The organism is Pristimantibacillus sp. Z349TD_6 (genome assembly GCF_056173205.1).
Window position 1 is genome coordinate 3,518,160 of the sequence record NZ_CM149662.1, and the last position, 115,343, is coordinate 3,633,502.

At 45.8% G+C, this 115,343-nt stretch carries 116 protein-coding genes, 1 pseudogene and 1 riboswitch (2 of these 118 cut by a window edge); of the genes and pseudogenes, 98 read left to right on the forward strand and 19 right to left on the reverse strand.

Annotated elements, in window-relative coordinates; all coding sequences use genetic code 11:
* From AC0VYE_RS15040 to spoVM, 21 genes are all read left to right on the forward strand, one after another.
* Positions 1–1,523, forward strand: the 3' portion of a protein-coding gene (locus AC0VYE_RS15040; RefSeq protein WP_076268260.1) for a calcium-translocating P-type ATPase, SERCA-type. 1,261 nt of this gene lie to the left of the window's left edge; the window shows 1,523 of its 2,784 coding nt (coding positions 1,262–2,784); the start codon falls outside the window, past its left edge; its stop codon occupies positions 1,521–1,523.
* A 121-nt stretch (positions 1,524–1,644) separates the two neighbouring features.
* Positions 1,645–2,475 carry a diaminopimelate epimerase gene (gene dapF, locus AC0VYE_RS15045; RefSeq protein ID WP_441912263.1) on the forward strand — a complete coding sequence of 277 codons (831 nt, stop codon included), beginning with the start codon at positions 1,645–1,647 and terminating at the stop codon, positions 2,473–2,475.
* Between the two features lie 30 nt (positions 2,476–2,505).
* Entirely contained in the window at positions 2,506–4,395 is a 1,890-nt protein-coding gene (locus AC0VYE_RS15050; RefSeq protein WP_475448923.1) for a bifunctional homocysteine S-methyltransferase/methylenetetrahydrofolate reductase, read from the forward strand.
* 326 nt (positions 4,396–4,721) lie between these two features.
* Entirely contained in the window at positions 4,722–4,982 is a 261-nt protein-coding gene (gene remA / locus AC0VYE_RS15055; RefSeq protein ID WP_005548256.1) for an extracellular matrix/biofilm regulator RemA, read from the forward strand.
* Between the two features lie 13 nt (positions 4,983–4,995).
* Entirely contained in the window at positions 4,996–5,613 is a 618-nt protein-coding gene (gmk, locus tag AC0VYE_RS15060; protein ID WP_076268262.1) for a guanylate kinase, read from the forward strand.
* Positions 5,614–5,629: 16 nt separating this feature from the next.
* Positions 5,630–5,839 carry a DNA-directed RNA polymerase subunit omega gene (gene rpoZ / locus AC0VYE_RS15065; RefSeq protein ID WP_053375625.1) on the forward strand — a complete coding sequence of 70 codons (210 nt, stop codon included), beginning with the start codon at positions 5,630–5,632 and terminating at the stop codon, positions 5,837–5,839.
* Positions 5,840–6,106: 267 nt separating this feature from the next.
* Positions 6,107–6,367 (forward strand): hypothetical protein, encoded by a 261-nt coding sequence (locus AC0VYE_RS15070; RefSeq protein ID WP_475448926.1) that lies wholly within the window; start codon positions 6,107–6,109, stop codon positions 6,365–6,367.
* A 24-nt stretch (positions 6,368–6,391) separates the two neighbouring features.
* Positions 6,392–6,937, forward strand: coding sequence for an NUDIX hydrolase (locus tag AC0VYE_RS15075; RefSeq protein WP_475448927.1), 546 nt, complete (start codon positions 6,392–6,394; stop codon positions 6,935–6,937).
* 112 nt (positions 6,938–7,049) lie between these two features.
* Positions 7,050–7,574, forward strand: a complete 525-nt coding sequence (locus AC0VYE_RS15080; protein WP_076268265.1) for a YfiT family bacillithiol transferase — start codon at positions 7,050–7,052, stop codon at positions 7,572–7,574.
* Positions 7,575–7,830: 256 nt separating this feature from the next.
* The gene (gene coaBC, locus AC0VYE_RS15085) at positions 7,831–9,042 is read left to right on the forward strand and encodes a bifunctional phosphopantothenoylcysteine decarboxylase/phosphopantothenate--cysteine ligase CoaBC (protein WP_475448930.1); all 1,212 of its coding nucleotides are present in this window, start codon (positions 7,831–7,833) and stop codon (positions 9,040–9,042) included.
* Entirely contained in the window at positions 9,042–11,534 is a 2,493-nt protein-coding gene (gene priA, locus AC0VYE_RS15090; RefSeq protein ID WP_475448932.1) for a primosomal protein N', read from the forward strand. The genes coaBC and priA overlap by 1 nt, the downstream gene beginning before the upstream one ends.
* A gap of 42 nt (positions 11,535–11,576) precedes the next feature.
* The gene (gene def, locus AC0VYE_RS15095; RefSeq protein WP_218639590.1) at positions 11,577–12,062 is read left to right on the forward strand and encodes a peptide deformylase; all 486 of its coding nucleotides are present in this window, start codon (positions 11,577–11,579) and stop codon (positions 12,060–12,062) included.
* Between the two features lie 4 nt (positions 12,063–12,066).
* Positions 12,067–13,023: a methionyl-tRNA formyltransferase gene (gene fmt / locus AC0VYE_RS15100; protein ID WP_475448935.1), complete on the forward strand. Its 957-nt coding sequence runs from the start codon at positions 12,067–12,069 to the stop codon at positions 13,021–13,023.
* Entirely contained in the window at positions 13,020–14,531 is a 1,512-nt protein-coding gene (rsmB, locus tag AC0VYE_RS15105) for a 16S rRNA (cytosine(967)-C(5))-methyltransferase RsmB (protein WP_475448937.1), read from the forward strand. The genes fmt and rsmB overlap by 4 nt, the downstream gene beginning before the upstream one ends.
* A gap of 101 nt (positions 14,532–14,632) precedes the next feature.
* Entirely contained in the window at positions 14,633–15,679 is a 1,047-nt protein-coding gene (rlmN, locus tag AC0VYE_RS15110) for a dual-specificity RNA methyltransferase RlmN (protein ID WP_076268270.1), read from the forward strand.
* 7 nt (positions 15,680–15,686) lie between these two features.
* Complete coding sequence (locus tag AC0VYE_RS15115; RefSeq protein ID WP_076268271.1) at positions 15,687–16,448, forward strand: Stp1/IreP family PP2C-type Ser/Thr phosphatase; 762 nt, start codon at positions 15,687–15,689, stop codon at positions 16,446–16,448.
* A gap of 5 nt (positions 16,449–16,453) precedes the next feature.
* Positions 16,454–18,562, forward strand: a complete 2,109-nt coding sequence (gene pknB / locus AC0VYE_RS15120; protein ID WP_475448940.1) for a Stk1 family PASTA domain-containing Ser/Thr kinase — start codon at positions 16,454–16,456, stop codon at positions 18,560–18,562.
* Positions 18,513–19,487 carry a ribosome small subunit-dependent GTPase A gene (gene rsgA / locus AC0VYE_RS15125; RefSeq protein WP_256710896.1) on the forward strand — a complete coding sequence of 325 codons (975 nt, stop codon included), beginning with the start codon at positions 18,513–18,515 and terminating at the stop codon, positions 19,485–19,487. The genes pknB and rsgA overlap by 50 nt, the downstream gene beginning before the upstream one ends.
* A 5-nt stretch (positions 19,488–19,492) precedes the next feature.
* Positions 19,493–20,137, forward strand: coding sequence for a ribulose-phosphate 3-epimerase (rpe, locus tag AC0VYE_RS15130; protein ID WP_076268273.1), 645 nt, complete (start codon positions 19,493–19,495; stop codon positions 20,135–20,137).
* Between the two features lie 11 nt (positions 20,138–20,148).
* Positions 20,149–20,424, forward strand: coding sequence for a hypothetical protein (locus tag AC0VYE_RS15135; protein ID WP_475448943.1), 276 nt, complete (start codon positions 20,149–20,151; stop codon positions 20,422–20,424).
* A 121-nt stretch (positions 20,425–20,545) separates the two neighbouring features.
* Positions 20,546–20,626: a stage V sporulation protein SpoVM gene (spoVM, locus tag AC0VYE_RS15140; protein ID WP_010345573.1), complete on the forward strand. Its 81-nt coding sequence runs from the start codon at positions 20,546–20,548 to the stop codon at positions 20,624–20,626.
* A gap of 98 nt (positions 20,627–20,724) precedes the next feature.
* Here the strand turns inward: spoVM and rpmB are convergent, their stop codons facing one another.
* Positions 20,725–20,913 carry a 50S ribosomal protein L28 gene (rpmB, locus tag AC0VYE_RS15145; RefSeq protein ID WP_053375639.1) on the reverse strand — a complete coding sequence of 63 codons (189 nt, stop codon included), beginning with the start codon at positions 20,911–20,913 and terminating at the stop codon, positions 20,725–20,727.
* 293 nt (positions 20,914–21,206) lie between these two features.
* Between rpmB and AC0VYE_RS15150 the strand changes: the two genes are divergently transcribed.
* The 5 genes from AC0VYE_RS15150 (at position 21,207) to AC0VYE_RS15170 (ending at position 26,655) form a co-directional block, all read left to right on the forward strand.
* Entirely contained in the window at positions 21,207–21,566 is a 360-nt protein-coding gene (locus tag AC0VYE_RS15150) for an Asp23/Gls24 family envelope stress response protein (RefSeq protein ID WP_076268275.1), read from the forward strand.
* A gap of 56 nt (positions 21,567–21,622) precedes the next feature.
* The gene (locus AC0VYE_RS15155; protein WP_475449586.1) at positions 21,623–23,350 is read left to right on the forward strand and encodes a DAK2 domain-containing protein; all 1,728 of its coding nucleotides are present in this window, start codon (positions 21,623–21,625) and stop codon (positions 23,348–23,350) included.
* A gap of 33 nt (positions 23,351–23,383) precedes the next feature.
* Positions 23,384–24,238, forward strand: coding sequence for a DegV family protein (locus AC0VYE_RS15160; RefSeq protein ID WP_076268277.1), 855 nt, complete (start codon positions 23,384–23,386; stop codon positions 24,236–24,238).
* Between the two features lie 7 nt (positions 24,239–24,245).
* Positions 24,246–26,297, forward strand: coding sequence for an ATP-dependent DNA helicase RecG (recG, locus tag AC0VYE_RS15165; protein WP_076268278.1), 2,052 nt, complete (start codon positions 24,246–24,248; stop codon positions 26,295–26,297).
* A gap of 70 nt (positions 26,298–26,367) precedes the next feature.
* A complete protein-coding gene (locus AC0VYE_RS15170) occupies positions 26,368–26,655 on the forward strand; it encodes a stage VI sporulation protein F (RefSeq protein ID WP_076268279.1) in 288 nt (95 codons plus the stop codon).
* Positions 26,656–26,717: 62 nt separating this feature from the next.
* Here AC0VYE_RS15170 and AC0VYE_RS15175 read toward each other — a convergent pair whose 3' ends face one another.
* Positions 26,718–27,413 carry an SOS response-associated peptidase gene (locus AC0VYE_RS15175; RefSeq protein ID WP_076268280.1) on the reverse strand — a complete coding sequence of 232 codons (696 nt, stop codon included), beginning with the start codon at positions 27,411–27,413 and terminating at the stop codon, positions 26,718–26,720.
* Between the two features lie 168 nt (positions 27,414–27,581).
* On the opposite strand from AC0VYE_RS15175, the gene AC0VYE_RS15180 reads away from it, so the two are divergent.
* Complete coding sequence (locus tag AC0VYE_RS15180) at positions 27,582–28,877, forward strand: DUF2515 domain-containing protein (RefSeq protein WP_475448948.1); 1,296 nt, start codon at positions 27,582–27,584, stop codon at positions 28,875–28,877.
* A 188-nt stretch (positions 28,878–29,065) separates the two neighbouring features.
* On the opposite strand, the gene AC0VYE_RS15185 is transcribed toward AC0VYE_RS15180, so the two are convergent.
* The 3 genes from AC0VYE_RS15185 to AC0VYE_RS15195 are packed head-to-tail and all read right to left on the reverse strand — an operon-like array spanning position 29,066 to position 30,853.
* Complete coding sequence (locus tag AC0VYE_RS15185; protein WP_475448950.1) at positions 29,066–29,392, reverse strand: YolD-like family protein; 327 nt, start codon at positions 29,390–29,392, stop codon at positions 29,066–29,068.
* Positions 29,389–30,654, reverse strand: coding sequence for a DNA polymerase IV (locus tag AC0VYE_RS15190; RefSeq protein ID WP_475448952.1), 1,266 nt, complete (start codon positions 30,652–30,654; stop codon positions 29,389–29,391). The genes AC0VYE_RS15185 and AC0VYE_RS15190 overlap by 4 nt, the downstream gene beginning before the upstream one ends.
* Complete coding sequence (locus AC0VYE_RS15195; protein ID WP_475448954.1) at positions 30,644–30,853, reverse strand: hypothetical protein; 210 nt, start codon at positions 30,851–30,853, stop codon at positions 30,644–30,646. Before AC0VYE_RS15195 ends, AC0VYE_RS15190 begins: the two co-directional genes overlap by 11 nt.
* 240 nt (positions 30,854–31,093) lie before the next feature.
* On the opposite strand from AC0VYE_RS15195, the gene AC0VYE_RS15200 reads away from it, so the two are divergent.
* The 10 genes from AC0VYE_RS15200 (at position 31,094) to AC0VYE_RS15245 (ending at position 41,810) form a co-directional block, all read left to right on the forward strand.
* A complete protein-coding gene (locus AC0VYE_RS15200) occupies positions 31,094–32,641 on the forward strand; it encodes a spore germination protein (protein WP_076268371.1) in 1,548 nt (515 codons plus the stop codon).
* 18 nt (positions 32,642–32,659) lie between these two features.
* The gene (locus AC0VYE_RS15205; RefSeq protein WP_076268303.1) at positions 32,660–33,868 is read left to right on the forward strand and encodes a Ger(x)C family spore germination protein; all 1,209 of its coding nucleotides are present in this window, start codon (positions 32,660–32,662) and stop codon (positions 33,866–33,868) included.
* Between the two features lie 21 nt (positions 33,869–33,889).
* Positions 33,890–34,972 carry a GerAB/ArcD/ProY family transporter gene (locus AC0VYE_RS15210; RefSeq protein ID WP_475448956.1) on the forward strand — a complete coding sequence of 361 codons (1,083 nt, stop codon included), beginning with the start codon at positions 33,890–33,892 and terminating at the stop codon, positions 34,970–34,972.
* Between the two features lie 91 nt (positions 34,973–35,063).
* Positions 35,064–36,536, forward strand: coding sequence for a glycosyltransferase (locus tag AC0VYE_RS15215; RefSeq protein WP_475448958.1), 1,473 nt, complete (start codon positions 35,064–35,066; stop codon positions 36,534–36,536).
* Positions 36,537–36,674: 138 nt separating this feature from the next.
* A riboswitch (TPP riboswitch) is annotated at positions 36,675–36,787 on the forward strand.
* 184 nt (positions 36,788–36,971) lie between these two features.
* Entirely contained in the window at positions 36,972–38,012 is a 1,041-nt protein-coding gene (locus AC0VYE_RS15220; protein ID WP_475448960.1) for an ABC transporter substrate-binding protein, read from the forward strand.
* Between the two features lie 66 nt (positions 38,013–38,078).
* The gene (locus tag AC0VYE_RS15225; RefSeq protein WP_076268307.1) at positions 38,079–38,381 is read left to right on the forward strand and encodes a thiamine-binding protein; all 303 of its coding nucleotides are present in this window, start codon (positions 38,079–38,081) and stop codon (positions 38,379–38,381) included.
* Positions 38,371–39,144: an ABC transporter permease gene (locus tag AC0VYE_RS15230; RefSeq protein ID WP_076268308.1), complete on the forward strand. Its 774-nt coding sequence runs from the start codon at positions 38,371–38,373 to the stop codon at positions 39,142–39,144. Before AC0VYE_RS15225 ends, AC0VYE_RS15230 begins: the two co-directional genes overlap by 11 nt.
* A 2-nt stretch (positions 39,145–39,146) precedes the next feature.
* On the forward strand, positions 39,147–39,944 hold the full coding sequence (locus tag AC0VYE_RS15235) for an ABC transporter ATP-binding protein (RefSeq protein ID WP_475448962.1): 798 nt from the start codon (positions 39,147–39,149) through the stop codon (positions 39,942–39,944).
* Entirely contained in the window at positions 39,945–40,811 is an 867-nt protein-coding gene (locus AC0VYE_RS15240; protein ID WP_475448964.1) for a TatD family hydrolase, read from the forward strand.
* A 207-nt stretch (positions 40,812–41,018) separates the two neighbouring features.
* Complete coding sequence (locus AC0VYE_RS15245) at positions 41,019–41,810, forward strand: glucosaminidase domain-containing protein (protein WP_475448966.1); 792 nt, start codon at positions 41,019–41,021, stop codon at positions 41,808–41,810.
* 114 nt (positions 41,811–41,924) lie between these two features.
* Here the strand turns inward: AC0VYE_RS15245 and AC0VYE_RS15250 are convergent, their stop codons facing one another.
* The 3 genes from AC0VYE_RS15250 to AC0VYE_RS15260 form a co-directional block, all read right to left on the reverse strand.
* Positions 41,925–42,086, reverse strand: coding sequence for a hypothetical protein (locus tag AC0VYE_RS15250; RefSeq protein WP_179089800.1), 162 nt, complete (start codon positions 42,084–42,086; stop codon positions 41,925–41,927).
* Between the two features lie 261 nt (positions 42,087–42,347).
* Positions 42,348–43,403, reverse strand: a complete 1,056-nt coding sequence (locus AC0VYE_RS15255) for a DUF418 domain-containing protein (RefSeq protein WP_475448968.1) — start codon at positions 43,401–43,403, stop codon at positions 42,348–42,350.
* A gap of 313 nt (positions 43,404–43,716) precedes the next feature.
* Positions 43,717–44,568, reverse strand: a complete 852-nt coding sequence (locus tag AC0VYE_RS15260) for an MBL fold metallo-hydrolase (RefSeq protein ID WP_475448970.1) — start codon at positions 44,566–44,568, stop codon at positions 43,717–43,719.
* 150 nt (positions 44,569–44,718) lie between these two features.
* On the opposite strand from AC0VYE_RS15260, the gene AC0VYE_RS15265 reads away from it, so the two are divergent.
* Positions 44,719–46,257 carry an FAD-dependent oxidoreductase gene (locus tag AC0VYE_RS15265; protein WP_475448971.1) on the forward strand — a complete coding sequence of 513 codons (1,539 nt, stop codon included), beginning with the start codon at positions 44,719–44,721 and terminating at the stop codon, positions 46,255–46,257.
* 50 nt (positions 46,258–46,307) lie between these two features.
* The gene (locus tag AC0VYE_RS15270) at positions 46,308–47,522 is read left to right on the forward strand and encodes an MFS transporter (RefSeq protein WP_076268313.1); all 1,215 of its coding nucleotides are present in this window, start codon (positions 46,308–46,310) and stop codon (positions 47,520–47,522) included.
* A gap of 45 nt (positions 47,523–47,567) precedes the next feature.
* Here AC0VYE_RS15270 and AC0VYE_RS15275 read toward each other — a convergent pair whose 3' ends face one another.
* The 4 genes and pseudogenes from AC0VYE_RS15275 to AC0VYE_RS15290 form a co-directional block, all read right to left on the reverse strand.
* Positions 47,568–47,714 (reverse strand): excalibur calcium-binding domain-containing protein, encoded by a 147-nt coding sequence (locus tag AC0VYE_RS15275; protein ID WP_256710905.1) that lies wholly within the window; start codon positions 47,712–47,714, stop codon positions 47,568–47,570.
* Positions 47,715–47,723: 9 nt separating this feature from the next.
* Positions 47,724–48,146 (reverse strand): annotated as a pseudogene (locus AC0VYE_RS15280) (NucA/NucB deoxyribonuclease domain-containing protein); the annotation flags it as partial.
* 199 nt (positions 48,147–48,345) lie between these two features.
* A complete protein-coding gene (locus tag AC0VYE_RS15285; RefSeq protein WP_083681988.1) occupies positions 48,346–48,459 on the reverse strand; it encodes a sporulation protein YjcZ in 114 nt (37 codons plus the stop codon).
* A 168-nt stretch (positions 48,460–48,627) separates the two neighbouring features.
* Positions 48,628–49,107, reverse strand: a complete 480-nt coding sequence (locus tag AC0VYE_RS15290) for a MarR family winged helix-turn-helix transcriptional regulator (RefSeq protein WP_475448974.1) — start codon at positions 49,105–49,107, stop codon at positions 48,628–48,630.
* Positions 49,108–49,351: 244 nt separating this feature from the next.
* Here AC0VYE_RS15290 and AC0VYE_RS15295 point away from each other — a divergent pair, with 244 nt between their 5' ends.
* Positions 49,352–50,725 (forward strand): MFS transporter, encoded by a 1,374-nt coding sequence (locus AC0VYE_RS15295; RefSeq protein ID WP_475448976.1) that lies wholly within the window; start codon positions 49,352–49,354, stop codon positions 50,723–50,725.
* 164 nt (positions 50,726–50,889) lie between these two features.
* Here the strand turns inward: AC0VYE_RS15295 and AC0VYE_RS15300 are convergent, their stop codons facing one another.
* On the reverse strand, positions 50,890–51,138 hold the full coding sequence (locus AC0VYE_RS15300) for a DUF2642 domain-containing protein (protein WP_339208868.1): 249 nt from the start codon (positions 51,136–51,138) through the stop codon (positions 50,890–50,892).
* Positions 51,139–51,685: 547 nt separating this feature from the next.
* Between AC0VYE_RS15300 and AC0VYE_RS15305 the strand changes: the two genes are divergently transcribed.
* The gene (locus tag AC0VYE_RS15305; protein ID WP_475448978.1) at positions 51,686–51,994 is read left to right on the forward strand and encodes a hypothetical protein; all 309 of its coding nucleotides are present in this window, start codon (positions 51,686–51,688) and stop codon (positions 51,992–51,994) included.
* An 860-nt stretch (positions 51,995–52,854) separates the two neighbouring features.
* A complete protein-coding gene (locus tag AC0VYE_RS15310; RefSeq protein ID WP_475448980.1) occupies positions 52,855–53,142 on the forward strand; it encodes a hypothetical protein in 288 nt (95 codons plus the stop codon).
* A gap of 513 nt (positions 53,143–53,655) precedes the next feature.
* Here the strand turns inward: AC0VYE_RS15310 and AC0VYE_RS15315 are convergent.
* Positions 53,656–53,910, reverse strand: a complete 255-nt coding sequence (locus AC0VYE_RS15315) for a hypothetical protein (protein WP_076268320.1) — start codon at positions 53,908–53,910, stop codon at positions 53,656–53,658.
* A gap of 462 nt (positions 53,911–54,372) precedes the next feature.
* Here AC0VYE_RS15315 and AC0VYE_RS15320 point away from each other — a divergent pair, with 462 nt between their 5' ends.
* Positions 54,373–56,142, forward strand: coding sequence for an ABC transporter substrate-binding protein (locus AC0VYE_RS15320; RefSeq protein WP_475448982.1), 1,770 nt, complete (start codon positions 54,373–54,375; stop codon positions 56,140–56,142).
* Positions 56,143–56,766: 624 nt separating this feature from the next.
* Here AC0VYE_RS15320 and AC0VYE_RS15325 read toward each other — a convergent pair.
* On the reverse strand, positions 56,767–57,123 hold the full coding sequence (locus tag AC0VYE_RS15325; RefSeq protein ID WP_076268322.1) for a hypothetical protein: 357 nt from the start codon (positions 57,121–57,123) through the stop codon (positions 56,767–56,769).
* Between the two features lie 2,387 nt (positions 57,124–59,510).
* Between AC0VYE_RS15325 and AC0VYE_RS15330 the strand changes: the two genes are divergently transcribed.
* From AC0VYE_RS15330 to coaD, 3 genes are read left to right on the forward strand one after another with little or no spacing between them, the layout of a single operon-like run.
* Positions 59,511–59,711, forward strand: coding sequence for a hypothetical protein (locus AC0VYE_RS15330; RefSeq protein ID WP_475448984.1), 201 nt, complete (start codon positions 59,511–59,513; stop codon positions 59,709–59,711).
* A 53-nt stretch (positions 59,712–59,764) separates the two neighbouring features.
* Positions 59,765–60,361 (forward strand): 16S rRNA (guanine(966)-N(2))-methyltransferase RsmD, encoded by a 597-nt coding sequence (rsmD, locus tag AC0VYE_RS15335; RefSeq protein ID WP_475448986.1) that lies wholly within the window; start codon positions 59,765–59,767, stop codon positions 60,359–60,361.
* Entirely contained in the window at positions 60,348–60,851 is a 504-nt protein-coding gene (gene coaD, locus AC0VYE_RS15340) for a pantetheine-phosphate adenylyltransferase (protein WP_076268326.1), read from the forward strand. Before rsmD ends, coaD begins: the two co-directional genes overlap by 14 nt.
* 39 nt (positions 60,852–60,890) lie before the next feature.
* On the opposite strand, the gene AC0VYE_RS15345 is transcribed toward coaD, so the two are convergent.
* Positions 60,891–62,162: a nucleoside recognition domain-containing protein gene (locus AC0VYE_RS15345; RefSeq protein WP_076268327.1), complete on the reverse strand. Its 1,272-nt coding sequence runs from the start codon at positions 62,160–62,162 to the stop codon at positions 60,891–60,893.
* A gap of 208 nt (positions 62,163–62,370) precedes the next feature.
* On the opposite strand from AC0VYE_RS15345, the gene AC0VYE_RS15350 reads away from it, so the two are divergent.
* The gene (locus tag AC0VYE_RS15350; RefSeq protein WP_475448988.1) at positions 62,371–63,426 is read left to right on the forward strand and encodes a YlbL family protein; all 1,056 of its coding nucleotides are present in this window, start codon (positions 62,371–62,373) and stop codon (positions 63,424–63,426) included.
* Between the two features lie 20 nt (positions 63,427–63,446).
* Here the strand turns inward: AC0VYE_RS15350 and AC0VYE_RS15355 are convergent, their stop codons facing one another.
* Positions 63,447–64,697 (reverse strand): nucleotidyltransferase, encoded by a 1,251-nt coding sequence (locus AC0VYE_RS15355; protein ID WP_475448990.1) that lies wholly within the window; start codon positions 64,695–64,697, stop codon positions 63,447–63,449.
* 161 nt (positions 64,698–64,858) lie between these two features.
* Between AC0VYE_RS15355 and AC0VYE_RS15360 the strand changes: the two genes are divergently transcribed.
* The 18 genes from AC0VYE_RS15360 to trmD all read left to right on the forward strand — a co-directional run bounded on the left by AC0VYE_RS15360 (position 64,859) and on the right by trmD (position 81,594).
* Positions 64,859–65,380 (forward strand): YceD family protein, encoded by a 522-nt coding sequence (locus tag AC0VYE_RS15360; RefSeq protein ID WP_475448992.1) that lies wholly within the window; start codon positions 64,859–64,861, stop codon positions 65,378–65,380.
* A 38-nt stretch (positions 65,381–65,418) separates the two neighbouring features.
* Complete coding sequence (gene rpmF, locus AC0VYE_RS15365; protein WP_006036546.1) at positions 65,419–65,592, forward strand: 50S ribosomal protein L32; 174 nt, start codon at positions 65,419–65,421, stop codon at positions 65,590–65,592.
* Positions 65,593–65,869: 277 nt separating this feature from the next.
* On the forward strand, positions 65,870–66,466 hold the full coding sequence (gene fapR, locus AC0VYE_RS15370) for a transcription factor FapR (RefSeq protein ID WP_054029019.1): 597 nt from the start codon (positions 65,870–65,872) through the stop codon (positions 66,464–66,466).
* Positions 66,450–67,439 (forward strand): phosphate acyltransferase PlsX, encoded by a 990-nt coding sequence (plsX, locus tag AC0VYE_RS15375; RefSeq protein ID WP_076268330.1) that lies wholly within the window; start codon positions 66,450–66,452, stop codon positions 67,437–67,439. The genes fapR and plsX overlap by 17 nt, the downstream gene beginning before the upstream one ends.
* Before the next feature lie 9 nt (positions 67,440–67,448).
* Positions 67,449–68,435 carry a beta-ketoacyl-ACP synthase III gene (locus tag AC0VYE_RS15380; RefSeq protein ID WP_076268331.1) on the forward strand — a complete coding sequence of 329 codons (987 nt, stop codon included), beginning with the start codon at positions 67,449–67,451 and terminating at the stop codon, positions 68,433–68,435.
* 134 nt (positions 68,436–68,569) lie between these two features.
* Positions 68,570–69,508: an ACP S-malonyltransferase gene (fabD, locus tag AC0VYE_RS15385; protein WP_076268332.1), complete on the forward strand. Its 939-nt coding sequence runs from the start codon at positions 68,570–68,572 to the stop codon at positions 69,506–69,508.
* A gap of 15 nt (positions 69,509–69,523) precedes the next feature.
* Entirely contained in the window at positions 69,524–70,273 is a 750-nt protein-coding gene (gene fabG / locus AC0VYE_RS15390; RefSeq protein WP_076268333.1) for a 3-oxoacyl-[acyl-carrier-protein] reductase, read from the forward strand.
* A gap of 91 nt (positions 70,274–70,364) precedes the next feature.
* Positions 70,365–70,598, forward strand: a complete 234-nt coding sequence (locus tag AC0VYE_RS15395) for an acyl carrier protein (protein ID WP_053375686.1) — start codon at positions 70,365–70,367, stop codon at positions 70,596–70,598.
* Positions 70,599–70,887: 289 nt separating this feature from the next.
* Positions 70,888–72,129: a beta-ketoacyl-ACP synthase II gene (fabF, locus tag AC0VYE_RS15400; protein WP_054029014.1), complete on the forward strand. Its 1,242-nt coding sequence runs from the start codon at positions 70,888–70,890 to the stop codon at positions 72,127–72,129.
* The gene (gene rnc / locus AC0VYE_RS15405; RefSeq protein WP_076268334.1) at positions 72,119–72,823 is read left to right on the forward strand and encodes a ribonuclease III; all 705 of its coding nucleotides are present in this window, start codon (positions 72,119–72,121) and stop codon (positions 72,821–72,823) included. Before fabF ends, rnc begins: the two co-directional genes overlap by 11 nt.
* Before the next feature lie 210 nt (positions 72,824–73,033).
* A complete protein-coding gene (smc, locus tag AC0VYE_RS15410; RefSeq protein WP_475448996.1) occupies positions 73,034–76,609 on the forward strand; it encodes a chromosome segregation protein SMC in 3,576 nt (1,191 codons plus the stop codon).
* A 42-nt stretch (positions 76,610–76,651) separates the two neighbouring features.
* Positions 76,652–77,659 carry a signal recognition particle-docking protein FtsY gene (ftsY, locus tag AC0VYE_RS15415; RefSeq protein WP_076268336.1) on the forward strand — a complete coding sequence of 336 codons (1,008 nt, stop codon included), beginning with the start codon at positions 76,652–76,654 and terminating at the stop codon, positions 77,657–77,659.
* A gap of 163 nt (positions 77,660–77,822) precedes the next feature.
* Complete coding sequence (ylxM, locus tag AC0VYE_RS15420; RefSeq protein ID WP_076268337.1) at positions 77,823–78,185, forward strand: YlxM family DNA-binding protein; 363 nt, start codon at positions 77,823–77,825, stop codon at positions 78,183–78,185.
* Between the two features lie 26 nt (positions 78,186–78,211).
* Positions 78,212–79,588, forward strand: a complete 1,377-nt coding sequence (ffh, locus tag AC0VYE_RS15425; RefSeq protein ID WP_076268338.1) for a signal recognition particle protein — start codon at positions 78,212–78,214, stop codon at positions 79,586–79,588.
* 34 nt (positions 79,589–79,622) lie between these two features.
* Positions 79,623–79,895: a 30S ribosomal protein S16 gene (rpsP, locus tag AC0VYE_RS15430; RefSeq protein ID WP_053375694.1), complete on the forward strand. Its 273-nt coding sequence runs from the start codon at positions 79,623–79,625 to the stop codon at positions 79,893–79,895.
* Between the two features lie 25 nt (positions 79,896–79,920).
* Positions 79,921–80,151 carry a KH domain-containing protein gene (locus AC0VYE_RS15435; protein ID WP_076268339.1) on the forward strand — a complete coding sequence of 77 codons (231 nt, stop codon included), beginning with the start codon at positions 79,921–79,923 and terminating at the stop codon, positions 80,149–80,151.
* 162 nt (positions 80,152–80,313) lie between these two features.
* Positions 80,314–80,838, forward strand: a complete 525-nt coding sequence (gene rimM, locus AC0VYE_RS15440) for a ribosome maturation factor RimM (protein WP_475448999.1) — start codon at positions 80,314–80,316, stop codon at positions 80,836–80,838.
* 3 nt (positions 80,839–80,841) lie between these two features.
* A complete protein-coding gene (gene trmD / locus AC0VYE_RS15445; RefSeq protein ID WP_339208901.1) occupies positions 80,842–81,594 on the forward strand; it encodes a tRNA (guanosine(37)-N1)-methyltransferase TrmD in 753 nt (250 codons plus the stop codon).
* Between the two features lie 72 nt (positions 81,595–81,666).
* On the opposite strand, the gene AC0VYE_RS15450 is transcribed toward trmD, so the two are convergent.
* The gene (locus AC0VYE_RS15450) at positions 81,667–83,085 is read right to left on the reverse strand and encodes a CAP-associated domain-containing protein (RefSeq protein WP_475449001.1); all 1,419 of its coding nucleotides are present in this window, start codon (positions 83,083–83,085) and stop codon (positions 81,667–81,669) included.
* Positions 83,086–83,288: 203 nt separating this feature from the next.
* Between AC0VYE_RS15450 and rplS the strand changes: the two genes are divergently transcribed.
* The 7 genes from rplS to AC0VYE_RS15485 all read left to right on the forward strand — a co-directional run bounded on the left by rplS (position 83,289) and on the right by AC0VYE_RS15485 (position 88,719).
* Positions 83,289–83,630: a 50S ribosomal protein L19 gene (gene rplS / locus AC0VYE_RS15455; RefSeq protein ID WP_053375699.1), complete on the forward strand. Its 342-nt coding sequence runs from the start codon at positions 83,289–83,291 to the stop codon at positions 83,628–83,630.
* 97 nt (positions 83,631–83,727) lie between these two features.
* The gene (gene lepB / locus AC0VYE_RS15460; RefSeq protein ID WP_256710900.1) at positions 83,728–84,429 is read left to right on the forward strand and encodes a signal peptidase I; all 702 of its coding nucleotides are present in this window, start codon (positions 83,728–83,730) and stop codon (positions 84,427–84,429) included.
* A gap of 9 nt (positions 84,430–84,438) precedes the next feature.
* Positions 84,439–85,305, forward strand: a complete 867-nt coding sequence (gene ylqF / locus AC0VYE_RS15465) for a ribosome biogenesis GTPase YlqF (protein ID WP_076268343.1) — start codon at positions 84,439–84,441, stop codon at positions 85,303–85,305.
* Positions 85,306–85,326: 21 nt separating this feature from the next.
* Entirely contained in the window at positions 85,327–85,941 is a 615-nt protein-coding gene (locus tag AC0VYE_RS15470; RefSeq protein WP_441911298.1) for a ribonuclease HII, read from the forward strand.
* A 249-nt stretch (positions 85,942–86,190) separates the two neighbouring features.
* The gene (locus tag AC0VYE_RS15475; RefSeq protein WP_475449004.1) at positions 86,191–88,017 is read left to right on the forward strand and encodes a hypothetical protein; all 1,827 of its coding nucleotides are present in this window, start codon (positions 86,191–86,193) and stop codon (positions 88,015–88,017) included.
* Positions 88,014–88,322 carry an EscU/YscU/HrcU family type III secretion system export apparatus switch protein gene (locus AC0VYE_RS15480; RefSeq protein WP_475449006.1) on the forward strand — a complete coding sequence of 103 codons (309 nt, stop codon included), beginning with the start codon at positions 88,014–88,016 and terminating at the stop codon, positions 88,320–88,322. Before AC0VYE_RS15475 ends, AC0VYE_RS15480 begins: the two co-directional genes overlap by 4 nt.
* Positions 88,315–88,719, forward strand: coding sequence for a YraN family protein (locus AC0VYE_RS15485; RefSeq protein ID WP_475449008.1), 405 nt, complete (start codon positions 88,315–88,317; stop codon positions 88,717–88,719). Before AC0VYE_RS15480 ends, AC0VYE_RS15485 begins: the two co-directional genes overlap by 8 nt.
* Before the next feature lie 58 nt (positions 88,720–88,777).
* Here the strand turns inward: AC0VYE_RS15485 and AC0VYE_RS15490 are convergent, their stop codons facing one another.
* Positions 88,778–90,346 (reverse strand): YifB family Mg chelatase-like AAA ATPase, encoded by a 1,569-nt coding sequence (locus AC0VYE_RS15490; protein ID WP_475449010.1) that lies wholly within the window; start codon positions 90,344–90,346, stop codon positions 88,778–88,780.
* Positions 90,347–90,696: 350 nt separating this feature from the next.
* Here AC0VYE_RS15490 and sucC point away from each other — a divergent pair, with 350 nt between their 5' ends.
* From sucC to AC0VYE_RS15620, 26 genes are all read left to right on the forward strand, one after another.
* Positions 90,697–91,857, forward strand: a complete 1,161-nt coding sequence (gene sucC / locus AC0VYE_RS15495; RefSeq protein ID WP_076268348.1) for an ADP-forming succinate--CoA ligase subunit beta — start codon at positions 90,697–90,699, stop codon at positions 91,855–91,857.
* Between the two features lie 59 nt (positions 91,858–91,916).
* On the forward strand, positions 91,917–92,849 hold the full coding sequence (sucD, locus tag AC0VYE_RS15500) for a succinate--CoA ligase subunit alpha (protein ID WP_053375706.1): 933 nt from the start codon (positions 91,917–91,919) through the stop codon (positions 92,847–92,849).
* 177 nt (positions 92,850–93,026) lie between these two features.
* Positions 93,027–94,160: a DNA-processing protein DprA gene (dprA, locus tag AC0VYE_RS15505; protein ID WP_475449012.1), complete on the forward strand. Its 1,134-nt coding sequence runs from the start codon at positions 93,027–93,029 to the stop codon at positions 94,158–94,160.
* A 28-nt stretch (positions 94,161–94,188) separates the two neighbouring features.
* Positions 94,189–96,297: a type I DNA topoisomerase gene (gene topA, locus AC0VYE_RS15510; RefSeq protein ID WP_076268350.1), complete on the forward strand. Its 2,109-nt coding sequence runs from the start codon at positions 94,189–94,191 to the stop codon at positions 96,295–96,297.
* A gap of 866 nt (positions 96,298–97,163) precedes the next feature.
* Complete coding sequence (trmFO, locus tag AC0VYE_RS15515; RefSeq protein ID WP_475449014.1) at positions 97,164–98,483, forward strand: FADH(2)-oxidizing methylenetetrahydrofolate--tRNA-(uracil(54)-C(5))-methyltransferase TrmFO; 1,320 nt, start codon at positions 97,164–97,166, stop codon at positions 98,481–98,483.
* A gap of 57 nt (positions 98,484–98,540) precedes the next feature.
* Complete coding sequence (hslV, locus tag AC0VYE_RS15520; protein ID WP_475449016.1) at positions 98,541–99,086, forward strand: ATP-dependent protease subunit HslV; 546 nt, start codon at positions 98,541–98,543, stop codon at positions 99,084–99,086.
* 78 nt (positions 99,087–99,164) lie between these two features.
* Positions 99,165–100,565, forward strand: a complete 1,401-nt coding sequence (gene hslU, locus AC0VYE_RS15525) for an ATP-dependent protease ATPase subunit HslU (RefSeq protein ID WP_441881297.1) — start codon at positions 99,165–99,167, stop codon at positions 100,563–100,565.
* Positions 100,566–100,592: 27 nt separating this feature from the next.
* Positions 100,593–101,363 (forward strand): GTP-sensing pleiotropic transcriptional regulator CodY, encoded by a 771-nt coding sequence (gene codY / locus AC0VYE_RS15530; RefSeq protein WP_076269144.1) that lies wholly within the window; start codon positions 100,593–100,595, stop codon positions 101,361–101,363.
* A gap of 216 nt (positions 101,364–101,579) precedes the next feature.
* A complete protein-coding gene (gene flgB / locus AC0VYE_RS15535; RefSeq protein ID WP_076269145.1) occupies positions 101,580–101,993 on the forward strand; it encodes a flagellar basal body rod protein FlgB in 414 nt (137 codons plus the stop codon).
* A 2-nt stretch (positions 101,994–101,995) separates the two neighbouring features.
* Positions 101,996–102,445 carry a flagellar basal body rod protein FlgC gene (gene flgC, locus AC0VYE_RS15540; RefSeq protein ID WP_076269146.1) on the forward strand — a complete coding sequence of 150 codons (450 nt, stop codon included), beginning with the start codon at positions 101,996–101,998 and terminating at the stop codon, positions 102,443–102,445.
* A 39-nt stretch (positions 102,446–102,484) separates the two neighbouring features.
* Positions 102,485–102,790, forward strand: coding sequence for a flagellar hook-basal body complex protein FliE (fliE, locus tag AC0VYE_RS15545; RefSeq protein ID WP_076269147.1), 306 nt, complete (start codon positions 102,485–102,487; stop codon positions 102,788–102,790).
* 42 nt (positions 102,791–102,832) lie between these two features.
* The gene (gene fliF / locus AC0VYE_RS15550) at positions 102,833–104,404 is read left to right on the forward strand and encodes a flagellar basal-body MS-ring/collar protein FliF (protein ID WP_076269148.1); all 1,572 of its coding nucleotides are present in this window, start codon (positions 102,833–102,835) and stop codon (positions 104,402–104,404) included.
* 23 nt (positions 104,405–104,427) lie between these two features.
* A complete protein-coding gene (gene fliG, locus AC0VYE_RS15555) occupies positions 104,428–105,429 on the forward strand; it encodes a flagellar motor switch protein FliG (RefSeq protein WP_179089844.1) in 1,002 nt (333 codons plus the stop codon).
* Positions 105,422–106,261, forward strand: coding sequence for a FliH/SctL family protein (locus tag AC0VYE_RS15560; RefSeq protein WP_076269149.1), 840 nt, complete (start codon positions 105,422–105,424; stop codon positions 106,259–106,261). Before fliG ends, AC0VYE_RS15560 begins: the two co-directional genes overlap by 8 nt.
* Positions 106,248–107,573 carry a flagellar protein export ATPase FliI gene (gene fliI, locus AC0VYE_RS15565; protein WP_076269150.1) on the forward strand — a complete coding sequence of 442 codons (1,326 nt, stop codon included), beginning with the start codon at positions 106,248–106,250 and terminating at the stop codon, positions 107,571–107,573. The genes AC0VYE_RS15560 and fliI overlap by 14 nt, the downstream gene beginning before the upstream one ends.
* An 8-nt stretch (positions 107,574–107,581) precedes the next feature.
* On the forward strand, positions 107,582–108,028 hold the full coding sequence (gene fliJ, locus AC0VYE_RS15570; protein ID WP_076269151.1) for a flagellar export protein FliJ: 447 nt from the start codon (positions 107,582–107,584) through the stop codon (positions 108,026–108,028).
* Between the two features lie 46 nt (positions 108,029–108,074).
* Positions 108,075–108,971 (forward strand): MotE family protein, encoded by an 897-nt coding sequence (locus AC0VYE_RS15575; RefSeq protein WP_256710965.1) that lies wholly within the window; start codon positions 108,075–108,077, stop codon positions 108,969–108,971.
* Positions 108,972–109,016: 45 nt separating this feature from the next.
* Positions 109,017–110,387 (forward strand): flagellar hook-length control protein FliK, encoded by a 1,371-nt coding sequence (locus AC0VYE_RS15580; protein ID WP_475449019.1) that lies wholly within the window; start codon positions 109,017–109,019, stop codon positions 110,385–110,387.
* Between the two features lie 41 nt (positions 110,388–110,428).
* A complete protein-coding gene (locus AC0VYE_RS15585) occupies positions 110,429–110,962 on the forward strand; it encodes a flagellar hook capping FlgD N-terminal domain-containing protein (protein ID WP_076269153.1) in 534 nt (177 codons plus the stop codon).
* Positions 110,962–111,339: a TIGR02530 family flagellar biosynthesis protein gene (locus AC0VYE_RS15590; RefSeq protein ID WP_076269154.1), complete on the forward strand. Its 378-nt coding sequence runs from the start codon at positions 110,962–110,964 to the stop codon at positions 111,337–111,339. Before AC0VYE_RS15585 ends, AC0VYE_RS15590 begins: the two co-directional genes overlap by 1 nt.
* A gap of 116 nt (positions 111,340–111,455) precedes the next feature.
* Positions 111,456–112,274: a flagellar basal body rod protein FlgG gene (flgG, locus tag AC0VYE_RS15595; RefSeq protein ID WP_076269155.1), complete on the forward strand. Its 819-nt coding sequence runs from the start codon at positions 111,456–111,458 to the stop codon at positions 112,272–112,274.
* A gap of 56 nt (positions 112,275–112,330) precedes the next feature.
* Positions 112,331–112,558, forward strand: coding sequence for a flagellar FlbD family protein (locus AC0VYE_RS15600; RefSeq protein WP_054028981.1), 228 nt, complete (start codon positions 112,331–112,333; stop codon positions 112,556–112,558).
* Positions 112,555–113,019 carry a flagellar basal body-associated FliL family protein gene (locus AC0VYE_RS15605; protein WP_076269156.1) on the forward strand — a complete coding sequence of 155 codons (465 nt, stop codon included), beginning with the start codon at positions 112,555–112,557 and terminating at the stop codon, positions 113,017–113,019. Before AC0VYE_RS15600 ends, AC0VYE_RS15605 begins: the two co-directional genes overlap by 4 nt.
* A 37-nt stretch (positions 113,020–113,056) precedes the next feature.
* A complete protein-coding gene (gene fliM / locus AC0VYE_RS15610; RefSeq protein WP_054028979.1) occupies positions 113,057–114,058 on the forward strand; it encodes a flagellar motor switch protein FliM in 1,002 nt (333 codons plus the stop codon).
* Positions 114,048–115,313, forward strand: coding sequence for a flagellar motor switch phosphatase FliY (gene fliY, locus AC0VYE_RS15615; RefSeq protein WP_475449022.1), 1,266 nt, complete (start codon positions 114,048–114,050; stop codon positions 115,311–115,313). The genes fliM and fliY overlap by 11 nt, the downstream gene beginning before the upstream one ends.
* Positions 115,314–115,333: 20 nt before the next feature.
* A protein-coding gene (locus AC0VYE_RS15620; protein ID WP_076269158.1) for a response regulator crosses the window boundary here: on the forward strand, positions 115,334–115,343 show its start. It continues 353 nt past the right edge of the window; only the first 10 of its 363 coding nucleotides appear in the window; its start codon is at positions 115,334–115,336; the stop codon falls past the right edge of the window.

Here is a 115,343-nt window from a genome sequence, read left to right on the forward strand (position 1 = left end):
CTGAAGGTGCGCTTGCTGTGCTTTCAGCTAAGCTGGGCTCCTCTGCCAAATCATTGGAGCCGCTATATAAACGGGAGAAGGAATTTCCATTTGACTCGGAGCGCAAACGGATGTCAGTTGTTGTATCGCACCAAGGCGGACGGCTTATTTGCACCAAGGGTGCCCCTGATTTACTGATGGATCATTGCTCTTATGTTCTTTGGGAAGGGAAGGTCGTTCCGTTTACGGCAACGCTGAAGCGCAAATGCGCTGAAGCAGGCGAGGTAATGGCGCAGTCAGCGCTTCGTGTATTGGGACTTGCATACCGGGATTTGCGCGCATCCGACGCTTGTGAGACCGAAGAAGACGTAGAGAGTCAGCTTGTATTCGTAGGCTTGACTGGGATGATCGATCCGCCTCGCCGCGAGGTGAAAGAAGCGATTACGAACTGCAGGCGTGCGGGAATTAAAACCGTTATGATTACCGGAGATCATCAGCTGACAGCAGAAGCAATTGCAGGTCAACTAGGCATTATGCCGCGCGGAGGCATCGCAATGAGCGGCAAGCAGCTGGAGGCGATGTCCGATGAACAGCTCGACCGGCTCGTAGACAATATTTATGTATACGCGCGTGTATCGCCAGAGCATAAACTGCGTATCGTCAAAGCGCTGCAGCGCCAAGGACATGTTGTTGCGATGACAGGCGACGGCGTAAATGATGCTCCGGCGATCAAAGCGGCGGATATCGGAATTTCGATGGGCATTACCGGAACGGATGTATCGAAGGAAGCGTCCGCGCTCGTTCTGAGCGATGACAACTTTTCGACAATTGTAGCTGCTATTGAAGAAGGAAGAGGCATTTATGAAAATATTCGAAAATTTATCCGTTATTTATTAGCATCAAACGTTGGCGAGATACTTGTCATGTTTCTTGCGATGATGGCGGGATTGCCGCTTCCGCTCGTTCCGATTCAAATTTTGTGGGTCAATCTGGTCACGGACGGATTGCCGGCAATGGCGCTTGGCGTAGATCAGGCGGAAAAGGATTTAATGCAGCAAAAGCCTCGTTCGGCAAAGGAGAGCATCTTCTCCCGCAGGCTGGGCTGGAAAATTATAAGCCGAGGCATTCTGATAGGTGTATGTACGCTTGGCGCTTTCTGGATTACGCTTCAAGACGGTCCAAACAATGCTGCTCACCTGATGAAGGCGCAAACGGTAGCTTTCGCAACTCTCGTTATGGCACAGCTCATCCATGTATTTGACTGCCGAAGCTCGCGTTCCATTTTTCACCGTAATCCGTTCCAAAATAAATACTTGGTGCTTGCCGTATTGTCTTCGTTAGTGTTGATGATCGGAGTGCTTTATATCGATGCATTGCAGCCTATCTTCAAAACCGTTCCACTTAACTTCCGTGAATGGTGTCTCGTCTTTGTAGCTGCGGGAATTCCTACTTTCTTAATGGGAATTGGCAGTGTATTCGGCACTTCCAAGAAAAATAAAGGTAAAACGAAATGGCCGTTAGGCCCTCAAACCGCGGCAAGATAACGAAAAAATACAAATCTTGATACAAATTATGAATAGCCTTTCTCCTTGCTTTGCGGTATGCTATTAGCAATTAAACATAGTTTTATCATACCTAGAGATGTAGCAAGGAGAGGGCATTCAGATGAATTTTACAAAAATGAACGGTTTGGGAAATGACTTTGTGGTGATTGCAGGCGAGCAGCAGCTTCCAGAAAATGTTGCGGAATTAGCTATACAGCTTTGCAACCGGTTTTTTGGAATCGGGGCAGATGGTCTCGTTTATATTTTGCCTTCAGAAATCGCGGATTTCCGTATGCGCATTATTAATTCCGATGGCTCAGAAGCTGAGCAATGCGGCAACGCCATTCGCTGCGTCGCTAAATATGTGTATGATAATGGCTTAACCGATAAAGAAGAGATTACAATCGAAACACTTGGCGCAGGCGCTCAAAAAGTGCAGCTCACCGTTCAAGATGGCAAAGTGTCATCTGTTCGTGTAGATATGGGAGAGCCGATTCTAAATGGCCAACGCGTACCAACAACAATTGATGCGGAGCAAGTCGTTGAACATCCGATAGAGGTGGACGGTCGTGAATTCCGTTTTACCGCTGTATCGATGGGCAACCCTCACTGTGTCATCTATGTTGATGATGCTGTGAATTTCGATCTAGGCACTTGGGGTCCCAAACTTGAGACACATCCGTTATTTCCACGTAAAATAAATGTTGAGTTCGTCACGGTGAACTCCCGTACGCATACCGATATGCGCGTCTGGGAGCGCGGTGCAGGACCAACGCTAGCTTGCGGTACAGGCGCTTGCGCAACTGTAGTTGCTTCTGTACTCACAGGCGCAACAGATCGGACAGCAACGGTTTCACTCAAAGGCGGCGACCTATTGATTGAGTGGAATGAATCCGATAATCATGTATATATGTCTGGACCTGCTGCAGTATCATTCTGCGGCGAGTTTTAAGAGCAAAGTAAGATGGGTGGTATGAATATAATGAAACCGGATTTAAGGGAAGCGCTCCAGCAGCGTATCTTGACCGGGGACGGCGCGATGGGAACCTATCTATATCAGATGGGGTTCCCTGTCGGCGTTTCTTATGAGGAAATCAATACGAACCGTCCCGATGTAATTGAAAATATTCACCGTCGCTACTATGAAGCTGGCGCACGCGTAATTGAGACAAACACGTTCTCAGCCAATCTTGAGAAGCTCTCGAAATATGGTTTAGAAGACGAAATGGATGCAATTAACCGTGCTGGTGTACGCGCAGCTCGTGCAGCGATTGGCAATGATGCTTATGTTGTAGGCGCTGTTGGCTCCATTCGAGACGGCAAGCTGAAAAATTTACGAACAGCTAAAGTAATTGAAGCCTATCAGCGGCAAATGCATGCGCTGCTTGATGAGGGCGTGGATGGTCTTTTGCTGGAAACCTTCTATGATCTTGATGAAATGCTGCTTGCCCTTAAGATTGCTAGAGCAGCGTCGAATGTTCCTGTTATTTGCCAGTTTGCAGTCGAGGATGTTGGCCGCACGCAGGACGGGAATGGCATGAAGGGAGCCTTCGATTTGCTGCAAGAAGAGGGCGCTGATATGGTTGGATTTAATTGCCGCAGCGGCCCAAATGGGATTATGAGAGCGATCGACTCGATAACGGGGCCAGTTGGCTTACCATTATCGGTATATCCGAACGCAGGTATACCCGACTATATTGATGGCAAATATACGTATCCCGCAGGACCTGAATATTTTGCAGAGACAGCCTTGCGCTTTGCAGATCGCGGCGCTCGCTTGATTGGCGGTTGCTGCGGTACGACTCCTGAGCACATTAAGGCAATTGCCGAGGCGCTAGATGGTTATATTCCGCAGCTCGGACAAGCAGCTGTTCATACGGCTGCAGCAGAGAGAATTGTTGTAAAGCCAGTTGAGAAATCAGCTGATACAGTAGACGCTGCGCCACTGAAACAAACTGTGCAGGAGCCTAACATTGTAGATTTGGTTCAGAAGCGCCACACCGTTATTGTTGAGCTTGACCCGCCGCGTGATTTGGATATTCGCAAATTTATGGCTGGTGCTGCTGCTTTGAAGGAAGCAAAGGCGGATGCGGTTACGATGGCTGACAACTCTCTAGCTGTTACGCGAATGAGCAACATTGCACTCGCAGCGCTTGTCCAGGAGAAAGTAGGCATTCGTCCACTCGTGCATATCGCATGCCGAGATCGCAACTTGATTGGTACGCAGTCACATATGATGGGTCTCGATGCACTCGATATCGATCATGTGCTCGCTGTAACTGGAGATCCTGCCCGATTTGGCGACTTGCCGGATTCGAGCTCCGTATATGACCTTACTTCCTTCGAGATGATTCGTATGATTAAGCAGTTGAATGATGGAACAGCCTTCTCAGGCAAGCCGCTTAAGCAAAAAGCGAAGTTTGTTGTAGGCGCCGCATTTAATCCTAATGTGAAGCATTTAGACAAAGCGGTCCAACGGCTTGAACGTAAAATTACTTCGGGTGCAGATTACATTATGACGCAGCCTGTCTATGACCCAAGCTTAATTGAACGAATCGCAGAATCAACGAAGCATTTGTCAGTACCTGTATTTATTGGAATTATGCCGCTGGCCAGCGGACGGAATGCCGAATATTTGCATAACGAGGTGCCTGGTATCCAGCTATCTGATGAGGTTCGCCAGCGCATGGCGGGTCTTGAAGGGGAAGCGGGCCGAGCGGAAGGCGTGCAAATTGCAAAGGAGCTGCTCGACGTTGCTTTGCCGCATTTTAATGGCATATATTTAATCACACCGTTTATGTTCTATGATATGGGTGTTCAGCTTACCAAATACGTTTGGGAGAAGACTGAGCGTACACAACTAAATAGATAAAATAGATGCGAAAACAGCCTTTTTTTGCTTGTTTTCGCATTTTCGCTTGTTCGTTCGTGAAAAATCAATTAAAATGAATCATGGATACAGATGCCGCACATATTCAGCGTGGTAAGGACAGGCTGCCTAAAATCGTTTATAATGGCTTCTAAAGCCTGTAACGGAAGTATGTCCGACACTTTTTTCGTCAACAATAGTGCAGTAGTTCTGTCGGTATTTGGCAAGAACGCGAACTTGTCGTATTCACATTTATAAAATATAAAAGGTATTTGAACATTTGTAGACAGATGCACAAGGGAAGACCGTAGGCGGAGGAGGAACGAGGCTTGGCTATTAAACTTATTAATATCGGATTTGGTAATATTGTATCTGCAAATCGCATTATATCAATCGTAAGCCCTGAATCGGCTCCGATTAAAAGGATCATTCAAGAAGCGCGTGACCGACATATGCTGATCGATGCTACATATGGTCGTCGCACACGGGCTGTTATTATTACGGATAGTGATCATGTGATTTTATCGGCGGTTCAGCCAGAAACAGTTGCGCACCGATTATCCACTAAGGACGACGATAACGACGAATAGTACGGGGAGTAATATGGATAAGGGATTGTTAATTGTATTGTCCGGCCCTTCAGGGGTTGGCAAAGGAACGGTTTGTTCGGTTCTTCGCAACAAGGTTCCTGAGCTGGTTTATTCTGTGTCGGCGACGACCAGGCTACCGCGTCAGGGTGAAGTAGATGGCGTGAATTATTTTTTCAAAAGCAGAGAGCAGTTCCAAGATATGATTGCGCGTGACGCACTTTTGGAGCATGCTGAATATGTTGGTAATTACTACGGTACACCGCGTGATTTCGTTGAACGCACTTTAGAAAGCGGCAAGGATGTTATTTTGGAGATCGAGGTACAGGGAGCGCTTAAGGTGAAACAAAAGTTTCCCGATGGTATTTTCGTATTTCTATTGCCACCATCTTTGGATGAGCTGAAGCAGCGAATTACCGGACGTGGTACTGAATCTTTGGATACGATCAATAATCGCATGTCTGTGGCCGTTGAAGAAATGAATTTGCTCGGTCACTACGACTATGCGGTATTGAATGATGAGATAGATGCTGCATGCGATCGTATTCGCAGCATCATGATTGCAGAGCATTGCCGCAGAGAAAGATATTTACCTTACGTTTCGGGAATGGTTGCCGCAATTGAGAAAGCATGAGTGAGGAGAATGAACGATGTTATATCCGTCCATTGATGAAATGGTGAAAAAAGTTGACAGTAAATACACGCTTGTCGTAGCAGCTTCAAGACGCGCACGCATGCTTCGCAACGGAGACAAGTCGGAGCTTAAAAACCCGCGCTCCCGCAAGTATGTTGGTGTGGCACTAGAAGAAATTTACGGTGACATTCTCCAAGTGGAAAACCTAGCAACAAAAGAGGATTAAGATCTGTTTTATTATAGTAAACAGAACAGCGGAGTGTATACTGGAGACAGTATTACACTCCTTTTTCTTTTTTAATGCGCACAATTTTTGAAAGGAGCAATCCTGTGGATCCCATTCTTTTTACGATTATTATTATGGTTGTTTTCTTGTTTCTATTGTCATTTATTATCCGAGATTCGATAAACTCGTCTAAATTGACAAAGCAAGTGGAAATGCTTAATACAGAGATTCAAATGCTGAGGAAAGAAATCAAAGAGAATAAACATATTGTTGATAAGCGAGTTTGAGCAGGTCATATCCCTTCAAAGAGAGGCTGTGGGTGCGAGAATGATGGCAGATGAACAGGAACTCCGCGAAATAAAAGAGTCATTAGACAAGCTGGATCAACAGGTCAAGCGGCTCGTTGCTAAGCCAAGACACAAACGCTCAGGATGGATGAACTTTGTCATTGGCTTTCTTATTGTGCTTGTAGGGATTGGCATGTCAGTTGGAATCTATGAATTTCTGAAAATGATGAATAACCAATAATAGTCGATAAGGACGTACATCAAAATGAACATAAGCCTGCAATCTTTTCCAACATTATCTAAAGGTATAGTATGGGGTTTGGTTGAGAATTGTTTCTCTCTTGATTACGAAGTGGCAGAAGAATCTGTTAGCAATATTAGCATCATACCTACGGTTGGCGATCAATATGTAGTCATGAAGCTTGATGACGGAAGATGGGAACTTGCCGGAGGCACTCTAGAGCCGGACGAGCACCATATGGACGCCCTTGTTCGTGAAGTGAAAGAAGAACTTGGTGCAGAATTGGTTTCTTATACGTTGTTTGGCTGCTTTCAATGCCGCTCGTTTGCTGATGAGCCATATAGGCCGCATATTCCGCATCCGCATTTTGTGCGGCTAGTCGGTTATGGCGAGGTTAATCTCGTGGAGGCACCGCTTAATCCGCCAGACGGCGAGCAAGTCATTGCCGTTGATGTCGTGGATATTGACGAGGCAGTAGGCAGGTTCGAGCAAATAGGCAGATATGATATTGCTGAGCTGTACAAACTTGCTCATCAGTTAAGAAAAGCAGCGCTTAATCAAGCGGAATAAAACATAAATTACAGCTTGAAATGTGAATGGATTACTTAGAATTTTCTGCTGCATATGATATGATAGAAGCAGTGTTTGCAGGTGCAGGGACGAATGAACAGGAGGGAACGGAATGGACAAATTACGTTATCCAATTGGCAGGTACTCGTTCGAGGGAATGACGGTTAAGCAGCGTGAACAATGGATTGTGGAGATTGAGAAGCTCCCGGGACAGCTAAGAGCAGCTTTGGCAGATTTAGATGAAGACATGTTGAATACGTCTTATCGAAGCGGCGGATGGAGCTTGCGCCAGGTAGTTCATCATTTGGCAGATGCATCGATGAATAGTTTCACACGATTCAAGCTTGCCCTGACGGAGTCCAATCCGACGATTAAGCCTTTTAACGGGGAACGCTGGGCAGAAACCGCTGACAGCCTGCAAGCATCGACAGATATCAGCTTAGCGATTGTAGAGGGTATTTATGCACGATGGGTATTGCTGCTTCGTTCAATGAATGCTTCAGATTTCGAAAAAATGTTCTATCATCCAGAGAAGGGCAGTCAAATTGGATTAGCTTATTTTCTTGGATTTGTAGCTTGGCATGGCAAACATCATGTTGCCCAAATTACAAGCTTAAGGGAACGCAAGGATTGGTAGCACAATTCGTAATTATCAATGACAAATAAAGTTACACATTTCAAATAATATAACATGATAAGCTAGATACTTATATTGCGGCTTATCATTTTATCGCGTAACGTGCTTATCTGCCATTGGGCGGCTTCTGCCGTTTGCATTTGAAATATAAAATTTGATGTTAACATATTGTGAAAGCAGTTTATATTTCATCATGAAACGGGCTATTGCCGCCAAAGGATGGGTTTTGCTGTTTACGCTTGACGGGAGATACACCATGCTAAAAGGAAAAACAATTATACTCGGCATCACAGGCGGAATTGCAGCCTATAAAGGCGCAGCGCTTTGCAGCAAGCTGGTGCAGGCGGGCGTTAATGTGAACGTCATCATGACTGAATCGGCAACAAAATTTATAACGCCGCTTACGTTGCAAACGTTATCTCGCAATCCCGTATATATCGATACGTTTGATGAGAGAGATCCTGCGGTAGTTTCTCACATTCATTTGGCTGATCATGCGGATTTAGTCGTCATTGCTCCGGCTACTGCTAATGCAATTGCAAAGCTAGCCGGAGGTAACGCGGATGATATGCTTAGCACAACGCTGCTAGCTGCTACTTGTCCGGTACTAATAGCGCCAGCGATGAATGTACATATGTATGAGCATCCAGCCGTTGTCCATAATTTGGAGCTGCTGGCGTCGCGCGGCGTGATGTTTGTTGAGCCTGGCACCGGGCAGCTCGCATGCGGCTATGTTGCCAAGGGACGCCTTGCCGAACCGGAAGATATCGTAGCTGCAATCGACTCGTGGTTTAGCAAAAACGGAAAGCTAAAAGGGAAAAAATTGCTTGTTACCGCGGGTGGAACGATTGAGCGACTGGACCCGGTAAGATATTTGACCAATGACTCGTCAGGCAAGATGGGCTTTGCAATTGCTGAGGCAGGGCTGATGATGGGCGCTGATATAACTTTAGTTGCGGGCCGTACCTCAGCAGAGCCTCCTGCAGGTGTGAAGGTCATTCGTGTTGAGTCCGCGCAGCAAATGCTTGAAGCTGTTACGAGCATCTATGACGACATGGATATTGTCGTGAAATCGGCAGCGGTAGCCGATTATCGAGCGGTGCATGTGAGCGATCAGAAGATGAAGAAAAAAGGCGAGAAGCTCATACTCGAGCTAGAGCGTACAACGGATATTTTGGAGACATTGGGACAGCACAAGCAGAAGCAGTTTCTTGTTGGTTTTGCGGCAGAAACGGAGCAGATTGAGCATTATGCGATGGACAAGCTGCGCCGCAAGCATTGCGACCTCATCGTTGCTAATGATGTAAGCAAGGACGGAGCAGGCTTTAACGGAGATACCAATATTGTGCAAGTATATGGCGCAGAAGGACTTGTGGAGAAGATGCCGCTATTGTCTAAGCGCGAGGTTGCGAATCGCTTGCTGGAGTTGATTGCAGGGCGGCTAGTGTCTCCTGGAGGGAACGGCTAATGATTGCTAAAGTAATTGTTGACGTGCCGAGCCGCCAGACGGATCGGCCGTTTGACTATGAAGTGCCTGCAGCCTTTGAAGATTGGATTGAGGTCGGCAGCCGCGTTGGCGTTCCTTTTGGCGGCCGCGTCTTGCAAGGATTTGTCACGGAATTGTCGGACACGACCGATGTTGCTATCAATCGATTAAAATCGATTTCAGAGCTGCTCGATCATGTTCCGCCTTTATTGCCGGATCTTATTGAACTTGCGAAATGGATGAGCGATAAATATTGCTGCTCATGGACGACAGCGCTTCAGGCTATGATTCCGGCAGCTTTGAAGGGAAAGGCAGAACGGCTAGTTGGCATTCAAGACGAAGAAGCTGCAATGGTGGATCTACCGCCAGCTATGCTGGAGTGGCTAGGCAGCAGCGGACAGCTTGTTAAACTTGAAGTGCTGCTGGAGCGTTTTCCTGAGCATGCAAAGGCCGTTAAGGCTGCTCTTCGCGAAGGTGTGCTAGTCGAACAAACTTCGATTCGCGATCGACTTGCTGTACGCAAGGTGCTGACCGTATATGTGCCAGATAATGTGGAGGCTGTACGCGTACAGATGGAAGCCTTGCCTTCTCGTGCGGCTAAGCAGCGTGAAGTTCTTGCCTTTATGCTGGAGCATGGCGGACCACTGGCGCTGCAGCAGCTGCTCACTTTGGCAGGGGGCTCTGCGGCAAGTGTTCGTTCACTTGCAGAGAAAGGACTGCTTGAGCTTAGAGAGGTAGAGCAGCAGCGCGATCCTTATGCGGGTAGAGAATTTGAACGAACGACTCCACTAGAGTTGACAGAAGGCCAGGAAGATGTTTATGACCGTATCGTTAGAGCTATTGATGCGGGCGAGCCTCAGACGATGCTGCTGCATGGCGTAACGGGAAGCGGGAAAACGGAAGTTTATTTGCAATCGATTCAATTTTGCTTAGAGCAGGAGAAGCAGGCCATTGTACTCGTTCCTGAAATTTCGCTGACGCCCCAAATGGTTGAGCGTTTTAAAGGACGGTTTGGCGACGCAGTTGCTGTGCTGCATAGCCGGCTTTCGAATGGCGAGCGATACGATGAGTGGCGAAAAATTCGCAGCCGCCAAGTTCAGGTAGCCATTGGCGCACGCTCGGCTATTTTTGCACCATTTGAACGAATTGGGCTTATTATAATTGATGAAGAACATGAATCCTCCTATAAACAGGAGGAAAGTCCGAAGTATCATGCACGTGATGTGGCGGTCAGAAGAGCGAAGCAGCATGGAGCGGCAGTCGTTCTTGGTTCGGCAACGCCATCGCTGGAATCCTTTGCAGCGGCTAGCCGGCCGCTGTCTGCCCGGGACGAAGGCCGTGAGCCGGCATTGCTGCCAATGCCTAGCCGTGTAGGTGACAGACCGCTTCCGCCGGTTGCCGTTATCGACATGCGCGAGGAGCTGAAGGAAGGCAACCGCTCGATGTTCAGCCGCTTGCTGCACAGCTCGCTTGCTGAGCGTCTCGAGCGCGGAGAGCAATCCGTGCTGCTTCTAAATAGACGCGGTTACTCAACATTTGTGATGTGTAGGTCTTGCGGCTATACTGCAGCTTGTCCCCACTGCGATATTTCATTGACCTATCATCAGAAATCACGGGCGCTGCGCTGCCACTATTGCGGGCATGCCGAGCAGGCCCCAACCACATGTCCTTCTTGTCAAAGCGAGCATATTCGTTATTTTGGAACTGGAACGCAGCGGGTTGAGGAAGAGCTCTCGAAGCTGTTCCCGGGCATTCGTGTTATTCGCATGGATGTGGATACAACTACAGAAAAGAACTCGCACGAAAAGCTTTTGAAGCAGTTTGGCGAGCGTAAAGCAGATGTGCTGCTCGGCACGCAGATGGTAGCGAAAGGTCTTGATTTTCCTTATGTTACTCTAGTTGGCGTAATTGCTGCCGATACTTCGCTTAATTTGCCTGATTTTCGCGCAGCAGAACGAACGTTTCAATTGCTTACACAGGTTGCGGGACGCGCAGGCAGGCATCATTTGCCAGGCGAGGTCGTCATTCAGACGTATGCTCCTGAGCATTATGCTGTAGTAACAGCTCAGCAGCATGACTATACTGCTTTTGTAAGCGAAGAGCTGCGTCATCGCAGTGCAATGGGCTATCCGCCTTATTGCAGATTGATTCTCGTTACGATGTCTCATGAGCAGCTGCCGCTGCTTTCCTCCATTAGCGAGCGGTTTGCTTCTGATTTGCGAGAATTAGCGGAAAATGAAGGCGTCCTTATATCTCTAAGCAGTGGTTTTGGTAGAGCGCTGGAGGTGCTTGGACCAGTAGCTTCGCCGATTTCTAGAATGAAAGATCGCTACCGTTTTCAATGTGTGATAAAATATCGTGGGAGTATCGATGCATCGGCCCTTGTTCGCAAGGCACTCGTCCCGTTTACGGATGGACCGCCGCAGCGCCAGGTGCAATTCAGTATTGACGTAGATCCACAAGTTATATTATAAATAGCTATTACTATTTTAATGAACGTAAAGGAAGGGAATACTATGAGTATCCGTATAATTGTAAAAGAGCCAGATCCGGTATTGCGGGAAGTGGCGAAGGAAGTAACGAAATTTAATGCAAACTTGCAAAAGCTGTTAAAAGATATGGCTGAAACGATGTACGATGCTGAGGGAGTAGGACTTGCTGCGCCTCAAATCGGCATTTCGAAGCGCGTTATTGTAGTAGATGTGGGCGATGAGAATGGTTTGGTCGAGATGGTTAATCCTGTCATCGTAGAGCAAGAAGGAGAGCAGCTTGGTCCTGAGGGCTGCCTTAGCATTCCGAATCTTAATGGCGACGTGCTTCGTGCTGATCGCATTGTGGTAACCGGACAAGATAGCAGCGGACAGACGTTTACCGTTCAAGCATCTGGTTACTTCGCTCGCGCGTTCCAGCATGAAGTTGATCATTTGAACGGCATTTTGTTTACCGATTTGGCGGAGAGCATCTACGACATTTCGGAAAGAGCTAGAAAAGGCGGCGAATAGCTTCATGCGTATCGTATTTATGGGAACGCCAGAATTTGCCGTTCCCTCTTTGAAGCTGCTCCTTGAGCAGCAATATAATGTTGTCGCTGTTGTAACACAGCCTGATCGGCCGAAGGGCCGCAAAAAAACGCTGACGCCGCCGCCTGTAAAGGAAGCGGCGTTGTCGCTTGGGCTGCCAGTGCTCCAGCCTGAGCGCATGCGCAGTGCAGAGGCGGTTGCATTGGTTGCTGAGATGCAGCCGGATCTGATTGTAACAGCAGCCTACGGCCAAATATTGCCGAAGGCGCTGCTGGAAATTCCTCGACTTGGATGCATCAATGTGCATGGCTCGCTGCTGCCGAAATATCGCGGCGGCGCGCCTATACAGCGTTCGATCATTAATGGCGAGAGTTCAACCGGCGTAACGATTATGTATATGGCAGAAGGACTGGACACGGGCGATATGATTAGCGTCGTGGAGCTTCCAATTACCGATGAGGATACATCGGGCACGATGTTTGAGAAGCTGAGCATCGCAGGTGCTGAGCTGCTCGGCAAGACGCTTCCTGCTATCGTTGCGGGAGAAGTGAAAGCCGAGCCGCAGCAGCATGAGCAAGCAACCTATGCCCCGAATTTGACCCGCGATGATGAACGCATTGATTGGACAAGACCTGCGCGTGCCATCTTTAATCAGGTGCGAGGTTTGTCGCCAATGGCCGGCGCCTTTACGTACTTAAACGGAGAAGTGTTCAAAGTGTGGAATTGCGGAGTGCTTTCGGCAGCTACAGCAACTAATGCTGCTGCTGAGCCAGGGACCGTAGTTGCAGCAGATAGCAGCGGCATTCATGTTCAAACAGGTGAAGGCGTACTAGTGCTGAAAGAAATTCAGCCTGCTGGAAAAAGAACGATGACCGCAGCAGATTGGCTTAAGGGTGCACGATTAGAAGCGGGCACACGATTAGGAGATGGTGGAGCAGCATGACGGAAAGTACACAAAAACCAAGTCCAAATCGCAATAGCAGCAACCGGGCAAAGGGAAAATCCGGAGCGAAAGCAGGTCATAAACGACCTGCTGCCGGTGGACAGACTGCTCAAAATAACCAGCAGCCGGGACCGCGCAAGGTGAAATCTCCGCGTGAGCTGGCAATGGATACATTAGTAAAGGTCGCACAAACTGGTGCATACAGCAATTTGCAGCTTAATCGCACATTGCAGGATGCAGGTTTGCAGCGAGCGGACGCAGGGCTTGTTACCGAGCTTGTTTACGGCACGATTCAGCGACAAGTGACGCTTGATTACTGGCTTAGCCGCTTTGTATCCAAAGGGCTGAATAAGCTTGAGCCTTGGGTACATCAGCTGCTTCGAATGAGCGCTTATCAGCTGTTGTACTTAGATCGCATTCCGGCACATGCTGCTGTGAATGAAGCGGTTACGATTGCAAAGAAACGCGGCCATTCCGGTATTTCAGGTATGGTTAACGGCGTGCTCCGCAGTATCGATCGCGGACGAGCTGAGCTGCAGCCAGCTGAAATTAAACATAAAGATCCAATTATGCAAATTGCGCTGCGGCATTCCTATCCAGAATGGCTCGTAAGCCGCTGGTCTGCCGCATACGGTTATGAGCAGGCAGAAGCTATCTGCGCTGCGGGCAATGAGCATCCGCATACAAGCGTTCGCGCTAATACACTAAGGGGCAATCGTGAAGAGGCGATCGAGCTTCTAAAAGCAGCTGGATATGAAGCTGAGCCTTCTGTCATTGCTCCTGCAGGAATTACGATTAATCGCGGAGGCAATCTGGCCGATTCGGACGGATTCCGCGAGGGTGTTTGGTCGGTACAGGATGAAAGCTCCATGCTGGTAGCTGAAGTTGTAGCGCCAAAAGCCGGCATGCAAGTGCTGGATTGCTGCGCGGCACCAGGTGGAAAGAGCGCGCATTTGGCAGAACTGATGGGCGGCAAAGGCAAGGTGTGGGCGAATGATTTGCATGCGCATAAACGTGATTTAATTGTGACGCAAACCGAGCGATTGAAGCTGCGCAATGTTGAAGCGATTACCGAAGATGCTCTCAAATTAGGCGAGCGCTTCAAGCCGCAATCGATGGATGCCGTGCTGCTTGACGCACCATGCTCTGGATTCGGCGTTATTAGACGCAAGCCGGAAATTAAATGGACCAAAACCGCAGGTGATGTATCGGATATCGCTGCCATTCAACAGCGTTTATTGCATTCAGTATGTGATTTAGTGCGCCCTGGCGGTGTGCTTGTTTATAGCACATGTACGATAGAGAAGGAAGAAAATGAGCAGCAAGTAGCTCGGTTTCTGCAGGAGCATCCTGAATTTGAATTGGATCGGAATTGGCCAGAGGCTATCGTTGATCAGTTGATGAAAGCTGGAGCCATCGATGAGCATTTTAACGGTCAAGCTCAGCTGCTTCCACAGCATTTTGACAGTGACGGATTTTTCATAGCAAGGATGGTAAAGCGTCCATAATCGCTGCTTATGGCTGAACATGGGCGTTTGTGGTAAAATAAATCGATGGCGGTGTTCAGCTTCTATGAGCCGTCCTACTATAAAGGTACAGGTGTGATGAAATGAAACCATGCATATATGACTACACGCTCGAACAGCTTCAACAATGGATGACAGATAATGGTGAGCCGGCATTTCGCGGCGGACAGCTGTTTGATTGGTTATATGTGAAGCGGGTAAAGAGCTTTGAAGATATGTCCAACCTATCGAAAGCCCTTCGCGATAAGCTGGAGGAGAACTTCCAAATTATTACGCTTAATGAGATTACAAAGTTTGAATCGAAGGACGGAACCGTGAAGTTTCTATTCGGACTTCATGATGCCCACGCGATTGAGACTGTTATTATGCGCCATAACTACGGCAACAGTATTTGTGTAACGACGCAGGTCGGCTGCCGAATCGGCTGTACGTTTTGTGCTTCGACGCTTGGCGGCTTGAAACGCAACTTGACTGCGGGCGAGATCGTAGCGCAGGTTGTTACAGCGCAGATGATGCTTGATGCTACCGGAGAACGTGTATCCAGCATCGTTATTATGGGTTCTGGGGAGCCGTTCGAGAACTATGATGCAACGATGGCTTTCTTGCGTATTATGATCCACGAGAAAGGCCTTAACATCGGTCAGCGTCACATTACGGTTTCGACTAGCGGCATCGTGCCGAGCATGTACAAGTTTGCCGAGGAAAATACACAAATCAACTTGGCACTATCGATCCATGCGCCAAATGATGCGCTTCGCTCAAAGCTAATGCCGGTTAACCGTCGTTTTCCTTTTGCTGATGTAATGGCAGCTTGCCATAACTATATTGCGAAGACTGGCCGGAGAATAACATTTGAATACGCCTTGATCGGCGGTGTTAATGATCAAGCTGAGCATGCGCAGGAGCTGGCAGACGTGCTGCAAGGAATGTTGTGCCATGTTAACTTGATTCCTGTAAACCATGTCCCTGAACGCAATTATGTTCGGACTCCGCGCGAGGACATCTTTGAATTCCAGCGTGTACTTGAGAAAAATAAAGTGAGTGTAACGATCCGCAGGGAACAAGGGCATGACATTGCAGCTGCATGCGGCCAATTAAGAGCAAAACATATGGAGTCTCAGGCGAGGTGATGATTGATTGTTAACGGCAAACCGCAGTGATATTGGACGGGTTCGTCATGTCAATGAAGACCAATCATGGGTAAGTCAACTGAATAATGGAGTAACGCTTGCCATCGTAGCTGATGGCATGGGCGGCCATCAGGCTGGAGACGTTGCAAGCCAGAGGGCAGTTGACGCTTTCCGAAGCATGCTGGAGAAAAGCGCCGCTAAAGAGGACTTGTCTCTGCAAGAAGGAAAAATGCTCATAAGGCAAGCGATTTCGCAGGCGAATGACGCTGTCTTTGAGCTTGCTTCCCAGAACGAGCAGTATCGGAATATGGGTACTACGATTGTGGCCGCTTTAGTGAAACAGGACAACGCTATTATTGGCCATGTGGGAGACAGTCGCGCTTACAAGATTACCGAGGGCGTCATTACACAATTAACGAATGATCATACACTTGTGAATGAATTGGTCAAGTCTGGCCAGCTTAGCGCAGAGGAGGCTGCTCACCACCCAAGGCGCAACGTACTGACTCGTGCAGTTGGTACGGATTCTCAAGTTGAAATCGATGTTCAAGCGGTAGAGTGGTCCGCACAGGACGTGCTGCTGCTGTGCAGCGATGGATTATCAAATATGGTGAGCGATCAGGAAATGCTGCAAACGGTCACGACGGATCAACTTGAGCTGGATGCAAAAGCTGATCATCTCATTTCGCTTGCGCTGCAAGCAGGCGGGGACGACAATATAACTGTCGTACTTCTCCAAGAAGCAGCTGGCACGAATCGAGAGGGGTGACAAGGATGATTGGACAGGATTTAGGCGGACGTTATGAAATATTGACTCGCATAGGCGGCGGCGGGATGGCGCTTGTGTATAAAGCGCATGATGTGCTGCTAAATAGAAAAGTCGCAGTGAAGGTGCTGCGGCAGCAATTTGTGCATGATGAAGAATTTATTCGCCGATTCCGTCGTGAAGCACAGTCAGCAGCTGCGCTATCTCATCCGAATGTCGTCAGCATTTATGATGTAGGACAAGAAGAAGATACGCATTATATCGTTATGGAATATATTGAAGGCCATAATTTGAATGAAATTATACAAGAGCGAGCGCCGTTGCAGCCAGATGAAGCGGTGCGCATTGCTATGCAAATTGCAGATGCGCTTGATCACGCGCATCAAAATCACATTATTCATCGTGATATTAAGCCGCATAATATATTAATTGGCAAAAATGGACGTGTAAAGGTTACGGATTTTGGTATCGCAAGGGCGGTTACTTCATCCACGATTACACAGACAGGCTCAGTTATCGGATCGGTTCACTATTTTTCCCCTGAGCATGCCAAAGGAATCAATACCGGAGAAAAGTCTGACTTATATTCGCTTGGCATCGTGCTCTATCAAATGCTGACAGCTAAGCTGCCGTTTCTTGGCGAGAGCCCAATCAGCGTAGCTTTGAAGCATTTGCAAGAAAATTTCGAGGAGCCGCGAATCGTTAATCCGCATATTCCGCAAAGCGTTGAGAATGTTATTCTCAAAGCAATGCGTAAAAATCCAAGTGAACGTTATAATTCAGCACATGAAATGCTGCTAGATTTGGATACCTGCCTTCGTCCCGACCGGTTGAAGGAACCCAAAATCACATTCGCACATGTTAATGATTTGGAAGAGACGCGAGTGATGCCTGCTATTCGCGGCGATATTCGGCCAACTGAAACAACACAAGAGATTGCGCGGCCTGTCAGTTCGGTCAATGATGAGCAGCAAAAAGAAGTTGAATTGCAGCCAAAGCCCAAGAGCTGGAAAAAACCGCTTACTGTCGTAGGTGTTACACTGCTCATACTGGCGATTATTATATTTGGCTTCATCAAACTTCTTGGGGTGCTTGATGTTGCAGAAGTAGACGTGCCTACTGTCGTAGGCAAAACCGAAATTGAAGCGCGTCAATTGATTGAGGCCGCGGGGCTTAAGATAGAAGATCCAACCATTCGCGAGCATAACAAGGAAATTCCGAAGGATCAGGTGATAAGTCAGTCAAAGATGAATATGCGAGTGAAGGAAGGCTCTCTTATTCAATTAACGGTTAGTGACGGACCTGAGCTAGAAGAAATTGACAATTATGTTGGGAAAGCGCTGCAGACCGCTATTGATGAGCTTATTGCACTTGGGATAACAGAGGATCAAATCGTAATTGAAGATCCTGTTTTCAGTGAGGAAGCTCTAGATACGATCATTCAACAGTCGCCAAAACCGGGTGAATCCTACAATCCTGAATCGGTTGAATTTAAATTCGTAGTCAGCAAAGGCCGCGAGACCGTTGAGATGCCTAACTTAATTAACAAGCCGCTTGATGTAGCCAAAGATTTGATCAAAGCATACGAGCTTACACTAAATAAAGCTGATATTTTGTATGCTCCGAGTTATTTGCATGAGAAGGATCATGTCATTAGCCAAGATCCATTTCAACCTAATGAGAAAGTAACCAAAGGGGAAAAAATTACAATCACTGTCAGCTCAGGGCCGCCAGCCGATGCGAAAGAGCATAAGTTTAATATTATGATTTCACCGGCGGAAGCAGGCAAAGCAAGTGAAGTTCGAATTGAATACTCCGATGCACGTGGTGAAAATATTGTAGCAGAGAAACGTAAAATTACAGGTATGGAAACCTTCGTAGTTACCGTTCTTGTCTCACCGGATACGGAAGCCAGAGTAACGGTATTCCGAGACAATCAGTTTATTGATATCAAAACAATTACGTACAAAGAAATAGTCAATGGCACGAATTCATCCAATTTGACTATTCCGGGTAATGAAGTGAAGGAAACAGAAGCGCCGACACAAACGGAGGTTACCCAAAACAATGATGAGCCAATTGAAGAAGAGCAGCAGCAAGAGCAGCAACAGCCATAATAGCAAAGAGGGTCATCTCAAAGGCACGATAGTAAAAGCGCTTAGTGGTTATTACTACGTAAGAGCGGAGAATGCGGCGTCGGACTCGGCAACAGTCCAATGCCGCGCTAGAGGCGTCTTTAAGAATAAGGGCTTAACGCCGCTTGTAGGCGATGCAGTGATGTATAGCTTGACGGAGAACGGTGAAGGAACCGTCGAGGAGCTGCTGCCTCGTACATCAGAGCTTATTAGACCGCCAGTTGCGAATATCGATCTTGCGATTCTTGTGTTTTCGGTTACAGAGCCTGCTCTCAATTTGCAATTGCTGGATAAGTTCCTTGTGCATATCGAGCATGCAGGCATACCAGCCGTATTATGCTTAAGCAAGCAGGACTTAGAGAAAGACGGTTTGGAAACGGAGGAGGCGCAAGCTGCGGCTGCCTCCGTTAATCGTATATACAGAGCACTTGGATATGAAGTGTTCGGGACAAGCTCTCGTTTGGGAGAAGGCATTGCTCCATTTCAAGAAAAGCTGAAAGGCCATATGGCTGTATTTGCCGGACAATCAGGCGTAGGCAAGTCATCACTGCTTAATGCGATCGTTCCTGGTCTTAAGCTGGAGACCAATGAAATCAGCAACCGTCTTGGACGAGGCAAGCATACAACGAGGCATGTGGAGCTTATTGAAATTGGAGGCGGCTTAGTCGCTGATACACCAGGATTCAGCCAGCTGGACTTTCAGGAGCTGGGTATCGAAGATTTAGGTTATTGTTTTGTAGAAATGCGCGAGCTGTCTCCCGATTGTAAATTCCGTGGGTGCACGCATGTAAGTGAACCAGGCTGCGCCGTGCTTGCTGCGGTTGAGAGCGGGAAAATAGAAAAAAGCAGGCATGACCACTACTTGCTGTTTTTGACGGAGATGAGAGAGAAAAAACGGAGGTACTAACAACTATGACGATTATTGCCCCTTCCATATTATCGGCCAACTTTGCAAGGCTAGGAGAGGAAGTTCAAGCTGTCGAAGCGGCTGGAGCAGATTGGATTCACATCGACGTGATGGACGGACATTTTGTCCCCAATCTAACTTTTGGACCGCCGGTTATTTCAGCTATTAGGCCTGTGACGAAGCTTCCTTTTGATGTGCATTTGATGATTGAACGTCCGGAACTTTCAATTGAGGACTATATTGCAGCAGGCGCGGACCGCATTACTATTCATGCTGAAGCTTGTATGCATTTGCATAGAACCGTTCATTACATAAGAGAAAAAGGGCTTCCTGTGGGCGTAGCGATTAATCCGGCAACACCTGTTTCTGTGCTGGAGCCTATTTTGCATGATCTTGATCTCGTGCTTATTATGACGGTTAACCCTGGATTCGGGGGTCAGAAGTTCATTCCTTATTCGCTAGTGAAGCTGCGCCAGCTTCGTGCGATGCTGGAGGAGCAGGGACTAGATGATGTTCATGTACAGGTTGACGGTGGTGTTAATCAAACAACGGCAGCAGTCATTCGTGAAGCTGGCGCTAATGTGCTTGTGGCAGGAAGCGCCGTCTTCTCAGAGGTAGACCGAGCCGCGGCAATCGCGGTATTGCGCTAGGAGGTACTGCGATGAATGAACGGTTGAAAACAACTCTCTGGCTGTTGATGTATACATTTCTTGCCGGACTGCTGCTAGCGCTATTCTCGATGATATCGGATTTTTATCGGTATCTCTTCTCGCTGCTCGCATTGTACGTGGGCATTCGGTTTTTCCGGAGATTTGAAAAGCTAGGCATGCGAATCGCTTTTTTCGCGCTATCGATCGTATTTTATTTACTAATTGCTGTCGTTGGAGCGGCTATTATATATATAAGAGATCATCCAATGCCAATAACGGGCGCATAATAGGCTTTCCCCTCAGATGCACTATGGAATAGGACAAACTGACGACGCATAGGATGTTTACATGAGCGTAGTAATGTTGTCACGGATAAATTCGATGAGCGTGTCTGAGGAGGGATGAGGCATGAAATTTTATACAATCAAACTGCCTAAATTTTTGGGCGGGTTCGTAAAGGCGATTTTGAATACCTTCCAAAAAAATTAGGTCTAGATGCTGCAGGACACCCTTCGGCCGTGATCGTAGAAAAGCAAAAAAAAAGCACCTGAGCGCTCAGGTGCTTTTGTCTATGGCCATTGCCATCATTATACGCGTGTAACTTTACCAGCTTTAAGTGCGCGTGTGCTAACATAAACACGTTTCGGTTTACCATCAACCAAAATGCGAACCTTTTGCACGTTTACGCCCCAAGAACGACGAGTTTTGTTGTTTGCGTGGGAAACGTTGTTACCTTTACCAGGTGCTTTACCTGTAAGAAAACATTTGCGGGACATGACTACACCTCCTTTAAATCTTGCTTGAACAAAACGGATTCCATTAATATGGCTTCGTTATGCGTGAGGAAAATTTCATTCGTAAGCGAAATAACATTTAAACACACTTGAATATCGTATCACAAACATTGGTTCTGTTCAACCTAAATATAAGGACAAGGATGTTCTTTATTGCTTTTAAAGCGAGCAACCATGCAGAATAACTGGATTTATTGAACAGACTTCTATAAAGGAGCCGTTTATAGTACAATAATACTTAGTCCATAATACATACAGTAAGGGAGTGTATTTCCATGCCAATGCAGCTAAGCACAGAATTAGGTTCCATACATGTCTCAGACCATTGCATAGCCATTATTGCGGGCTCTGCGGCCATGGATTGTTATGGACTTGTCGGGATGGCTTCACGCAAACAGCTAAAGGACGGAATTGCCGAGTTGCTCGGACGAGACAATTTGACTCGCGGCGTTGAAGTTAGACGAGTAAATGAAGAATTGCATATTGATCTCTACATCATCGTAAGCTATGGAACAAAAATTTCCGAGGTAGCGCATAACATTCAATCCAAGGTAAAATATGTGCTGAACGACGTAATCGGTCTACAAGTGGAAGAAGTCCATATAATTGTGCAGGATGTCAGGGTACTTAAGTAACAGGGAGGGAAATTTCGTTGAGTAAGCGCTTTATAAACGGATCTGATTTTACCGCAATGGCACTGCTCGGCGCGGATTATTTACAGCGAAACGCAGAGCACGTTAATGCATTAAATGTATTCCCAGTGCCGGATGGCGACACGGGAACAAACATGAACTTAACGATGTCCTCAGGCGTTCGCGAGCTGCGCAGCAAGCCGTCAAGCAGCATTGGAAAAACGACAGAAGCCTTATCTAAGGGGCTGCTGATGGGGGCTCGGGGCAATTCCGGCGTTATCTTGTCACAGCTGTTCAGAGGTTTCTCCAGGTCGCTTGCCGGTCTTGAAGAAGCGGGAACGGTGCAAATAGCCGCTGCTTTGCAATACGGTGTTGACCTCGCTTATAAAGCTGTCGTAAAGCCTGTAGAAGGAACGATTCTTACCGTTGCCAAGGAAGCTGCGAAGCATGCCGTTCAGTACGCCCGTAGAACGAGTGACGTGGCTGAGTTGATGCACGAGGTGCATCAGAAGGCATATGAAGCTTTGCAGCGTACGCCTGATTTATTGCCTGTACTAAAGCAGGTTGGCGTAGTCGATTCTGGCGGACAAGGTCTCGTGTTTATTTATGAGGGTTTCGTACGCAGCCTAGCAGAAATCGATGGCCAGCTTGATACTTATTCAATGCCGTCAGAAGCAGCTCCACCTGAAGAAGTGGCTGTTCCTATTATCGTGCCACCAATTCGCAAGCAAGAGCCGATTTCGGCACAAGCACGCTTAGCGACGGAAGCTATTGAATTTTTATACGATATGGAATTTTTTATCAATCGCAAGCTAATCGGTCAAGCGGGAGCGTTTTTTGATGAATCCGCTTACAAACGTGCTCTTGGGAAAGATGGAGACTCTATATTGGTCATAACAGAAGACGATATTATTAAAGTTCATGTACACTCTCGCAAACCGGGAGACGTACTAAACCTATCGCTTCCTTACGGAGAATTAACCGATATTCATATTCTTAATATGCGCGAACAGCATCGTGATTTGCTTGAGCATGAGGCAGAGGATTCAGCCATTGTTGACTATTCTGCAGCAGAACTGCTTGCAGGGCAGGCCGTACAGGGAGTTCCGCCTGGTCAAGTATTTGAATGGGCGCCGTTTGGAATTATTGCTGTTGCTCTAGGCGAGGGGATTACGAACATTTTCCTCGAAAATGAAGTGGATACGGTGTTGTCTGGCGGTCAGACGATGAATCCGAGCACAGAAGATTTTGTGAAGGCGATCGAGGCTCTGTCAGCAGAGCATATCTATATATTACCGAATAACGGAAATATTATTTTGGCAGCTGAACAAGCTGCTGAGCTTAGCGAGCGGAATGTTACGATTATCCCAACTCGCACGATACCTCAGGGTTTAGCCGCTGTACTTGCTTTTAAGGAAGACGAGACGGCTGAACGCAATAGCGCATGGATGAAAAACGCTGCTGAGCAGGTTATGTCGGGACAAGTAACAAAGGCTGTGCGAGATACGACCATTGAAGGTGTGGATATTCGCGAGGGCGAATATATCGGCATTAAAGAAAAAACGATAGTTGTATCCAAAGCAAGCTTGCTCGAAGCCTGCCAATCGCTCATTGCGAACATGCTCGATACAGGCGGAGATTTGCTGACGATTTTGTCAGGTGAGGATGCGGAAGCGACAGAAACGGCGTCGTTATGCGAATGGATCGGGGAGCAGTATCCTGATCTGGAGCTTGAATTGCAAAAAGGCGGACAACCGCTGTATCCGTATGTTTTTGCTTTGGAGTAAATGTAATCGTTCTAACAATGGGAGGAAATGGCCATGGGAAAGGTCCGAATAGTAACGGATAGCACATCTGATATTCCGGAAGAGGTCAAAAAGCGCTTGGGGATATCAGTAGTTCCCCTTAAGGTGCTGTTTGGCGAGGAGACGTTTCTAGATGCCGTGACGATTACGTCCGAACAATTCTATGAGAAGCTTGCGCAGTCATCTGTTCTTCCTACAACATCTCAGCCATCACCAAACGAGTTCTCAGAAGTATATGAGGGCTTGATTGCGGAGGACGCTGATTCACCTATTATTTCTATTCATTTGTCAGCCGCGCTCAGCGGTACGTATCAATCGGCTGTCATTGCTCATTCCATGCTCGAGCAAGAAGCGGATATTACGATAATCGATTCTAAATCTGCTTCATACGGGTTCGGACTGCGTGTTGTGAGAGCTGCCGAAATGGCACAAGCAGGCGAATCGAAAGAACGGATTATCGAAGAGATTGAGCGGCTTGAGCGCAGTACTAATTTATACTTTCTAGTCGACACGTTGGAATATTTGCAAAAGGGCGGACGAATTGGCAAAGCATCCGCGCTGATCGGTTCAATACTCAACATAAAGCCTATCTTATCTTTGGACAAAGATGGGGTTGTGCTAGCTGTAGATAAAGTGCGCGGCTCTAAGAAGGCGATGGCTCGTATTATTGAACTATTGAAACAAACGTATGGCGATGAGCCGGTCGGTATGACAATGGCTTACTCTTTCAGTAAAGACACAGCTGAGGATTTGTGTGAGCTATTGAAAGCCCAGTTCAATGTACAAGAAATGAACTGGACGACGGTAGGTGCTGTTATCGGCACGCATACGGGACCTGGCACATCGGCCGTGTTTATGTACAGGATGTGATCGTAAAATGACACTTGATCAAATTTCTGTTCGGCAAATCAAAGGCGTGAGTGCTCCCAAGGAATTGGAGCTTCACGCCTTTGGCGTGAGAACAGTGGCGGATATACTTGATTATTTTCCATTTCGCTATGAGGATTATCGCATTCGTGAGCTGACCGATGTAAAGGAAGGCGAGAAGGTGACGGTTCTAGGACATGTCCGAGGCATTCCAATGCTGCAGCGATATGGAAAAAGCAAATCAAGATTAACATGCAAGGTTGAGGTTGGGCAGTGGCTCGTGACGGCAGTTTGGTTTAATCGGCATTTTCTGCAGGACCAGCTTGTCATTGGCCGTGAGATTATGCTTACGGGCAAGTGGGAACAGCAGCGCCTGCAAATGACGATATCGGACTCGGAGTTTCCTGGCAGCGGCGGACCGGCTAAATCGGGAACGCTGCAGCCGGTTTATTCGGTAGGCGGAAGCATCACACAGCCTTGGATGCGGAAGACCGTGCGTCAAGCGTTGACGCAATATGGGTCGATGATTGAAGAAATTTTGCCGTTTGAGCTTGTGGAGCAGCATCATTTGATGCCCAGACGCGACGCGGTGCATCGCATTCATTTGCCGGATGATACGAAGGAAGGACTGCAGGCGCGCAAACGGTTGGTATACGAGGAGCTGTTTCTGTTTCAGTTGAAGCTCCAAGCGTATCGGGCTCTTAATCGCAAGCGGAATGATGGCATAGCACATCGAATTGAGAGTGAGACGATTCGTCAATTTGCTGCAACCCTTCCGTTTGAGCTGACAGATGCTCAGAAGAAGGTCGTTAATGAGATTTGTGTCGATATGAGAAGGCCGTCCTGTATGAATCGGCTGCTTCAAGGCGACGTTGGCTCCGGCAAAACGGTTGTGGCAGCTATTGCACTGTATGTTGCGGTGAAATCAGGTCATCAAGGGGCTTTGATGGTGCCAACAGAAATACTGGCTGATCAGCACATGCGCTCGCTTACAAAAATGTTCGCAGAGCTCGGGATTGAGGTTGCTCTTCTAACAGGAAGCGTGACGGAACGCAAACGCAGGGATGTGCTTGCGGGGCTTCAAATGGGCATGATTGATATCGTCGTTGGAACGCATGCTCTAATTCAGGACGATGTTTTTTTTCGGAGCCTTGGGCTCGTCGTTGTGGATGAACAGCATCGTTTCGGTGTTAATCAGCGGAGCGTGCTGCGGCGCAAAGGGATGAACCCCGATGTGCTTACGATGACAGCAACGCCGATTCCGAGAACGATGGCGATTACCGCATTCGGCGATATGGACGTATCGACGATTCGCGAGCGGCCGCATGGGCGCAAACCGATTAAGACGTATTGGGTTAAGCACAGCATGATGGAGCGTGTGCTCGCTTTTATAAGGAAAGAAGTAAACAAGGGGCGTCAAGCTTACATCATCTGCCCGCTGATCGAGGAGTCGGAGAAGCTCGATGTGCAAAATGCGATTGATTTGTATGTGCAAACGCAGCAGTCGTTTCCTGATTTGCGGGTAGGCCTGCTGCATGGACGCCTTTCAGCTGCGGAGAAAGAAAGCGTGATGGGTGCTTTTGGCGCAAATGAAACGCATGTGCTTGTGGCGACGACGGTCGTTGAGGTAGGCGTCGACGTTCCTAATGCGACACTTATGATCATTATGGATTCGGAGCGATTCGGATTATCCCAGCTGCATCAGCTGCGAGGACGTGTAGGGCGGGGAGAGCATCAATCACATTGTATATTAGTAGCCGATCCGAAATCAGAAACGGGACGCGAGCGAATGAAGGTCATGACGGACACGGATGACGGATTTGAAGTGTCTAAGCGGGATCTTGAGATTCGTGGTCCGGGCGATTTTTTTGGCACGAAGCAAAGCGGCTTGCCAGAGTTTCGTTTGGCTGACATGGTCGCTGACTATGAGCTGCTGGAGCTTGCTCGGGACGATGCTGCTGAATTAACAGGACGAGATGATTTTTGGACGAATGAGTCGTTCGTTAGATTGCGCAGCTTGCTGGAGCAGGATCAATTTTTTCAAGGGGAACAGCTGGACTAGGCAATATTCACCTCCTTTCGGCATATAGTTTAACGATGTGACTGGATTGCCTGATGGAGGTGTCAACGAAGTGAGTTACCAAAACTATGGGATTAAGCCTCAGCTGGTCGAGCGTGTTAAATACAAAATGAAAAACCCTGCTGTGAAGGAACGGATTAGGGACCTGCTAGGAAATGTGACCAAATACGATTTGCAAGATCGGCCAAAGGTTAGACGGCTTGTGAAAGCGGCGTCCGTTATTTTGCAGGAGCAGCTTACGGATACACAGGAAGACCAGATTGTTGCTTTCATTATGGCGCAAAAGATTGACCCGAACAACACGTTTCATTTGCTGAAACTGTGGGGGATGTTTCGCTGACCGCTTTGGTCAGCGATTTTTTTTTATTTGGCAATGGGAACATCGTTCCGCTTGGTTTGCTGCTACCATAGCTCGAGCTGCTCGTCCACTTCAATGCGCTCGATTAAAGAAGAGTCGTCGTTTCGGACGCTTCCGACTGCAAGGGAGACAGGGTAAGCTTCAAGCTCATGCGATGAGTACGGCTTAAGGAGTGGAGTGATCATCTTAACGTCCGTTACCGCGCGGTTCAGCCACAGCTGCTCTGCCTCGGGCCGCAAAATGACCGGCATGCGATCATGAACCTCGGAAACGAGCTCGTTTGGCGTAGTTGTTAGAATCGTACAGCTATTTATTTTGGTCCCTTCAGGAGATATCCAGGTCTCGTACAGACCGGCCATGCTGAATAAGGAGCGGTTTTTAAGCACGAAGCGCATCGGCTGCTTGCCTTGTGCTGTCGTTTTCCATTCATAGAAACCATCGGCAGGGATGAGGCAGCGCTTGCGCTGCAGCGGGGCCTGAAAGGCTGGTTTGCTCGCTGCTGTCTCTGATCGAGCATTCAGCATCTGGAAACCAATTTTTGGATCATCCGCCCATGGCGGCACAAGTCCCCACTTCAGCTCGCCTAGCCGATTATTTTGGCCATCATTTATAATGGTCAGCACCTGCTGGCTCGGAGCTATATTATATTTCGGACGGTGAAAAGGTACCATCGTTTCTTCGATCATATACCTAACCATCAGCTCTTCCAACGTAACCGTGAGTGTATACCTTCCGCACATGGCTGTCATCTCCTTTCTAATGCTTTTATTATACATCGTGAGCGCTCGAATCGCATATGTTGCATACACGGTATGACGAACTGTTCCGTGGCTGATACTGGATACTATAGGGTTTAAACTAGGCAGCAAGCTTGTATAGTCAACGACGCGATAGGAGGAGCACTGACAATGGACAAAAAGCATGAGGGACGGTCTTATCGCCGGACATTCGGTTACTGGCTAGGGCAGCTGCTCGCGCTCCCCAGCGCTGCGTTTGACTATGCAGTAGGCAAGTGGGGGGCAATGAGCGCATCGGATGCGATGATTGCGGAAGCAACACCGCTGCAGCTTTCAGCTTCTTCCGTTGCAAAATTGAAGTATGCATGGTCGAAGCATTTTGAATCTGCTGATGCTTCAGCAGTGACAAGCTGGAATGAAGAGGAGCTTGCGCTAATCGAACGAATTCGCGCTGAGACTGCTGCTGCCAATCGGAATAACGTGACGAGAACGGAAGCTTATCGTATTTTGTATTTCCGCACTCCGGAGCTGCACTGGGCGCTGCTTGCGCATATGGTGTCCCGGAATGGCGGCTGGAATATGACTGACTTGCAAGGCGAGTGGCTTCCATGGCTGCTGAACTCGGAACAGCGGTTAGCTGTGTTTCGTTTTTTGGAGCAGGCGAATGCATTGATATTTCAAGATGCTTATCCACAGCTGCTCTTGTATGAACGGAGCAGGCGCGAAGGGAGGAGCTTGTTCCATCTGCTGCCTGCTTTTGGCGTATCCTCGTTTATGGCGCCGGTCTGGAAGCAGTACTGGCGAGATCGCGACGCGGTGCCGCTGACGATCGCATTAATCGTTAATGAGCAGCATTATATCGAGCAGCGTGTTGTACAGCATCCCTTTTTTCGAGAGAAGGTGCTGCATACGTTATTTTTTGGTCTGCAATCGCTGCTTCAGCTGAACGGGGTTATTTTCCCTTATGGCAATAGCCCGGGAAAAGGGGAAGGAGCGTTTGCGCTGCGGCTCTCTGGTCTTATTTTGGAGCGGTTTGAAAATATAGAAGAGAGAATTGAATTCGGCAAGCGTCTTTATGCGATGTTATTCGGTGTACCGCGCGTCTATGAAGGAGCTAGATCCTTCGCTGCTGCGGTTAAGCATACAGGCTCGCGTGCCGACTACGCGCCGCATATGTTTACGCGTGTACGTCAGCAGCCTCCACAGCCAATTTATAAGGAGCGTCTGCTGGGCGCACGGTTAAAGCCTGGTGCTGAGCCGCTTTACAGCCCAGAGCTTAGTGCAGCGTGGAACGATCAACCCCTTGAAATGCCGGAGCCTGGGGATTGGTTTACGTCCGTTGCCGATATTTCGCCTTATTTTCAAAAGCTGCCAATGCCGCATTCTTTTGAAATTACGAATGAATATGGGCTCATGCTTAACAAGATTGAACTGGCTGTTCTTGCGGTGCAGCGTGGCAATAAGTGAAGTCCCGTACTTCGACACTTGTTGGCGGAGCCGGACGAGATCGAGGAAAAAGCCAGAAGCGATACAAAATAATATCAAAAGAAAACAGGAACTGCTTCGTTGGCCATTCTGCCAGTTGAGCAGTTCCTGTTCAAGGATAAGTTCTACTTTGGGCTGCTTTGAGCGAAGCTAATGGAACAGAGCACTCCTTATTCCCAGGCAGCAGCGCCTTCAACATCGTGGATAGAGAACCACTCGCCATCGACCATGAAGCGGCCTTTCAGCTGATCTACGCGGTCGACGATTCCGCTGACGGTCAGTTCCTCATGCGGATGAAACAAACGGAGCGTGATGGGCTGCCGCTGCTGCAGCGATTCTGTCACGGAGCGGGCTACATGTTCCCATTCCTGTTCATCCAGCTCCACCCGTTCACGCAGCCGCAATGTCTTCTCCTGCTCATTGATTGCGACTTTGTGCTCGGGCAGCATCATGCGGCTTGACTCCCAAAGTCCGTTGCCTTCAAGTTTTTTTCTCATTTGTAATGTCCTCCGATTTTCTCAGAGCGGTGCTGCGCTTGCCCCGCGTCCGTAATGGACACCGCTCTCAAAATAGTGGCATCCCCATATTTCCTCTTCAAGGCGTCCGTCGCCCGCTCAAGCGCCATCGTCTTCTCGCGGTTCGGATCAAACAGAGAAAGCTGGTATTCGTCATCCTGCGAAAATTGCGATAGGCTGACGCCAACCTTCCTTACGGGATAACCGTCCCAATGCCGCATCATCAGCTCTACCGCGGCCCGATAAACCTGATTCGTGACGTTTGTCGGATCGTCCATCTTCATCTGACGGCTAAAGCCCGTAGGCCGATCATAATCGGCACCCATTAATCCGACGGAAACGACATGCCCCATATATCCTTTGCCTCGGCAGCGCTGGCAAACGAGCTCGGTCAGCTCAAGCAATACAACTTTGATCTCCTCCAGCTTCCCATAGTCACGCGGGAGCGTCATCATATGCCCGATGGCCTTGGGCGCAACCTGATGTGTGCCCGGCGTAACGGGACTTTTGTCGATTCCGTTTGCGATGTTCCAATACAGCTCCGCGTTGATATCGGAGTTTTTGCCGAATTTACGGCGCATCATCAGCTTCAGCTTCTCAAGCGGCGTTGCCGCTAATTGGCCGATCGTCTCCAGTCCCATCGATTGGAAGTGCCTCGTCATCCGGCTGCCGACCATGAACATCTTGGAGACGGGCAAGGTCCAGAGCGTATCCTCAAGATTGTCTCTGGAGAGGGTGTAAATGCCTGCATCGTTTTTTTTCGCATAGTTGTCACAGGCCGTCTTAGCCAAAATTTTATTCTCCGCAATACCGAAGCGGGTGTACACGCCAAGCTCTTCTTGGATGCGGGTTTGGATATGATGAGCCAGCTCATCCGGTGAGCCGTACAAATGCAGCGAGCCCGTTACATCGAGAAATTGCTCATCAATTGAGTAGGGCTCAACGAGGTCTGTGTAGGATTGATAAATGCTCGTAATCATCATAGAAACATCGATATACAGCTGCATGCGCGGTTTGATGATAATTAAATCCGGGCATTTCGCCAGCGAGTCGCCCAGCCGCTCAGCAGTCGTTACTCCAAATGACTTGGCGATCGGGCAAGCGGCGAGAATGATGCCGGAGCGGCGTTCGGGGTCGCCCGCAACAGCAACCGGCAGATGGCGATACTCGGGATGCTCCGCCTTCTCCACCGATGCATAAAACGATTGGCAATCCGCAAGCATAATGACTTTGTTAAGAGACATTTCGGCACACCAGCTCTGCTGCTAATACATTTGCCGCAAGAAAGACGCGCTGTGCGCCGGAGTCTATACAAAAGGCTCTGACATAACCGTCTCTCACAGATAGGACACGAATCCTTCGTTTCGTAAACTTGCCTTTTTTGCTCATATAAATCACATCTACGACACAACCGACTAGGCTGAACCATTTTTCCATTGTCATGATGCATCTCCTCCATAATAAGAACGTTTGTTCTTATTATATACAGAACGCACGTTCTTATACTAGAGGTTATTTGTGGTTATTATTGACAAGGTTTGGTTGGGAACAGCTTCGCAGTCCGATTAGGCGTTCGAATAGCTATACGCGGAGCAGCACGAAAACCAATCTCAAATAGGACAGTACATATTTACATCCATAATGCGCCAAAATAGAAGCAACATGGAAACGAAGGGTGCCGTTATGAACAAACAAAACACAGGTAGGCTAACGCCGTTTAGTCCGTCGCTGCATGCGAATGTCAAAACCATTCGCGATTGCTTCGGCAACAGCACGGATATCGTAATCCGAATGTTTCGCAGCGATGCGGCTCCAGAACGTGAGATTGCCATTATTTATGTGGATGGAATCGTGAACTCGCAAATCATTAATGAGAGTGTCATGGAACCGTTAATGTCAATGAGGCTGCCGCAGCATGCTCATGTGAAGGGAAGCAAGCTGCTGGAAGCGCTTCGCAGCTGCGTCGTTTCAATCGGCTCGGTGCAGAGTGTGAACACACTAGAGTATGCACTCCAATATATGACGGACGGATTATGTGTCATTATGGCGGATGGCAGCGCGGAAGCGCTGACGGCGGATGTGAACGGCGGCGAACAGCGCAGTGTTACGATTCCTCAGACTCAGACCGTGATTCGGGGTCCGCAGCATGCCTTTGTAGAAAACATTCAAACGAACATCAGCTTGGTCAGGCGCATCATACGTTCCTCTGACCTTCATGTGCAAGTGCACAAGATCGGTCAGCAAACGCATACGAATGTAGCCGTTATGTATTTGCACGGTATAGCAGACGAAGGGATCGTGAAGGAGGTTTACCGCAGGCTGGCGGCCATTGACATTGACGGTGTGCTGGAGAGCGGATACGTGGAAGAGTTTATTCAAGATGATACGTTCACGCTGTTTCCAACGCTTTCAAATACAGAGAGGCCGGACTCAGTGGCAGCAGCGCTGCTGGAGGGAAGAGTAGCGGTAATGATAGACGGCTCACCTATGGTCTTAATGGCCCCGACTACATTTTTTTCGTTTTTTCAATCGCCAGAGGATTATTATCAACGATATGATATTGCATCCTTCGTTCGTCTCATCCGTTACGGTTCATATATTGTGTCCATTCTGCTGCCTGCCTTGTATATCGCAGTTACAACCTTTCATCAGGAGATGCTTCCGACAACGCTGCTCATTAGTCTAGCGGCGCAGCGAGAGGGGATTCCGTTCCCTGGACTGGTTGAGGCGCTGTTGATGGAGGTCACTTTCGAGGTGCTGCGAGAAGCAGGATTACGAATGCCGCGGGCGATTGGGCCCGCCATATCTATCGTGGGCGCTCTCGTACTCGGCCAGTCGGCTGTTCAGGCGGGCATCGTGTCAGCGGGTATGGTGATCATCGTATCCTTTACGGCGATTTCCAATTTTGTAATGCCGGAATTCAACATGGCGGCCACATCTCGCATTATTCGTTTTATCTTTATGATTATGGCCGGTATTTTTGGGTTTTTCGGCATTTTCATTTCTGTATTGTTTATGCTGATCCATTTGGTATCGCTGCGCTCGTTCGGAGTGCCATATATGTCTCCGCTGGCACCAGGACCTACAAAGCAAGGACCATGGCGAGACGTGTTCGTCAGGCTGCCATGGTGGGCGGTCGTGCTTCGACCTCTAGATTTGAATCTGCGCAATCCAAGACGGCGGCCGAACGGAAAAAAACCGCCGGCACAGCGTCATTCCGATAAGGCGTAATGAAAGGGGGAACCTGCCATGAAAAAATGGAGGCTGCTGCTGCCGATGCTCATTTGTTTGCTGGCAACGGGCTGCTGGAATCGCATAGAGCTGAATGATATTGCGATTGTTTCTGCTACCGGCGTTGACTGGAAGGATGGGAAATGGGTGTTGTCGTATCAAGTGGTCATACCGGAAGCCATTTCCAGTCAAAGCGCGAGCAACAGCACAGCGGCAGTCCATGTTTTTTCCACGCAAGGGGAAAGCTTCAGAAGCGCGGTCAGCAAAGCAAGCCAGGAGACGTCGCGGCGCCTCTATTTCGCACATAATCAAATTGTCATTATCGGTCAGGCTGCAGCGCGCAAAGGACTGGGACCACTCCTAGACACGTATTTGCGCAATCATGACTCCCGCGAGACGGTGAGCGTTTTCTTGTCGAAGGGCAGCGCGCGCCGGATGCTCGAGCAATTGATTCCACTTGAGAAAATTCCAGGCGCAGCCATTCAGCGCATGATCAATAATGAAGAGATGAACAGCTCTGCCTTCCGTCAAATGACCATTCATAAAGTACTGCTGGATTTGCTGGGAACGACAAAGGCCACTGGCATACCCGGTTTAATTGTGTCCGGTACGAAAGAAAGTGTGGACAATGCAGGGCAGCTTGCGTACACCAGTACACCTTCAAAGGTCAGATTGTTTGAACTGGGCCTTATTGAAGGGGACAAGCTGGTAGGCTGGATCAACAATGAAGAAAGCCAAGGCGTGATGTGGCTCGCAAATCAAGTGAAAAAAACGACGGTTTCATTCGCATGCTCAGCGGACAAGAACGAGCCCAAAAACTCAACTATTCGCATTACGCATTCGGATACAACGCAGACTCCTAAATCTTCAAAAGGCAATTGGCTGATGGATTTGAGCGTAAAGGCGACTGGAACGCTGATGGAGTACAATTGCGAGGGTGATCTCATGAATCCGAAAGAAATAGAGAAAATACAAAAACGGATTGAGGGCGAGATTGCCGCTATTATGCAAAAAGGATGGAACGCTGTCAGCAAGCATAAAGCCGATGTAATCGGCTTCGGAACGATCATTCACAATAAATATCCAAAGCAATGGTTAAAAACGTCGGGCAGCTGGTCGGAGCAGTTTTCGAACATCGAAGTAAAGATGAAAGTTAAGGTGAATTTGAATTCAACTGGCCTTAGCGGAAGTGGATTTAAGAAGGCGCAGGAAAAGGACCATCAATAACATAAGCAGAAAGGAGACCCTATGCAGCAGATTGGCAAAAACCAGCTTTCGATTTTGATCATCGTTTTTTTGATAGGCAGCACCCCTTTGTTCGAGCTCGGCATACAGGCGAAGCAGGATGCTTGGCTGGCGATGACGCTTGCTGCGATTGCTGGTCTGCTGCTTATCGTTATGTACGTTCAGGTGCAGAAGCGCTCCCCAAATTCGGAGCTTGCTGAGCTATATGTTATACACTTCGGAAAATGGATCGGCGGCTTTGTAGGCATACTTCACGCGTTATGGTTTGCTTATGAATCGATGCGCAACGTACGGGACGTCGGAGAGCTTACGATGACGGCGCTGCTCACCTTTACGCCGAAATGGATTGTTATGCTGCTGATTATCAGCGCTGCAGCGTATACCGTCAGCAAGGGAGTGGAAGTATTTGTCCGTGTCGTGCAGCTTCTATTTCCGATTGCAGCGCTCAGCTATGCTTTTATTATTTTACTCCTGTTTGTTGCCAGGTTGCCCAAAATAGCACATTTGCTTCCCGTTTTTGAACACGGGATTGGGCCTGTCGTGAAGGCGGCCTTTCCAGATTTATTATCTTTTCCATTTGGACAAATGGTTATTTTTTTCGTTTTTTGGAAGCACGTGAGCGAGAAGAAAGGAATTGGGCCAGTCACTTACAAGGCTTATATTGGCGTGTCCTTATTTCTAATCCTAATGAATATCATTACGCTATGCGTATTAGGGCCAGAGCTGTCCTCGCTTACAGCACTGCCGCTGCTTGAGGTTGTACAGTTAATTAGGCTTGCTAATATATTGGAGAGGCTTGATGTGCTTGTAACCTTGCTTCTGTTCATCGGTCTATATGTCAAAATGACTGCGCTATACATGGCATCGGTATTCATGTTCAATATGATCACTGGTATTGCCTACCGATATTGTGTGCTGCCTATTGGTCTCATTATTTATGGGGCATCGTTTATTGAAGCCAATAATACTTCCCATATTTGGATTGGACTCGATGTTACGCTGAAGATTGCGCCGTTGTTCCAAATTGTGCTGCCGCTGCTTATGCTAGCCGTTGGAATACGCAAGAAATACAAAAAGGCTGCATGATTGAAAGTTGTGCGCAGTGCTCACCCAAGCGGATAGGCTGACATATTTTATGGGTAAGTGAGCCGTTTATGCTTGCTTGAGGAGGATACGCGTGAGCGATGCCAATAGCTGCATGACAAGCATTATTCTCGTTACCTACAATAAGCTTGAATACACGAAACAATGTGTGGAAAGTATTCGGAGACATACGCAGAGAGGCAGCTATGAGCTGATTATTGTAGATAATGGTTCGACGGATGATACGGTAAAATGGGCTAAAACCGAGAGCGATATCATCGTAATCGACAATGGCTGCAATGCTGGTTTTCCTAAGGGCTGCAACCAAGGATTGGCCGCGGCCTCGGGCGATCTTCTGCTGCTGCTAAATAACGATACAATCGTAACGCCAAGCTGGCTTGACGGTCTCAAGCGCTGCTTATTTAGTGATGAACGAATTGGGGCAGTCAGCCCCGTTACGAATTCGGCTTCCTACTGGACGACGATCCCGGTCGACTATACGACGATAGATGAAATGGAGCTATTTGCTTCTGCACTGCATGCCAACCCTGACAGAACAAAATGGGAGGAGCGCGTGAAGCTGGTCGGCTACTGCCTTCTGCTGCGGAGAGAGGCATGGGAGAAAACGGGATCGCTCGACGAGATTTTCGGAATCGGCAACTTTGAAGATGATGATTATAGCCTGCGGCTCCGGCTGGCGGGATATAAGCTAATGCTGTGCGGCGATACGTTTATACATCATTACGGGAGCATCTCCTTTAGCTCGGAGCCAGAACAATATGTACAAAACTTCAGAAAAAATGCTATAGTTTTTATGTCCAAATGGGGCTTTGACCCTGGTGATGCAACGTATATACGAATGGATTTCAGCACCGTAATTGAGCGGGAATCGCATGAGTACAGGCGCGAGAATTGCTCGATTATGGAAATAGGCTGCGGGTGCGGAGCTACGATTTTGCATATGAAAAAGCAATTCCCATCCGCAATATGGTACGGAGTTGAGCGTAACGAGCTGGCTGCTAGAGTAGCAGAAGCTTCGGGAATTACCGTATTCCGCTCGAATGATCCGAAGGATTGGAGGCTGCCTGCTGAAGGTCTTGACGGCATCGTAATCGGAGATGCTCATGCTTACGGGACACCGCAAGCCATGAAAAGTCTAGTTCGTCTTCTAAAGCCTGGGGGCTGGCTAGTCGGGTGCTTTGCCAATCGCTATTATTTCGACAATATTCGGCAATATTTAAATCCAGCTAATGCACAAGCACAGCATCAAGCGGCATCACAGTACTCCGCAGAACAAGTTAGCCAGCTTTATCTGCAGGCCGGTTTTATCTATGTGAAGATTACACGTGCGGATAATAAAGCGCAGGAGCAGCTTGAATACATCCATCTGCTAGAGCAGCTAACGTCTGAAGAGATGTCAAAAGAGCTGACAGCCGCTTATTTGCTCGTATATGGACGCCTTGCTCCTGCAGCAGAGACCAAAGAAAAGGCAGACTTTGAAAGTTCGCAGGCTGCTGAAGAAGCAAAGGTTGAATGGCGGGATGAGCATGTGGATCTAGGACAATAACAGATGGTGCAGGAGCTGCATGTTCTGGCTGCCGTATGTAGTAAGAGGATTAGTATCGTGGCTTGATGATAATCATTTTCAAAAAAAACTAGCATTAAATGCGGGTTTTGCTATACAATGAATGGTATTGACGAAACCGAATATGTTCCGGGGAGCTGGTTAGGCCGGCTGAGAGGGGATTTTCTATACAATTCCGACCCGTTAAACCTGATCTGGATAATGCCAGCGTAGGGACAGAAGCTCTGTTTAGCAAGCAGGCGAGATCAAATTGATCAAGCATTTGCTGTATAAACAGCTGCACAGCCAATGATATGGCGTCCTCCGGATTAGGGGGACGCTTTTTTTTGTTGCGATTAGAATGATGCAGCCATGGAACCGGATACTACGAGGAGTCGTCACCTATAAGAATCGAAGCATGGAGAGGGGAACAACATCATGAATCAGAAAAAAACAGGGCATTTGTCGTGGAAAATCGTGGCCGCGATGCTAGTGTTCGTATTGACGCTGGCAGGCTGCGGCGGTGGCGCTGGGAACAAGGGCGAACAGCCGAAAGAGCAAGAGGGAACAGCGGACAAGCCGCTAGAGAAGGTACAGGTTGTACTCGACTGGACACCAAATACGAATCATACCGGACTTTATGTAGCTAGAGATAAAGGTTTTTTTAAGGAGCAAGGCCTGGATGTTGAAATTATTCAACCAGGACAAAGCGGTGCCGATCAAATGGTCGCTTCGGGCAATGTGCAGTTTGGCGTAAGCTATCAGGAGTCAGTCACGATGGCGAGAATTGCCGGCGTGCCGCTCGTATCGATCGCCGCTGTCATTCAGCACAACACCTCAGGTTTTGCTTCTCCGCTAGCAAAGGGAATCGATTCACCTGAGAAATTTGAAGGGAAAACGTATGGCGGCTGGGGCGCTCCTGTTGAAGAGGCGGTCATTCAATCGCTTATGCAGGAGAAGGGCGCAGATGTGAGCAAAGTAAATATGATAAGCATCGGCGACGGCGACTTCTTTACGGCAGTGAAACGGGATATTGATTTTGCATGGATTTACTACGCATGGACTGGCGTGGAAGCAGAGCTGCGCGGCGAGAAGATCAATATGGTTTATTTAACAGACTACAGCGACAAACTGGATTATTATACGCCGGTAATCGTGACGAACGAAGATTTGATTAAGAATAAGCCGGAAACCGTCAAAGCGTTTACTGCTGCCGTATCCAAAGGCTATCAATACGCGATCAGCAATGCGGAGGATGCAGCAGAAATTTTAATAAAAGCTGAGCCGGATTTGAACGCTGAGCTTGTGCGCGCCAGCCAAAAATGGTTAAGCTCCAAATATCAAGATGACGCGCCGCGCTGGGGCGAACAGAAGTTGAGCGTATGGGAAAACTATGCGGCATGGATGTTTGAGCACAAGCTGCTGGAGAAGGAGCTTGAAGCAGAGAAGGCATTTACGAACGAGTTTTTACCACAATAAGCAATTCGAACATACGGAGGGCGGGAAAGCCCGCTCTCACATACAACAAAGAGAGAAGGAAATCCGATGGCTAATGCATTAGTAAGCATTCAAATTTTACCAACAACGCCAGGCGGCGAGAGCGTTATTCCCTACGTAGATCGTGCCATTGATATTATTAAAGCGGCAGGTGTTCCTTACCGAGTAGCACCGCTTGAAACGACGATGGAGGGTGAGCTGAGCCATCTGCTCAGCGTCGTGCAGTCGATGAGCGAGGCGATGGCGGAGATGGGCTGCCCGTCCGTTATTTCACAAATTAAAATTTACTATAATCCGGCAAACGGCGCTTCCATGGGCAGGCTGCTGGAGAAATATCCAGATGGGCAATAAGAAATCGATTTGGTCGAAAATATGGAAACCGGCAGCGCTGCTGATCGTGCTGATTGCCTGTTGGCAGGCAGCTGCATCGCTTGGATTATTTCAACAATGGCTCATTCCTTCTCCGATATCAATCGTGAAGGGAGCTATCGCTATTTGGCCGAGGTTGATGATGCATACGGGAGCAACAGTGCAGCTGACACTTATCGGCTTTTTAGGAGGATCGGCGGTGGGCTTATTGCTCGCCGCTTTGCTGCATTTAATTCCCGGCGTTCGATCGGCGGTATATCCACTGCTCGTGCTATCGCAAAACGTACCCATCATAGCGATTGCTCCAATTTTGACGATGCTGCTAGGCTATGGCATGCTGCCAAAGGCGCTGCTGGTCATCATGGTATGTTTTTTCCCCATCACGGTTGCCATGCTGAGCGGGCTTATGAATACCGATGCACAGCTTCGCAACTATTTGCAAATGATCGGTATTCGCAAATGGCAGCTGTTTTGGAAACTAGAGCTTCCTCATGCGATTGTTCATTTGTTTTCCGGCTTGAAGATTGCGGCTTCATATAGCGTGTTAAGTGCGGTTGTTGCCGAATGGCTTGGTACAAACAAGGGTCTTGGCTCATTTATGCTTATTTCGTCCAAAGGTTTTATGCCAGATCGTGTATTTGCGGCAGTTGCCATCATCGTTGCGCTGAGCTTGACTTTATTTGGTTTAGTAACGTTAGCGGAGCGTCTTGTCATACGTTGGCGCCCTGAGAAAGAGGTGAGCTGACAGTGGTCAAACGTGATGAGCATCAATCAGTGACGCTTCAAACGCAAAATATTCGAATGAAGTTTGGTAAAGGACAGATGAGCAAAGAGGTGCTTGGCGGGTTATCCATCTCAATAGCAGATGGGGAGTTCGTATCGATTGTAGGGCCGTCCGGCAGCGGTAAAACAACCTTGTTTCAAATTATCGGCGGTCTGGAACGTCCTACGGAAGGCGAAATTTGGATCGATGGCAAGCAAACGACGGGTGAATGCGGACATATTTCCTATATGCCGCAGCAATCGTCGCTGCTTCCATGGCAAACCGTTGCCGGCAATATAGAGTTGTCGCTTACGATCTCTGGCATTGATAAAAAACTCGCGAAGGCAAGGACAAAGGAATGGCTCGAGCGAATCGGGCTGCAGGAATATGCGGATTCTTATCCGCATGTGCTGTCTGGAGGGATGCAGCAGCGGGTTTCTTTTCTCCGGGCACTGCTTGCTCCTCAGAATCTCATGCTGCTAGATGAACCGTTTGGCGCATTGGACGCTTTGACGCGGCAGCAAATGCAGCAGTGGCTTATGTCGATCTGGGAGCTGAACCGAAGATCGGTGCTGCTCGTTACTCATAGTATTGAAGAGGCTTTGTTTCTATCGGATCGGATTATTGTGCTGTCTCCATCGCCGGCAGTGGTGCTGGAGGAATTTCAAGTGCCATTCGAGCGTCCGCGTCATGAGTCATTATGGACAGACCCACGGTTTTATGCGATGAAGCAGCGCATTTATGATCTGCTTAAGACGGGTGCGAAGGAAGGAAACGTATAGATGGCGATACAAACAAGCAATGATCCGCGCGAAGGGCAATTGTACTCGGAATCTTCTCAGCAGGAAGGCACATGCATAGACGCACATATTCATATTGATTTGTATGAAGCAGAGCAGCGTGATGAGCTTCTAGAGCGTGTGTTCGCAGAAGGTGTAGCAGCTGTGATTGCCGTATCTATGCATTTGGAATCGTCTATTGTGAACCGTGACATTGCCCTGCGTTACGCAGGACGTGTGCACCCTGCTTATGGTTTCCACCCAGAGCAGCCCATACCTGCCGATAAGGAGCTTGATGAGCTGTTCGATTGGATTCGTTTGCGTCATGAAGCAGGGGAACGGTTTGCAATTGGCGAAGTAGGGCTGCCGTATTATACGCGAACAGAAGCGCAGCAAGCTGGGGGAAATATCGTTTTTGATGAGAATCCATACCTGCAGCTGCTGGATCGTTTTGCTGCGCTGGCCGCCGAACTGGATCGTCCAATTGTACTGCACGCAGTATATGAGGATGCCGGTAAAGCTTGCGACATATTGGAGCGGCATGGCGTTCGCAGAGCGCATTTTCATTGGTTCAAGGGCGATGCTGAGGTTATCCGCCGCATGGCGGCAAGCGGCTACATGGTGTCAATAACGCCAGACGTCGCTTACGAGGCAGAAATACAGCAGCTTGTAAGGGAGTATCCCATTGAGCTGCTGATGGTAGAGACGGATGGGCCATGGCCGTTTGAGGAAATCTATGCGGGTCAGCAGACGCGGCCTGCAATGGCTGCAGATGCTGCAAAGCATATTGCGAAAATAAAGCAGCTGCCAGCTGTGCAGGTTGCGGAAATAATGCTAGCCAATACGCGCCGCTTTTATGGACTCCTATAGTATTCCATTCATACAGAAAAGGCCGCTCCATCAGAATGAATAATCTGAGGATGCGGCCCTTTTATATTTAAAATACAAAAAAACATATAGGTAGAGACAGCCTTTCATACCACTTTGTCCATTGCCACTTGCGCTTTCACAGCATACAAAGATAAGGACAGGGTAATAGATGGCAAGCCAAAGTGGACAGCAGAAAGGAGACAGACGATGGCACAGCTGACGAAACAACAATTTATTGAACAATTAGCTCCGACGGTTATAAGAATAAGGCGAGAAGGATCAACGATGTTTCCTTCCGTACGTTTAGCGCAAAATGTACTCGAAACCGGCGGTGTTATTCACCCGTGGTACAACTTAGGCGGTATCAAGGTGGGCAGTGGACAGACGAATGCATATTGGCACGGAGAAGCAGTCGTAAAAGGAACATGGGAGGTCGTCGATGGCCGAAGCGAGAGTACGCGCGCTGCCTTCCGAGCCTATGAGAGCGTCTATCATTTTTATAAGGATCTAGATTTACTGCTGGCTACTTCGCGTTATGAGCGAGTTCGCAAGGCAGTGACGCCAGAACAGCAAGCTGACATGCTGTACGCATGCGGCTATGCGACAGATCCGGCTTATCCAGCCAAATTAAAAGCCATTATTACGCAGTATGGTTTGAAAAAATATGATGTTTTAGGAAGCACGCCGCTGCCTAAGCCAGAGAAGCTGAAGGATGCAGAGCTTGTTGTTGTATTGTACAAGGGAGAAGTTATTTCAGACGGCTACTTGCTCAAGGGTACAACTTGGGTACCGGCAAGGCTGCTTGGTGAAGCGCTTGGAGCGAAGATTGATTGGACGGGGAAAAAGGTTACCGTAAACGGCAAAGAGCTCGACTCGATTTTGTCCGAAGCAACAGGTTATGTACAAATACGGGATCTGTCCGCAGAGCTTGGGTTAACTGCTAGTTGGGAGCCGGCTGCGCGAGTCATCTTACTGTCGCAGGTGAAAGCAGGCAGTTAGTTAAGCGATTTAAGCTTCTGCCATCCTCTATAAAATAAGCAAGAAGCCAGCGGATCATCCGTTGGCTTCTCTTTTTGTGGTGCAGTTTAGAAATCATGCTATGGAATGAGCAGTTTATTTGCCTTTCTTGGATGCAGCCCAAAAAGCGAGTACGACAAGGGGGATAAAAATGTACCACGGAATGGTAATTGTACCGCCAACAATAACAGCGAGCACCATCACGATCAAGACACCGAGAATAATGTAAAGACAGCCTCTGCCGAACGTTTCCATCATTAATCGCCTCCTAAAGCTTAGGTTTTGCCGGTGCAAAACCTCCTTCGCAAGCAGTCACTTCTTGAGAGTATATTCGGTAATAACGTTTTTATGGGTGATATGGTTCCAAAAATTGAAGGGACAAAGAGGCTGCTGTATGAAACCAAACGGCCCAAAACAAACAAAAAAATGACCCGCATCGCTGCGGGCCGGTGTCCTAGATCTATATATCAACAGTGGGGTTGATGTCTCTAAGTATAAAAAACGAACCTTAACGCAGCATTAAAAATGTTTGTCGGTTTGTTTACAATAGCGCTCATTACGAATGGCTGGAATCGTCCAATAGGTTGCGATTCTCCAGATCCATTCCATCGGTCCCATTTTGAAAAAGGAGAGCCAGATCATACTGAATAACATTTGGATAATATAAATGCCGATGCAAAGCAGAGTCGTTTGAATAGGGCTAAGCATGCCTTTTAAATTAAAAAATGCTGCTGCCAAAAGCACGATAATCGTTTGCCCTAAATAGTTGGTTAAAGCCATTTGGCCATAGGCGCTTAAAGGTTTGAGCAGCGTACGAATAAATGGATGCTGAACAGCCCGTACAAGAGTAGTGACATAAAATAAAGCGACAAGAAGACCTATAAATGCAGCTGCTCCTTGGTAAATTTGCATCAACATCATATCAGATGAAGAACTGCCTTCTTCAATCACCATAACATTTTGCTCGGGAAGTATACGGCACTGGATAAAGACACCAATAGCGGCCATTGCAAAAGAGATCCAATGCAGCTTGCGGATTGCAGATTTTGACTCTGCAAGACGTTGAAACACCTTATACTGTCCAGCGGTAAGCCCAAGCAGAAACAAGGGTAGAATAAGCAATAGTTTGCCTCCTAGAAAGGCGGCAGGAAGTATAAGCGCTAAAGCGATAATCAAATTGATTTTTGGTTTAAGCTTGTAGAAAGGAAGAAGGATAAAGCCGGCAATTGCGTAAAGAAACAAGGCCTCTCCAGGATGAAATTTCTGATGAACAAATCCTATGGCTAGCAAAAAAATAAGCCGGCGAATAAATAAAAGGTAGCCGTTATTGCCTTTCTCGATCGCTCTAGATAGAAATAAATAAAAGCCTACGCCGAATAAAAAGGTGAATATGACATAGAAACGCGATTCTACCGTTAAATCGAGGATACGAGACATATACCAATTAGCAGTCCCCGCTTCAGCTGGCGCTACGTTAAGAAGGGGCAAAATATTGACAAGCAGAATGCCAATTAAAGCAAAACCTCGCAAATAATCAAGCGTTTCAATTCGTTTGTTTCCAGAAATGGGGTTCAAGCAGCATGCACTCCTAATCTTTACTTTGAATATAAAATGGTTTGGATTTATTTTAAAAGGAATCTTTCCCTGTGAAAATTACAACTATTATTACAGCAGCGACAGTTCTTATCGTTTTTAACCATTGATTCATAAGTTGTTGCCTCCTCTGATGTTCAATAATCTATTTCCTATCATAAATAAAAAAACGATAGGCAGCCATCGATTAGAGTGACATTAAAGGTGACAAGATTGTAAGATGCATTGTAAGTGGAAACAGAAATAGGACGGAGCAGATTAAGCAGCTGCTCCGTCCTATTTTTAAGTAAACTGACTAATGTATCTGGTTATTGTTTGGAACAAAACGTCCATGCTCCGGAACTGCAATTTCTTTAAATTTTTTCGTTAGGAGCTTGAGATTATCAGACAAGGTTGCGCCAAACATCGGTTCCCCGTGACCGGTAATCGCCAAATTCGGATTCAGATCTTTGAGAGTTCTAACGGATTGCTCGGCGGCTTTCCAATTAGTCGTAAAGTATTTAGGGGGACCGCTAATTTCCTGCTCCTGTGTGATGACCTTATATAGCGATTCCTGCTTAACTGTTGCAAATGCATCACCAGCAATCAAAGTGCCATCCTCAGGACGGAAAAATGAAGTATGTCCTGGTGTATGCCCCGGCGTATGAATATACTTCCAGCCTGGCATCCCCGGCACGCTGCCGTCTGTTGGAAAGGGATGTACTTTGTCGTCGAGGTGAATTCCTTTATGGGGGAAGAAGGTAGAAAGCTCAGATAAGAGACCGCCATGTACAGAGGAGTCCGCGGGCGGATAATCGGATTCTCCGGTCAAATAGGGCAGCTCCAGCTTGTGCGCGTACACGGGCACATTCCAGTGTTCGATCAATTCAATAATGGCACCAACATGATCGAAATGGCCATGAGTAAGCAGAATCGCTTGAGGAGCAGAATCAAAGCGTTCCTCTGCTTCTTTAATAATTTTATGGGCGGATCCTGGCATGCCTGCATCAATAAGAGCCCATCCAGCTTCTGGTTTCTTCGGATCGCCAACAAAACAAATATTGACGAATTGGATTGAGTAACAATAAACATCAGGCCGATAAGCAAGTCCATTTCCACTAGCGGAAGTCGTTATCGGCACAAAAGAATGCTCGAATGAGCTCTCCAACGTAAAACGCCTCCTTTTTCATCATTCTCTTGTATAAACTGTCCAATTGACTATTGGTTATGCTTTTGGCTTAAGCAGATCTTTATTTTTAGAATGAAATAATAGCGATTGGTACAAATTAAGGTGCATTATTTCTAGGAGGTGATGGTCGTGGAGAAAACGTATGATTTACCCAAATTTCCGGAGTCTTATTGGTCAGAAACGTCGAGTCGGCAATCTTCATACGCCATACTTGAAGAAAATATAGAGGTCGATATTGCCGTCGTTGGAGGCGGGATTTCGGGTGTAACAGCTGCTTATTTATTAGCTCAGGAAGGGTTTAAAGTTGCCCTCATAGAAGCGGGTCAGCTTCTTAATGGAACAACGGCGCATACAACTGCAAAGATAACAGCGCAGCATGATCTTATTTATGATGAACTTATGCAGAAAGCTGGAGCGGAAAAGGCAGCATTATATTACAAAGCGAACAATGACGCCCTTCAATTCATTAAGGAAACGATCAAGCTGCATAAAATGGAATGCGGGTTTTCCGTACAGGACGCGTATGTTTATACCGATTCAGAGGCATACATAACTAAGCTTGAGAACGAGATGTCTGCTTATTCGTCGCTCGGCATTCCTGGCTCTTTCACGGATCAAATTCCTTTGCAGATCCCAGTCAAAGCGGCTGTCATCATGCAGGATCAAGCGCAGTTTCATCCATTGCAATATTTGTATGAGCTTGTACGGAAGTTCGTAGAAGCAGGTGGATTTATTTATGAGAAAACGACAGCTATTGATGTAGAAACAGGCCCATTGCCGGAAGTGATTACAAGCAAAGGACACCGAATCAAATGTAAGCATGTCGTATCTTGTACTCATTTTCCATTCTTTGATGGGCATGGATTTTATTTCTCAAGAATGCATGCAGATCGTTCCTATGTACTCGGCATTCATGTTGAGGATGACATTAAAGACGGCATGTACATAAGCGCTGAGGACCCGAAGCGCTCCATTCGCTATGTAGAAACGTCGAAAAACACAAGGCTGCTCCTCATTGGTGGTCAAAGCCATAAAACAGGCCAAGGGATTTGTACAATTAATTATTATGAGGAGCTGAAAAGATACGCAGTGCAGCATTTTCGGATAAAGGAAATTGCGTATCGTTGGTCGGCCCAGGATCTTGTTACTGGTGATAAAATTCCGTATATTGGCCGAATAACGGAATCTTCCACTAATGTTTTTGTTGCGACAGGCTATCGTAAATGGGGCATGACGAATGGTACAGCCGCCGCTTTACTTATTAGAGATTTAATTATGAAGAAGAATAATGCATATGAGGAGCTTTATGCGCCTTCACGCTCGATGTCGCTCGGAACGATTGCGAATCTTATTGTAGATAACGCCGATGTGGCGAAGCATCTTATCGCGGGCAAACTCGAAATGGCTCATAAGCGTCCGGAGGATTTGGCACTGGATGAAGGCAGTGTCGTGCTTTTGCATGGAAAAAGAGCAGGAGCTTACAAATCAGAAGATGGAAAATTATTTCTCGTGGATACAACCTGCACACATATGGGCTGTGAAGTGGAATGGAATAATGGGGATCGCACATGGGATTGTCCTTGTCATGGCTCAAGATTTGCGATTAATGGCGATGTGATGGAGGGGCCAGCAGAAGAGCCTTTAAAAACCTTGCATCTTCGGCATTAAAAATGAACCCAGATACGTCAAACCATTCCAAATAAGAAAGGAGTACATCTGTGAAAAAAAAGTGGGACTTAGCAGCTTTAGCATCCATTCCATTAATTATGACGCTCGCTAACTCAATGTTGATTCCCGTATTGCCCTTAATGAAGAAAAAACTGAATATCTCTTCTGTGCAGTCGAGCTTAATCATAACGGTTTATGCTGCAGTCTCGATTATTTGTATTCCAATTGCTGGATATCTGTCAGATCGTTACGGACGGAAAATAGTCATTATTATAGGCTTGTCCATAGCAGCGATCGGAGGACTAATATCAGGCTTAGCAGCATGGTTGATGCATTCCCACGTTTATGCGGTCATTTTGGCAGGTCGATTTATACAAGGGATTGGGGCTGCAGGTGCTTTTCCAATTGTCCTTCCGTTAGTAGGCGACATGTTCGAGAGCGAGGAGGAAGTAAGCAGCGGACTCGGGATGATTGAAACCTCCAATACATTTGGAAAAGTGCTCAGTCCGGTATTAGGTTCGGCGCTTGCCCTTGTTATATGGTATTTGCCGCTCGCTGTTATTCCGTTCATATCTTTAATTTCAATCATTGGGGTTATTTTCCTTGTAAAGGAGCCTAAATCAAAGCAAAAGAAAAAAGAAGAGAGCAGTTTAAAGAAGTTTTTTCAATCCATTAAATCGATACTCGCTGAGAAGGGCCACTGGCTTTATGCAACCTTTGCCATCGGTGGTCTTGCAATGTTCATTATGTTCGGATTTCTATATTACTTGTCATCAGTCTTAGAGGACCATTACAAAATCGAAGGCATTTGGAAAGGATTGCTGCTAGCTATTCCTTTAAGCGCCATATGCCTTGCTTCGTTTATCACTGGAAAAATTGTAGGTGAAAACAAAGCGAAAATGAAGTGGTTTATTGTCATTGGCACTGCTGTACTTGCGGGGATGATGCTGGTTTGTGGAATCATCAATACAAAAGGGATATTTTTTCTAATTACCTTTATGTTTATAAGCGGAGCAGGTATTGGATTAGCCTTGCCGAGCTTGGACGCTTTAATAACGGAAGGGATAGAGAAAAAACAGCGAGGCACCATTACCTCGCTGTATAGCAGCACACGTTTTATAGGCGTAGCCGTAGGTCCATTGATTGCATCAGTATTGCTCAAAAACGAAGCATTGTTATTTTATTTGTTTGCGGGATTTGCATTGCTTTGCTCCATACTAGCCTTGCTGACCATTAAGCCTAGCAAGCAAAAATCGGCGTCGTGAGAAGGATTATCTATGATCAGCTGCACGAAGCATTTCGAGGATGGGTTAGCTGCATGCTATCCCATCTTTATCACGATCCAATTTCAAGGAGTATCCGGGGTCTCCTTTATGTAAAGGCGCGGCTCCAGCTGCTTTAGCCGCTGCACAATTGGCATAATAAACGGTTTCTTCTGTTGGCTTCGGCTGCTCCATCGCTTCATCAACAACGAATAATACACGCGTTCCGTCCTCTAAATCAGTCAAAAGATTTCCAATCCACGAACCAGCGCCGCGATTATCCTTAGGAGAAACATAAGCGATATCCGCACCAGCACCGCCTTCTTTGCACATGGCCATCGGCCATTCATCTCGATCATAGCCCTTTTTGGTTGGAATACCCCGTAACGAGGCTTCACGATTAGCGTTAGCGCCATCTCGATCGATCGTACAAACCGCAGAAGCACCTGCATGAATGGCTGCTGCAATATGCGCCATCGTCTCTGGATAACGATCAGTAGGCAAATGAATCGTCATCCCATACTCTGAAGCAGTGGGAGCCGGGTTTGAATCAGAACTGATAATGAATTGTCCGCATCCTGTGAGGATAAGCGTGAGGGTGAGTAATGCGACTAACAATGATCTCATGATGTGTCTCCATTTCTAGTCATTTGAAACCATCATACAATACAGCTTGCAGTCGCGGATAGGATGAGGTTTACAATACTGTGCAAAAACGGATAATTTCGAATACAAAATGAATTTAGCGGAGAAAAAAAGAAGACCTATCGAGTAGGTCTTCGGAGGAAGTGTATGAGGATAATTTAGCAGCTCAGTGTTTAGAGGGTTATCTGCCGTAACCGCCGAATGCACCACAAGTGCAAGCGATAATAACCAACAAGATGAAAAGGACCAGAATCGTACCAGTGTTAGTGAAAGCACCGCCAACGTGACCGGACATTTTTCATAGCACCTCCTTTGAATTGAAGATTCTATAGGTTATGCTCCACTTTTTCTTTTTGATTGGGTGTTTGTCATAGAGACATTTTATATATGTCACTAGCCTATGAGAGCCTTTTGTGATGGAGAATTTGGAGATTTATTAGGAATTCAGCATATGGGATATGCTTTATTTTAAAACGTGTGCAGAAGGATTAGAGATATCCTTATTTTCAATGAGCTGCAATAAAAGGTCAAAAAATTGTTGACGCTGCTCAGTGGAGAAGTTGCTTAATAATTGCTCTGCAATTTCAGCTTGAAATGTTAGAACTTGACTTATATTCGCTTGCGCGAGTTCTGTGAGCTCTAACAGCGTAGCTCGACGATCAGTCGGATCGGGGATTCGGATAAGAAGTTTATCCCGTTCCAGAGCATCAACAAAATCGGTAACGGTACGCGCTTTAATGCCTAGTTCAGATGCTAGTTCATTCATGCGAATTTTCCCGGCTTTGTAGACGACAGATAGAAGGCGCAGCCTTGGGCCGGTAATTTGATAAGGCATGTTAAGCGCGGATAATTGTGTTTCAAATTCTCTTTGAATATAGTGTGTTGCCCTCATTAATACATGAATGATGTCTATGGGTACCGGATTGTCCGAGTGTGTAAACATAATTGCCTCCTTGTTCGACGTATAATCGGTATCGCCGAGCTGTTTATTTTCTATTTTAGCTGATAGTTTTCAAGTTGCAAAACTTCGCATACGTTATTAGCTAATAACAGCTATCTCATTATTTCATATCTTGACACCTCTCATATTAGTGTGTATCCTCAGTAATATAATATAGTGAGGATACTCACTAAAATGGAAGGCAATTTAATATAGGATCAAAATGATAATTATTGGAGGGAATAGCATGGTTGGTTCGGAATTTAAAAATGGGGACAAGCTGCTGCGAGTACTCGTTGTTACTTTAATATTTTCAGTCATGAATGGCACGATGTTTAATGTGGCTCTTCCGGCAATCGGAGAGGAGTTTAATCTGATTCCTTCACAAGTGAGCTGGATTATGACGTCGTATATGGTGTTATATGCGATTGGATCAATCGTGTTTGGGAAACTAGCGGACAAATATCGTTTAAAGGATTTGCTGACGTATGGACTCATCGTCTTTGCTCTCGGCTCGCTCATCGGATTGCTTGCTACCGAGTATTGGATGATTATTGCCGGTCGCATTCTGCAAGCGGCTGGCGCTTCGGTGCTTCCAGCTACAGCTATGATTATACCCATTCGATATTTCTCGCCTGAGAAGAGGGGGAGGGCACTAGGGACCTCAGCCATTGGGCTTGCATTAGGAAGTGCGATGGGGCCAGTAGTAGCAGGATTAATTACAAGTATAGGAAACTGGAGGCTTTTGTTTGTTATATCGCTGCTTCCGTTACTCACACTTCCTTTCTTTCGTAAATATTTGGATCATTCGAGAGGCACTGCGGGGAAAATAGATTTTATTGGCGGTGGCTTGCTTGCTGCGGCGGTTGCGTTCTTCTTGCTTGCGATTACGCAGAGCAGCGGCTTACTCTTCGCAGCGGGGATTGTGCTGCTCGTTTTATTTATTATCCGGATTAGGACTACGGACAATCCCTTTATTCAGCCAAGACTATTTCGTAACAAAAATTACTCTATTGGGTTGTTTATAGCTTTCATAACGACAGCGATGAGCTTCAGTTTAACGTTTATGTCACCGCAATTTTTAACAGCATTAAATCATTTATCGCCTAGCAGCATTGGTTTTGTCCTGTTTCCAGCAGCGATTGCTTCCGCGATCATGGGACGCAGGGGCGGCAAATTGGCTGACGAACGCGGCAACTTTACACTCGTTTCTATCGCAGCTTTGTTAATTTTCTCATGCTTCGTGCTTTTATCTACATTTATTGGAGTGTCTCCGTACGTGATAGCGCTCATACTCATAGCGGGCAATGTTGGACAAACCTTCATGCAAATTGCGATGTCGAATACGATATCTCGGACGTTACCGAAAGAAGAGACGGGTGTAGGCATGGGATTGTTATCGATGATCAACTTTATCTCTGGTGCCATTGCGATGAGCCTAATTGGCAAATTGCTTGATAAAGGTTCATCATCCTTTCACTTAAATCCGATTGTGACGAATTCAACAGCGTATGTGTACAGTAATATTTTTGTTGTACTAAGTATTGTAATAGTTGTTGCAATCGTTATATATCGTCTGCAGTTTGGAGCAGCTAAAGCTGTTGCACGAGCAAATCAATAATTTTTACTAGCGTAGTATCAAACAACGAAATAAATAAATGAAGCAAAGCCTTCCATGGATTGAATTCACTGGAGAATCTAAAAAAATAAAGTAACAGCATTCATAAGAAATAGGGGTGCTCGCCAAGTAGGTTTTCCTACTAGGGGAGCACCCCTTTGTTCGATTTATAATGGCATTGTCCATACAATTTCAGCGATTCGGACGCAAGCCTGACGGCTGTGTAATTGCAGGAGCACATGGTCTGGTTTTACGTCAATGATAGATCCTTCGATTGCTCCCCTCGTTGTCTCGAGTAATACGCAGCGACCAGTTAAGCGCATGAGGGCTTCTACTACATAAGGATCAATGGCCGATACAGTTTGAATTTGAACAGGATTACTCTGAACTGGACTGACGTTGCTCGGTTGATACAAATTATCCACTCCTTAAATATAGGTTCTAACCCATCATATGCAGATGTCTAGTTCATGGAGTGGGCTAAAACGCTGTATCATTATTCGATTCGTTTGACATGCATTTAAGTAATAAATTAGGTATAACATACTATTTTTAAAAAACCGATAATACTAAAATATGAGAACTACAGTAGATACAGGGGGAAAAAGATTGAGAATTACAAAGGAATCACTGGCTGAAAGAATTAATTTAATTTCGGAGAGAGCAAAAGAGTACGATAATATTGGCGTCTTGATCATAAGTAAATGCCAATCACTGTACTAGGAGTTAGATAAGATTAAAGAAACGGATTCTGCAAAGCTAGAACGAAAACTAACCTTGTTTAAATTCAATCTTGATAAAATGGACATTATTTTAGCAGACCATAAAAGCGGGAAAAACCTAGCATACGGCAGCTTATCTACACGTTTAAACTTAAATGTAACCTACATATTATTAGTTTTCTGTATATTGATATACTCGGGTCTTTTTGTATTTATCGATTCCTATAATAGTGCTGATCCTATGCAAAATATAAATGTTTATGTAACAAATTATTTAAAATATTTTCTCGTTAGCGTTATGGGGGCGCTATTATACTTCATAACGGACTCCATGGTCGTTTACAGTAAAAGCATGACTAGAATACTCGTAGCGATGTTTATACCCGTATTGTTTTTAGGAGTACTATTTACGCCAGGCGAGACTCAAAACTTGGATTTGAGCAGTACAAATGTGATGTTATTTTTATTTGGTTACTCCTCCAATTTAATTTCTATTTTACTGAATAAAGCGATTAAAAAAGTTGAACAGTTGTTTAATGTTCAACAATAAATGAAAAGCGGACGTACTATAAGTAGTTATGTTCGCTGGAGCAGCTGCTCGATTTGAACAAAAAAGCTGAATAACATTAAATAATAGCGGTGCTGGGGGTTATGCCTGCATCGCTGGTTATTCTTTATCCAAACCTGACGGCAATCACGTTCGGATTCATTTCACTCATTCGTCTCACTGATCTCACCGAAATCGTATAACATCCTAAACTCACATCTATCTCTAACGAACTGTATCCTGCTTATTTAGCATAAAACTGCCTTTCTGAAGCTTTAACGAACCGTATAGACGTTATAGCTTGCTGAAGAGGGTGTTAAGCGTTATTTTTGTCCAAATAACGTCTCTGGAGTTCGTTAAAATTTTAATTCCTTATAAATGGGTTGAATAAGAACTGCTGAGTTCGTTAGCTATAGGTCTAGTAGGAGAGAGCATAGTGAAATCAAAGAAAATCCTTATCAACCAAACAAAGTAAGGGCTTTTCCAAACGTAGATAGATCTACTTCTGAGCAAGCCCTCTTTGTTTTGGTTACGTAACGATGATTTTTTGCTGACGCTTGCTACATTATCGGGTATTGAAGAACTAACTTTGCACTTTTTTATCTTAATCATCACTATGAACATCAGCGACTTCTTTTTCTTGCTTTTCTTCAAGAAACTCCATTAACGCAGAATATGATCAAGAGATCTGAGTCCATGAGTGATCAGATCCTTAGATTAATTTTATAAATCGATGTACTGATCCTTATTAAAGACAGGTAATACCTAAACCGAAATCATTTTCAGCATAAAAAATGTAAATATGAGCACCATAATTATTGGGCAATAAAGCACTATAACAATAATTATTGGAGGTTCATTCAATGAGCGTTAAAAAGGAAGCTGCTGATCTTCTAGAAAATCAACAATTGCAGCAAGCACAGCAAGAGGTTCAAGTGGCGCATCAATTGATGCAAGTAGAGAGTCAACAATTACTAGAAGCGGAGCAGCTCCTGCAAACGGAGATTCAACATGTTTTACAGGCTCAACAACAAGTGAAACAAGAACAACAAGATATTCAAGCAGCACAACAATTACTACAACAAGCACAAGCTGCTGCTATCGCTTCTCAAAACAATCCACTTCAAGACTCCAAAGAGCTAAAGTGTTGAAACGTAATAGCAATGGCAATTAAATAAGTGAAGATGAAAGGCCTTCGGATAAATCTGTGGGCTCTTTCGTGTGTTCGTGATCAAGATTCGTGTGATTCGTGTGGTAGGGGACATATGTAGGATTATTTAACTATGAAGCTGGTTCATATTGAAAATCAAGATTCTGAGTCGTCTTGTTTTGCTATTTTAATAAAATTTAAAACGATAACTATTAACTGTAATGTTAATAGAAAAAATTCGAATACATAATTTCTACTTCTCTTTCTATTTCTACTCATCGCAATGCCTTCTCTCGAAAAATTCTTTGATAATTCCACTAAATTTTAACATACCAAACAAAGTAAGAATACACAATTTGAGCAAAAATAGGCTGATAATGTTGGACTGATGTAGAATCAGAAATTGAGACTTCATCTAAAGTGTTACATCGTTAGAACCGGAACGAGAAGATACTAAAAAAAAGGGCCCCGATGAAGAGCCAATTCATAAATCAAATCATAAATAAAAATTATGCTATCCGCGTTGTAACAGTAAATAGCCGGATACAGCTGTTGTTCTCTTACTAACTACTACAATAAAGCCGTTCTTTTTCAAGCATTTTATTGCAGGGATAAGGAGCGAGCCTGAAGTTAGTTTGCTTTCACAAGGTTTAGCACTGCCGATGACACGGGAAGCAGTAATCCTGCGAGCAGAACCGGGAATAAGCGGGTTTCTTGTCCAGGATACTAATACTAAATCAGGTTCTAAAGGAATACCTACAGAAGACATATCTATCACCTCGCTTTCACTAGACTCTATATCAAATGCTGGAGGATGATAGATTGTGACTTAAATGATGCCTTTTTTTTGAGATACATTGAAATGATAGGTTGATAAGTAATATAAAATTAAAAGTAAATCAGAAAGAAGAGCCATCAGGATGTTTCCTAGCAAATTTGCACATCAGTCACTGTAATCAGATATTAAAAACGTCAGATTCCTAAATAAATTTAATTTAGCTGGTTATCGTAAACTGTTAAAACGATCACATAATAATATTTCGTTCAAGGGAAATAGTACTATATCATTAATTTAATATTGCCTTTATTTGTTCGACTTAGCAAAACGTAAAATCTAAAATTTGTATGGAGTACCTCGTTTGTTAATTTCATTATATAGGTGAAAGAAAGGTGCAAAGAGTGTAGAATATGCTCAATAGATTTCCTCTTTTAAGTGAGGTGAGGAATTACGATGTTAACGATTGAACGTTATTTGACGCTGTACGGGCGGTTTGCGAGTGAGCTTGGAGCTGGGGCAGCGGCGGAGGCATCACTGGAGAAAATAGCTGAGGTGCTGTATTGTACGGAACGAAATGCCAAGCTTGTACTCCGCAAACTGTCAGAGGAAGGCTTCATCGAGTGGAAGGCAGGAAGAGGCAGGGGTAACCGATCACAGATTACCTTCCGGAAAGACCGGGAGATACTGCTTCTGGATCTGTCACGACAATATGCCGAAGAAGGTGATTATAATAAGGCTTTTCATCTTCTCCAGAACTTTGGGGAAGGAACGGCGGCCAATGAGAAATTTATGGAGTGGATGAGAGGCAGCTTTGGTTTCCACAAGCAGCAGGGGAAATTGGCCGATGTGCTGCGCCTTCCTATTACAAGAACGATCATGACTCTGGATCCGGCAGAATGTATCTTTTCGTTTGATGCGCACATCATTCAGCAGATTTGTGACAGACTTGTCGTACTGGAGGAGTATACGGGCCGGATATTGCCCGGTATCGCCCATGAGTGGGAATGCAATGAGGATGCTACAACATGGACTTTTCATCTGAGGAAAAGCGTATTATTCCATGACGGAACTGAACTTACTGCAGCTGATGTTGTTTTTACGATAGAACGTCTGAGAAGCGGAAAACTGAATAGCTGGATTATGCGGTCGCTGGATAGCGTCGAAGCCATATCAGAACGGATTGTACGGATTCAATTGCATAAACCCAACTGGTTATTTCTCAAATATGCCTGCTCCGTTGTAATGTCCATATTGCCCTCAGGGCTGCTGGGGCAAAGCGAAGAGTTTTTCTGGAAGCGTCCGATTGGCACAGGTCCTTTCCAGATTGAAGAGTGGAACAGTGGAAGGCTGCTGCTTGACGCAAATGTACAATATTTTCAATCACGTCCTCATTTAGACCAGGTCGAAATCGTACATGTACCGCAGCATGAAGCTCTTAAGGCCAATGTGGCAAGTTGGAAGCAGCTTATCTGTGATCCGAAGCAGCAGGCTGTGATGGAAGAGAACAGCTGGATCAAGCTTGAATCCAAGAACGTCTGTACGAGTATGCTGAGCTTTAACATGCAGAGAGCAGGACTTCAGCAATCGGAGATGTTCCGCACGATTTTAGATCAGCTGCTTGACCGGAATCGAATGATTCGTGAACTTGGTGGCTACCGGTATATGCCGGCCAAAGGTTTTTTCCCTAAATCAGAACCTTCTGAAGAAATAAGGGAAGCAGGCTGCGATGAGGAGCTGCGCAAGCAGATTATCCGATACGGATTCGATCAATCGCCGATTACGTTATGTTCGCATACGAGTAATGAGGCCGATGCCCGATGGATTCAGAAGCAGTGTACCGACTTTGGCATTAAGATGCAGGTCCGTGTTGAGTCGCCGGAGAATGTGCTGGACGAGGTTGATGTGACGCTGTATTCGCTCGTATTTCCTGAGGATGAGGTTAGTATGATCGAGAGCTGTGAACAGGAAGACAGCTACTTGAAGAGACTGATGACGCCGGAGCTGTCGGTTTGGACACTTGATCGATTTGATGAGGCGCTTGCTTGCAGGAATTCGCCTGACCGAATGGCTATTTACACAGAAATTGAAGAGAGAATTCGGGAGGAGTACCAGGTCTTATTCTTGCTTCATAGTAAATTTTATACCGACTACCATCCTTCTTTAAAAGGAGTCCGGATCAATTCGCTCGGCTGGATTGATTTCAAACACATTTGGCGTGCCTAACAATTGGTTCCTATTGTTACATATTTAAAATAATGAATGAGATTTAGAAAATCCTCCTCGAAAGCCATTCAGAGGAGGATTTTTTCATTGCTTGCATCTAATTAACTAAAAGACTCAGCTACCTTTATAAAAGTTTCTTGCTTATATTCTACTGGTCTTTATTGAATGCTTTTTTAAAAATATGAAATGTACAAAGTTCATTGAACAATTTGAGTACTGCTTAAAGGGAATCGCGCGAATTAATCGCCGACCGATTATGGTGAACCTTACCCTAAATAAGAAAAAAAGCATTTCCTGGATATTTCATTATTTTAAAAATCCTTGTATCTTTTTTAAAATTGGATTGTCTTATATTGAGAGGCGTATTGATATGACAGGGGGGATGGAGCTGAATGATCTGCAGATTGTGTAACAAAACGGAATTAATAATACACGGTTGGTCGAGACACTAATTTGTAGTCAATAAAAAGATCTAGGCTGTGAGCTAAATCTGACAGGATTTCGATAACTGGTTGCGATTCTTGTCTCACAAACAGGGAGAAGTCTCCGTAATAATAGGGAGGCTTTTTTCCTGTTTTTGCATGTGCTTTGGATTTTCGATATCGTTATAGATGATGGCGTTTATTACAGTTGTGCAAAATCTTCTGGCTGCATAGCATCCCATTCATCGCTTCGATAAGCTTTACCATTATATCTTACATAATAAAGCATATTCAGGTTTTTAATTTCTTGTTTTAATACTTTCTTATCAAATGGGCCGTTTCCGAAAATTTCATTTAAATCTTCATTCAATAAATTCAAAATTTCATCCGGCATCATGGCGTTGCTGTTATCGATAAGTTCTACCCCTGAGTACTCCAAGTTCATTTTAATTTTAAATCCCGAACTGACAATCCCTTTTATTAATAATGTGGAGTTACTTTTTGGTTTTTGTTTAATTTCATCAAAAAATACGGAACAATTAATACCCTCTGGAATCAATGGAACACCTCATATCTAATTTTACTCCTTAACAGGAGTCTATTAGTATTGTACACCTAATTTATTTATTTCTCTCTCTTATTTAAGATTCTTCCTTATTATTTTAAAATCAAAGCATTGCTAGGTATGGTTTTATCATTAATGTTGCCTAAAACCGCTTAACCAGAAGCGAAGAGATTGGCAAAAGGATCACAACGGCCAACAAGAGATGGGTTAAAAATGAAAGCGGCTAGTTGAAGCTCATCAGGATGAGTTAGAACTGATACTAACTGTTTGGAATTGGGACGATGGGGCTTTATTCAAAAAATCGCGCGCCCTTTTTATGGGAGAGGAGATCTTCCCCTTTCGGTTAGATAGCAAGTTGCCTATATAGAATATAAAATAAGATTAGTCAGACCTTTCACATGTCCGAAATGGTACGAAATAAGGCAAGGTTTTTCTCATATGTTCTATTTATTCGTAACGCCATGGTAGTATAAATAATTTTCTTAATTTCAAAGCGGAAGGCTGGCGCAAGCTGGCCGTAGCGCTAATGCCCAGCACTGTTTTTTATTTGTGGTATGGTTAGCGTAATATAAATATGGGCTAGCTCAAGGTTAATTTTAGACCATCCTAAGCCAGCTATCTCACCTCGGCGCATGCCATAGGTGGGTGGCACAATAATGATCTGTTTTAAACCAAAAATAAGGAGAGCGTATTTAAATGACAATGAATCTTAATAAAAAGGTGAATAACGTTTTAATGTAGATGATAGAGGTAGGCTATGTATATGAAGTGGTTAAAAGGCGAGGGTCATGAGGAGGTATTGCATGCATCAGCATACAGATATTACGATTGGGATACCGTTTTAATGAGTAGGTGATGATTTGGTTTGTGCGGCTTATGGATCGGAGTAGAATCCTATCATGATTAATGATGACGAGGAAGTTATTAATAATCTAGAATGAACATTGAAAACCATTAGAATAGTAAATTATAAATAATGTAACATCCGAAGGCAGTAAGTCCTAAAGCGATTAATTTAAATGCTGGCTGTAATTTGTAAAATAACATGGCGTTATCCCTTCATTTAATGAATTATATTACGTTTAGTGTAACACTGATTTTAATTTGGTTTCAATTAACCGTTTGAAAATCGAAGATCATGAGGAGGTTTCATCTAAAAACTTTTAAGGTGCAAATGAAACGTTGCGAATGATATACCATAATCCAAATAAGTATGCGTAAAAAAGAACGATAAATGCTCCTAATATGATTAATATTACTTTCATTATTTTCTGCATCATGGAACACTCCTTTTCATCCCATGATACAGAAATTTTTTGTATGGAGTGAGTACCAACTTTAAATAGTACCGCATGAAGACAGAATAACTTGTAGAGGTAATACGGGTTAATTAATTACGTTAAGAATGCCACCTACGAGAAATATAACTCCCATAATCAAAATTACTAAACCGCGGTCTCGGTTAAAAGTCTGTTGGCTGTCACTCATTTCAGAATCGTCACCAATCCGCCTAAATAACCAAGAATTAGGTTTTTTTATCGAATATATCCCGAGTGTTAAAATAGCAATACCAAGAATTAATATGAACATTATACCAACTCCCTTAATGACAAATACGAAATGATTTATTATTAGTTCCGATTTGAATATTGAAAATCATGAGAGGTGAACAAAGATGAACGACATGGGTAAACCATTAACAACATTATACTTCTTTCTGGTAAGGTTGAGTGCGTAGATGTGTTAGAAGCTGCTACAGATCAACTTTCTGGAATTGAAACTGTGACTACTGCAAATGTATGTAAATACTTATTACGTTGGAAGCAGAAAAACGGATTAGAAGAGTTCAAAATTTTACATTGAAAGTCCTATTTTCGTGATATATTGCAAGAAATTTGAAGCAACATAATGCAGGTACAGTCATTAGGCAGATAATATATAGAAGAAGCCGAAAAGCCCTTATAAATAATAAGGGCTTTTTCTTATCTTTATGTACATAAAACAAGGGTGTAAAAAAGTGTGAAAAATAATTAGTATCAATCGTATTCCTGCGATCTGCAAAACGAAAGAAAACCCGCTAAACCCTTGATAATCAAGGGTTTAGCGGGTTTATGCAAATCATTAAAATGATCTAGGTAATTCTTAATGGCGTCCCGGAAGAGATTCAAAAACGTATAGTAAGTAAGGTTATAAAAGAATAGAGTATTCCAGACTGAAAGCGACTTATTTTGTTAGATAGTAGTGAAGTTTATCTCAACAATAATTTTGGTGGACAATTGGTGGACAGGAATATAAATTGCATTCAATTTAACTCAAATAAACCTTGATATAACAAGGATTTATACAAAAAAATCGGGCGCCCCTTTCGGGGCGCCCTTTTCATGGGAGAGGAGAAACCGGACGAAGAGCTTATGGGGAAACGTAAGTCTTCTCCGCGGTTGTCTACGACATCTTGCGACGCCGATAAATTTATTTTGTCCTTATTACTGGTAAATATACTTGTTCAATATGAAAAAAATATCGTCGTACAGATATGGGCAAGCGGCGTCCACAATTTTCGAGATGCAACTGCTTTATTATGATCGGGATTCTATGGTACGATAGGCGGGAATGAGATAGAAGGGGGCAATTGCAAGTGAGAGTCATTGCGGGCGAGGCCAAGGGCCGCACGCTTAAGGCTGTGCCTGGTATGAATACGAGACCGACAACGGATAAGGTTAAGGAAGCTATTTTTAGCATGATCGGACCTTACTTTGACGGAGGAATAGCGCTGGACCTGTTCGCAGGTACAGGTGGATTAGGTATCGAAGCTTGGAGCAGAGGCATAGAACGTACTGTTTTTGTTGATCGGGAAAGAATAAGCATTGATACGATTCGTCAAAATGTTGAAACGGCGAAGATGGGAAGCGCTGCTGAAATTTATAAAAATGATGCGGAGCGCGCATTGAAAGCGCTAGCGAAGCGGGAGCAAAAGTTCCGGCTTGTTTTTCTTGACCCGCCATACAAAATGATTACGATGGATAGTCTTATGATGCAGCTTGCCCAAAATCAGATGCTTGAGCCGGATGCGATTATTGTAGTCGAGCACGATGCAGCTCACCGTTACCCGGAGAAGCTGGAATATTTTGACCAACTGAAGCATGCGAAATACGGGGATATTGCCGTTTCTATATATCAATATTACAGCGATGACAGTCATCAAGACGGGAGTGAATCCGATGTTAACGAATAAACAAGAGCGCGTTGCTGTATATCCTGGCACGTTTGACCCTGTAACTTATGGCCATTTGGATATTATTCGAAGGTCTGCCAAACAATTTGATCGGCTAATCGTTGCCGTATTGAACAATTCGAGTAAAAATCCTTTGTTCAGCGTGGAGGAGCGCAAAGCGCTGCTTACCGAAGTGACGCGCGATATTCCAAATGTGGAAATTGACAGCTTCCGGGATTTGCTCGTTCGATTTATGAAAACACGGCAAGCTAATGTCATTATTAGAGGCATTCGTTCAGTAACTGATTTTGAATACGAGCTGCAGCTCGCTTCCACTAATCATTTGCTTGATGATGAAATAGATACGATGTTCATGATGACGAATCCGAAGTATTCCTACTTAAGCTCGAGCATCGTCAAAGAGATCGCACAATTTCACGGCGCAGTGCATGAGCTGGTACCGCCAATTGTGGAGAAGCAGCTAAGAGAGAAATATAACTCGAAAATTTAAATAAATGTTTGAAAAAGCCATTGTTTATCTTATTTTGGATTATATCGATTTACCTGTTCTCCGGTATGGCAGAAGTATGAGGGATACAAGCAGTCCCAAAAGAGTAAGTAGGATGCAGGCTGATATGGAGAACTGCCATAAAAATGGTAAATCATTTGCATTTATGATAGCAGCGACAGTGTGTTGCATAGAGTAAGGATCAGATGGCGCCAACGTTGGCGTTGCTCCAGGCGCGAGTATCGGACGAAGCATTGAAGTGAGCGGCTTCCACAGAATGATCATAAATACACAGGCATGGAGAGCATGAACGATTCTCCATAATGCGAATGGGAGCAGCTTAAGGTCCGTCCCCGTAATGGAGTATCCAGCTTGTAAAATGCCACTTAGTCCGCTCCATGCAAGCACAGTTGCGATAGCAGCAGCATTCCAGAGCATGCCGGCTCCGGGAGCATCCCAGATCGCAGCCGCATAAGCACCCATATGACCTTCAAAAAAAGCCTGGCTAATAAAGTTTAGCCCAGCCTTATCTAGCCATGGCGATAGCAGCGGCTCTGATAATTTTGCAAGCACAGCTGCAAAAATCATAAATCCGCCAATCATCATAAGTTTCTGAACGCTTGCTGCAACAGAGTCACCAAGCGCTTTGCCGAAGCTGCGGCCATCCTGCTCTCTTCCGAGGCGAAATGCCTCAGCTGCACGATGAAGGATGGTGCTGCGATACTCCACGTCATTGGCTGTAACTGGTTGTTTTTGACCTAGTTGATGACCAGGTTGGACCTGATCTGACCGCTCTTGTCCTGACTGCTCTTTACGGCTGAACAGCGTCATTATAAACATGACCCATAGCGCGGATATCCATACGGCTGCAGCAATAATGGCACCTACAATGGGCTTGTGCAGAAAGCCTGCGCCGATAACAACAAGCATAAATAATGGGTTTGGCATATGAGCGAGGGCTAGCAGCCGCTGGCCCTGTTGTTTTGTCACGACGTTTCTTTTGCGTAAGGAAGCTGTCGCTTCTGCTCCCGCGGGATAACCTCCCATCCAACCAAGAATTATCGCAAGCGCGGCTTCACCTGGCAGTTTAAACAATCGGCTCATCAGCGGCTGGAGCAGAGAGCCTAGTGCATGTGTGAGCCCAAAGGCTGCAATAAGCTCAAACAATACGAGAAACGGCAATAAACCGGGGAATACAATATTCCACCAGACGGTGAGTCCTTGAAGCGAGGCTTGAAACGCAGCATCTGGCTGAATGATGATGGCAACAACGAGCAATATGGACAGGAACGCTAACATAACTGTTTTAGCCAATGCTACTCCACTCCTTTAATCTGCTGCAAAAATAGAAATGATGCGACACGCCGAAAGGCAGGGCTAGGGCATCATGAGATGGACAATCATATACGTTAAATAGTACGCGTATAAAGTCATGGATAGACCATTTGGAGCAGCTTGTCTGCCTCAGAATAGTTAATGCTATATTTGACTGGCAAATTGGAAGTTTGAACGGGGTGTGCGATTGCAAAAACAACGATCAGATTTTCGCAGAATAGCAACGATCGCTGTATCGACAGCGGCTTTGATGTGGGTATTGTTATATGCTCCAACGCCCTATGTTGTTTATGAGCCGGGGATTGCTGTACCTGTTAAACCGATGGTAACGATTGAAAAGGGAGATGCTTTAGGAAAAGGCGACTTTTTGCTGACAGCAGTGAAAATGACGGAGCCTAATTTCTTGCGGACTATTCAATCGATGTGGAATTCGAATATGGATGTGCATCTCAAACGAGATGTGTTGCAAGGATACACAAAAGAGGAGTATGCACAAAGGCTAAGCATCATCATGCAGGGCTCGCAAAACAATGCGATTGAAGCTGCTTATCATTACGCAGGTTTACCCTATGCAAGCAAGCTGAACAGTGTTGTTATAACGGAAGTAAATCCTATCGATCACCCTTTGAAAAGTTCATTCAAAGCTGGAGATAAGCTTTTAGGCATTCATGGCGAAAAACCGCCGAACAGCTTGGCAGATTTGTTTGAGACGCTGAGAGGGTATGATAAGCAGCAAAATGTTTTATTTGATGTGGAGCGCAAAGGGCAGCAACTACAGGTCTCTTACTCATCGGATACATTAAAATCTGTTTCGACTAACGAGCAGTTCTTGAGTGTTCTGGGCATCGTAAACTTGACGGAACAACGCGGCTTGGACCCATCGGATCACAATAACCGCATCAGTATAAAAGTAGGCGATATTGGGGGGCCATCGGCCGGTCTTGTTTTTGCTTTGCAATCGCTGGATCTGCTAACGAGCGGTGATTTGTCGGGAGGTCATCGCATTGCGGCGACAGGCACGATTACACCACTTGGAGAGGTCGGAGCTATCGGCGGAATAAAGCAAAAAGTTGTCATTGCAAGCGAGGAAGGCGCGGAGCTGTTTCTAGTTCCTTCTGATAACTATAAGGATGCCGAGGCGAAAGCAAAAGCGCTTAACGCCTCGATGAAGGTGGTCAGCGTAAGTACGCTGAAGGAAGCTGTGGAGCAAGTTAAAGTTTATCTCGCTGGGAACGAAAGGTAACTTTCATTTATTTATTTCGATTAGGAGTCGATGGTTACGGGTCTTTCCGTAAAATCACGGAATAACGATTGAGGGGCATGAATGCCCGGAACGCCTAGTGAATAGACGCTGCTCGCTTGTGTATCAAGCTCCAAATAACGGAAGGGCTTTGGTGCTCTTGCTGCACTCAGCAGCACAGGCAATTTGGCACAATTTCGCATGCGTCGCAATAAAAGCTTGCCTTTTTCCGTAAAACCAAGCACTCTTATATATTCAACACCCGAAGCAAGCTTATCCGGTGTGAAATCAGATTTCTGATGTCCAAGCAGAATAGCAAGAAGTGAACGCTGCAGCTTCGTTCTCGTATAGCGCTTCGTTTTTAAAGCTTCTAGCAGGTCATCGAACTGGCGCGAGGGCAGCTTGGGAATGGCATTCAAAATGCGATGCTCCAATCCTTCTGTCATCTCATGCAGGTTTGAAAGTTCATATGACGAGCGTGTTACAATCGCGTGAAGCAGCGCATTCGTAAAAGGCTCCCAGCTGATCGGGCAACGTCCGCTAGCCCATTCCTGCTGCAAGATTCGCGTTGTGGATTCCGGTACATAAGCGCGCGCTTCCTCAAGAGATCGTATCTCGAGGAGAAGCTTGCGGATTGCGGTCGCGCTTGCGATTTGGCTGTCGGTTGCGGTTTCTTGATTGTACTGCGCTTTCTCACGAGTGATCGTGTGCGGCTCCATTTTGCCGCCTATCCGTTTCAGCGCAAGCAAATAATGGAGCGCTAATGTATGATTAGGAAGCGCGAATGGAAAATTAGCGGCAGAGGAATAGCCATGATCCGATAAGTAGGTGGTAATGGCGCTGCTATACGCGTTCGGATAACTGATTCCCGTTTGAAGCAGCTGCTTCAATAAAGCTTTAAAGGCTGGCGGCTCGTTTGTAATGAGCTCTGCTGCCTGTAGCAGCGGCTCAAGCTCACCGTTTTCCGTTCCGAAGCAGAAGCTGTCAACGACGCCTGTCGCCTCTAATAAGGACACAGCGCCATAGGCGAACCACTCTGCGGCCTGTGTTGCGTAAGCAACCGGCAATTCAATGACAAGATCACAGCCGCCTTCAAGCGCCATACGTGTTCTAGCCCATTTATCCAGCAGGGCGGGCTCGCCGCGTTGCAGGAAATGGCCGCTCATAACGGCAACGACGGCGTCAGATTGCGTTATTTTGCGCGATTGTTGCAAATGATACAAATGTCCGTTGTGAAATGGATTATACTCGACAATGAGCCCGACGGTGCGCATTCGCTTGATCCTCTCTCTGTTAAATGTTGGTTGTTTCACTATAGCATAGAGAGGGAGCACAATCACGGTCTGCATCAAGTGTTATTGAAAAACCGTGTGAAAATGTTGACAAAACAGTAGTCTGATAGATATAATAATCTTTGTTTGTTTGGGGTGATCTGATGCAGTTTCATATTCAAGAAACAATGTCCAAAGGGTTGAAAACTACAATCGACGAACAGCTCGATGTTAGTGACCTTTTTAAAGGACGCCAAGATGTTTATCGTACGGGACCTCTCCATGTATCGCTTCAGGTAACTGGGCACGAAGAGTTTATCGAAGTGGATGGCAAGCTTGCCATCGATCTCGAGCTTGCCTGCTCGCGCTGCCTTGAACCGGTAAAGGATCATACGGTTATTCGATTCTCTGAAGTATTTAAGCGGGCTGCGTCTGACGAAGACCGTGATGAGGATATGGAAGAGGAAGAGAGTGATTTCATTGAAGTAAATGCGGACAGACTGGACTTGAAGCCTTATGTGGAAGAAGCACTTCAACTGTTCATGCCTTTTGCACCGCTTTGCAGCAATGATTGTAAAGGTCTCTGTCAGACTTGCGGACAGAACTTAAATGAGCACAAATGCAGCTGCTCCACGGAGAAGGTTGATATCCGTTTTGCAGCGCTAAAGGATCTATTTAAGGAATAAGAGTAGTGCTGATTGAATTTTTGAAGGAGGTGTTAAATATGGCAGTACCTCAGCGTAGAACATCCAAGACTCGCCGTGATAAACGTCGTACGCATTTCAAACTTGCAGTACCGGGCATGGTGAAGTGTGAGCAATGCGGCGAGCTGAAATTGGCTCACCACGTATGCAAAGTTTGTGGATATTACAAAACAAAAGAGATCATTTCCCAATAAGAAATGATGTCTGGGATAGCACTTCATCCATGCGATGAAGTGCTATTTTTTTGCTCATATCGATTCGTATGACGATAGGGAATGGATGAAAAAGCGGTTATATTTTTATGCAACATTGCGCTCGAGCGTATTTTTTTATATACTTAATTAGTACCAGGTGATAATATCAAGCAACATACATATACTAATCGTACTGATGCCTCACAAGGCCGCGGAACGGATATAAGATTGTCTATCATTCACTATTTGGTAAAAGGTGGTGCCGAACATCGAACGAATGCCCAAACGGCAGCGGCATCAGCAGCTTGCCCGACACATTGATGAAAATCCTTTTATAACGGATCGGGAACTGACTAGGTTGCTCAAAGTAAGCATCCAGACGATACGCCTTGACCGGATGGAGCTTGGTATACCAGAACTTAGAGAACGTCTGAAGCTGATGGCAGAACGTTCATACGACTCCGTTCGATCGCTCGCATTGCATGAGGTGATTGGTGATATTGTCGATTTGGAATTGGACAAGAGCGGCATCTCAGTATTCGAGATTCGTGAAGAACATGTATTCTCCAGAACGGGCATTGCACGCGGTCATCACGTATTTGCACAAGCAAATTCACTTGCCGTTGCTATTATAGATGATGAAATTGCACTTACCGTAACAGCGGATATTAGATTCATTCGACCTGTTAAGCTTGGGGAGAAATGTATTGCCAAGGCTTATGTTCGTTCCATTTCGGGCGAGCGAAGTAAGGCGAAGGTAGAGCTGTTCACATATGTCGGAGACGAAATGGTGTTCCAGGGTAACTTTGTTATTTATCGGTCCGCGGGAGACACAGATGCTGAAGGAGGAGACGTACGTGCGGATCGCTATTGATGCTATGGGGGGAGACAATGCCCCTGGCTTAATTGTGCAAGGAGCGCTTGACGCGGCGGCGCAGTGGCCCGATACAGAGCTGCTGCTCGTTGGTGAAACGTCTGTTATTGAACCGCTCATGAAAGGGCAGAAGCCCGCTAATATAACCATTTGCCACGCTGATGAGGTCATTGGTCCAGATGATGAGCCTGTTAAAGCGGTACGCCGCAAAAAAGGAGCATCCATGGTCGTTGCTGGACAGCTCGTTCGTGAGAAGCAGGCAGATGCTATGCTGTCAGCAGGCAATACTGGCGCTTTGATGGCGACTGGACTTCTTGTCGTCGGTCGAATGGATGGAATCGAGCGGCCCGCGCTCGCTCCTATGATGCCTACAATGGATGATGTCGGCATTCTTACGCTTGATTTGGGAGCGAATATGGATGCAAAGCCGGAGCATCTGCTGCAATATGCAATTATGGGCAGCGTTTATCGTGCCAAGGTACACGGACTGGAGAAGCCGAGAGTTGGGCTTCTGAACGTGGGAACTGAAGCGATGAAGGGGAATGAGATGGCTAAGGCGGCTTACGCTTTGCTTGAGCAAGCTCCAGTGAATTTTATCGGCAACGTTGAAGCAAGGGATGTATTAAATCGAAATTGCGATGTCCTTGTTTGCGACGGTTTTGCCGGCAATATTATGCTGAAAGCCATGGAAGGCGCCGCGGGTACGATTTTTGATTCGCTTAAGGACGCTTTCGGTCAAACGCTGTTAACGAAGCTTGCTGCGGCTATCATGCTTCCTAAGCTGCGTATGCTTAAGAAGAGAATGGACTATAAGGAGCATGGCGGTGCACCTTTGCTTGGACTGAATGGCCTTGTAGTAAAATGCCACGGCTCCTCGGATGCCCTCGCTGTGAAAAATGCCGTAAGACAGGCTCGCAGCGCCATTCAAGGACAATTGATTGAAACAATCGCATCAGAAATCAACGGGAAGTGAGTGTGCGAAATGGGTTTACATCCTGTCGGAATAATTGGTACTGGTAAATACGTGCCAGAACGTATTTTATCGAACAAAGAACTAGAAGCAATGGTTGAAACAAATGATGAATGGATTGTTACTCGCACAGGCATTAAAGAACGCCGCCTAGCATCAGCAGAAGAAGCAACATCCGATCTTGCCCTGCATGCATCGCGTGAAGCGATTGCCGCGGCTGGACTTACGGCAGAAGATATCGATCTCATTATAGTTGCTACAATTACGCCTGATATGTTTTTCCCTTCAACTGCCTGCTTGCTTCAAGATAAGCTGGGAGCAAAGCAAGCGGCTGCGTTCGACTTGTCGGCTGCTTGCTCCGGATTTATATATGGACTAGCGACAGGAACGAGTATGATCGCCAGCGGCATGTACAAGCATGTGCTTGTTGTAGGCGCTGAGACGCTATCGCGAATTACTGATTACACGGATCGCAACACATGTATTTTGTTCGGTGACGGTGCAGGTGCTGTTGTACTTGGACCGGTTGAAGAAGGCCGCGGCTTCCAATCGTTTGTGCTTGGCGCAGACGGAAGCGGTGGAGACCTGCTGAAGGTTCATGGAGGCGGATCACGCGTTCCAGCATCGGAAGAAAGCATCCAGTCGAAGCAGCATTTCATTCATATGGCTGGCAATGATGTATTCAAGTTTGCGGTTAGAATTATGGGCAGCGTGGCTGAAGAGGCTTTGCAGAAAGCTGGCCTAAACAAAGAAGATATTGATCTTCTTATTCCTCATCAAGCGAATATTCGGATTATCCAGTCCGCTTTAAACAGACTAAGCTTGTCGGAAGATAAAGCGATGGTCAATTTGGACAAATACGGTAATATGTCATCGGCATCCATTCCAGTTGCACTGGCTGAAGCCGTTGAACAGGGTCGTGTGAGTGAAGGAGACCGCCTTGTACTTGTAGGTTTCGGCGGCGGCTTGACATGGGGAGCTTCCGTTCTGGTATGGTAGTATGAGCGTTGCAGCTTTTTGAAAAAATAAGACGTTATAAGTTTTCCTCTTATGACGAGCTTACATATCACCGCGAAACGAGCTATACTGTCTGATGCAGTTCGAGCCGTATACGTGTGTAAGGGGGAAACGTTATGAGTAAAATAGCATTTGTTTTTCCGGGGCAAGGCGCACAAGCTGTCGGAATGGGCAAGGACGCCTATGATGCGTTTGATCGTTCCCGTGCGATTTTTGAACAAGCGGATGAGGCATTGGGCTTCTCATTAAGCCAGATTATTTTTGAAGGACCAGAAGATATACTTAAACAAACAGCGAATACACAACCTGCACTGCTTACCGTTAGCGTTGCGCTATTGGAGGCGTTGGAAGGCCGGGGGCTGAAGCCGGATTATGTTGCTGGGCACAGCCTTGGGGAGTATAGCGCGCTTGTCGCAGCTGGAGTCCTATCCTTTGAAGATGCTGTTCGTACTGTCCGTGCTCGCGGTCAATTTATGGAGCAAGCCGTTCCTAGCGGCCAAGGCGCAATGGCAGCAGTGCTCGGCGCTGAACGCGATACGCTCGCAGCGCTTTGTGCGGCAATTACAGCTGAAGGCTCGGCTGTTGAGCTTGCAAATGTCAATTGTCCAGGTCAAATTGTGGTGTCAGGTACTGCAGCAGGTGTTGATGCTGTTGTCCAGCGCGGCAAAGAAGAGGCTGGAGCTAAGCGGGTTATCCCTCTTGAAGTAAGCGGTCCATTCCATTCATCCCTAATGAAGCCTGCAGCTGTAAATCTTCAAGCGACATTAGCTGATATAGCAATGAAGGATGCTAATGTTCCTGTTGTGGCGAATGTCACTGCCAATGCGGTAACATCGGCGGATGAAATACGTGGTCTGCTCGTAGAGCAGGTGTATTCACCTGTCCTTTGGGAAGATAGCGTACGTTATTTAGTCGAGCAAGGCGTTGATACATTTGTGGAAATCGGGTCGGGAACGGTGCTTGCCGGCCTGATCAAAAAAGTCGACAAAAATCTACGCGTCATCTCGATTAACAGCATCAGTGCGCTTGAAGCGCTGCAGGTGAATGAACAATAGGATGGAGGGGATTCGATGTTTGCTAGCTTGGAAGGAAAAAAAGCACTCGTAACAGGCGCATCGCGGGGCATTGGCAGATCGATTGCTATTGCCCTCGCTGAGGCAGGCGCGGATGTTGCCATTAACTACTCAGGCAGCGAAGCGGCAGCAGCTGAAACAGCACAAGCTGTAGAAGCACTCGGTAGACGCGCTATTGTAATAAAAGCTAATGTTGGCAAAGTAGATGAATTTGAAGCGATGGTCAAGGAAGTCATCGAGCAATTCGGAGCGGTTGACATATTAGTGAATAATGCGGGCATTACAAGAGATAATTTAATCATGCGTATGAAGGAAGACGAGTTTGACCAAGTCATTGAAACCAACTTAAAAGGGGTTTTCAACGGCATTAAAGCGGTCACTCGCTCTATGATGAAACAACGCTCCGGCCGAATCATCAACATTTCTTCTGTTGTTGGTGTGCTCGGAAACCCTGGGCAGGCTAACTATGTTGCAGCCAAAGCTGGTGTCATTGGTCTTACTAAGGCTAGTGCCCGCGAGCTTGCGTCACGCGGCATTACAGTTAACTGTGTAGCCCCAGGATTTATTCAAACCGAAATGACGGACAAGCTGCCGGAAGAAATGCGCCAATCTTTATCTGGCCAAATTCCGCTTGCCCGTCTCGGTGATCCGAGCGACATCGCAAACGCAGTCCGTTTTCTTGCTTCGGATGCTTCAGCCTATATGACTGGACAGACGATTCATGTGGACGGCGGCATGTATATGTAACACCAGATAATTCAGCAATAATGAATTAAAACGGTTACGTATGGCATTTTATCTTTAATTCTCGTATAATACCATGGAGGAGGTGAACCGGATGTCCGAAGTAGTAGATCGCGTAAAACGTATCGTCATCGACCGACTAGGCGTAGACGAAGCGGAAGTTACACTTGAAGCTTCATTTAAAGATGACCTCGGCGCTGACTCTCTTGATGTCGTTGAATTGGTCATGGAGCTAGAAGACGAGTTTGATATGGAAATTTCTGATGAAGATGCTGAGACAATCACCACTGTGGGAGAAGTAGTTAAATACATACAATCTCATACGTAAGAAGGACAAGTCCCGTTTTTAATAAACGGGACTTCTCTCCATCTAGGCAGTTTCCTGAATTACACTTAAGCAAGCAAGGCAGCTTTTATATAAACAAGCGTGAATGGCTTTATGTGCATCTCATTTATACCTCCTTATATTTCAAGCGTAAAGGTTTCGCCGTTTGGTACGGCTAGGCTTGTATTTACGGAGAAATATAAGCAGGGTATACGCAATATAGCAACATTGACCGATTAACAAAGGTGACGCAGCTTGCGCACCAAATTTGCTGGACATAGAGGTGAATCGAATGAAACAAAGAGTTGTTGTTACGGGTATGGGGGTTATTACCTCACTCGGTTCCGATTTGGAAGAGTTCTGGGGTAACTTGCTGGACGGAAAATCAGGTGTATCGGTTGTTGAAGCTTTCGATTTCTCTGAGTATCCTACGCGCATTGCCGCAGAAGTTAAAAATTTCAATCCCGAAGATTACGGTTTAGATAAAAAAGAAGCACGCAGAATGGATCGTTTCGTACAATTCGCTGCAGTAGCTAGTCAATTGGCAGTTAAAGATGCTGATTTGCAAATTGGTACAAATGCTGACCCTGAGCGTGTTGGCGTTATGGTCGGTTCCGGTATCGGCGGACTTGGCACTTGGGAAGACCAGCACAATATTTTGCTGGAGAAAGGTCCTAAGCGCGTCAGCCCTTTCTTTATTCCGATGATGATCGCGAACATGGCTTCTGGACAAGTATCTATGCTTACTGGTGCGAAAGGTCCAAATAGCACGGCGGTAACCGCTTGTGCTACGGGCACTCATTCCATCGGCGATTCTTTCAAATTGATTCAACGCGGCGACGCTGACGTGATGATTGCTGGCGGAGCAGAAGCGACGATCAGACCGACTGGCATGGCAGGCTTCTGCTCAATGCGTGCGATGTCCGTTCGCAATGAAGAGCCTGAAAAAGCAAGTCGTCCTTTCGACGTTGACCGTGATGGTTTCGTAATGGGCGAAGGCGCTGGTGTACTCGTGCTTGAATCACTTGAGCATGCGCAGGCACGCGGTGCAAAAATTTATGCTGAGGTTATTGGTTACGGTATGAGCGGTGACGCTCATCACATGACTGAGCCAGATCCAGATGGTGCAGCTCGCTGCATGGTGAAAGCATTCAAGGACGCTGGAATTGATCCTTCTGAGATCGACTACATCAATGCGCACGGCACTTCTACACCTGTCGGTGATCGCTCAGAGACAAAAGCGATCAAAAAAGCGCTCGGCGACCATGCTTATAAAGTAGCGGTCAGCTCAACGAAATCGATGACAGGTCATTTGCTAGGTGCTGCTGGCGGCGTAGAAGCCGTAATTCTCGGCTTGACTATCAAAAGCGGAATCATCGCTCCGACTATTAATTTAGACAATCAAGATCCGGAGTGCGATCTTGATTATGTACCTAATAAACCGCGTGAAGCGAATGTAAGGATAGCATTGTCCAACTCATTCGGATTCGGCGGTCACAATGCATCGATCGTGATGAAAGTTTATGAAGCGTGATTCCTTCTATGAGCTGCAGCAGCGGCTGCAGCTCAGTTTTAAGCGGACAAAGCTGCTGAGGCAAGCTTTCACTCATACTTCATATGTAAATGAACACAAGCGCGGGTCAGCTCAGGATAATGAGCGTTTGGAATTTTTGGGAGATGCGGTGCTTCAATTACTCGTTTCGGAGTACTTGTTCGCAACGTATCCGCAGCGGCCTGAGGGCGAGCTCACGAGAATGCGTGCATCAATCGTCTGCGAGCCATCTTTAGCCCAATTTGCTGAACGCTTGGAGCTCGGTTCGCATGTGCTTCTCGGACGCGGTGAAGAGCAGCTAGGCGGTCGGCAAAGGCAAGCATTGCTAGCTGATTTGTTCGAGTCGTTTGTCGGTGCCATTTTCCTTGACGCAGGAATTGAGGAAACGAGAGCTTTTCTTAATGAGCATATGTTTCCTTTTGTTGAGTCAAACGACTATGGTCTTCTTGTTAAAGACTCCAAGTCGAAGCTGCAGGAACGATCGCAGCATCATGGGCTTGGTGCGGTGGAATACCGAATCATTGAAGAACGTGGACCTGCGCATGACCGTGAATTTGTCGTTGAAGTATATCTCGGTGAAGAGCGTTTTGGCGTCGGCAGCGGGAGGACGAAGAAGGAAGCGGAGCAGCGTGCTGCAGCTGAAGCATGGCGCACGCTATCGCAGGAACAAGGCTAATCAGCATAGAGAGTTTCCGGAAGGTCTTCTGACCTGCCGGGCGCTCTCTTTTTTTATGAACGTTTATTATGTGGCCCTGATAAAAAGGAAGAGCGGATTAACTAGCTGAAATAAGGTGATAAACGCAGCATTTGGTTGCTTTTAGTAGCTTAAATGGTTATCAAGGCCCATAAGATGTGGTACAATGAGGGGTGAGGTGAAAACCAAGACATGTTTCTGAAACGGATTGAATTATCAGGCTTTAAGTCTTTCGCTGATCGGACCGAAATGGAGTTTGTAACCGGTATTACTGCGGTTGTAGGGCCGAACGGCAGCGGAAAAAGCAACATCTCGGACGGCATACGCTGGGTGCTCGGCGAGCAAAGCGCAAAGAGCCTCCGCGGCGGCAAGATGGAAGATATTATTTTTTCCGGAAGCGATGCTAGGAAAGCTGTCAATTACAGCGAAGTATCCCTTACTCTTGACAACTCGGATGGGGCATTGCCGCTCGAGTATAACGAGGTAACAGTGACACGGCGTGTACATCGCAGCGGAGATAGCGAATATTTAATAAACAAGCAGCCATGCAGGCTAAAAGATATTACCGAGCTATTCATGGATACCGGTATCGGTAAAGAAGCTTATTCCATCATTGGACAAGGCCGAATTGAAGAAATTTTGAGCACGCGCTCGGAGGATCGTCGCGGAATATTTGAAGAAGCCTCCGGTATCGTCAAATACAAGTCGCGTAAGCGCGAGGCGCAGAGAAAGCTTGATGAAACCGAGCAAAATCTGCTTCGCATTCATGATTTGGTAACTGAGCTAGAGGATCAGGTTGGCCCGCTTCGCAAGCAGTCGGAGAAAGCCATTCACTTTAAAGCGCTCAAGGAACAGCTGAAAACGAAGGAAATCTCTATGTACGTACATAACATCGAACAGATTCACGGTTCATGGACGGAGGCAAACGGCAAGCTTGAGCGTTTGCAGCAGGAGCAGCTTCAGCTATCTACGGTTGTCAGCAAACATGATGCACATTTGGAGAAGGATCGTCAGCAGCTGCGGGAGCTTGAGCTTGAGCTTGATCAGCTTCATGAAGCGATGCTGCAAATTAGTGAGGATTTCGAGAAATGTGAAGGATACGGCGAGGTACTGAAGGAACGCAAGCGCAACTTGGAGCAAAATAAACGTCAGCTTGAAGAGTCAATCGCTGCACAAGACGCTCGGATTGTCACAATGACGCAGGAAGAAGCGGAATTTCGCAGCCGCGCAGCTGCGTTGCAGCTGCAGCTAGCAGATCTGCGCTCGAAAATAGCCGATGAAGAAGCGCGTCTCGTAGGCGTTGCAGGCGGAGCAGTCGTTGATGCGGAAGAAACACTCAAAAGCGAGCTATTGGAAGTGCTCAGCTCGATGGCGCAGCATCGCAACGAAATTCGTTATGCTTCGCAGCAGCAAGAAGCATTGCAGCGGCGGATGGAGCGAATTAGCGAGGATGAGACCAAATGGCTGGAGCAGCAGGAAAAATTGGACGAGAGACGCTCAGCACTTGCGGCTGCGCTTGAATCTACGCTGGCGCGATTAGAGCAGGCAAGAAACAAAACGCTTTCGGAATCTGAACAAACGAGAAAGATTTCTCAAAGTTTGGAAGAGGTCACTTTAGCCATGCGAAAGTGGGAGCAGAAGCTAGACAGCCATGTTTCTAGGCGCGATACCATGAAAGAAATGCAGGATGCGCTGGATGGCTTTATGCAGGGCGTAAAGGAAGTTCTCAAAGCTTCCAGACGCGGCAATAGCGGAATCAGCGGTGTTCATGGCGCGGTTGCAGAGCTTGTTCGTGTTCCTGAACGCATTGAGACTGCCGTTGAGACTGCACTGGGCGGGGCCTTGCAGCATGTGGTCATGGAAGATGAGAAAACGGCTCGCGCAGCTATCGCATTCTTGAAGCAGCGTCAGCTAGGACGAGCTACCTTTCTGCCGCTCGATGTCATACGTGGCAGACAAGTTCCTGAGCATGACAAGCGTATAGCCGAATCCATTGAGGGCTTCGTAGGCGTTGCTGCTGATTTGGTAAGTTCGGATGACCGCTATTCAGCGATTGTGAACAGTTTGCTTGGCAATGTATTGTTAGCCGAAACGCTGGAGCAAGCCAACCGGATTGCATCGAAATGTCAATATCGATACCGCGTCGTCACGCTTGAAGGTGATATTGTCAATGCTGGCGGTTCAATGACGGGGGGCAGCTTGCAGAAGAAAGGCGCCAGCCTGCTTGGTCGTCAACGTCAAATCGACTCGCTTGATCAAGAGATTGCAGATGCTCGCAAGATGGTAGAGCAGCTTCGTAATAAGCTAAGCGATTTGCGCAAAGAACATTCTATTCGTACGCATAATATTGAGGAGCTGCGTGCAGAAGGCGAGAAAAGCCGTATTGAAGAGCAGCAAATTAGAGCTGAGCTTCAGCAGCTTCACAATGAGGCGAAGCATCTTGACGAGCAGCGTCAGCTGTATTCAGCGGATCGTAACACTCATTTGTCCGAGCAGAAAGATGTTCAGGCAGCAGCCAAAGCTGCGGAGCTCCGGTTAGAGCAGCTGGTTGTAGATGAAGCGCGGCTGCAGGAAGCGATTCGTATGGCAGAAGAGCGGCGTAAAGCAAGCGAATATGCGAAGGAAGAGCTGCAAGGCCAGCTTACCGATATTAAGATCGCTGCAGCGAAGACTGATCAAGAGAAATTATCGTTTGAAGATCAATCGGCGAGAGTACGTGCGGAAATTGGTCGAGCGAAGCAAGAGCTTGGAAGCTTGCGTTCCTTGTCCGTTCAGCAAGAGGAAGAAATCGCAAGGCATGCCGATGAAACGGTACAGCAGATTGAACAGCTCAATCACCTGCGTTTGAAGAAGCAGGAATGTGCAGAGCAAACGGATTTCAAACGTTCAGCACGCGCTAAGCGTATTGCCGAGCTCGATTTGGGCGAAAGTGAAACGAAGGAGCAGCGCGGACAGCTTCGGACGGTTGAAGAGCAGATGAGGCAGACCGAAATTGCGGCTAACCGTCTAGACGTGGAGCTGGATAATTTGCTTCGGAAGCTCAGTGAGGAATATGAGCTTAGCTATGAGCTCGCTAAGGAGCAGTACCCTATACCTGAGGATGTTCTCGGTACACAAAATGAGGTTAGAGACGTTAAACGTCAGATAACCGCTCTTGGCGAAGTGAACTTAGGTGCAATCGAGGAGTATGAGCGAGTCAGCGAACGTTTTGAGTTTTTGTCAGAGCAGAAGGATGATTTGATCGACGCAAAAACGACGTTGTACCAGGTCATTCGCGAGATGGACGATGAGATGTCCAAACGGTTCAAAGCGACGTTTGAAGCGATTCGCAGTCATTTTGTTATCGTATTCGCGAAGCTGTTCGGTGGTGGCCGGGCAGATCTTGTGCTTGTTGAGCCAGATCGTGTTCTTGATACAGGAATCGACATCGTCGCTCAGCCGCCAGGCAAAAAACTGCAAAATCTACAGCTGCTCTCTGGTGGAGAAAGAGCTTTGACCGCAATCGCTTTGTTATTTGCGATTTTACAGGTGAAACCCGTTCCGTTCTGCGTGCTTGATGAGGTTGAAGCTGCGCTTGATGAGGCAAACGTATCACGCTTTGCTCAATATTTGCGTGAGTTTTCAGAGCTTACGCAGTTTATCGTCGTTACTCATCGTAAAGGCACGATGGAGGAAGCGGATGTGCTATATGGTGTTACGATGGAGGAAGGCGGCGTATCGAAGCTCGTTTCTGTGCGCTTAGAGGATGAAGAGCCGGTATCTGCATAACTTATAGAAAAAACGGCAACGTGAGGATGGGGAGTTGGAACGATGAGTTTTTTTAAGAAGCTGAAGGAAAGCATCGCTACAAAGACAGAAGCGGTGACAAATATTTTCAAAGAAGGCTTATCGAAGACGCGTACAGCTTTTGTGGAAAAGGTAGAAGAGCTAATCACACGCCGCAAAAAAATCGATGAGCAGTTTTATGAAGAACTAGAGGAAATATTGATTGGCGCCGACGTTGGTGTGAATACCGTTATGCAGCTTATTGACGATCTGCGGGCCGAAGTGAAAAAACGGAAGATCGAGGATGCTTCGGATTTGCAGCCGATCCTATCTGAGAAGCTGATTCAGCTCATGAAGGGTGACGATCATTCCGGCTTGCGGATGGCTCCAAGCGGAATCACTGTTATTTTGTTCGTTGGCGTAAATGGCGTCGGCAAGACGACGACCATTGGCAAGCTTGCTCATAAATTTAAGAGCGAAGGCAAGAGTGTGCTTATGGCAGCCGGCGATACGTTCCGCGCAGGAGCTATTGAGCAGCTGGAAGTATGGGGACAGCGTGTTGGTGTCGATGTCATTAAGCAGCAATCAGGAGCTGACCCTGCAGCAGTGATGTTCGATGCGGTGCAAGCTGCAAAGCAGCGCGGCGTAGACGTTCTGTTATGCGATACGGCTGGCAGGCTGCAAAACAAAACCAATCTGATGGAAGAGCTGAACAAGATTTTCCGCGTGATTCAGCGCGAGCTTCCTGACGCTCCTCATGAGGTTCTTCTTGTGCTTGATGCAACGACTGGCCAAAACGCACTTAGCCAAGCAAAATTGTTTGGCGAGAAAAGCGGCGTAACTGGTCTCGTGCTGACAAAGCTTGATGGCACAGCTAAGGGCGGAATCGTAATTGCTATTCGTAATGAGCTAAGCCTCCCGGTTAAGCTTGTAGGTCTTGGAGAAAAAATGGGCGATTTGCAGCAATTCGATTCAGAGCAATTTATTCATGCTTTGTTTGCTGGATTAATCCAGCGTGAAGATGAGTCTGAAGCTGGAAAAACGGCGGAGTAAGCGGCGATTAACGATGGTTTGGAGTAGTTAAAACAGCTTGTAAAGGTGACAAGGGAAAATACTTGACAGCAGCCTATAGTGTCATGTATTATAAAAGACGTTGCTGGTGTAAAGGTATTTACCTTGTCGGCAGAACAAGCAAATAACAGGAGGGGCTGAGGGGATGAAAGCAAATGAACCAGATGCCTTGTCCAAGACAACCCGAATAAACTTGTTGTTCGACTTTTACGAGCCGCTCTTGACAGAGAAGCAGCGGACGTTTCTCAAATATTATTTTCACGACGACTTCACGCTTGGGGAAATTGCTGGCGAGTTTGGAATTAGCAGACAAGCAGTATATGAGCACATCAAACGTGCAGAACAAGTGCTAGAAAGTTATGAAGGCAAGCTAGGCTTGCTTGTAAGGCATGAATCCTTTCAACAATTAACTGTGCAGCTTGTAAACAGCGTTAACGAGCTTTCCATTGCAGAGCAGGATAAGCAGGCGCTTATGAGTGTCATTGCACAATTTAAATTAGCCGAATAAAACATGAAGAATGGAGGTGACGGTACATGGCAGCATTTGAGAGCTTATCGAGTCGGCTTCAAAATGTGTTCAGCAAGCTGAGGGGCAAGGGCAAGGTTTCCGAGGATGATGTTAGCGAAGCAATGCGTGAAGTACGTTTGGCGCTTCTAGAGGCAGACGTTAACTTTAAAGTCGTGAAGGACTTTATTGCGAAGGTGAAGGAACGGGCTATTGGCCTTGATGTATCCAAGAGCTTCACGCCCGGCATGGTCGTCATCGATATCGTAAATAAAGAGCTGACCGAGCTGATGGGCGGCACGCAGAGCAAGCTGGTAAAGGCCAATAAGCCTCCGACAGTCATTATGATGGCGGGTTTGCAAGGTGCGGGTAAGACAACAACCTCAGGCAAGCTGGCAAAATTGCTTCAGAAGAGCAACAATAAGCCGCTTCTTATCGCTTGTGATATTTATCGTCCTGCTGCCATTAAGCAGCTTCAGGTGCTTGGTGAACAAATCAATGCGCCGGTCTTCTCTTTGGGTGATCAGACATCACCTGTAGAGATTGCGCGTGCTGGACTACAGCATGCCAAAGAGAACGGCAATGATTATGTCATCATTGATACCGCCGGTCGTTTACATATCGACGAAGAGCTGATGGAAGAGCTTAAGCAAATTCATCAGGTTACAAAGCCGGATGAGGTTCTCCTCGTTGTTGATGCAATGACAGGACAAGATGCTGTAAACGTTGCACAGAGCTTTCATGAACAGCTCGCTTTAACAGGCGTTGTACTAACGAAGCTCGATGGCGATACTCGCGGTGGCGCGGCGCTGTCGGTAAAAGCAGTTACAGGCTGTCCGATTAAATTCGCAGCAATGGGTGAGAAGATCGACTCCTTGGAGCCGTTCCATCCAGAGCGTATGGCTTCCCGTATTCTCGGCATGGGCGATATGCTATCGCTTATTGAGAAGGCGCAGTCGAATATTGATGCAGATAAAGCGAAGGAAATGGAACGTAAAATGCGTACAGCAGAGTTTACGTTTGACGATTTCCTTGAGCAGATGGAGCAGGTTCGCAATTTGGGGCCGCTTGATCAAATTATGGATATGCTGCCCGGCATGAACAAGATGAAGGGCATGAAGGATATGAAGGTCGATGAGAAACAAATCGGCCGCGTCGAGGCTATTGTCCGCTCCATGACGAAAGAGGAGAAGCAAAAGCCAGAGCTGCTTAATCACAGTCGCCGCAAGCGTGTTGCTGCAGGCAGCGGAACAACGATCGTTGAGGTTAACCGCCTCATTAAGCAGTTTGACGATATGAAAAAAATGATGAAGCAATTCTCATCGATGATGGGACCGAAAGGACCTAAGGGCGGCAAGAAGGGCCTAAAAGGTATGCTCGGCAAAAATATGAAGTTCCCGTTTTAATGGTTGTTTACTCTTTGAAGGAGGTGAATTTTTAATGGCAGTACGTATTCGTTTGAAAAGAATTGGTGCTCACAAAGCTCCTTTCTACCGCGTAGTAGTTTCGGATTCCCGTTCGCCGCGTGATGGTCGTTTTATCGAAGAAATCGGTACTTATAACCCGGTTGCACAACCGGCTCAAGTTAAGATTGATGAAGAGAAAGCGCTAAAATGGTTGCAAACTGGAGCGCAAGCTTCTGATACCGTTCGTGACTTGCTTTCCAAAGCTGGTGTTCTTAAAAAGTTCCATGAGCTTAAGCAACAGAAATAACTGTTGAATAGCGGAGGGCCTTGAGATGAAAGAATTGATTCTTGTCATAGCGAAGGCATTGGTTGATCATCCTGAACAGGTGCAAATCAATGTGAAGGATGATGACCGTGGCACGATATACGAGCTTTCGGTTCACCCCGAGGATATCGGTAAAATCATCGGTAAACAGGGACGCATAGCGAAAGCGATTCGCACGGTAGTGACTTCTGCTTCCGTGAAATCGCAAAAGCGTGTCATCGTCGACATTATGTCATGATGTACGTATGAAGAGAAGGTTGGGATGAATGTCCTAACCTTCTTTTCAATATGTACACTTATCCATGGATGTCGCTAATCATTACGGCTTCGTTCTTCAACATGGAACGAAGCCGTTTTTGCATGTATAATAAGGCTATACACATATGAAGGGCTGGTTCTAATGAACGAAAAATGGTTTACAGTCGGGAAAGTTGTTAATACGCACGGTATCCGTGGAGAACTGAAAATTCTTTCGCAAACGGATTTTGCAGAGGATAGATTTGCTTCTGGAAACAAGCTGCTTATGGTGAACGAGGAAAGCGGAGCTTCACTGGAAGTTAAAGTAATCAGCTCACGCGCGAACAAAAACGTATACATATTGAAGCTGGAAGGCTTCACTGATATTAATGCGGTTGAGAAATATAAAGGCTGGGTACTGAAAATTTCAGCCGACCAGCAGCTTGAGCTTGAAGAAGGCGAATATTATTATCACGAAATTATAGGCTGCCGCGTCGTTACCGAGGAAGGCGAGGAGCTGGGCACGATTTCGGAAATTTTAAGTCCAGGCGCCAATGACGTGTGGGTAGTGGATCGTCCGAAGGGCTCGGGGAAGCAGCTGCTGTTGCCTGTTATTGATGATGTCTTAATCAATGTCGACACAAAAGAGAAAATCGTGACGGTCCATTTGATGGAAGGATTGATTTAACTGATGAAAATAGATGTGCTGACGCTGTTTCCCGAAATGTTCGACGGCGTGTTCAATTCGAGCATTTTAGGAAAAGCGAAGGAGAAGGGGATCGTATCCCCTCAAGCAATCAACTTCCGTGCTTATTCAGGCAATAAGCATAACACGGTTGACGATTATCCATACGGCGGCGGTGGCGGCATGGTCTTGAAGCCAGATCCGGTCTTTGCTGCGGTAGAGGATTTAAAGCTGGATGACAATATAAAGCCGCGTGTTATTCTTCTATGCCCGCAAGGTGCACAGTTTACGCAGAAGAAGGCTGAAGAGCTTGCAAAGGAACAGCACTTGGTTCTTATTTGCGGTCACTATGAAGGTTATGATGAGCGTATACGCGAGCATCTCGTAACAGACGAGCTGTCGATTGGTGATTACGTGCTTACGGGTGGAGAAATACCTGCGATGGTGCTCATCGATAGCGTTGTTAGATTACTTCCAGGAGTGCTTGGCAATGAAACTTCTGCCGTTACAGATTCATATAGCACAGGTTTGCTTGAGCATCCCCATTATACTCGGCCTGCGTCGTTCCGCGGCTGGGATGTCCCAGATGTACTGATATCTGGTCATCATGCGAATATTGAGGTGTGGCGTCGTGAGCAGTCACTGCTGCGGACGCTGCAGCGCCGTCCTGACCTTCTAAAGAGCGCCCCGCTTACGGACAAGGAACGCAAATGGGTGGCTTCACAGTTAAAGCAGGAGCCTAATAAGACAGGCAAATAGGACGACCCTAGCTAATAAACAAAGCCGCAACGAATTTCGTTGCGGCTTTGTTTATTTAGAAGTATTCGATGATTATGGCGTGTAAAAATTTTGGGTATAGTAGACGTTATAGGTTCCGCCTAATGCAACACCTGTACCTAGTCGCTCAAGCTTGCTATTTAATAGTGCTTCACGATGGCCTTCTGTTGAATTGACCCAGCCATAGTGAGCAAAAATGCTATTTTTGTATCCGGCAGCTATGTTTTCAGCAGCTGAGTGATACTTAACGCCGTTTGCTTTCATTCGGTCAAAAGGAGACGAGCCGTCTGGATTCGTATGGTCAAAAAATTTACGTGTACTCATATCGTTGCTGTGACCATGCGCAGAGGCAGCAGCGAGCTTGTCCCATTGCAGCAGAGGTATTTTGCGAACAGCGCGTTCAGCGTTAGTAAGATCAAAGAGCTGTTGTTCATATGCGTCTGCCAGCTTGGATGTATTGGCTGATTTTAACGCTGTGGATTTGGAAACGGCTTGATCCATTTGCATGACACCAGCTATTTTGTTTCCATCACGTCGGTCAATGAAGAGAACGGTATGTACTTTTTTTGTAGTGTAAGCATAATAATCGTTATTTGTCTCGACATTGGTTGCTTCGCCAAGCAGCTTTTTGGCATTACCAATCGTTTGACCGATCTGGATGCCCGACTTCATCGCCCAGCTATCTTTGCCATTGGAGAAAAGAGCGATTACCCGGTCATTTTGGATGCCGAACATCATGTAGTTGGTATAGCTGCTATTATAAACGTACCAGGAGAAACCATATTCGCTTGGATCAATCCTAGACGGTTTTCCGAGCGTTTGTTGAAGCTTTTGCAGCGAATCGTTTATCGTTATTTCATGAAGGCGATCACCTGTGTTAATAATTTTAGCATCGGACAACGCTTTTGAGTGAAGTTTGAGGTTATAGAAGAAGGTAAGCGCCTCAGCGCGTGTAAGCTTTCCATCTGGTATGAAGCCGCTAACGGTGGCAGAGGTGCGTCCATTCGATATTTTCTCATCAAGCAGCCACTGAATTGCGCTTTGCTCTGTAAATTCTTTTCCATTTGCCGCGGAAGCCAGAAGCAACGCAGCTTGTCCACGTCGGATTTCGACATTTTGCGAAGCGTTATTGATAGGCCAGCCCAAATTATTCGCATAATCGTAATAAGGCTTGGTCCAATTGCTGGCGCTGGAAGAAGATGTTGTGACTAATCCATAGGCTCTCAATAGCATAGCAAGAAACTCAGCTTCATTAACAACCTTGTTTGGCTTGAAGGAATTATCACCATAACCTTGAGCTAATTTCTGATCAACAGCCCAAGAGATATAGGAGCCAGCCCAGTGTCCATTCGTATCTTTAAAAGCCAAGGATTCAGCAGAGGTTTGCAATGGTGCAGAAATGGTTAATATTAATAGTACAGATGCGATTCCCCCTTTTGTTTTGTTACAAAAAGATTGTTTAATATGGTGCAATTTTGTCACCTCTTCATGTCGGTGTTTGTCATCATTTAGTATACATGATTTATGAATAAAAAAATCGTGTTGTATTATTGGGCTAGCTATGGTAAAATTTCTAATGTTGTTCGTAAAGTCGGACGGTCCGCTATCAGCGATGAACCGATTCAGAGGAATCCGGTGAGCTTATAAGAACGTCTATGGTGGAAGGAGTGAATCAAATGAATCTTTTGCAAACAATCGCGCAAGAAAATCTGCGCCAAGGTCTACCGAACTTTCGTCCAGGTGACACGCTAAAAGTTCATGTAAAAGTTATCGAGGGAACTCGTGAGCGTATCCAATTGTTCGAAGGCGTTGTAATCAAACGTCGCGGCGGTGGAATCAGCGAAACTTTTACAGTGCGTAAAATTTCCTACGGTGTTGGTGTGGAAAGAACTTTCCCGCTTAACTCGCCTAAAATCGAAAAAATCGAAGTGGCTCGCCGTGGTAAAGTACGTCGCGCGAAATTGTACTACCTACGTAGTCTTCGCGGAAAAGCTGCTCGTATTAAAGAAATTCGTTAAGAACAAACGACAAGAGGGGCTTGCGCAAACAAGCTCCTTTTCGTTTTTTCTCAAAGGTCATTTACATATTACAGCATATGGGAAGAAGGCGGACTGAATGGACTCACAGCAGCGAAATGACGGGCTGGACAATGGCAATGATCATGAAATGAAAAATACGCAGGAACATGCGGACATTGAGCAGAATTTACCAAACCGTGCAGCAGCCCATGCATCCGGCTCAGGAAAACAGGGCGGAGCTTATAAAGAAGTCGTAGAATGGATCAAGGCTTTAGTCATTGCGGTCGTTCTCGTATTTCTCATTCGTCAATTTTTGTTTTCACCATTCATCGTCGACGGACCTTCCATGAAGCCTAATTTCGAGACCGGCGAACGGTTAATAGTAAATAAAATTTTGTATACGATACGCGAGCCGAAGTTTGGTGAGGTCGTAGTGTTTGATGTTCCAGAGCAAGGCCGAAAATTTATAAAACGAGTGATTGGCGTACCGGGTGATAAAATTCGACTCGAAGGCGATGACCTTTATATTAATGATAAAAAAATAGACGAGCCTTATTTAAAAGAAGCTGTTGCGGCAGCACATGCCGAAGGCAAGCTATACAACGAAAAAGGAATAAATTCCGATGTATCTGAAATCACTGTTCCTGAGGACACGATTTTTGCACTTGGCGACAATCGCAGCGATAGTACAGATAGCAGGGTTATCGGATTTGTATCGGATAAAGAGGTTGTTGGACGTGCCGATATTATTTTTTGGCCGCTGAACAAACTAGAGTTTATAAAGCACTGGACTAAATGAGGTGAGTAAATGACCATTCAATGGTTTCCGGGTCATATGACGCGGGCGAAACGGCAAATACAAGACAAGCTCAAACTAATCGATCTTGCCATCGAACTATTGGATGCACGGGTTCCGCTATCTAGCCGTAATCCGATGATTGAGGAAATTTTGAACGGCAAGCCAAGATTGATCGTATTAAACAAATCCGACTTGGCTGATCCAAAAACGACAGAGCAATGGATGGCTTATTTCCGTAATGAAGGCCATGAATCGATCGCAATTGATTCCTCAACAGGCACGAAGGTAAATGAGGTTCCGCTCAAGGCAAAGCAAATTTTGCATGAGAAAATTGCACGTCAAATTGCAAAAGGCATAAATCCGCGTGCAATTCGCGGACTTATTGTAGGTATACCGAATGTCGGGAAATCCACGTTGATCAACAAGCTCGCTGGACGCGCTATTGCTTTAACCGGCGACCGTCCTGGCGTTACGAAGGGACAACAATGGATTAAGATTGGAACTGAAATGGAACTGCTCGATACACCGGGCATATTGTGGCCAAAGTTTGAAGACGAGCTCGTCGGATACAGGCTTGCTATGACAGGTGCCATTAGAGAACAAATTTTGAATGTTGACGATATCGCGTTTTTTGCGATGCGTGAGCTGGTAGATCGTTACTGGCCTAACATGAAAGAGCGGTATGAGCTTGAAACGCCACCAAAGGACGCTACGGATTCAGATGAAATCGTGCGCGTGATGGAAGATATCGGACGTCGGAGAGGCTGCCTTGTTAGCGGTGGACACGTCGATTTGGAGAAAACATCCGGAATCATTTTGCGTGATTTGCGCTCAGGCAAGCTAGGAAGAATTACGCTCGAAGCGCCACCTTATTGATGTGAAACGGAGGAACGTAACGTGCTGCAATATGAACAGTCGTTATGGGAAGAAGGATTTAAAGCGATTGCTGGTGTAGATGAGGTTGGCCGAGGCTGCTTGTTCGGAGACGTCGTGGCAGCTGCCGTTATTTTACCGCCAGGGCTAGTGATTGAAGGGGTTAACGACTCCAAGAAGCTTTCCGAGAAAAAGCGTGACCAGTTGTATGATATCATTTTGCAGGAATGTGTTGCGTGGTCGGCTGCTCGTGTTGATGCTGAAACGGTTGATCGAATCAATATTAAGCAGGCAGCTAGGCTTGCAATGAAAATTGCAGTGGAATCGTTACAGGTTCCTTCTGACTATTTGCTTGTTGATGCGGAGAAGGTCGATGTTAGTCTGCCGCAGCTCTCGATCATTAAAGGGGATGCTACAAGCCAATCGATCGCTGCAGCCTCTATCGTTGCCAAGGTTACGCGCGATAGGCTTTGTATGACCGAATGGGAGCAGGAATATCCAGCTTATGGCATTGCTATACACAAAGGATATGCAACGAAGCTTCATCGGGAGCGATTGCTAGCTAATGGACCAAGTCCTCTGCATCGCAGATCGTTTCTCGGCAACTTATTTACAGAGGAGCAGCTGCTTCTCTTCTAGCTGCATCTCGCAGCACATATTATATGACGCTCGATTGATTGTGCGAGGCAAAAGATGCCTAGTGTAATTATCGGGCGTTATTTTGTTTTTGTGCTGTTTTTTGGGGTGAACGGCTACAAGCTTTGCTCATTTTGACCGATATAAGGCTTATAGGTTTAATGAAGTCGTACATGCTTATGTAAAGAGCTCGCTTAAGTGCAAAGAGCAAACGCATAGAATGGCGCTGGAGCAACGGAGGCGAATGAACAAATGAATATAAGTCAAATGATGCGAAGCTTCTTAGGAGAGGCTTCTAGTGCGGATACACGAGCTGTGGAGCTTAAAGTTGGACAAGTGGTAAGAGGCGTCATCTTGCAGGTGATGGAAAATAACGAAGCGCTCGTACAAATTAACGGTGTACAAGTGCGTGCAAAGCTAGAGCTGCCGCTTCAAGTGGGACAATCAGCAATGCTCCAAGTGCAGCCTCAATCAAGCGGAGCGCTTGTAATGCTTAAACAGGTTGAACCTGGTCAAGTGGGATTGCCTGATGATACGTTCAAGGAATGGGCTAAACAGCTGGCATTGCCAGAGCAGAAATGGGCTGCACAGATCGTAAAGGATTTGCGGAAGGAAGGCGTTATTCTGAACCGCGACGTTGCGCAAGCCTTTCAACAGGCTGCATCCGCGATGCCGGCTGGTGGAGATGCAGAGCAATGGATGCAGTCCGCTGCCGCAACCTTTAAAAGAGGGCTGCCTATGACTGGCGCTACTGTAGGTGCGATGCAGCAGGTTATGTTCGGGCGCAGCACGCATGAGCTGCTTGAGACGTTGCAGCAACAAATTACTTCATTCACGAGCGTTTCGGATGAAGGGACAGTTGAAACAAAAGCCGCAACTCAAGCAGCTGCACGTGTGCAAGCGCTTTTGACGGAAGGGCTCGAGCTGCTTCGTGGAGTGACGGCTGAGTCCGGTGCAGCAAGATCAGGAGAGGCCGTTACAAAGGACATACCCAATGCAAAGCAATTAAGCGCACAAATCGTCAAAACGGACTTGCCGCAGGCAACTGCAGCACCTGTCGCTATGTCTGAGGACGAAGCTCCGGATCATCAAGCTAATCCTCAAGCGGCTAGAGCATTAACCAGTCAGTCAAGTCAGCCCAACTGGCTGGGACAGATGATGAAATGGATGGGCGTCGATCATGAGCTTCAGCTTGCCAAAGTTTTTACAACGGATACTCAATTGAGCCAGCAGGCGCCTGCTTCTCAGCCAGCAACAACGGAAACTGCTGCGAAGCCGGCGACTGTAACGTCTGCTTCAGCACCATCGCTACAGACTCCTATCGTCGAGGCTAACAGCAAAGAAGCTGCTCCAACCGTTATGTTGTCAAAACCAGCAGAGTTTGAAACCGCGGATTCTCAGCAAGCAAGGCTGCCGGATCAAAAGCATATTGTCGAACGAGCAGCATTAGCCGTTCTTTCGACCGTTGCAGATAGCATTCCAATGACGGATTCTGCTCCGCCTGCTCAGCAGGAATCGTTGAAAAGCGCATTGCTAGCTCTTGTTTCATCGGATCATACACCTCCTGCGCTCAAGGAGACAGCGCAGCAGCTTGTACAGCAAATAACAGGCCAGCAGCTTTTGCTTACTCCTGAGCGGAATAGCTCGGTTCTCACGCATGTGACGATGTTTATTCCAATCAATAACTCAGACGGCAAACAAACCGCTTCGGTTCATATTCAAACAAGAAGAGGACGAAAAGGAGAGCTTGACGCTTCCAATTGCAGATTACTATTTAATTTGTCGATGAATACGCTGGGCGATACGATGGTTGACGTAAATGTGATGGACAAGATTGTGAGTTTAAACTTGTGGAATGATCATCCTGCAATCTCATCGCTTGCAGAAGGATCTCGAAATGAAATTGCTGCCAGTTTGCAGCAAGCAGGCTATCAGCTGCTTTCACTGCGAACAACGCCGCTTCCCAAAGCGGGGGAATCCAAGGTGGAAGCAGCATCAGCAGCAGTTAAGAACCAGCAAATGACGGATATGAGCGCCTTTGCAGCCAATCGTTACAAAGGAGTCGATTATCGTATATGAGCAGCGATCAGAGTGAAAACCAGCCAAAAACGAAAGTCAGGAAAGCAGTTGCTTTAAAATACGAGCCAGGCGAACGTACTGCTCCGGTTATGATTGCGAAAGGGAAAGGGCATTTGGCGGATCTCATCCTTGAGAAAGCGAAGGAAAATGGCATTCCTGTACAAGAGGATTCCTCGTTAGTAGAAGTGCTCTCTAAGCTTGATATCGATCAAGAAATTCCGGGCGAGCTGTATACGCTCGTCGCAGAAATTTTAAGCTTTGTTTATCGTTCTGACCGAAAAGCGAGGGAAATGATAGATGGGTGATGATGAGGGAAGAACGAGTGGGACGCGGAAACTAGATAATAGGAAAGCTACGGGTCAGCTTGGCGAGGATGCAGCTTGTTTGTATTTAATAGAAGCGAATTATACTATTCTCACGCGGAATTGGCGATGTAGAATTGGAGAAATTGATATTATTGCTGAACATTCTGATAGATTTGTATTTGTAGAGGTGCGTACGAGAAAAGAAGGCGGTAAATACGGCACAGCCGCGGAGTCGGTGGATTATCGCAAGCAACAGAAGGTAAGGGACGCGGCTCAAGTTTATTTACGCAGTGTTGGGCGCTCTGATGCATCCATTCGCTTTGATGTTATTGCGATAACGTTGAGCCGTGCAGATGAGAGCATCATTTCTTTAAAGCATTTTGAGGCAGCGTTCTAAAATGGTAACAAATTGTACTTTCTCTGATGGGAGCTAACCTACAGAGAAAGTTTTTTTATTAAGAAAGCGGCTTATCAAGCCCACGATATTGAATAGCTTCCGCGATATGCATCGTATCGACTGCGTCGCTTGCTTCAAGATCGGCTATGGTGCGTGCCAGCTTCAGCATTCTATCGTATGCCCGCATACTGATTCCAAGCGCTTCAAAAGCACTTTCCAGCAGGCTTGCAGCTTCCGGCTTTAGATTTACAGACCTTCGAAGGGCAGCGCCGTTTAATGATCCAATAGGATTGAGACTCATGCCTGCTGTGCGTTCTTGTTTAAAGGCATATGCACCCAGCACCAGCTGCTTCATTTGGGCAGTATTAAGTGATGGGCCAGTTGAAGCATGCTCTAGAGAAATGGGTCTTGGCACTTCTAGCTGTAAATCTATTCGATCAAGCAATGGCCCTGATATCTTAGATCGATAACGGCTAATGAGTGTAGCGCTGCAAGTGCAGCGTTTATCGCCATACTCATGCCCATAATAGCCGCATGGACATGGATTAAAGGAGGCAGCCAGCATAATGCTGGCTGGAAATTGGAAGACGGCTTTGGAGCGGGAAATGGTTACTATACGATCCTCCAGCGGCTGACGCAAAACCTCAAGCACCTGTCTCGGAAATTCTGGCAATTCATCAAGAAACAACACGCCGCGATGAGCGAGTGTAACTTCTCCCGGCTTCGGGATTGAGCCGCCGCCTATCAGTCCGCCGGACGATATGGTATGATGCGGGGCGCGAAATGGTGGATGTGTAATGAGGCCGTGGGAGCTATCCAGCAGCTTGCCAGCCACACTATAAATTTTCGTAACCTCAAGCGCTTCTTGTTCAGTCAATAAGGGCAATATCCCCGGCAGACGCCGAATCATCATCGTTTTACCCGTGCCTGGAGGTCCGCTGAGCAAAATATTGTGTTTGCCGGCCGCGGCTATAAGCATAGCTCGTTTGGCTTGATGCTGACCGAGAACATCTCCATAATCACCAATTTCATCTTGCTTATCTAGATATGCTTTGTTTTCACTTTGACTAAAGCTGGCATCGTTTCTATGATCGACACGAATATCGTTCCAGTCGGATTGTTTCTTTTTGATTAAATCAAGCTCTTTCAGGTGGCTTAACGCAAACAATTCCATATCAGAAATCCAGATGGCTTCCTTGACGTTCTCTACAGGCAGCAAGACACGCTTAAAGCCAAGTCGTTTCGCTTGTTCAATCATGGCAAGTACGCCGGCTACCGGACGGACATTGCCGTTAAGTGAGAGCTCTCCAAGAAGAAGCGTATTCTCAAAAGGGGCAATGCTAATTTGTCCGCTAGCAGTTAAGATGCCCGCCGCAATGGCTAAGTCAAAGGAAGTGCCTTCCTTGCGCAAATCGGCAGGAGCTAGATTAACCGTAATTCTGTCCATAGGAAAAGTAAAACCACTATTTTTTAGAGCGGCTCGAACACGTTCAACAGATTCGCGAACAGCAGGATCAGGCAAACCCACTACGTTGATTTGGGGTAGACCACTGGAAATATCAACCTCAACTGAAATGCTTTTACCATCAACTCCATAAACGCTTGCGCTTTGAATTAAACTAAACACGACAAAAAGCACCCCCATATGTGTGAATGAAGGTGCTTCCTTACGATTCCGTTCCATCGTTATGAATTTGCCAATATCATAATTTAGTTATCTTCAAATTGTCAATATTTAAAATGTTTCGGGTATGATTTTTAGGATTGGGTCATACTAAAGGGCGTGGTATTTTCCCTTATAAAACGAGCATTACAGCTGGTTTTATCGCTTTAATCTCATTTTGAGATGAAACCCATATCAAAAAAGCCGTATTAATTATGTGTGAAAGTAAGGTAACTGGCGGGGAAAGGTGCTACAATAATAGAGGTTTGTGTACATATGACTGATTTCAGTCTGTGAAATGGAGGATTTCAACAATGAATATCCATGAATATCAAGGGAAAGCGGTCCTTAAACAGTATGGTGTCGTTGTACCTGAAGGTAAAGTAGCCTTCACTGTAGACGAAGCTGTTGAAGCGGCTAAATCGCTCGGAACAAAGGTTGTTGTCGTGAAAGCACAAATTCACGCTGGCGGCCGTGGTAAAGCGGGCGGAGTTAAAGTAGCAAAAAATCTTGATGAAGTGCGCGCTTATGCTAGTGAGATTCTAGGTAAAGTGCTTGTTACGCATCAAACAGGTCCAGAAGGCAAGGAAGTCAAACGTCTTCTGATCGAAGAAGGCTGCGACATTAAGAAAGAATATTATATCGGCGTAGTATTAGACCGTGGTACAGGTCGTGTCGTTATGATGGCTTCGGAAGAGGGCGGCACTGAGATTGAAGAAGTTGCTGAGCACTCCCCGGAGAAAATCATTAAGGAGATCGTTGATCCAGCTGTTGGCTTGCAAGCGTTCCAAGCGCGCAAACTAGCTTATGCAATCAACATTCCTAATGAGCTTGTTAACAAAGCAGTTAAGTTCATGATTTCTCTCTACACAGCTTTTGTTGAGAAAGATGCATCCATTGCAGAAATCAATCCGCTTGTTGTAACTGGCGACGGACAAGTTATTGCTCTTGATGCTAAATTGAACTTCGACTCAAACGCTCTTTATCGTCACAAAGATATCGTTGAGCTTCGCGATTTGGAAGAAGAAGACGCGAAAGAAATTGAAGCGTCCAAATACGACCTTAGCTACATCGCTCTTGACGGCAACATCGGTTGCTTGGTCAACGGTGCAGGCCTAGCGATGGCAACAATGGATATTATCAAATATTACGGCGGCGACCCTGCCAACTTCCTAGACGTTGGGGGCGGTGCTACAGCTGAGAAGGTAACTGAAGCGTTCAAAATCATTTTGTCTGATGAAAAAGTTAAAGGTATTTTCGTTAACATTTTCGGCGGCATTATGCGTTGTGACGTAATTGCAAATGGCGTTGTCGAAGCAGCGAAGCAAGTCGGTCTTGACCGTCCGCTCGTTGTTCGTCTAGAAGGCACTAACGTAGACCTCGGCAAAACTATTTTGAAAGAATCGGGATTGAACATCGTGGCTGCGGATTCCATGGCGGACGGCGCGCAGAAGATTGTCGCTCTCGTGAAATAAGATAACTTGCTGTGTGGCATAGGCCGCATACGAATTCATTCAGGGGATGTGAGTTAAGAGTGAGCATTTTGGTTAATAAAGATACAAAAGTCATTACCCAAGGTATTACAGGAGCAACTGGCTTGTTCCATACCAAAGGCGGATTGGAATACGGTACGCAAATGGTCGGCGGTGTAACACCTGGTAAAGGTGGCACAAACGTTGATATTACTCTTGATAACGGCACGCTCGTATCATTGCCTGTTTTCAACACGGTTGCTCAAGCAAAAGCTGCTACTGGCGCTAATGCTTCAGTTATCTATGTTCCACCTGCATTTGCTGCAGATGCAATCATGGAAGCGGTTGACGCTGAGCTTGATCTTGTTATCTGTATAACAGAAGGCATTCCCGTGCTTGATATGGTAAAAGTTAAGCGTTATATGGACGGCAGCAAAACCGTTCTTATCGGACCTAACTGCCCAGGCGTAATTACGCCGGATGAATGCAAAATCGGCATTATGCCTGGTTACATTCATACAGCTGGACATGTTGGCGTAATTTCTCGCTCAGGAACATTGACTTATGAAGCGGTTCATCAATTGACGACTCGTGGAATTGGACAATCTTCTGCAGTAGGAATCGGCGGCGACCCGGTTAAGGGCTCTGAGTTTATCGATATCTTGAATCTTTTCAATGAAGATCCAGATACCTACGCGGTAATCATGATTGGTGAAATCGGCGGTACAGCAGAGGAAGAAGCTGCTGAGTGGATTAAAGCAAACATGAAAAAACCAGTTGTAGGCTTCATTGGCGGCGCAACAGCGCCTCCGGGCAAACGGATGGGACATGCTGGCGCTATCATTTCCGGTGGTAAAGGAACAGCTGCTGAAAAAATCGCAACGCTTGAAGCTTGCGGCATTAAAGTAGCTCCAACACCATCTGAGATGGGTTCAACGCTTGTGAGTGTTCTTGAAGAGCAAGGCCTTCTTGAAAAATGTATAACACGCAAATAATTATATAGTTTGATCTAAGGTAAGCAACCTTTCAACGACCCGATAACGGGAGTTGGAAGGTTGCTTTTTTTTTTGCGGATTGCCATTATTTTATCGGCTGACTTGCATTCTTATGCTATCTACCGCACAATAGATAAGTATGTAGGCCAGCCCGAGTAGAGAAGGGGCTTGGTACTGATGACTAAAAAACAAGATATTCGTAGACAAATGGTTATTGCCTTTCACGAAATTCCTGGCATAGGATGGCATGCAATTCAGAAGGCTGTTCACCATGAATTTTGGAATAAACGATCATGGAGCATAGAAGATTTACTTGCTATAGGCCTGCATCGCGGTCAAGCGAAAGCAGCGGCTGAACGTTATGCTGAGCGGCCATGGATTTTGACAGAAGATCCGTCAGAAGCAGTTGCTGCAGTAAATGCAATCGCATTAACGCCTTATGATACCGAATATCCGAAAATTTTAAGAGAGATTGCACAGCCGCCTTGGGTCTTGTATGCTAGAGGACGTCTTGAGCTGCTGCAGCGTCCAGCAATTGCAGTAGTAGGTACAAGAGTGCCGACCGCATATGGCAGGCAATCAGCGACTATGCTTGCACAGGAGCTTTCCTCTGCAGGCTTGACGGTTGTTAGCGGCCTAGCCAAAGGTGTCGATAGCAAAGCTCATGAAGCAGCGTTGTACGGAGCGGGAGGAACGATTGCTGTTCTGCCTACGCCTATTGATAAGTGTTATCCAACTGAGAATCTATCATTGTTTCACAAAATTGCCGAGCATGGCTTGCTCGTCTCAGAAACGCCAATCGGTACTCCGCTGCATCCTGGACAGTTTCCACAGCGCAATCGCATTATTGCGGCTTTATCTGTAGGAACGGTTATTGTGGAAGGCGCAACGAAGAGCGGCTCTCTGATTACAGCACAGCATGCAATGGACATGTCTCGGGAGTTGTTTGCTATACCCGGTCCAAACTCATCGCCTAAGAGTGAGGGGCCAAATGCACTCATCAAACGCGGAGAAGCAAAGCTTATTAGCTGTGTTGAAGACATTATCGATGAGCTGAATTGGCTGCCGGAAGCACTTAAAGCTTACAAGGAAGCAGATGCAGCGAACAAGTCCGAACAGGAATTAAATAAGCCGGAGCTCACGCCTGAGGAGAGTAAATTGATTGCTTTTTTGCGAGATCAGCCCTTATCTATTAATGAGTTGCACGAGCTTTCCGCCTTCCCGTTTGGACATTTGAACGCACTTCTGCTAAATTTATGTATAAAACGCAAAATTGAATTGCAGCCCGGATCAATATATATTGCTTTATAGCTTGCAATGGAGAGAGGAGGCGCCTTACATGGCAGATTCTTTAGTTATCGTCGAATCACCCGCGAAAGCCAAAACGATTGGTAAATATCTTGGCAGTAAATATATCGTTAAAGCTTCTATGGGACATATTCGCGATTTGCCCAAAAGCCAGATCGGCGTCGAGGTTGAAAATGATTTTAATCCTAAATACATAACCATCCGCGGCAAAGGCAGCATCCTCAAGGAATTGAAGGATGCCAGCAAAAAAGTGAAACATGTCTTTCTAGCAGCCGATCCGGATCGCGAAGGTGAAGCGATTGCTTGGCATTTGGCGCATTATTTGGAGCTGGATGAGACCGATACTTGCCGCGTTGTATTTAATGAAATTACGAAACAGGCCGTGAAGGATGCTTTTAAGACACCGCGCAAAATTAATATGGATTTAGTTAACGCGCAGCAGGCGAGACGGATTTTGGACCGATTGGTTGGTTACAAGATTAGTCCGCTCCTATGGAAAAAAGTGAAGAAGGGCTTGTCTGCCGGCAGGGTTCAATCGGTTGCCGTTAAGCTCATCATCGATCGTGAGAACGAAATCGATGCATTCATCCCTGAGGAATACTGGTCCATCACTGCGAAGCTGACTCATGCAGGAATTCCTTTTGATGCGAAATATCATTCCATTCATGGAGAAAAACGTGAGTTAGGCAAGGAAGCTGACGTTGAGGAAGTTCTCCAAGCGATGAAGGGCAGCAAGCTCACAGTCTCTGACGTGAGAGAGAAGGAGCGTCTGCGCAATCCAGCGCCTCCATTTATAACGAGCTCCCTTCAACAGGAAGCGGCAAGGAAACTTGGCTTCCGGGCTTCTAAGACGATGTCAGTAGCACAGCAGCTGTATGAAGGCGTTGAGCTGGGTAAAGAAGGTACAGTCGGTTTAATTACTTATATGAGAACCGATTCTACGCGCATCTCGCCTATCGCTCAAGAAGAAGCGAAAGAATTCATTTCTGAGAAGTATGGCGAAGCTTTTGTGCCTGAACAACCGCGCATTTACACAAAGAAAAACAGCAACGCTCAAGACGCGCATGAAGCAATTCGGCCAACGTCCATATTAAGAGATCCCGAATCAATGAAACCGTTCTTGAGTCGTGATCAGCTGCGACTGTATAAGCTCGTATGGGAACGTTTCGTATCGAGTCAGATGCAGTCGGCAGTGCTCGATACGATGACGGTGGATTTGCAGGCAGGCGATACAACGTTTAGAGCTACTGGTTCTAAAGTGAAATTTGCCGGCTTTATGAAGGTATATGTGGAAGGCAACGATGACGGAACGGTTGAAGAGCATAAGTTCTTGCCGCCGCTAGCCGCTGGAGATGTCATTCAATCAGAATCGATAGATCCAAAACAGCATTTTACGCAGCCGCCGCCACGTTTTTCGGAGGCACGACTAGTAAAGACGCTGGAAGAGCTCGGTATAGGTCGTCCAAGTACGTATGCGCCGACACTGGAAACGATTCAGAAGCGCGGATACATTGCAATGGAAGAGAAAAAATTTATGCCAACTGAGCTTGGAGATCTTGTCATTCAGCTCATGGAAGAGTTTTTTCCTGAAATTTTGGATGCGGAGTTCACAGCGAACATGGAAGGCAACCTCGACCATGTGGAAGAAGGCACAGAGGATTGGGTAAAGGTGCTCGCTACATTTTACGAATCCTTTGAGAAAAGATTAGAAGTTGCCGAAGATGAAATGAAGGAAATCGAAATTCAAGATGAGGTGTCTGATGAGCTTTGTGAGAAGTGCGGACGCCACTTAGTTTATAAGATGGGCCGATTCGGCAAGTTTCTTGCGTGCTCGGGCTTCCCGGATTGCCGCAATACGAAACCGATCGTCAAGGATATCGGTGTTACATGTCCGAAATGCGCAGAAGGCAAAATCATTGAGCGTCGGAGCAAAAAGGGACGTATATTTTATGGCTGTGATCAATATCCCGGCTGTGATTATGTGTCATGGGATAAACCGACGAACAAACCTTGCCCGCAATGCGGCGAGTCCAAGCTTGTTGAAAAGCGCAATCGCAGCGGAGCAAAGCTGCTTTGCCCAACATGTGATTATTCCGAAGAGGTATTGGATGAAGACGAGCAAGGTACCGATACGGATTAATTAAGCATGAGCTAGCAATAGCAGCCATACTACAGAATTGAATGACAACCGCCTTACCCGTCCTCCCTTCACAAAGGGGGGACACCGTTGTTAAACGGGCTATTAAGCTGCTGTAATCGATTTATAATGGTTTCATTCATTTTGATGTTTCAAATGGCTTAAATCGCTCATATCGCACCAAAGCTTCTACTGTCTTTCAGTTATGTGATACTAAAGGTCGCGCAAGCTGAACTCATATCACGAACTGATGGAAGAGATCTTTGTTTGCACAAGTTGAACTCATATCATTAACTGATGCTGATGGAAGAGATCTTTGTTTGCGCAAGCTGGAAGCGTGTCACGAAGTGACGGAAGCGATCTTACGGCAATGGGATGGATAACCGACTGATTAACACAGAGGTTAGTCCAATTGCAGGTGTCCAGAGGACGCAGTCCTTGGGGCCCTCCCTTGGAAGGGAGGGTTTGGGTGGGTTCGAGAAGCTTGTGGGTTTTAAGTTTTAAAAGGATTTGAAGTTTTATAAGGGTTTTAAGTTTTAAAAGGATTTGAAGATTTAAAAATCTTTGAAGTTTAAAAAGGAATTGAATGTTTTTAAATTCTTTTAAAAGTGTTATAAAATTATTGTAAAAATGTTTTGAAATTTAAAAAATGTTTTTAAATTTTTGAGAAATAAGAAGGATTTTAAAAGGTCTTTCTACCTCAAAAAAGCTTCTTAAGTTAAACGTTGAAAAGTTTTACAACTTTCAAAATGTTTGAAATTTTTGGAAGGTTCGAAATTATTAATTTACAATAAAAAAACCTTTGAAGGCAAGGTAGTAGCGCCAAAGGTCAACCTACGTGAACTATATCTGAAAGGATTGAATATATTTTGTCACAACCACAAAAAGTAACCGTCATCGGAGCAGGACTAGCAGGCAGCGAGGCAGCATGGCAAATTGCATCACAAGGAGTACCTGTCGTTTTGTATGAAATGCGTCCAGTCACAAAAACACCTGCTCATCATACGAATCAATTTGCAGAGCTTGTATGCAGCAATAGCTTGCGTTCTAATGGTCTTGCAAATGCTGTTGGAGTGTTAAAGGAAGAGATGCGCCGACTAGACTCGCTTATTTTAAGCTGTGCTGATCAGCACGCTGTACCTGCGGGAGGAGCGCTGGCGGTTGACCGCGACGGTTTCTCTGGTGAAGTTACTCGCAGACTGCATGAGCATCCACTTGTTGAAGTACGGAATGAAGAGGTAACAGAAATTCCGAAAGACGGGATAGTTGTTATTGCTACAGGCCCACTGACAGCACCGGGCTTGTCTTCGCAAATTCAAGAGCTGCTAGGCGAAGAGTATTTTTATTTCTATGATGCTGCAGCGCCAATCGTCGAAAAAGATTCGATTGATATGAGCAAGGTTTATTTAGCTTCCCGTTACGATAAAGGTGAGGCTGCTTATTTGAACTGCCCAATGACAGAAGAAGAATTTGAAATTTTTCACGAAGCGCTGACAACAGCTGAGAAAGCAGAAGTAAAAGATTTTGAGAAGGAAGTCTACTTTGAAGGCTGTATGCCGATCGAAATTATGGCAAGCAGAGGCAAACAAACCGTATTGTTTGGACCTATGAAGCCAGTTGGACTTGTAAATCCGCACACGGGTGAGCTGCCGCATGCTGTAATTCAGCTTCGTCAGGATAACGCTGCAGGAACATTATACAACTTGGTTGGATTCCAGACTCATCTCAAATGGGGAGAGCAAAAACGCGTCTTCTCATTAATACCAGGTCTGGAAAATGCTGAGTTTGTTCGTTTCGGCGTTATGCATCGCAATACGTTTATCAATTCACCTCGTTTGCTTAAGCCTACCTATCAGCTTAACAACCGCGAGACCTTATTTTTTGCAGGCCAGATGACTGGTGTTGAAGGTTATGTGGAATCTGCTGCTTCCGGCTTGATTGCTGGAATCAACGCTGCAAGATTAGCTCGAGAACTTGAACCACTCGTATTGCCGGAGCAAACTACGCTTGGCAGTATGGCTCATTATATTACAACAGCCGATTTCAAGCATTTCCAACCAATGAATGCTAATTTCGGTTTATTTCCACCGCTTGAGAAGAAGATCCGCAGCAAAAAAGAAAAGAACGAAATGATTGCGAATCGTGCTTTGGAAGGTATTGAGCAATTTAAAAAGGAACATTTGCAATAATATTGCGTAATGAAGGCATGGCAATTTAAATATTTGGAACCTTGAGGAGGCAAAGCAATGGAAATGCAATTTCACGCTACAACGATTTGCGCAGTTCGTCATGAGGGAAAAGGTGCAATTGCCGGGGATGGTCAGGTCACTTTTGGGAATAGCATGGTCATGAAAAACTCTGCTAAAAAAGTAAGAAGGCTTTATCGCGGTCAAGTCGTCGCAGGTTTTGCAGGATCAGTTGCAGATGCCATTACTTTGTTCGAGAAGTTTGAGGCAAAGCTGGAGGAGCATCACGGCAACTTGCAGCGTTCAGCTGTTGAGCTTGCCAAGGAATGGCGTTCAGACCGTGTCCTTCGTAGATTGGAAGCGATGATGCTCGTTATGGACAATACCGGCTTGCTGCTTATTTCAGGCAACGGTGAGATCATTGAGCCAGATGACGGCATTCTAGCAATCGGCTCAGGCGGCAGCTTCGCATTATCAGCAGCAAGGGCGCTTCAGCGTCATGCACCTCAAATGGAAGCAAAGGATATCGCACGTTCATCGCTAGAAATAGCGGCAGAAATTTGTGTATTCACGAATCATAATATTATTGTTGAAGAGATCGTATAAATCGAGTAACAGGATATTGGATAGAAGGCCAAACTTCGGAAAGTCTTAGCGAAGAATAGAAATCGGAGGGATTTTATAATGGGAAATGATGCACTGACGCCTCGTCAGATCGTAGCGGAGCTTGATAAGTATATTGTTGGGCAAAAACCAGCGAAACGTTCTGTAGCCATTGCGCTTCGCAATCGTTACCGGAGAAGTTTGCTCGATGAAACGCTGCGCGATGAAATCGTTCCGAAAAATATTTTGATGATCGGACCTACCGGAGTAGGTAAAACGGAAATCGCACGCCGCTTGGCAAAGCTGGTTAAAGCACCATTTGTGAAACTAGAAGCGACGAAATTTACTGAGGTCGGATATGTAGGCCGTGATGTTGAATCAATGGTCCGCGATCTAGTGGAAACAGCTATACGTATGGTGAAAACAGAAAAAACGGAAAAAGTAAAAGACAGAGCAGAAAAGCTAGCTAATGATCGCATCGTTTCTTTGCTTGCTCCGTCAACGGCTAAGGCCAAATCGCAAAAAAATCCATTTGAAATGTTGTTTGGCAATCAACAGCAATCAGAAGAGCAAAAGGAAGAGCCGGAAGTGGAAAATGCGCTCTTTCAAAAACGTTCGCAAATTAAAGAGCAGCTCGCGGCTGGCAAGCTGGAAAACGAAATCATTGAAATTGAGGTAGAGGACTCCTCTCCTAATATGATGGATATGCTTTCAGGCCAGGGTCCAGAGGGCATGGGCATGAATATGCAGGAGCTGTTCGGTCAATTAATGCCGAAGAAGCCGAAGAAACGCAAGCTGCCTGTAAAGGAAGCACGCAAGGTGTTGACTCAGGAGGAAGCTAACAAAATAATCGATATGGATGATGTCATTACCGAATCGATTACAAGAGCTGAGCAATCCGGCATTATTTTCATAGATGAAATTGACAAAATTGCGAGCCCATCACGTGGATCTGGCCCAGATGTATCTAGGGAAGGTGTTCAACGTGATATTTTGCCTATCGTTGAAGGCTCAACTGTCATGACAAAATATGGTCCAGTTAAAACGGATTATGTGTTGTTTATCGCTGCTGGCGCGTTTCATGTTGCGAAACCTTCGGACTTGATACCAGAGCTTCAAGGTCGTTTCCCGATCCGGGTAGAGCTGACTAGTCTTAGCTTGGACGACTTTGTAAGCATTTTGAAAGAACCAAAAAATGCTTTAACGAAGCAGTATTCAGCTCTACTTGAAACGGAAGGCATTCAGATCGAATTTACGGATGAGGCGATTCGCGAGCTTGCGTCTATTGCCGCAGATGTTAACCGCAATACAGAAAATATTGGCGCACGTCGCTTGCATACGATTTTGGAGAAGCTGCTGGAGGATCTATCTTTTGAAGCGCCTGAGCTTTCGCTCGAAAAAATGACGATTACGCCGGAATACGTTCGAGAAAAACTCGGAAGCATTGCGCAAAATCGTGATTTGAGTCAATATATACTGTAGTTGTTATGAGTTTTGGGAGGCATTAGAATGACTTTACTAACGAAGACTAGAACGCTGAACCGGTTGTTGCAACGCGCAGCTGGCAAAGCGCTGAGTTTCAGGGAAATGGCAGAAGTACTTTGTACAACGATTCAAACCAATGTGTTTGTCGTCAGCCGGAGGGGTAAAATACTTGGATGCTCCGCAGTAGATGCGTTTGATCATGATTTCATGCGAACGTTATCAGCTGATGAGCTTCGTTTTCCGCAAGAGAGCAACGTTCGGTTTCTTGATATGCAGGAATCGATGACGAATGTGAAACCTGATTCGGGAATTTACGAAACTTTTCCACGGTTAGGTGATCAAGAAATTATGACGGTTGTACCTATTATTGGCGGAGGAGATCGTCTAGGTACGTTGGTCCTGACCCGTTTGTCCGGTACTTTCGATGACGATGACCTTATTTTAGCTGAATATGGTTCAACGATTGTAGGCATGGAGATTTTACGGGAGCGCGCGGATGAGATTGAGCAAGAGGTTCGCAGTCGTGCAGTCGTTGCCGTTGCAGTCGGTTCGTTGTCATTTAGCGAATTAGAAGCAGTCGAGCATATTTTCGAGGAGCTTGATGGCAAGGAAGGTTTGCTTGTCGCATCGAAGATCGCTGATCGAGTAGGCATAACTCGTTCAGTTATTGTAAATGCGCTTAGGAAACTGGAGAGTGCTGGTGTCATAGAAACAAGGTCATTAGGCATGAAAGGCACATACATTAAAATATTAAATCACCAATTATTGCAAGAATTAGATAAGATGAAGCGATAATTATAGGACGTTTAGACCATTTTTGCCCTATCTGATTTTAAAGATAGGGCTTTTTTCTTATTGTAATAATTTAGGAAATTGTTGAATATTATCATGTCGGCAAAAATCGACACATGTATCTCATTTTTTTAATATTTACTGTCGAACAAAGAAGGAATGAGCAGTAATCTGTTGAATACGTTAAGAAGATCCCCTATGTGAAAGTGGTGAAACTACGTGAATTTGTTGAATGGCGCAGCATTTGGAAGAATGGAAGGTGCGCTTCAAGCAGCTGAAATGCGGCAGCGCGTCATTTCTAACAATGTGGCAAACGGTGATACGCCGCATTTCAAACGGTCAGAGGTTTTGTTTGAGGAATTATTAGAGCAATCCATGGGAAATACGCAAGGGCAATTGATCGGCAAACGAACGAATCAAAAGCATATTGCTATTGGAGCAAGTTCTTCTAATGTACCTATACCCAAACTTATTACCGATGAAACAACTTCGATGAACAACAATGAAAATAATGTTGATGTCGATCGTGAGATGTCTTTGCTTGCTAAGAACCAATTAAGCTACAACTTTTATGTCCAACAGATTAATCATGAGGTAAGAATGATGCGCACAGCGATTGAAGGGAGAGCTTAACGATGAAATTGTCCACAGGGTTTGATATCAGCGCTTCGGCTCTATCAGCACAAAGACTGCGGATGGATGTAATTTCTTCTAATATAGCGAATGCTGAAACGACGAGAGGCAGTTTTGTAAATGGACAATTCCAGCCGTATAAGAGAAAGATGGTTGTCATTGAACCTCTGCAGCAGTCCTTCTCAAATGTGCTTTCTCAGCAAATGAATGAAAACTCCGCTGCTCAAGGAGTTAAAGTTACGAGAATTAAAGAGGATCAATCGCCAAACAAGCTCATTTATAATCCAACGCATCCTGATGCTGATGCAAACGGCTATGTTAATATGCCGAATGTGGATGTAACGAAGGAAATGGTAGATATGATTGCAGCTACAAGATCTTACGAAGCAAACGTAACCGCGCTAAACGCTACCAAGTCAATGTTTGTTAAGGCACTAGAAATAGGAAAGTAATTGATTAACAATTCCATATGAAGTATTGGGGGAGTAATGATGATACAAGCGATGTCGCTTAGCCCGGTTCAGCCAACCAAACTCATTGAAACTAAATCGGTTCAAGAAGCGACTCCGGCGCAATTGACGCAATCATTTGGTCAATATCTAGAAACGGCAATTAATAATGTAAGTGATCAGGAAAAAAACGTTCATAAGCTTAACGACAAATACTTAATAGGTCAGGTTGACGTTTCAAAGGTTTTAATTGCTTCTGAGCAGGCGCAACTAAGTTTGCAGCTTACCTCACAAGTCCGCAACAAAATGGTCGAGGCATATCAAGAAATGATGCGGATGCAAATTTAACCATCATGAAGACCTAGCATAGTATTTGGGTGAGGTGAAAATGTGAACGAGAGAATCGCCCAGTTTCGAGGTAGGCTTACACAATTATGGAGCCAGACGGGCAGAAAACAAAAAATTTGGTTGGGGGCATCTATTAGTGGACTATTGTTAGCAATTATTTTGTTAACGATTGTATTTACGAGAACGGAATACGAAATTGCTTTTCAAGGTTTGGATACAACAGACGCAGCTGCTATTATGACTTACTTAGACGGAAGCGGAATACCTTACCAGCTCAGCAACAATGGGAAAAGCATTTCAGTACCGAGCACAGATGCAGCACGAATAAAGGTAGATGTAGGTTCTCAAGGTTTAGTTCAAAACGGTTCCATTGGTTTTGAAGCATTTAATGCAAGCTCAAGCCAGTTTGGCACAACCGAAAATGAATTCAATGTAAAATATTTGAATGCTTTGAACGGTGAAGTTCAACAGTTGCTGAATGCGATGCAAGGTGTGGACAGTTCGAAGGTTTTGGTTAACTTGCCAAAAGAAAGTGTATTTCTTTCTGCAGAAGACGCGGAGCAAGCATCAGCATCGATTATGATGAAATTCGTGTCTGGCTATCGTCCAAGCCAGAAGGAAATCGACGGCTATTACAACTTGGTGAAAACAGCAGTTCCGGATTTGGCAATTAAGGATATTACGATCTCAAGTCCTCAAGGCGAATTAATTTACTCTGATGTTGCTGGCGGGATTGCTAATAATTCAGATGCGGTTGAGTCCCAATTCGTCATTCAAAGGAAATACGAGGCTGAGCTCAAGAAAAATATCCAGCAGTTTCTAGGAACGATCGTTGGAGCTGATAATTTAGTCGTTCAAGTTTCTAGCAGCATGAACTTCGATAAGAAGACATCGCAAGAATCTGTTGTGAAGCCGCTAGACAATAACAACAATAACGGCATTATCATTAGTGAACAGCTGAATAACAGTACTTCGACTGGCAATTCCGGAGACGCTGGCGGTGTTGCAGGAACTGGAGAGACTGACGTGCCAGGCTACGAAGCGGCTGCGACGGGCAGCAATTCTTCAGAATCGAACTCGACTATTCGGAATTATGATGTGACACGAATCAACAACAACATCGAATCCGGACCATTTGTTTTAAAAGACCTTTCTATTAGTATCGGCATTGAACAGTCACAAATGAATGATGAAGCAAGCAGAACGGCCATTATGACATATTTGACTGCATTGGTGCGCGCACAACTAGCTGATTCTGGTCAAGATGTAACCAATGACGCATTGATAGAGAAAAAAGTTGCTCTTATTGCAAGAACATTTTCTGGAAGCAGTTCTGCTAAGGAATCGAGCCTCCTATCAACACCTTGGATTATCGGAATTGGTGTTGCTGCTCTTGCTATCATTGGCGGACTTATCTACATGTTAGCACGCAGACGCAAGAAGGTTGCCGAGGAAGAAATTGAATTGGTTGCTCCAGCTAAAGTGGAATATCCAACTCTTGATTTGGAAAGTGTCAACAACGACAGTCAGGCTAGAAAAAATCTTGAAACACTTGCCAAACGAAAACCGGATGAGTTCGTTAACCTTCTTCGCACATGGCTTGTGGATGAATAGAGGTGGTTCATGTGTCAAAATCAATGCAAGGATTATCTGGTCGACAGAAAGCTGCCATTTTACTTATTACGCTTGGACCTGATGTTTCCTCTCAAATATTTAAGCATTTAAGAGATGAAGAAATTGAACAGCTTACACTTGAAATCGCAAATGTCCGTAAAGTGGACAGTAGTGATCGTGAAACGATTTTAAGCGAGTTCCACCAAATCTGTATGGCTCAAGAGTATATCACGCAAGGCGGCATTTCTTATGCCAAAGACATTTTGGAGAAAGCGCTTGGTGAACAAAAAGCTCTTGAAGTTATTAACCGGTTAACGGCAACGCTTCAAGTAAGACCATTTGACTTCGCTAGAAAAGCGGAGCCTACACAAATTTTGAACTTTATTCAAAATGAGAACTCGCAAACGATTGCTTTGGTATTATCGTATTTGCAATCGGAGCAGTCCTCGCACATTCTTTCGTCGCTGCCGCAAGAGAAACAAGCAGAGGTTGCGAGGCGAATTGCTCTGATGGATAGCACATCGCCAGAAGTCATTTCGCAGGTGGAAAGAGTGCTTGAGCAAAAACTGTCCGCAACCGTTACCCAGGATTACACGAATGCTGGCGGTATCGACTCTATCGTTCAAATATTGAATGGTGTCGATCGCGGGACGGAGCGTACGATTCTCGACGCGCTTGAAATTCAAGATCCAGAGCTTGCAGAAGAAATCAAAAAACGGATGTTCGTGTTCGAGGACATTGTCAATATCGACAATCGCTCCATTCAACGAATCATTCGCGATATCGAGAATTCCGATCTTCAGCTTGCGCTTAAAGTGGCAAGTGAAGAAGTTAGAGAAGCGATCTTCCGCAATATGTCGAAGCGTATGGCCGAAACATTCAAAGAAGAAATGGAATTTATGGGACCAGTGCGGCTTCGTGATGTTGAAGAAGCGCAAACACGCATTGTTGCTACGATTCGCAGATTAGAAGAGTCAGGTGAAATCATCATCGCCCGTGGTGGAGGAGACGATATCATTGTCTAATTTGATCAAATCTTCGAGTGTGATTACTCTTGATCAATTGAAGCAGCTCGAATGGCTGCATCAACGGAATCTTGAAATCAATGAATCGCTGGATCAGGAAGAGGATATGGAACCCGTTCCTGATGAAGAAACGATAACTTTGCGAGATCAAATATTAAATGATGCTCAGCTATATGCAGAAGAGAGACTGCGTGATGCAGCAGAAGAAAGCGAAAAGCTTCTTGCTGAAACACAGCAGCAAATCGATGTATGGTGGCTCGAAAAACGTACGGAAGATGAATCAGCATCAGAAGCATCCAGGCAATCAGGCTATGAGCTTGGTTATGCCGAAGGAGCCGCGCAATCCGAAAAGGAAATGCGTGAGATCTGGGAGCAAAAGCTGGCTGAAGCATCGGATGTGCTAAAAACTGCATTTCAAATGAGAGAACAAATCATTCAGGAAGCAGAACCCTTTCTTGTTGAACTAAGCTGTGCGATTGCCGAAAAAATTATTGGGCAGCAGCTATCAACGGCTCCTGAAATGGCAATCGAGCTCATTCGCAAATCATTGTCTAGACGCAGAGAGCAAGGAGTTATTACTCTATGTGTTGCACCTGGACAGCTTGCATTCGTGCAAGCGGCTAGAGAAGAGCTTCATATGGCCATCGATTCTCAAGCGGAATTGCAAATTTTGCCTGACTCGACGGTTAAAGACAATGGTTGTGTCATTCGCTCTTCATTTGGCAGCATAGACGCTCGAATTGACACGCAGCTTGCTGAGATTAAAAAAGAATTAATACATCTTGCTCATCATAGCGGCGAAGAACGAGGTCAAGCCTATGATAGTGAATAATCTAGATGTGCTTAAGTATATTGAGCATTTGCAGCCGCTTGATCCCGTTCGGGTAAATGGCAAAGTCACTCAGGTTATCGGTCTAACCGTGGAGTCAGAAGGACCTGATGCGAGCATTGGCGATGTTTGCTTTATTTATCCTTCCAAAGGCGCAAAACCTATCAAGGCAGAGGTCGTTGGTTTTCGTGATAATAAAGTAATATTAATGCCTCTTGGTGATCTTCAGTCCATTAGCCCGGGCTGTGATGTTGTAGGTACAGGCAAACCTTTGACTGTTCAAGTCGGATCAGAGCTGCTCGGTAAAGTGCTCGATGGGCTTGGAAATCCGCTGGATGGATCATTTTTGCCAAGGCGAATGCCGCATTACTCTACTTATAATGAACCAAGCAATCCGCTTAAACGTCCGCGCGTCGTTGAACCACTCGGTATCGGTGTAAGAGCGATTGATGGGCTTCTTACCGTCGGGCGTGGTCAGCGTGTAGGCATATTCGCTGGATCCGGTGTAGGGAAAAGTACACTGCTTGGCATGATTGCTCGCAATACTTCAGCTGATGTTAACGTAATTGCATTAATCGGCGAGCGTGGTCGTGAAGTGCTCGAATTTATCGAGAAGGATCTTGGCCCAGAAGGCTTGTCTCGTTCGGTTGTTATTGTTGCAACTTCAGATCAACCAGCACTCATTCGCATGAAAGGCGCATTAATTGCGACATCCATTGCTGAATATTTCCGTGATCGCGGTCTGGACGTTATGTTGATGATGGATTCCGTTACAAGGTATGCAATGGCACTTCGTGAAGTAGGTCTGGCTATTGGTGAACCGCCTGCTACTAGAGGTTATACACCTTCTGTATTCGCTGCACTGCCAAAGCTTCTGGAACGTGCAGGGACAGGGCCCACAGGATCGATAACCGCTTTCTACACCGTTCTTGTTGATGGTGACGATATGAATGAACCTATCGCAGATGCTGTCCGCGGAATATTGGATGGTCATATCGTTTTAAGTCGTCAGCTAGCGCATAAAGGTCATTTTCCAGCCATCGATGTTTTAGCTTCTGTCAGCCGTGTTATGAAGGAAATTGTCACAGAAGAACAGCAAGATGCGGCGAATGAACTAAAAAAAATGCTAGCTACATATAAAGATTCGGAAGACCTGATCAATATAGGGGCGTACCAACGAGGATCAAATGTAGAAATTGATATGGCGCTAGAATTTATTGAACCGATTCAGAGCTACACAAAGCAAAAGACCAATGAAAAGGTGAGCTTAGAGGAAGCGCAAAGTCGTTTAATTAATGACTTCTACAGGAGTTGAATCACGAGATGGCATCGTTTCGTTATACTTTTCAAAAAGTTGTTGATTTAAAATCTAGTGAAAAAACACAGGCGGAATGGATTCTTTCATCGGCCATTGGTGCTCTAGCGGCTGAAGAATTGTCGTTAGAGCAATTGCGTGCGAAGCAGCAAGAATGGGAAAGCAAGCTGCTTGAATCTTCACAGACTGCTGTTCCTTTATCTGAGCTTCAAGTTATTCAGCAATATTTGGACTATTTGGTCACTTGCATTACAAGCAAATTGAAAGATGTGTTGCATGCACAGAAGGCGGTTGAGCAAAGCCGACTTAAGCTTTCAGACAAGATGAAAGATGAGAAAGTGTGGCTTAAAGCAAAAGATCATGCGCGTGATCGGTTCCAGTATGCGATGCAAATCAAAGAGCAGAACGAACTAGATGAGATGGCAAGCGTCCGTTTCATGATACCAACCCCATAAAGTGATGCGTGACACCGGCTAGAGGGAGTGAGTGGAATTGGCGGGTATGGATAATGAAAAGCAAGGCTATAGCACGCTAGAGAGAATTATGTTTTTGATGACACCAATTTTATTCGCAATTGTATTGCTCGGTGTTTTGTACACCTTGTTCAATATTGATTTCCGCAATAAGATGCTGGAAGCCGGAAACTCAGTTCCCTTTCTAAAAGACGTGCTTCCCGAGCCAAAGGTTGCAGGCGGGCCTGGAAATGATGATGCTTTGAAGACAGCGAATATGTCAGCAAAAATAGCAGATTTGCAAACACAGCTTACTGCAATTGAAAGCGAACTGGCAGCTGCGAATCAAACGAAAGCGACGCTTGAGCAAGAAGTAAAGAATTTGGAAAGTGATAACACCCAGCTTAAAGGTGTAAACGATGATCAATTGCTTGAGGATGAGCAATATCAAGCGAAAATTCAAGAACTGGCAAGCATGTTTTCCAAAATTACGCCAAGTAAAGCTGCTCCAATCTTGCAAAGCATGACTTTAGATGAAATGGTACTCGTATTTGCAAATATGCGGCCTGATGATCGAGTGCGCATTATGGAGAAGATGAATCCTCAGACGGCAGCTGATGCAGCGATGAAGCTGAAGGATAACGTGCAGGCAAAGGATTTGCAAATTGCTGCGCTTCAAGCAAGACTTGATTCACAGAAATCGCCAACAACGAAGCCTGCTTCCTCTGTTCTTGATCAAGAGCAATTAAGTGCAACGTTTACAGCTATGAATGCAAAGAGCGCTGCAGAGCTTCTTATCAAAATGATAGATGTGAGTCCAAGCAAAGTGCTTCGGATTTTAAATGCGGTCGATAATCAAACAAGATCATCCATTATTGCAGAAATGTCTGGAATTAATGAAACGACAACAGCAAAAATTGTAGCTAAATTAATGACAGGAAGTTAATGTCTGACCTTATGTTTTCCCTCTATTTGAAAGGAGGTGAGAAAAATGGAAATGAACATTTCACAAGTTGCTGTAGTACAACCGCAAGCACAAGGTACAACAACGGGACAAGCAAGCGGCAATACAAGCGGAGCAGCGTTTCAGAAAACGTTAGTGCAGCAAATTAATAGTGAAACTGCTGGCAGCAGCAGTCAGACGCAAGCTGCACCTTTAGTTGCAAACGTATCTAAGGAAGCTATGGTAGGGGTGGATGGCGCTGCTGCAGCACCAACATTATCTGACCTCATGTCAATCATCGATGGCTTGCTAGCGCAATTGGATGCAACTAATGGTGAAGACGGCAAGGCTCCTATTGAAGATGATCAGCAGCTTCAACAGTTGGAAGACGTGCTTGATCAAATGAATGCTTTGCTTGCTCTGCTTGGCATTCCAGTGCCTGTCATTCAGCAACCGATTGGTCAACCGACTAACGGTGAGGAAGATTCCTCTATTTCACTAGAGGGGAAAAATGCAGTAAATATCAAATCAAGCCTGCAGGATACGTTGCTGCAAATGCAAGTGATGCTGCAGCAGGGAACAACAAAGTTGGTTGGACAGCAAGAGCCAACAGTTTTGGTGGCACAACAGCTTAAGGCGTTAACAGCGATTTTGGAAGGCGAGCCGGTGGATACGACTAAGACTCATACGAAATCGACCGCTTTTACACAACAACTGTTTACGGCTCAAAATGTACAGCAAGCTGACGTTAGTACGCTATTGCAACGACTGTCACAGCAAACCGCCCATCCTGCATTATTAACAACTGCAGTACAGGGTATGGAGCAGGCAATCGCATCAGATGTATCTGACTCTTCTATTGAATTGATTCCGCAAATGCAGCTTGGAACAAACAATCCGGATACAATGCGGACGTTTACTTCTCTTGTTGCTAATGCAGCAGCAGCTACTTCATTTGTTGTCGCTGATGAATTTGCCCAATCCATGACAGGTATGATCGTACAGAAATTTGATCTTACTACATTGAATGGCGTTTCAGAAGCGAAACTCATGTTATACCCTGAACATTTAGGGCAAGTAGACGTAAAAATAACGATGCAAAATGGACTTTTAACCGCGATCTTCCAAACGGATACGGCAATGGCCAAGGACATGCTGGATAATCAAATGGCTCAACTGCGGTCAGCGCTTCAAGCGCAAGGCCTAATGGTAGATAAGCTTGAAGTTTCGCAAGGACAATCAGCTGCGCAGCTGTTTCAACAGCAGCATGGACAAGGAAGCAATCAGCAGCAGTCATCCAATCGTAATGCTGTGAACACTGACGAAACTGTGAATGAGTCTCAATTTGAAACCGAAATGGTTCAACAAGCGACGATTCAAGGTCTTGGATTTGGCAGAGGCATCAACGTTAAAGCGTAGTGGAGTTAGTAGAGGGTTAGAGAGATCGGAGGTGATCGGAAATGGCAGATAGCGTTTCTACTCGCGTAGTTTGGCCGAATTACAGCAAAGAGAATGTACAAGCTGCAGCAAATAAAAAAAACACGGATACGCTTGGGAAAGATCAATTTCTAAGTATTCTAGTTACGCAGCTTCGCAACCAGGATCCTATGCAGCCGCTTCAGGATAAAGAGTTCATCGCTCAGATGGCGCAATTTACTTCTGTAGAGCAGCTGATGAATATGTCCACCGAGCTATCTTTAATGCGTCAAAACATTGGTTCAGCATCCAGCTTGATCGGTAAAACGATTGAATGGAATGAATATGATGATGCTGGTGCAATCAAGACCGCCAAAGGCGTAGTTGATTCCATTATTTCGAAGGATGGTCTCCTTTATGCAAGGGTAGGCGGAGCTGAAATTGCTCTTGATTATGTCAACTCTATATCGGAAACAACGGGTGAAACACCAACGCCAGAGGATCCTACAGGGGAAGATAACGGCGTAGACAAGAATCCTTCGGATCCAGCTGGTGCTGAGGAAGGGGCTGATAAATAATGAGTGAAGGCATAAAAATCGGTCATATTTTCCCGGTTAAGTCGACACCTCTGCAGCCTAGCAAGACCGTTGCCAACCGTTCAGCTCAGCCATCTGAATTTCAAGAAATACTTAATGGCAAGGTTTTAAAGTTTAGTCATCATGCCGAGGTTAGAATGCAGCAGCGAGGCATTAACTTGCAACCAGAGTCATTAACCAAAATAATGAATGCGGTCGAAGAGGCAGCATCCAAAGGCGCTCAGGATTCATTAATCGTTTTCCGAGACATTGCAATGATTGTGAATGTCCCAAGCCGTACAGTTGTGACTGCAATGGATGGCGCGCAAATGCGAAGCAACGTATTTACGCAAATAGACAGCGCTATTATATTATCGTAAGGCTGGACCTATCAGGGAGCCTCAAGCTGTGGACCGATTGAAGCAGTTTATGATAGTGCTAACATTTTTTTGAAGCCCATAAGATTTTAATCCATTCCCTAGGAGGAATTACGAAAATGCTAAGATCGATGTATTCGGGCGTGTCCGGTATGCGCGGCTTCCAAACAAAGCTAGACGTTATTGGTAACAATATTGCGAACGTGAACACGGTTGGCTTTAAAGCAGGGCGCGTCATGTTCAAAGATATTTTGAGCCAAACGGTTGCGGGCGTTACCGCACCTGAGGAAGGCGTGCGCGGCGGCGTTAACGCAAAACAAATCGGACTCGGCGTGTCTATTGGCTCTATCGATACCGTACATACCGCAGGAAGCGCAATGACAACGAACCAACCGACAGACCTTCGTATTGACGGAGACGGATTTTTCGTAGTTAGGGCGAGCGAAGATTCTGAAATGCTTTTAACACGTGCGGGCAACTTTACGCTTGATTCGAATAGACAGCTTGTTACAGGTGATGGCTATTTCGTACTAAGCGTTGATCAAGAGCCTATCGTACTTGATGAGGCAATTACGGCGTTTTCCATTGGTCAAGACGGAACGATCATGGGTGTAACAGCGGATGGTACGGAAGCCGTTGCACAGCTTGGCGTAGCCAAAGTTGTAAATCCAAGCGGTCTTGAGAAACTTGGCGGCAATATGTACCGTGTTACAGCGAATGCTAATCCGGATGCTTCTATTGAGGATTTCATGACGTTTGCGACTGATCCTGAATTCGGTACAGGCGCAATCATTGCCGGTCAGCTGGAAATGTCTAACGTTGACTTAACTGCTGAATTTACAGAAATGATCGTTGCACAACGTGGTTTCCAAGCGAATTCACGTATCATTACAACTTCTGATGAAATTTTGCAAGAGGTAGTTAATCTAAAACGATAAGTAAGTCATAACGAGCGGGAGGCTTAACGCCTCCCCTAGGTGTGAGGGGGCAACTGATGATTACCGTAACGCGGTTGAACGGAACAAAGGTCACCATAAATGCTTTATTAATTGAAATGATTGAAGAATCAGCGGATACGGTGATTACACTTACGACGGGCAAGAAGCTGGTTGTAAAAGAAAAAACAACGGAACTGTTGCAGCTTAATGGGCAGTATCTTCGCACAATTGGCCTTATTGCGGCGGCCCAAAAGAGTGAGCAAACGGAGGGTCCATCGTCATGAAGAAAATGCTACCTTGGTTAATTACGATTTTGTTATCCATAACATTAATCGCCATTGTTTCAATCATCTTGTTCAAGTCGTTTTTTACTGACCCTAAGGAGCAGGCGACGGAAACAAAAACGATTGAGGTTAAAGCTTTATCGGCTGATGAGCGTGTGGCCGTAACTTCTGAATTAAAGGAATTCAGAAGAAATCTGAAAGATCGTGAATATGTCGTTATTTTGAGTTTTGCTTTCCAGCTTGACAAGAAGAAAACAAAAGAAGATTTTGATAAACTGCTTGAGATTGAAGTTCGCCCAATTATTAACCGTGTTATTGCTGATATGACAGCAGATGAGCTGCAGGGTTCTCAAGGTGAAGACGCACTTGAGTCGAAGCTTCTCAACTTAATCAATCCTATTATTCCTAAAGGGAAGTTGATTAAGGTAGAAATCACTGACTTTACACTTGCTCCACTTTAACTGACTACGCAGACATTCCTCGAAGGAGGTGAGATATTTGGTTGATGTTTTATCGCAAAATGAAATTGATGCGCTACTAGCTGCCTTGGATTCCGGTGAAATGGATGCAGAGGATTTAAAGAAGGAAGAAACGACGCGAAAAGTCAGTGTGTATAATTTCAAACGCGCCGTACGTTTTTCGAAGGATCATATTAGAAGTTTGACGCGGATTCATGAAAACTTCGCACGGTATTTGACAACCTATTTCTCAGCACAACTTCGCACATTTGTTCAAATTAATGTCGTGCAGGTCGAGCAATTGCCTTACGATGAATTTATTCGTTCGATACCAAAGATGACGATATTGAACATTTTTGAAGCGGAGCCGCTGGAAGGTCGTATGGTGCTTGAAGTTCATCCAAACGTAGCGTACGCAATGCTGGATCGAATGTTAGGCGGACAAGGCATAGCGCCATCCAAAATCAACAACTTAACTGAAATTGAAACCATTATTATGGAGAAAATTTTCAGTCGAACGTTTGAAGGCTTGCAGGAGGCTTGGAAAACAGTAATCGATATTTCTCCTAGGCTGGAAGCATTGGAAACGAACCCGCAGTTCATGCAAATTGTATCGCCCAATGAAACGATCGCACTCATTTCATTCAGTACCAAAATTGGCGATACGACGGGTATGATTAACCTTTGTATTCCGCATGTCGTTATTGAACCGATTATGTCCAGGCTGTCTGTTCATCACTGGTTTGTATCGCAGAAGAAAGCTCGCGCGCCAGAGGAAGTTGAAATATTGGAGCAGCGAGTAAATAAAGCGAAGCTTCCTATCGTAGCTGAGCTTGGCGAATCGTCGCTAACCATTCAAGAGTTTCTAGGACTGAATATTGGTGATGTTATTTCATTGAATAAATCAGTTAATGATGGTCTCAACATTAAAGTTGGAGACAAGCTTAAATTCATTGGCAGTGCAGGCTCTGTTAAGGATCGGCTAGCTGTTCAAGTAGATGAGATTGTCACTGAAGGAGTGGAAGAAGATTATGACGAGTAAGGACTATTTGTCACAAGAGGAAATTGATGCATTGCTACGTCAATCCTCCAGTGAGCCGGAACCGGAGCAGCACACTGAAGTCGGAACACAACTTTCAGACTTTTTATCCGATATGGAACAGTCTGCTCTGGGTGAGATTGGAAACATAACATTTGGCAGCGCGGCAACAGCATTGTCAACGTTGCTTGGCAAGAAAGTAGATATTACTACGCCACAAGTTACTATTGTAAGAAAAGATGAGCTTGCTGACATTTTCCCTAAGCCTCATGTTGCAGTTAGCGTGCAATACGTAGACGGCTTTCAAGGCATTAATTCACTTGTCATAAAAACAAAAGATGCCCAAATCATTGCTGATTTGATGCTTGGCGGTGAAGGCACCAACATCACTGTAGAAGAGCTTAATGAAATTCACATTAGTGCAGTTCAAGAAGCGATGAATCAAATGATGGGGTCATCTGCTACGTCGATGTCAACGATATTTAATCGGTTTGTCAATATTTCGCCGCCAGGCATTGACATTCTAGATGTTAATAACGGTGATGGCATGGAACATTTGCCACCGGTAGATATGTTTATAAAAATATCATTCCGGCTTACGATTGGAGATCTCATAGATTCAACAATCATGCAGCTGCTGCCCATTCCGTTTGCGAAACAAATGGTTGATATATTAATGGGAGTGGTGGATGATCAGCCAGCTCAGCCTGCTGTTCCAGCGCCTCAAACGGCTGCAGCAGCGCCAGCAGCACAACAAGCTATGGCAATGCAAGAAACGGCTGCAGCAGCCCATTTGAACGCTGTGCCGCCGCAAATGAATATGGCTTCACAGGCGCCTCAAATGCCTTCTATGCCGTATCAAACACCTGCAGCTGGCTACGACATGTCGATGCAGCCGCCGGGGCCTCATACATATGGTCATGCAGCTAGTCGAAATGTTAATGTACAGCCTGTGCAATTTGCTAATTTTGGCAATGCGCCAATTATTCAGCCAGATGAGACAAACCTCAATTTACTTCTCGACATACCGCTTAAGGTCACGGTAGAATTAGGAAGGACCCAAAAGCAGATAAAAGATATTTTGGAGCTGTCGCAAGGTTCTATTATTGAGCTGGACAAGCTAGCTGGCGAACCAGTCGACATCCTAGTGAATAACAAGCTGATCGCAAAAGGCGAGGTTGTTGTCATAGATGAAAACTTTGGTGTTCGTGTAACGGATATCGTAAGCCAATGGGACCGCATTCAAAAATTACAATAGCATCCTAGGAGGATAAAAAGATGGCAAACC

Excerpts from the sequence above, each read along its gene's own strand:
- flgC (WP_076269146.1), top strand. The coding sequence starts at position 101,996 with ATGAAATTGTCCACAGGGTTTGATATCAGCGCTTCGGCTCTATCAGCA.
- AC0VYE_RS15590 (WP_076269154.1), top strand. The coding sequence starts at position 110,962 with ATGAGTGAAGGCATAAAAATCGGTCATATTTTCCCGGTTAAGTCGACA.
- fliJ (WP_076269151.1), top strand. The coding sequence starts at position 107,582 with ATGGCATCGTTTCGTTATACTTTTCAAAAAGTTGTTGATTTAAAATCT.
- rpmF (WP_006036546.1), top strand. The coding sequence starts at position 65,419 with ATGGCAGTACCTCAGCGTAGAACATCCAAGACTCGCCGTGATAAACGT.
- AC0VYE_RS15180 (WP_475448948.1), top strand. The coding sequence starts at position 27,582 with ATGGACAAAAAGCATGAGGGACGGTCTTATCGCCGGACATTCGGTTAC.
- AC0VYE_RS15050 (WP_475448923.1), top strand. The coding sequence starts at position 2,506 with ATGAAACCGGATTTAAGGGAAGCGCTCCAGCAGCGTATCTTGACCGGG.
- fabG (WP_076268333.1), top strand. The coding sequence starts at position 69,524 with ATGTTTGCTAGCTTGGAAGGAAAAAAAGCACTCGTAACAGGCGCATCG.
- AC0VYE_RS15220 (WP_475448960.1), top strand. The coding sequence starts at position 36,972 with ATGAATCAGAAAAAAACAGGGCATTTGTCGTGGAAAATCGTGGCCGCG.
- fliY (WP_475449022.1), top strand. The coding sequence starts at position 114,048 with ATGACGAGTAAGGACTATTTGTCACAAGAGGAAATTGATGCATTGCTA.
- rsmB (WP_475448937.1), top strand. The coding sequence starts at position 13,020 with ATGACGGAAAGTACACAAAAACCAAGTCCAAATCGCAATAGCAGCAAC.
- AC0VYE_RS15225 (WP_076268307.1), top strand. The coding sequence starts at position 38,079 with ATGGCTAATGCATTAGTAAGCATTCAAATTTTACCAACAACGCCAGGC.
- AC0VYE_RS15480 (WP_475449006.1), top strand. The coding sequence starts at position 88,014 with ATGAGCAGCGATCAGAGTGAAAACCAGCCAAAAACGAAAGTCAGGAAA.
- AC0VYE_RS15185 (WP_475448950.1), bottom strand. The coding sequence starts at position 29,392 with ATGAGAAAAAAACTTGAAGGCAACGGACTTTGGGAGTCAAGCCGCATG.
- lepB (WP_256710900.1), top strand. The coding sequence starts at position 83,728 with ATGGACTCACAGCAGCGAAATGACGGGCTGGACAATGGCAATGATCAT.
- AC0VYE_RS15230 (WP_076268308.1), top strand. The coding sequence starts at position 38,371 with ATGGGCAATAAGAAATCGATTTGGTCGAAAATATGGAAACCGGCAGCG.
- ylqF (WP_076268343.1), top strand. The coding sequence starts at position 84,439 with ATGACCATTCAATGGTTTCCGGGTCATATGACGCGGGCGAAACGGCAA.
- AC0VYE_RS15305 (WP_475448978.1), top strand. The coding sequence starts at position 51,686 with ATGCAAAATATAAATGTTTATGTAACAAATTATTTAAAATATTTTCTC.
- AC0VYE_RS15190 (WP_475448952.1), bottom strand. The coding sequence starts at position 30,654 with ATGTCTCTTAACAAAGTCATTATGCTTGCGGATTGCCAATCGTTTTAT.
- AC0VYE_RS15160 (WP_076268277.1), top strand. The coding sequence starts at position 23,384 with ATGGGAAAGGTCCGAATAGTAACGGATAGCACATCTGATATTCCGGAA.
- priA (WP_475448932.1), top strand. The coding sequence starts at position 9,042 with ATGATTGCTAAAGTAATTGTTGACGTGCCGAGCCGCCAGACGGATCGG.
- AC0VYE_RS15315 (WP_076268320.1), bottom strand. The coding sequence starts at position 53,910 with ATGTCTTCTGTAGGTATTCCTTTAGAACCTGATTTAGTATTAGTATCC.
- AC0VYE_RS15600 (WP_054028981.1), top strand. The coding sequence starts at position 112,331 with ATGATTACCGTAACGCGGTTGAACGGAACAAAGGTCACCATAAATGCT.
- AC0VYE_RS15150 (WP_076268275.1), top strand. The coding sequence starts at position 21,207 with ATGCCAATGCAGCTAAGCACAGAATTAGGTTCCATACATGTCTCAGAC.
- AC0VYE_RS15080 (WP_076268265.1), top strand. The coding sequence starts at position 7,050 with ATGGACAAATTACGTTATCCAATTGGCAGGTACTCGTTCGAGGGAATG.
- AC0VYE_RS15155 (WP_475449586.1), top strand. The coding sequence starts at position 21,623 with ATGGCACTGCTCGGCGCGGATTATTTACAGCGAAACGCAGAGCACGTT.
- AC0VYE_RS15330 (WP_475448984.1), top strand. The coding sequence starts at position 59,511 with ATGGGAGAGGAGAAACCGGACGAAGAGCTTATGGGGAAACGTAAGTCT.
- fabF (WP_054029014.1), top strand. The coding sequence starts at position 70,888 with ATGAAACAAAGAGTTGTTGTTACGGGTATGGGGGTTATTACCTCACTC.
- AC0VYE_RS15575 (WP_256710965.1), top strand. The coding sequence starts at position 108,075 with ATGGATAATGAAAAGCAAGGCTATAGCACGCTAGAGAGAATTATGTTT.
- ylxM (WP_076268337.1), top strand. The coding sequence starts at position 77,823 with ATGAAAGCAAATGAACCAGATGCCTTGTCCAAGACAACCCGAATAAAC.
- fliE (WP_076269147.1), top strand. The coding sequence starts at position 102,485 with ATGATACAAGCGATGTCGCTTAGCCCGGTTCAGCCAACCAAACTCATT.
- AC0VYE_RS15275 (WP_256710905.1), bottom strand. The coding sequence starts at position 47,714 with ATGGAGCAGCCGAAGCCAACAGAAGAAACCGTTTATTATGCCAATTGT.
- AC0VYE_RS15135 (WP_475448943.1), top strand. The coding sequence starts at position 20,149 with ATGAATGAACGGTTGAAAACAACTCTCTGGCTGTTGATGTATACATTT.
- recG (WP_076268278.1), top strand. The coding sequence starts at position 24,246 with ATGACACTTGATCAAATTTCTGTTCGGCAAATCAAAGGCGTGAGTGCT.
- fliI (WP_076269150.1), top strand. The coding sequence starts at position 106,248 with ATGATAGTGAATAATCTAGATGTGCTTAAGTATATTGAGCATTTGCAG.
- def (WP_218639590.1), top strand. The coding sequence starts at position 11,577 with ATGAGTATCCGTATAATTGTAAAAGAGCCAGATCCGGTATTGCGGGAA.
- rimM (WP_475448999.1), top strand. The coding sequence starts at position 80,314 with ATGAACGAAAAATGGTTTACAGTCGGGAAAGTTGTTAATACGCACGGT.
- AC0VYE_RS15585 (WP_076269153.1), top strand. The coding sequence starts at position 110,429 with ATGGCAGATAGCGTTTCTACTCGCGTAGTTTGGCCGAATTACAGCAAA.
- topA (WP_076268350.1), top strand. The coding sequence starts at position 94,189 with ATGGCAGATTCTTTAGTTATCGTCGAATCACCCGCGAAAGCCAAAACG.
- rlmN (WP_076268270.1), top strand. The coding sequence starts at position 14,633 with ATGAAACCATGCATATATGACTACACGCTCGAACAGCTTCAACAATGG.
- AC0VYE_RS15320 (WP_475448982.1), top strand. The coding sequence starts at position 54,373 with ATGTTAACGATTGAACGTTATTTGACGCTGTACGGGCGGTTTGCGAGT.
- rplS (WP_053375699.1), top strand. The coding sequence starts at position 83,289 with ATGAATCTTTTGCAAACAATCGCGCAAGAAAATCTGCGCCAAGGTCTA.
- pknB (WP_475448940.1), top strand. The coding sequence starts at position 16,454 with ATGATTGGACAGGATTTAGGCGGACGTTATGAAATATTGACTCGCATA.
- dapF (WP_441912263.1), top strand. The coding sequence starts at position 1,645 with ATGAATTTTACAAAAATGAACGGTTTGGGAAATGACTTTGTGGTGATT.
- AC0VYE_RS15380 (WP_076268331.1), top strand. The coding sequence starts at position 67,449 with ATGGGTTTACATCCTGTCGGAATAATTGGTACTGGTAAATACGTGCCA.
- rsgA (WP_256710896.1), top strand. The coding sequence starts at position 18,513 with ATGATGAGCCAATTGAAGAAGAGCAGCAGCAAGAGCAGCAACAGCCAT.
- AC0VYE_RS15310 (WP_475448980.1), top strand. The coding sequence starts at position 52,855 with ATGAGCGTTAAAAAGGAAGCTGCTGATCTTCTAGAAAATCAACAATTG.
- dprA (WP_475449012.1), top strand. The coding sequence starts at position 93,027 with ATGACTAAAAAACAAGATATTCGTAGACAAATGGTTATTGCCTTTCAC.
- AC0VYE_RS15395 (WP_053375686.1), top strand. The coding sequence starts at position 70,365 with ATGTCCGAAGTAGTAGATCGCGTAAAACGTATCGTCATCGACCGACTA.
- AC0VYE_RS15200 (WP_076268371.1), top strand. The coding sequence starts at position 31,094 with ATGAACAAACAAAACACAGGTAGGCTAACGCCGTTTAGTCCGTCGCTG.
- AC0VYE_RS15195 (WP_475448954.1), bottom strand. The coding sequence starts at position 30,853 with ATGACAATGGAAAAATGGTTCAGCCTAGTCGGTTGTGTCGTAGATGTG.
- AC0VYE_RS15290 (WP_475448974.1), bottom strand. The coding sequence starts at position 49,107 with ATGTTTACACACTCGGACAATCCGGTACCCATAGACATCATTCATGTA.
- AC0VYE_RS15580 (WP_475449019.1), top strand. The coding sequence starts at position 109,017 with ATGGAAATGAACATTTCACAAGTTGCTGTAGTACAACCGCAAGCACAA.
- AC0VYE_RS15355 (WP_475448990.1), bottom strand. The coding sequence starts at position 64,697 with ATGCGCACCGTCGGGCTCATTGTCGAGTATAATCCATTTCACAACGGA.
- fliG (WP_179089844.1), top strand. The coding sequence starts at position 104,428 with ATGCAAGGATTATCTGGTCGACAGAAAGCTGCCATTTTACTTATTACG.
- fapR (WP_054029019.1), top strand. The coding sequence starts at position 65,870 with ATGCCCAAACGGCAGCGGCATCAGCAGCTTGCCCGACACATTGATGAA.
- AC0VYE_RS15295 (WP_475448976.1), top strand. The coding sequence starts at position 49,352 with ATGGTTGGTTCGGAATTTAAAAATGGGGACAAGCTGCTGCGAGTACTC.
- ftsY (WP_076268336.1), top strand. The coding sequence starts at position 76,652 with ATGAGTTTTTTTAAGAAGCTGAAGGAAAGCATCGCTACAAAGACAGAA.
- AC0VYE_RS15075 (WP_475448927.1), top strand. The coding sequence starts at position 6,392 with ATGAACATAAGCCTGCAATCTTTTCCAACATTATCTAAAGGTATAGTA.
- AC0VYE_RS15245 (WP_475448966.1), top strand. The coding sequence starts at position 41,019 with ATGGCACAGCTGACGAAACAACAATTTATTGAACAATTAGCTCCGACG.
- AC0VYE_RS15205 (WP_076268303.1), top strand. The coding sequence starts at position 32,660 with ATGAAAAAATGGAGGCTGCTGCTGCCGATGCTCATTTGTTTGCTGGCA.
- AC0VYE_RS15240 (WP_475448964.1), top strand. The coding sequence starts at position 39,945 with ATGGCGATACAAACAAGCAATGATCCGCGCGAAGGGCAATTGTACTCG.
- coaD (WP_076268326.1), top strand. The coding sequence starts at position 60,348 with ATGTTAACGAATAAACAAGAGCGCGTTGCTGTATATCCTGGCACGTTT.
- AC0VYE_RS15175 (WP_076268280.1), bottom strand. The coding sequence starts at position 27,413 with ATGTGCGGAAGGTATACACTCACGGTTACGTTGGAAGAGCTGATGGTT.
- AC0VYE_RS15250 (WP_179089800.1), bottom strand. The coding sequence starts at position 42,086 with ATGATGGAAACGTTCGGCAGAGGCTGTCTTTACATTATTCTCGGTGTC.
- rpoZ (WP_053375625.1), top strand. The coding sequence starts at position 5,630 with ATGTTATATCCGTCCATTGATGAAATGGTGAAAAAAGTTGACAGTAAA.
- AC0VYE_RS15485 (WP_475449008.1), top strand. The coding sequence starts at position 88,315 with ATGGGTGATGATGAGGGAAGAACGAGTGGGACGCGGAAACTAGATAAT.
- AC0VYE_RS15285 (WP_083681988.1), bottom strand. The coding sequence starts at position 48,459 with ATGTCCGGTCACGTTGGCGGTGCTTTCACTAACACTGGTACGATTCTG.
- rpsP (WP_053375694.1), top strand. The coding sequence starts at position 79,623 with ATGGCAGTACGTATTCGTTTGAAAAGAATTGGTGCTCACAAAGCTCCT.
- hslU (WP_441881297.1), top strand. The coding sequence starts at position 99,165 with ATGGGAAATGATGCACTGACGCCTCGTCAGATCGTAGCGGAGCTTGAT.
- AC0VYE_RS15605 (WP_076269156.1), top strand. The coding sequence starts at position 112,555 with ATGAAGAAAATGCTACCTTGGTTAATTACGATTTTGTTATCCATAACA.
- rpmB (WP_053375639.1), bottom strand. The coding sequence starts at position 20,913 with ATGTCCCGCAAATGTTTTCTTACAGGTAAAGCACCTGGTAAAGGTAAC.
- fabD (WP_076268332.1), top strand. The coding sequence starts at position 68,570 with ATGAGTAAAATAGCATTTGTTTTTCCGGGGCAAGGCGCACAAGCTGTC.
- rpe (WP_076268273.1), top strand. The coding sequence starts at position 19,493 with ATGACGATTATTGCCCCTTCCATATTATCGGCCAACTTTGCAAGGCTA.
- trmD (WP_339208901.1), top strand. The coding sequence starts at position 80,842 with ATGAAAATAGATGTGCTGACGCTGTTTCCCGAAATGTTCGACGGCGTG.
- ffh (WP_076268338.1), top strand. The coding sequence starts at position 78,212 with ATGGCAGCATTTGAGAGCTTATCGAGTCGGCTTCAAAATGTGTTCAGC.
- AC0VYE_RS15360 (WP_475448992.1), top strand. The coding sequence starts at position 64,859 with ATGCAGTTTCATATTCAAGAAACAATGTCCAAAGGGTTGAAAACTACA.
- spoVM (WP_010345573.1), top strand. The coding sequence starts at position 20,546 with ATGAAATTTTATACAATCAAACTGCCTAAATTTTTGGGCGGGTTCGTA.
- fmt (WP_475448935.1), top strand. The coding sequence starts at position 12,067 with ATGCGTATCGTATTTATGGGAACGCCAGAATTTGCCGTTCCCTCTTTG.
- AC0VYE_RS15210 (WP_475448956.1), top strand. The coding sequence starts at position 33,890 with ATGCAGCAGATTGGCAAAAACCAGCTTTCGATTTTGATCATCGTTTTT.
- sucC (WP_076268348.1), top strand. The coding sequence starts at position 90,697 with ATGAATATCCATGAATATCAAGGGAAAGCGGTCCTTAAACAGTATGGT.
- gmk (WP_076268262.1), top strand. The coding sequence starts at position 4,996 with ATGGATAAGGGATTGTTAATTGTATTGTCCGGCCCTTCAGGGGTTGGC.
- smc (WP_475448996.1), top strand. The coding sequence starts at position 73,034 with ATGTTTCTGAAACGGATTGAATTATCAGGCTTTAAGTCTTTCGCTGAT.
- hslV (WP_475449016.1), top strand. The coding sequence starts at position 98,541 with ATGGAAATGCAATTTCACGCTACAACGATTTGCGCAGTTCGTCATGAG.
- flgG (WP_076269155.1), top strand. The coding sequence starts at position 111,456 with ATGCTAAGATCGATGTATTCGGGCGTGTCCGGTATGCGCGGCTTCCAA.
- codY (WP_076269144.1), top strand. The coding sequence starts at position 100,593 with ATGACTTTACTAACGAAGACTAGAACGCTGAACCGGTTGTTGCAACGC.
- AC0VYE_RS15435 (WP_076268339.1), top strand. The coding sequence starts at position 79,921 with ATGAAAGAATTGATTCTTGTCATAGCGAAGGCATTGGTTGATCATCCT.
- coaBC (WP_475448930.1), top strand. The coding sequence starts at position 7,831 with ATGCTAAAAGGAAAAACAATTATACTCGGCATCACAGGCGGAATTGCA.
- rnc (WP_076268334.1), top strand. The coding sequence starts at position 72,119 with ATGAAGCGTGATTCCTTCTATGAGCTGCAGCAGCGGCTGCAGCTCAGT.
- AC0VYE_RS15475 (WP_475449004.1), top strand. The coding sequence starts at position 86,191 with ATGAATATAAGTCAAATGATGCGAAGCTTCTTAGGAGAGGCTTCTAGT.